The 112,935-nt window shown below is 60.2% G+C and carries 102 protein-coding genes, 1 tRNA gene, 4 pseudogenes and 1 riboswitch (1 of these 108 only partly in view); of the genes and pseudogenes, 49 read left to right on the top strand and 58 right to left on the bottom strand.

Annotated features, from left to right (window positions below; genetic code table 11):
• On the top strand, positions 1-403 hold the end of the coding sequence (locus tag AAIL66_RS14720) for a site-specific integrase (protein ID WP_343497066.1). The gene continues 569 nt to the left of window position 1, outside the view; the window shows 403 of its 972 coding nt (coding positions 570-972); its start codon lies beyond the left edge, outside the window; it ends in the stop codon at positions 401-403.
• Positions 404-455: 52 nt separating this feature from the next.
• Here the strand turns inward: AAIL66_RS14720 and AAIL66_RS14715 are convergent, their stop codons facing one another.
• From AAIL66_RS14715 to prfB, 8 genes are all read right to left on the bottom strand, one after another.
• Positions 456-2,510, bottom strand: coding sequence for a DUF3883 domain-containing protein (locus tag AAIL66_RS14715; protein ID WP_343497065.1), 2,055 nt, complete (start codon positions 2,508-2,510; stop codon positions 456-458).
• 3 nt (positions 2,511-2,513) lie between these two features.
• Positions 2,514-2,864 carry a hypothetical protein gene (locus AAIL66_RS14710; RefSeq protein ID WP_343497064.1) on the bottom strand — a complete coding sequence of 117 codons (351 nt, stop codon included), beginning with the start codon at positions 2,862-2,864 and terminating at the stop codon, positions 2,514-2,516.
• A 240-nt stretch (positions 2,865-3,104) separates the two neighbouring features.
• Positions 3,105-4,202: a site-specific integrase gene (locus AAIL66_RS14705; RefSeq protein WP_343497063.1), complete on the bottom strand. Its 1,098-nt coding sequence runs from the start codon at positions 4,200-4,202 to the stop codon at positions 3,105-3,107.
• Positions 4,203-4,362: 160 nt separating this feature from the next.
• Positions 4,363-4,438 (bottom strand) — tRNA-Thr (locus tag AAIL66_RS14700).
• 13 nt (positions 4,439-4,451) lie between these two features.
• Complete coding sequence (locus AAIL66_RS14695) at positions 4,452-5,474, bottom strand: class 1 fructose-bisphosphatase (RefSeq protein WP_003061245.1); 1,023 nt, start codon at positions 5,472-5,474, stop codon at positions 4,452-4,454.
• Between the two features lie 65 nt (positions 5,475-5,539).
• Positions 5,540-6,532 carry a hypothetical protein gene (locus tag AAIL66_RS14690; RefSeq protein WP_343497062.1) on the bottom strand — a complete coding sequence of 331 codons (993 nt, stop codon included), beginning with the start codon at positions 6,530-6,532 and terminating at the stop codon, positions 5,540-5,542.
• Positions 6,532-9,234, bottom strand: a complete 2,703-nt coding sequence (pepN, locus tag AAIL66_RS14685; RefSeq protein WP_343497061.1) for an aminopeptidase N — start codon at positions 9,232-9,234, stop codon at positions 6,532-6,534. Before pepN ends, AAIL66_RS14690 begins: the two co-directional genes overlap by 1 nt.
• 18 nt (positions 9,235-9,252) lie before the next feature.
• Positions 9,253-10,357, bottom strand: a protein-coding gene (prfB, locus tag AAIL66_RS14680) for a peptide chain release factor 2 (protein ID WP_100086375.1) whose coding sequence is annotated in 2 segments (ribosomal slippage) — positions 9,253-10,275 and positions 10,277-10,357 — 1,104 coding nt in all. Because the reading frame shifts where the segments join, the coding sequence is not laid out codon by codon here.
• A gap of 297 nt (positions 10,358-10,654) precedes the next feature.
• Between prfB and AAIL66_RS14675 the strand changes: the two genes are divergently transcribed.
• A complete protein-coding gene (locus tag AAIL66_RS14675) occupies positions 10,655-12,433 on the top strand; it encodes a methyl-accepting chemotaxis protein (RefSeq protein ID WP_343497060.1) in 1,779 nt (592 codons plus the stop codon).
• Between the two features lie 258 nt (positions 12,434-12,691).
• Here AAIL66_RS14675 and AAIL66_RS14670 read toward each other — a convergent pair whose 3' ends face one another.
• The 7 genes from AAIL66_RS14670 to AAIL66_RS14640 all read right to left on the bottom strand — a co-directional run bounded on the left by AAIL66_RS14670 (position 12,692) and on the right by AAIL66_RS14640 (position 19,714).
• Complete coding sequence (locus AAIL66_RS14670) at positions 12,692-13,966, bottom strand: acyl-CoA dehydrogenase family protein (RefSeq protein ID WP_034358531.1); 1,275 nt, start codon at positions 13,964-13,966, stop codon at positions 12,692-12,694.
• A 51-nt stretch (positions 13,967-14,017) separates the two neighbouring features.
• Positions 14,018-15,103 (bottom strand): phosphotransferase, encoded by a 1,086-nt coding sequence (locus AAIL66_RS14665; protein ID WP_343497059.1) that lies wholly within the window; start codon positions 15,101-15,103, stop codon positions 14,018-14,020.
• A gap of 254 nt (positions 15,104-15,357) precedes the next feature.
• Entirely contained in the window at positions 15,358-16,077 is a 720-nt protein-coding gene (locus AAIL66_RS14660) for a Crp/Fnr family transcriptional regulator (RefSeq protein WP_034349335.1), read from the bottom strand.
• A 325-nt stretch (positions 16,078-16,402) separates the two neighbouring features.
• Complete coding sequence (gene thiE / locus AAIL66_RS14655) at positions 16,403-17,344, bottom strand: thiamine phosphate synthase (protein WP_343497058.1); 942 nt, start codon at positions 17,342-17,344, stop codon at positions 16,403-16,405.
• A gap of 10 nt (positions 17,345-17,354) precedes the next feature.
• Positions 17,355-18,158 carry a thiazole synthase gene (locus tag AAIL66_RS14650; protein ID WP_343497057.1) on the bottom strand — a complete coding sequence of 268 codons (804 nt, stop codon included), beginning with the start codon at positions 18,156-18,158 and terminating at the stop codon, positions 17,355-17,357.
• A 158-nt stretch (positions 18,159-18,316) separates the two neighbouring features.
• Positions 18,317-18,514 (bottom strand): sulfur carrier protein ThiS, encoded by a 198-nt coding sequence (gene thiS / locus AAIL66_RS14645; protein WP_003061260.1) that lies wholly within the window; start codon positions 18,512-18,514, stop codon positions 18,317-18,319.
• A gap of 105 nt (positions 18,515-18,619) precedes the next feature.
• Positions 18,620-19,714, bottom strand: coding sequence for an FAD-dependent oxidoreductase (locus AAIL66_RS14640; RefSeq protein WP_072248256.1), 1,095 nt, complete (start codon positions 19,712-19,714; stop codon positions 18,620-18,622).
• Positions 19,715-19,777: 63 nt separating this feature from the next.
• A riboswitch (TPP riboswitch) is annotated at positions 19,778-19,939 on the bottom strand.
• A gap of 65 nt (positions 19,940-20,004) precedes the next feature.
• Between AAIL66_RS14640 and thiD the strand changes: the two genes are divergently transcribed.
• Complete coding sequence (gene thiD, locus AAIL66_RS14635) at positions 20,005-20,877, top strand: bifunctional hydroxymethylpyrimidine kinase/phosphomethylpyrimidine kinase (protein ID WP_034377683.1); 873 nt, start codon at positions 20,005-20,007, stop codon at positions 20,875-20,877.
• Positions 20,878-20,943: 66 nt separating this feature from the next.
• On the opposite strand, the gene AAIL66_RS14630 is transcribed toward thiD, so the two are convergent.
• Positions 20,944-21,417: an SH3 domain-containing protein gene (locus tag AAIL66_RS14630; RefSeq protein ID WP_012838931.1), complete on the bottom strand. Its 474-nt coding sequence runs from the start codon at positions 21,415-21,417 to the stop codon at positions 20,944-20,946.
• A 123-nt stretch (positions 21,418-21,540) separates the two neighbouring features.
• Between AAIL66_RS14630 and AAIL66_RS14625 the strand changes: the two genes are divergently transcribed.
• Entirely contained in the window at positions 21,541-22,308 is a 768-nt protein-coding gene (locus tag AAIL66_RS14625; RefSeq protein ID WP_343497056.1) for an ankyrin repeat domain-containing protein, read from the top strand.
• A 65-nt stretch (positions 22,309-22,373) separates the two neighbouring features.
• Here the strand turns inward: AAIL66_RS14625 and AAIL66_RS14620 are convergent, their stop codons facing one another.
• Positions 22,374-23,666: a cytosine permease gene (locus AAIL66_RS14620; RefSeq protein ID WP_343497055.1), complete on the bottom strand. Its 1,293-nt coding sequence runs from the start codon at positions 23,664-23,666 to the stop codon at positions 22,374-22,376.
• Positions 23,667-24,069: 403 nt separating this feature from the next.
• Between AAIL66_RS14620 and AAIL66_RS14615 the strand changes: the two genes are divergently transcribed.
• From AAIL66_RS14615 to AAIL66_RS14605, 3 genes are read left to right on the top strand one after another with little or no spacing between them, the layout of a single operon-like run.
• A complete protein-coding gene (locus AAIL66_RS14615; protein ID WP_343497054.1) occupies positions 24,070-24,966 on the top strand; it encodes a hypothetical protein in 897 nt (298 codons plus the stop codon).
• Positions 24,967-25,005: 39 nt separating this feature from the next.
• Positions 25,006-25,593: a sigma-70 family RNA polymerase sigma factor gene (locus AAIL66_RS14610; protein WP_343497053.1), complete on the top strand. Its 588-nt coding sequence runs from the start codon at positions 25,006-25,008 to the stop codon at positions 25,591-25,593.
• On the top strand, positions 25,590-26,453 hold the full coding sequence (locus AAIL66_RS14605) for a hypothetical protein (protein ID WP_343497052.1): 864 nt from the start codon (positions 25,590-25,592) through the stop codon (positions 26,451-26,453). Before AAIL66_RS14610 ends, AAIL66_RS14605 begins: the two co-directional genes overlap by 4 nt.
• 75 nt (positions 26,454-26,528) lie before the next feature.
• On the opposite strand, the gene AAIL66_RS14600 is transcribed toward AAIL66_RS14605, so the two are convergent.
• From AAIL66_RS14600 to AAIL66_RS14580, 5 genes are all read right to left on the bottom strand, one after another.
• The gene (locus AAIL66_RS14600) at positions 26,529-27,314 is read right to left on the bottom strand and encodes a peptidylprolyl isomerase (protein ID WP_034377701.1); all 786 of its coding nucleotides are present in this window, start codon (positions 27,312-27,314) and stop codon (positions 26,529-26,531) included.
• A 93-nt stretch (positions 27,315-27,407) separates the two neighbouring features.
• On the bottom strand, positions 27,408-27,674 hold the full coding sequence (locus AAIL66_RS14595) for a BolA family protein (RefSeq protein ID WP_003061279.1): 267 nt from the start codon (positions 27,672-27,674) through the stop codon (positions 27,408-27,410).
• Positions 27,671-28,240, bottom strand: coding sequence for a septation protein A (locus AAIL66_RS14590; RefSeq protein WP_003061281.1), 570 nt, complete (start codon positions 28,238-28,240; stop codon positions 27,671-27,673). The genes AAIL66_RS14595 and AAIL66_RS14590 overlap by 4 nt, the downstream gene beginning before the upstream one ends.
• A gap of 217 nt (positions 28,241-28,457) precedes the next feature.
• Positions 28,458-28,874: a peptide-methionine (R)-S-oxide reductase MsrB gene (gene msrB / locus AAIL66_RS14585; protein ID WP_012838923.1), complete on the bottom strand. Its 417-nt coding sequence runs from the start codon at positions 28,872-28,874 to the stop codon at positions 28,458-28,460.
• Positions 28,871-30,382 (bottom strand): YdiU family protein, encoded by a 1,512-nt coding sequence (locus AAIL66_RS14580; protein ID WP_343497051.1) that lies wholly within the window; start codon positions 30,380-30,382, stop codon positions 28,871-28,873. The genes msrB and AAIL66_RS14580 overlap by 4 nt, the downstream gene beginning before the upstream one ends.
• A gap of 228 nt (positions 30,383-30,610) precedes the next feature.
• On the opposite strand from AAIL66_RS14580, the gene AAIL66_RS14575 reads away from it, so the two are divergent.
• From AAIL66_RS14575 to AAIL66_RS14525, 11 genes are all read left to right on the top strand, one after another.
• Entirely contained in the window at positions 30,611-32,257 is a 1,647-nt protein-coding gene (locus AAIL66_RS14575; RefSeq protein WP_343497050.1) for a 3-(methylthio)propionyl-CoA ligase, read from the top strand.
• A 334-nt stretch (positions 32,258-32,591) separates the two neighbouring features.
• Positions 32,592-33,614: a DUF4123 domain-containing protein gene (locus AAIL66_RS14570; RefSeq protein ID WP_343497049.1), complete on the top strand. Its 1,023-nt coding sequence runs from the start codon at positions 32,592-32,594 to the stop codon at positions 33,612-33,614.
• A 186-nt stretch (positions 33,615-33,800) separates the two neighbouring features.
• Complete coding sequence (locus AAIL66_RS14565; protein ID WP_034390757.1) at positions 33,801-35,036, top strand: branched-chain amino acid ABC transporter substrate-binding protein; 1,236 nt, start codon at positions 33,801-33,803, stop codon at positions 35,034-35,036.
• A gap of 230 nt (positions 35,037-35,266) precedes the next feature.
• The gene (locus tag AAIL66_RS14560; RefSeq protein ID WP_034390755.1) at positions 35,267-36,502 is read left to right on the top strand and encodes a branched-chain amino acid ABC transporter substrate-binding protein; all 1,236 of its coding nucleotides are present in this window, start codon (positions 35,267-35,269) and stop codon (positions 36,500-36,502) included.
• A gap of 103 nt (positions 36,503-36,605) precedes the next feature.
• Positions 36,606-37,559, top strand: coding sequence for a branched-chain amino acid ABC transporter permease (locus tag AAIL66_RS14555; RefSeq protein WP_012838916.1), 954 nt, complete (start codon positions 36,606-36,608; stop codon positions 37,557-37,559).
• Between the two features lie 3 nt (positions 37,560-37,562).
• Positions 37,563-38,903: a branched-chain amino acid ABC transporter permease gene (locus tag AAIL66_RS14550; protein ID WP_012838915.1), complete on the top strand. Its 1,341-nt coding sequence runs from the start codon at positions 37,563-37,565 to the stop codon at positions 38,901-38,903.
• Between the two features lie 3 nt (positions 38,904-38,906).
• The gene (locus tag AAIL66_RS14545; protein WP_034358490.1) at positions 38,907-39,725 is read left to right on the top strand and encodes an ABC transporter ATP-binding protein; all 819 of its coding nucleotides are present in this window, start codon (positions 38,907-38,909) and stop codon (positions 39,723-39,725) included.
• 1 nt (position 39,726) lies between these two features.
• Complete coding sequence (locus AAIL66_RS14540; protein WP_003069489.1) at positions 39,727-40,422, top strand: ABC transporter ATP-binding protein; 696 nt, start codon at positions 39,727-39,729, stop codon at positions 40,420-40,422.
• A 244-nt stretch (positions 40,423-40,666) separates the two neighbouring features.
• Positions 40,667-42,766, top strand: coding sequence for a 3-hydroxyacyl-CoA dehydrogenase NAD-binding domain-containing protein (locus tag AAIL66_RS14535; RefSeq protein WP_034358488.1), 2,100 nt, complete (start codon positions 40,667-40,669; stop codon positions 42,764-42,766).
• A gap of 45 nt (positions 42,767-42,811) precedes the next feature.
• Complete coding sequence (locus tag AAIL66_RS14530; RefSeq protein WP_012838912.1) at positions 42,812-43,987, top strand: acetyl-CoA C-acyltransferase; 1,176 nt, start codon at positions 42,812-42,814, stop codon at positions 43,985-43,987.
• A gap of 138 nt (positions 43,988-44,125) precedes the next feature.
• Complete coding sequence (locus tag AAIL66_RS14525) at positions 44,126-45,985, top strand: acyl-CoA dehydrogenase (RefSeq protein ID WP_087865208.1); 1,860 nt, start codon at positions 44,126-44,128, stop codon at positions 45,983-45,985.
• A gap of 60 nt (positions 45,986-46,045) precedes the next feature.
• Here the strand turns inward: AAIL66_RS14525 and AAIL66_RS14520 are convergent, their stop codons facing one another.
• On the bottom strand, positions 46,046-47,077 hold the full coding sequence (locus AAIL66_RS14520; RefSeq protein WP_034358633.1) for a patatin-like phospholipase family protein: 1,032 nt from the start codon (positions 47,075-47,077) through the stop codon (positions 46,046-46,048).
• Between the two features lie 275 nt (positions 47,078-47,352).
• On the opposite strand from AAIL66_RS14520, the gene AAIL66_RS14515 reads away from it, so the two are divergent.
• The 5 genes from AAIL66_RS14515 (at position 47,353) to AAIL66_RS14495 (ending at position 51,871) form a co-directional block, all read left to right on the top strand.
• A complete protein-coding gene (locus AAIL66_RS14515) occupies positions 47,353-48,618 on the top strand; it encodes an MFS transporter (protein WP_343497048.1) in 1,266 nt (421 codons plus the stop codon).
• Positions 48,619-48,794: 176 nt separating this feature from the next.
• The gene (locus AAIL66_RS14510) at positions 48,795-49,304 is read left to right on the top strand and encodes a BON domain-containing protein (RefSeq protein WP_343497047.1); all 510 of its coding nucleotides are present in this window, start codon (positions 48,795-48,797) and stop codon (positions 49,302-49,304) included.
• Positions 49,305-49,388: 84 nt separating this feature from the next.
• Positions 49,389-50,612 (top strand): PLP-dependent transferase, encoded by a 1,224-nt coding sequence (locus AAIL66_RS14505; protein WP_343497046.1) that lies wholly within the window; start codon positions 49,389-49,391, stop codon positions 50,610-50,612.
• A gap of 222 nt (positions 50,613-50,834) precedes the next feature.
• Positions 50,835-51,632, top strand: a complete 798-nt coding sequence (locus tag AAIL66_RS14500; protein ID WP_343497045.1) for a DUF2189 domain-containing protein — start codon at positions 50,835-50,837, stop codon at positions 51,630-51,632.
• Between the two features lie 20 nt (positions 51,633-51,652).
• Positions 51,653-51,871, top strand: coding sequence for a hypothetical protein (locus AAIL66_RS14495; RefSeq protein ID WP_034409900.1), 219 nt, complete (start codon positions 51,653-51,655; stop codon positions 51,869-51,871).
• A 17-nt stretch (positions 51,872-51,888) separates the two neighbouring features.
• On the opposite strand, the gene AAIL66_RS14490 is transcribed toward AAIL66_RS14495, so the two are convergent.
• Entirely contained in the window at positions 51,889-52,626 is a 738-nt protein-coding gene (locus AAIL66_RS14490; protein WP_343497044.1) for an arylesterase, read from the bottom strand.
• Between AAIL66_RS14490 and AAIL66_RS14485 the strand changes: the two genes are divergently transcribed.
• Positions 52,625-53,305 carry an ABC transporter ATP-binding protein gene (locus AAIL66_RS14485; protein ID WP_003069470.1) on the top strand — a complete coding sequence of 227 codons (681 nt, stop codon included), beginning with the start codon at positions 52,625-52,627 and terminating at the stop codon, positions 53,303-53,305. The two genes, AAIL66_RS14490 and AAIL66_RS14485, sit on opposite strands and share 2 nt — an antisense overlap.
• A 99-nt stretch (positions 53,306-53,404) precedes the next feature.
• Here the strand turns inward: AAIL66_RS14485 and sstT are convergent, their stop codons facing one another.
• The gene (gene sstT / locus AAIL66_RS14480) at positions 53,405-54,637 is read right to left on the bottom strand and encodes a serine/threonine transporter SstT (RefSeq protein WP_343497043.1); all 1,233 of its coding nucleotides are present in this window, start codon (positions 54,635-54,637) and stop codon (positions 53,405-53,407) included.
• Between the two features lie 305 nt (positions 54,638-54,942).
• On the opposite strand from sstT, the gene rlmB reads away from it, so the two are divergent.
• A complete protein-coding gene (gene rlmB, locus AAIL66_RS14475; protein ID WP_034409896.1) occupies positions 54,943-55,713 on the top strand; it encodes a 23S rRNA (guanosine(2251)-2'-O)-methyltransferase RlmB in 771 nt (256 codons plus the stop codon).
• A gap of 85 nt (positions 55,714-55,798) precedes the next feature.
• Here the strand turns inward: rlmB and AAIL66_RS14470 are convergent, their stop codons facing one another.
• The gene (locus AAIL66_RS14470; protein ID WP_034409895.1) at positions 55,799-57,739 is read right to left on the bottom strand and encodes a hybrid sensor histidine kinase/response regulator; all 1,941 of its coding nucleotides are present in this window, start codon (positions 57,737-57,739) and stop codon (positions 55,799-55,801) included.
• Positions 57,740-57,830: 91 nt separating this feature from the next.
• On the opposite strand from AAIL66_RS14470, the gene AAIL66_RS14465 reads away from it, so the two are divergent.
• On the top strand, positions 57,831-58,604 hold the full coding sequence (locus AAIL66_RS14465) for an NAD-dependent deacylase (RefSeq protein WP_343497042.1): 774 nt from the start codon (positions 57,831-57,833) through the stop codon (positions 58,602-58,604).
• A gap of 89 nt (positions 58,605-58,693) precedes the next feature.
• Here AAIL66_RS14465 and AAIL66_RS14460 read toward each other — a convergent pair whose 3' ends face one another.
• The 7 genes from AAIL66_RS14460 to AAIL66_RS14430 all read right to left on the bottom strand — a co-directional run bounded on the left by AAIL66_RS14460 (position 58,694) and on the right by AAIL66_RS14430 (position 65,598).
• Positions 58,694-59,293 (bottom strand): chromate transporter, encoded by a 600-nt coding sequence (locus AAIL66_RS14460; protein WP_059440365.1) that lies wholly within the window; start codon positions 59,291-59,293, stop codon positions 58,694-58,696.
• The gene (locus AAIL66_RS14455; protein ID WP_034377662.1) at positions 59,290-59,877 is read right to left on the bottom strand and encodes a chromate transporter; all 588 of its coding nucleotides are present in this window, start codon (positions 59,875-59,877) and stop codon (positions 59,290-59,292) included. Before AAIL66_RS14455 ends, AAIL66_RS14460 begins: the two co-directional genes overlap by 4 nt.
• Positions 59,878-60,034: 157 nt before the next feature.
• Positions 60,035-60,682 carry a GntR family transcriptional regulator gene (locus AAIL66_RS14450; protein ID WP_034377661.1) on the bottom strand — a complete coding sequence of 216 codons (648 nt, stop codon included), beginning with the start codon at positions 60,680-60,682 and terminating at the stop codon, positions 60,035-60,037.
• Between the two features lie 142 nt (positions 60,683-60,824).
• Entirely contained in the window at positions 60,825-61,571 is a 747-nt protein-coding gene (locus AAIL66_RS14445) for an aspartate/glutamate racemase family protein (protein WP_034409890.1), read from the bottom strand.
• A 20-nt stretch (positions 61,572-61,591) separates the two neighbouring features.
• Positions 61,592-63,025, bottom strand: a complete 1,434-nt coding sequence (hydA, locus tag AAIL66_RS14440; RefSeq protein ID WP_343497041.1) for a dihydropyrimidinase — start codon at positions 63,023-63,025, stop codon at positions 61,592-61,594.
• A gap of 8 nt (positions 63,026-63,033) precedes the next feature.
• On the bottom strand, positions 63,034-64,248 hold the full coding sequence (locus AAIL66_RS14435) for a serine hydrolase (RefSeq protein ID WP_343497040.1): 1,215 nt from the start codon (positions 64,246-64,248) through the stop codon (positions 63,034-63,036).
• A 42-nt stretch (positions 64,249-64,290) separates the two neighbouring features.
• On the bottom strand, positions 64,291-65,598 hold the full coding sequence (locus AAIL66_RS14430; protein WP_343497039.1) for an MFS transporter: 1,308 nt from the start codon (positions 65,596-65,598) through the stop codon (positions 64,291-64,293).
• Between the two features lie 280 nt (positions 65,599-65,878).
• On the opposite strand from AAIL66_RS14430, the gene AAIL66_RS14425 reads away from it, so the two are divergent.
• Both AAIL66_RS14425 and AAIL66_RS14420 read left to right on the top strand, forming a co-directional pair.
• The gene (locus AAIL66_RS14425) at positions 65,879-66,610 is read left to right on the top strand and encodes an aspartate/glutamate racemase family protein (RefSeq protein ID WP_034377656.1); all 732 of its coding nucleotides are present in this window, start codon (positions 65,879-65,881) and stop codon (positions 66,608-66,610) included.
• A 49-nt stretch (positions 66,611-66,659) separates the two neighbouring features.
• Positions 66,660-67,508, top strand: coding sequence for a fumarylacetoacetate hydrolase family protein (locus AAIL66_RS14420; protein ID WP_343497038.1), 849 nt, complete (start codon positions 66,660-66,662; stop codon positions 67,506-67,508).
• Between the two features lie 27 nt (positions 67,509-67,535).
• Here AAIL66_RS14420 and AAIL66_RS14415 read toward each other — a convergent pair whose 3' ends face one another.
• Positions 67,536-68,123 (bottom strand): GAF domain-containing protein, encoded by a 588-nt coding sequence (locus AAIL66_RS14415; RefSeq protein ID WP_343497037.1) that lies wholly within the window; start codon positions 68,121-68,123, stop codon positions 67,536-67,538.
• An 87-nt stretch (positions 68,124-68,210) separates the two neighbouring features.
• Positions 68,211-68,507: a helix-turn-helix transcriptional regulator gene (locus AAIL66_RS14410; protein WP_343497036.1), complete on the bottom strand. Its 297-nt coding sequence runs from the start codon at positions 68,505-68,507 to the stop codon at positions 68,211-68,213.
• A gap of 152 nt (positions 68,508-68,659) precedes the next feature.
• Between AAIL66_RS14410 and cls the strand changes: the two genes are divergently transcribed.
• Both cls and AAIL66_RS14400 read left to right on the top strand, forming a co-directional pair.
• Complete coding sequence (gene cls / locus AAIL66_RS14405) at positions 68,660-70,114, top strand: cardiolipin synthase (RefSeq protein ID WP_080746242.1); 1,455 nt, start codon at positions 68,660-68,662, stop codon at positions 70,112-70,114.
• Positions 70,114-70,965 (top strand): NAD-dependent protein deacetylase, encoded by an 852-nt coding sequence (locus AAIL66_RS14400; RefSeq protein WP_034377651.1) that lies wholly within the window; start codon positions 70,114-70,116, stop codon positions 70,963-70,965. The genes cls and AAIL66_RS14400 overlap by 1 nt, the downstream gene beginning before the upstream one ends.
• A 771-nt stretch (positions 70,966-71,736) precedes the next feature.
• On the opposite strand, the gene AAIL66_RS14395 is transcribed toward AAIL66_RS14400, so the two are convergent.
• The 3 genes from AAIL66_RS14395 to AAIL66_RS14385 are packed head-to-tail and all read right to left on the bottom strand — an operon-like array spanning position 71,737 to position 75,535.
• Positions 71,737-72,693 (bottom strand): tripartite tricarboxylate transporter substrate binding protein BugD, encoded by a 957-nt coding sequence (locus tag AAIL66_RS14395; protein ID WP_343497088.1) that lies wholly within the window; start codon positions 72,691-72,693, stop codon positions 71,737-71,739.
• 47 nt (positions 72,694-72,740) lie between these two features.
• Entirely contained in the window at positions 72,741-74,135 is a 1,395-nt protein-coding gene (locus tag AAIL66_RS14390) for a cation:dicarboxylase symporter family transporter (RefSeq protein WP_343497035.1), read from the bottom strand.
• A 23-nt stretch (positions 74,136-74,158) separates the two neighbouring features.
• Entirely contained in the window at positions 74,159-75,535 is a 1,377-nt protein-coding gene (locus AAIL66_RS14385; protein ID WP_343497034.1) for an adenylosuccinate lyase family protein, read from the bottom strand.
• 118 nt (positions 75,536-75,653) lie between these two features.
• Here AAIL66_RS14385 and AAIL66_RS14380 point away from each other — a divergent pair, with 118 nt between their 5' ends.
• Positions 75,654-76,400 carry a GntR family transcriptional regulator gene (locus AAIL66_RS14380; RefSeq protein ID WP_343497033.1) on the top strand — a complete coding sequence of 249 codons (747 nt, stop codon included), beginning with the start codon at positions 75,654-75,656 and terminating at the stop codon, positions 76,398-76,400.
• 430 nt (positions 76,401-76,830) lie between these two features.
• Here the strand turns inward: AAIL66_RS14380 and AAIL66_RS14375 are convergent, their stop codons facing one another.
• The 4 genes from AAIL66_RS14375 to AAIL66_RS14360 form a co-directional block, all read right to left on the bottom strand.
• Positions 76,831-77,748: an alpha/beta hydrolase gene (locus AAIL66_RS14375; protein ID WP_343497032.1), complete on the bottom strand. Its 918-nt coding sequence runs from the start codon at positions 77,746-77,748 to the stop codon at positions 76,831-76,833.
• On the bottom strand, positions 77,729-77,953 hold the full coding sequence (locus tag AAIL66_RS14370) for a twin-arginine translocation signal domain-containing protein (protein ID WP_343497031.1): 225 nt from the start codon (positions 77,951-77,953) through the stop codon (positions 77,729-77,731). Before AAIL66_RS14370 ends, AAIL66_RS14375 begins: the two co-directional genes overlap by 20 nt.
• Positions 77,950-79,110, bottom strand: coding sequence for an MFS transporter (locus tag AAIL66_RS14365; protein ID WP_343497030.1), 1,161 nt, complete (start codon positions 79,108-79,110; stop codon positions 77,950-77,952). Before AAIL66_RS14365 ends, AAIL66_RS14370 begins: the two co-directional genes overlap by 4 nt.
• Before the next feature lie 82 nt (positions 79,111-79,192).
• Complete coding sequence (locus tag AAIL66_RS14360) at positions 79,193-80,305, bottom strand: alpha/beta hydrolase (RefSeq protein WP_343497029.1); 1,113 nt, start codon at positions 80,303-80,305, stop codon at positions 79,193-79,195.
• Between the two features lie 126 nt (positions 80,306-80,431).
• Here AAIL66_RS14360 and AAIL66_RS14355 point away from each other — a divergent pair, with 126 nt between their 5' ends.
• Positions 80,432-81,325: a LysR family transcriptional regulator gene (locus AAIL66_RS14355; RefSeq protein WP_343497028.1), complete on the top strand. Its 894-nt coding sequence runs from the start codon at positions 80,432-80,434 to the stop codon at positions 81,323-81,325.
• A gap of 1,144 nt (positions 81,326-82,469) precedes the next feature.
• On the opposite strand, the gene AAIL66_RS14350 is transcribed toward AAIL66_RS14355, so the two are convergent.
• From AAIL66_RS14350 to AAIL66_RS14340, 3 genes are read right to left on the bottom strand one after another with little or no spacing between them, the layout of a single operon-like run.
• Positions 82,470-82,883 (bottom strand): PaaI family thioesterase, encoded by a 414-nt coding sequence (locus tag AAIL66_RS14350; RefSeq protein ID WP_343497027.1) that lies wholly within the window; start codon positions 82,881-82,883, stop codon positions 82,470-82,472.
• A gap of 49 nt (positions 82,884-82,932) precedes the next feature.
• Positions 82,933-84,066, bottom strand: a complete 1,134-nt coding sequence (locus tag AAIL66_RS14345) for a thiolase family protein (RefSeq protein ID WP_034409871.1) — start codon at positions 84,064-84,066, stop codon at positions 82,933-82,935.
• A 21-nt stretch (positions 84,067-84,087) separates the two neighbouring features.
• The gene (locus tag AAIL66_RS14340; protein ID WP_034409869.1) at positions 84,088-84,888 is read right to left on the bottom strand and encodes an SDR family oxidoreductase; all 801 of its coding nucleotides are present in this window, start codon (positions 84,886-84,888) and stop codon (positions 84,088-84,090) included.
• Between the two features lie 116 nt (positions 84,889-85,004).
• Here AAIL66_RS14340 and AAIL66_RS14335 point away from each other — a divergent pair, with 116 nt between their 5' ends.
• Positions 85,005-85,949 carry a GlxA family transcriptional regulator gene (locus AAIL66_RS14335; protein WP_045839565.1) on the top strand — a complete coding sequence of 315 codons (945 nt, stop codon included), beginning with the start codon at positions 85,005-85,007 and terminating at the stop codon, positions 85,947-85,949.
• Between the two features lie 427 nt (positions 85,950-86,376).
• Here AAIL66_RS14335 and AAIL66_RS14330 read toward each other — a convergent pair whose 3' ends face one another.
• The 4 genes and pseudogenes from AAIL66_RS14330 to AAIL66_RS14315 form a co-directional block, all read right to left on the bottom strand.
• Positions 86,377-88,110: a methyl-accepting chemotaxis protein gene (locus tag AAIL66_RS14330; protein WP_343497026.1), complete on the bottom strand. Its 1,734-nt coding sequence runs from the start codon at positions 88,108-88,110 to the stop codon at positions 86,377-86,379.
• A 410-nt stretch (positions 88,111-88,520) separates the two neighbouring features.
• The gene (locus tag AAIL66_RS14325; protein WP_343497025.1) at positions 88,521-89,477 is read right to left on the bottom strand and encodes an AEC family transporter; all 957 of its coding nucleotides are present in this window, start codon (positions 89,475-89,477) and stop codon (positions 88,521-88,523) included.
• A gap of 138 nt (positions 89,478-89,615) precedes the next feature.
• Positions 89,616-89,786, bottom strand: coding sequence for a hypothetical protein (locus AAIL66_RS14320; RefSeq protein ID WP_343497023.1), 171 nt, complete (start codon positions 89,784-89,786; stop codon positions 89,616-89,618).
• A gap of 50 nt (positions 89,787-89,836) precedes the next feature.
• A pseudogene (locus AAIL66_RS14315) lies at positions 89,837-90,285 on the bottom strand (RtcB family protein); the annotation flags it as partial.
• Between AAIL66_RS14315 and AAIL66_RS14310 the strand changes: the two are divergent.
• Both AAIL66_RS14310 and sbcB read left to right on the top strand, forming a co-directional pair.
• Positions 90,274-90,444, top strand: a pseudogene (locus AAIL66_RS14310) (sigma 54-dependent transcriptional regulator); the annotation flags it as partial. The pseudogenes AAIL66_RS14315 and AAIL66_RS14310 sit on opposite strands and share 12 nt — an antisense overlap.
• Before the next feature lie 119 nt (positions 90,445-90,563).
• Positions 90,564-92,003 carry an exodeoxyribonuclease I gene (sbcB, locus tag AAIL66_RS14305; RefSeq protein WP_343497022.1) on the top strand — a complete coding sequence of 480 codons (1,440 nt, stop codon included), beginning with the start codon at positions 90,564-90,566 and terminating at the stop codon, positions 92,001-92,003.
• A gap of 24 nt (positions 92,004-92,027) precedes the next feature.
• Here sbcB and AAIL66_RS14300 read toward each other — a convergent pair whose 3' ends face one another.
• Complete coding sequence (locus AAIL66_RS14300) at positions 92,028-92,915, bottom strand: LysR substrate-binding domain-containing protein (RefSeq protein WP_034377639.1); 888 nt, start codon at positions 92,913-92,915, stop codon at positions 92,028-92,030.
• A gap of 186 nt (positions 92,916-93,101) precedes the next feature.
• On the opposite strand from AAIL66_RS14300, the gene AAIL66_RS14295 reads away from it, so the two are divergent.
• Together AAIL66_RS14295 and AAIL66_RS14290 are read left to right on the top strand one after the other, a co-directional pair.
• Complete coding sequence (locus AAIL66_RS14295; protein WP_343497020.1) at positions 93,102-93,527, top strand: VOC family protein; 426 nt, start codon at positions 93,102-93,104, stop codon at positions 93,525-93,527.
• An 82-nt stretch (positions 93,528-93,609) separates the two neighbouring features.
• On the top strand, positions 93,610-94,533 hold the full coding sequence (locus AAIL66_RS14290) for an amino acid ABC transporter substrate-binding protein (protein WP_343497019.1): 924 nt from the start codon (positions 93,610-93,612) through the stop codon (positions 94,531-94,533).
• A gap of 37 nt (positions 94,534-94,570) precedes the next feature.
• Here the strand turns inward: AAIL66_RS14290 and AAIL66_RS14285 are convergent, their stop codons facing one another.
• Positions 94,571-95,191, bottom strand: a complete 621-nt coding sequence (locus AAIL66_RS14285; RefSeq protein ID WP_343497018.1) for an N-methyl-D-aspartate receptor NMDAR2C subunit — start codon at positions 95,189-95,191, stop codon at positions 94,571-94,573.
• Between the two features lie 15 nt (positions 95,192-95,206).
• Positions 95,207-96,436 (bottom strand): spore maturation protein, encoded by a 1,230-nt coding sequence (locus AAIL66_RS14280; protein ID WP_034390704.1) that lies wholly within the window; start codon positions 96,434-96,436, stop codon positions 95,207-95,209.
• 134 nt (positions 96,437-96,570) lie between these two features.
• On the opposite strand from AAIL66_RS14280, the gene AAIL66_RS14275 reads away from it, so the two are divergent.
• On the top strand, positions 96,571-96,996 hold the full coding sequence (locus tag AAIL66_RS14275) for a hypothetical protein (RefSeq protein ID WP_039050587.1): 426 nt from the start codon (positions 96,571-96,573) through the stop codon (positions 96,994-96,996).
• A 7-nt stretch (positions 96,997-97,003) separates the two neighbouring features.
• Here AAIL66_RS14275 and AAIL66_RS14270 read toward each other — a convergent pair whose 3' ends face one another.
• Positions 97,004-98,146, bottom strand: a complete 1,143-nt coding sequence (locus AAIL66_RS14270) for a PQQ-dependent sugar dehydrogenase (protein WP_343497017.1) — start codon at positions 98,144-98,146, stop codon at positions 97,004-97,006.
• 187 nt (positions 98,147-98,333) lie between these two features.
• Here AAIL66_RS14270 and AAIL66_RS14265 point away from each other — a divergent pair, with 187 nt between their 5' ends.
• Together AAIL66_RS14265 and AAIL66_RS14260 are read left to right on the top strand one after the other, a co-directional pair.
• Positions 98,334-99,038: a YebC/PmpR family DNA-binding transcriptional regulator gene (locus AAIL66_RS14265; protein WP_003053809.1), complete on the top strand. Its 705-nt coding sequence runs from the start codon at positions 98,334-98,336 to the stop codon at positions 99,036-99,038.
• Positions 99,039-99,170: 132 nt separating this feature from the next.
• A complete protein-coding gene (locus AAIL66_RS14260; protein WP_343497015.1) occupies positions 99,171-101,045 on the top strand; it encodes a hypothetical protein in 1,875 nt (624 codons plus the stop codon).
• Positions 101,046-101,063: 18 nt separating this feature from the next.
• Here AAIL66_RS14260 and AAIL66_RS14255 read toward each other — a convergent pair whose 3' ends face one another.
• Both AAIL66_RS14255 and AAIL66_RS14250 read right to left on the bottom strand, forming a co-directional pair.
• Positions 101,064-102,038, bottom strand: a complete 975-nt coding sequence (locus tag AAIL66_RS14255; protein WP_034409849.1) for an NAD-dependent epimerase/dehydratase family protein — start codon at positions 102,036-102,038, stop codon at positions 101,064-101,066.
• Between the two features lie 207 nt (positions 102,039-102,245).
• Entirely contained in the window at positions 102,246-102,629 is a 384-nt protein-coding gene (locus tag AAIL66_RS14250) for a LysR substrate-binding domain-containing protein (protein WP_343497014.1), read from the bottom strand.
• Positions 102,630-102,993: 364 nt separating this feature from the next.
• On the opposite strand from AAIL66_RS14250, the gene trpB reads away from it, so the two are divergent.
• The 6 genes and pseudogenes from trpB (at position 102,994) to AAIL66_RS14220 (ending at position 108,433) form a co-directional block, all read left to right on the top strand.
• On the top strand, positions 102,994-104,190 hold the full coding sequence (trpB, locus tag AAIL66_RS14245) for a tryptophan synthase subunit beta (RefSeq protein ID WP_343497087.1): 1,197 nt from the start codon (positions 102,994-102,996) through the stop codon (positions 104,188-104,190).
• Positions 104,187-104,984, top strand: a complete 798-nt coding sequence (gene trpA, locus AAIL66_RS14240; protein ID WP_343497013.1) for a tryptophan synthase subunit alpha — start codon at positions 104,187-104,189, stop codon at positions 104,982-104,984. Before trpB ends, trpA begins: the two co-directional genes overlap by 4 nt.
• Before the next feature lie 67 nt (positions 104,985-105,051).
• A complete protein-coding gene (locus tag AAIL66_RS14235; protein ID WP_343497012.1) occupies positions 105,052-105,945 on the top strand; it encodes a DMT family transporter in 894 nt (297 codons plus the stop codon).
• A 25-nt stretch (positions 105,946-105,970) separates the two neighbouring features.
• On the top strand, positions 105,971-106,885 hold the full coding sequence (locus AAIL66_RS14230; RefSeq protein ID WP_304349220.1) for a LysR family transcriptional regulator: 915 nt from the start codon (positions 105,971-105,973) through the stop codon (positions 106,883-106,885).
• 430 nt (positions 106,886-107,315) lie between these two features.
• Positions 107,316-107,630, top strand: a pseudogene (locus tag AAIL66_RS14225) (IS30 family transposase); the annotation flags it as partial.
• A 368-nt stretch (positions 107,631-107,998) separates the two neighbouring features.
• The gene (locus AAIL66_RS14220) at positions 107,999-108,433 is read left to right on the top strand and encodes a sel1 repeat family protein (RefSeq protein WP_343497011.1); all 435 of its coding nucleotides are present in this window, start codon (positions 107,999-108,001) and stop codon (positions 108,431-108,433) included.
• Positions 108,434-108,652: 219 nt separating this feature from the next.
• Here the strand turns inward: AAIL66_RS14220 and AAIL66_RS14215 are convergent, their stop codons facing one another.
• Complete coding sequence (locus AAIL66_RS14215; protein WP_343497086.1) at positions 108,653-109,636, bottom strand: catalase family peroxidase; 984 nt, start codon at positions 109,634-109,636, stop codon at positions 108,653-108,655.
• Positions 109,637-109,685: 49 nt separating this feature from the next.
• Positions 109,686-110,075 carry a hypothetical protein gene (locus AAIL66_RS14210; RefSeq protein ID WP_343497010.1) on the bottom strand — a complete coding sequence of 130 codons (390 nt, stop codon included), beginning with the start codon at positions 110,073-110,075 and terminating at the stop codon, positions 109,686-109,688.
• Positions 110,076-110,345: 270 nt separating this feature from the next.
• Here AAIL66_RS14210 and AAIL66_RS14205 point away from each other — a divergent pair, with 270 nt between their 5' ends.
• Positions 110,346-110,801, top strand: a complete 456-nt coding sequence (locus AAIL66_RS14205; protein WP_343497009.1) for a MerR family transcriptional regulator — start codon at positions 110,346-110,348, stop codon at positions 110,799-110,801.
• On the opposite strand, the pseudogene AAIL66_RS14200 reads toward AAIL66_RS14205, so the two are convergent.
• Positions 110,786-111,004 (bottom strand): annotated as a pseudogene (locus tag AAIL66_RS14200) (type 1 glutamine amidotransferase domain-containing protein); the annotation flags it as partial. The gene AAIL66_RS14205 and the pseudogene AAIL66_RS14200 sit on opposite strands and share 16 nt — an antisense overlap.
• A 262-nt stretch (positions 111,005-111,266) precedes the next feature.
• On the opposite strand from AAIL66_RS14200, the gene AAIL66_RS14195 reads away from it, so the two are divergent.
• Together AAIL66_RS14195 and AAIL66_RS14190 are read left to right on the top strand one after the other, a co-directional pair.
• Positions 111,267-112,067, top strand: coding sequence for a MetQ/NlpA family ABC transporter substrate-binding protein (locus AAIL66_RS14195; RefSeq protein WP_343497008.1), 801 nt, complete (start codon positions 111,267-111,269; stop codon positions 112,065-112,067).
• A 4-nt stretch (positions 112,068-112,071) separates the two neighbouring features.
• On the top strand, positions 112,072-112,935 hold an 864-nt coding region (locus AAIL66_RS14190; protein ID WP_343497007.1), incomplete at its 3' end, for a DUF6817 domain-containing protein.

Below are 112,935 nucleotides of genomic sequence, written 5' to 3'. Positions count from 1 at the left end.
ATTACCTGTCAGTAAGACAGACCAGGAGCAAAACGGGCGAACTGTGTTCATTCCACGAGCCAGTGGCACTCACTGCCCAGTTACTGCACTGATACTCTGGATTAAGACCGCAGGTATCAAATCTGGGCATGTGTTCAGGTCCGTCAACCGCTACGATAGTGTTGGCAAGCAGGGGCTGACACCTCAGTCTGTGGCGCTCATTGTGAAAGCAGCTATGACGCAAGTGGGAGTTGATGCGCAGAATTTTAGCGGGCATAGCCTCCGAGCTGGATACTGCACCAGTGCTGCAGAGCAAGGACAGCATTCTTGGCAAATACGTATGCAGACTGGGCACAAGTCAGATGCTACACTGGCACGATATATTCGTTTTTCTATAAATTTAAATATAAAGAGTCTATTTTAATAAATAGACTCTTTCATTGGAATATTTTTAAGTGTTGATGAAATATCAAAAATTAGCTTAGGTTGAAAATTTCTGGGTTGTATGGATAGCTGCTGCATTCCCAAACCCATTGACGACACTGTCGCGTAAACTCTAGGTTTTTAACAGGGTCTGGTATGAAGTTGATTTCAATAGTATCTCGTTCTTGCCTAACAATTGCAAGAATATAAGATTCATTTTTCTGACGAGCGACAGCCTCTTCATTGCTTGTCATGGTGAAAGATTGGCTTGGCGTTTCAACTAGCTTCACTTCTACATAAATTTTTTCGCCTGCATGATTTTTACACTCAATATCATAGCCAATATTTTGTCGACTAACATCAGTGGCTATCCATCCATAGGATTCAAATATATTTCTAACTTGCTCTTCTGCTCCTCTCCATTTTTTTAAGCTGAGATTTGTATTCTTTTTTTTATGGGTTTTTTGAATGGAAAAATCATTAATGGAATGTAAAAATTCTTTTTTGCTTGGGATATTTTGTTGTGTGTTTTGGAGAGATTTTGTTAGTTGTGGTATTAATTTTTCTCCCATTTCACTTCCCGCAATGGCTTTTATTAGTCGTGAAAGACCTCCTAAACCAGAAGTGCGTTCGCTGACTAAGTCAATAAAACTTGAATCAAGGGTGAGATTTCTTTCCTTCAAGTGGCTAATTGATATGGTATTTTCATTTGAAATGAAAATGGGCCACTCTATATCGATTTCCATTGTGGTTATTTGCTTTGTTTCATGAAGCCTAATAATCTCTGAAACAATTTCAACACAACCTTGATTTGATATTTTTATGTTGACAAATGAACTAGATATATCTCTGAGCTTTACTTCCTTGGCCTCAAGAAATCTCATGAATCTAACAGCTTCATCTATTTCATTTACTGAACATGGTGCGACAGTAATTTTTGCGGATTCACAAATTTTTTGAAAATCAATGGTGTTTAGCCAAGAAGGCTTTATTGAGAATAGATGAATAAAATCTTTACACTCATTCTTGACTTCAGCTATGAGCTCAGAACTAAACGATTGCTTTTGCCATTTTTGCGTGCTGGGATCATTATTGGGTAATAATGATTTTAGCATTCCTGCGGGATCAGGTAGTGGGGCATTTTTTAAAATATGAAAAATTATTTTTGCAATTAATTTTGCAATTAAAGTTATTCCGGATTTTGTACGTTGGTCAAAAACAATTCGCGTTCTAGATGGATCAGTGCTTATATCTCCATTTAACTTTACACCCAATCCGGTTGACTCATGAGTTGGAAGAAATGCATGTACAACAGCATCTGTTTCCGATGCCTTTACGATTTTTCCAGAATTCGGGTCTTGCTGGAATGCGATGGAAACACCATTTTCGGCGGCTACAATCCAATTTCTCTGGAGAAATGCCGTTTCCAATTTGAAGATGGAGAATATATCGTTGATTTTATTCCGAGATACAGTAACGGACTCTTTTCGCTCTCCATCAAGTGATAGATTTCTAATATTTTTCAAAAACAGTAGCGATGATGAGTTGAACTCAACAAATTCTTTGTCGATAGAGTTTGCAATTAAATCATTAAAAATAAAAAAAGTTTTGTATCCGGAGGATAATAAATTATCTGTTTGGTCCACTATATTTTTTTTGACAATAGGGTCAATTGGGTGTGGAATCCTTAGTAAGGGAACTTTTGTCGCTTTCGGGATTTCGTTAAGCGTTAATTTTTTTGAGAAAGTTGTTTCAAGCTGCCCGCTTAAAATATGTATTTCCTGCGCTAAACTTACAACGGACTTGAAACCTATGCCTCTATACCCGATGCTATCTCCGCGCCTCTTGTTCGATGCGGCACTACGACATATAGAGGCTAAGTCTGAATCTGAAAATATTTTCCCATCATTGCAAACTATTAAATATTGATTATATTTCTTTACGAGAAAACTCGAAGACTCTGCATCGTCGGCATTTTGAAGAAGCTCAATAAATGATCTTGAATCATAGCTTTCTGCAACATAGCTCTCTAGCCCCGCAAGGTCTGAAATTAACTGTGGGGAAGAATTTGCTTCATCTAACAGAGCACTCCGAATTTTCTCTAGCATATATTAATTCTTCTTTGGGTAAACTCTAATCTTGGAAATGTTCGGGATCGAAATGTTTACACTTTCTGAGAAGGTGTCTAAACCGAAAAAATCGTCAGAATAAAATCTTGCTTCCGACGTTCCAATTATTCGATCTAAATCGTCATATGCAGCAAATACAACTATGATGTCCTGAGCAATTTGCGTGCCTGATGCGGAATGTATCTCTCCACGAACATCAACTGTCAGATAACTATCCTCGTCATAGTCATCGTCTAAGTCCATAAATGCCGAAATGCTTTTGAAATCTACCCCCAGTCGCTCTTCAAAAGCTTCAAGGCGCTCAATTTTTGATGTTAGGTCTATTTTTGCCATATGTTTTCCTTGGTTGAAGAAATTTGGTGCGAAATTAATATTTAATATCAGGATTATATAAATTAAGTAATTTTGAATGTATTTATTTTTAAATCATGATTAATTTTTTGTATCTATGAATTTTTCTCGTATTTATTTTTGGTATCTTTGCCTTGGATGATTTTTACGTCGCAATGTGGCTGCACCAAGACTGAGGGCTCGCTATTGAAGTTATTATGCATATATAACTGGCGACTAAAACTACAGTGCACCAAACTTTTTCGCGTTCATGCTACGCACTACCTCATCAATGTGGGACGTTGCCAAGTGGGAGTAGCGCTCCGTCATCTTGGTGGTCTGGTGGCCCAGTACTTTGCTGATGGATAGAAGGCTAGCGCCATTCATTGCTAGGTAGCTAGCGGTTGTGTGACGAAGGTCGTGGAAGCGGAACCCATCAACGCCCGCCGCTTGCAATGCAGAGCACCATGGCCTGCGAAGGTCGACGGGTTGATCTGCGTTCACAGTACCGGGGAAAATGAGTCCGGTCGCAGTCTTGGCTTGCAGGCTATCAAGCAGCTTTGTGCGGCGCTCTTCCAGCAGCTCCAGGGCAGGGGAGGTGAGCAGGACCGAGCGAGCTTTGTCGTTTTTGGTCTTGGTCAGATGCACGCGAGTAAAGCTTTGATCTGGTGCCGTATGAATGTCCTGCCAGCGCATGCCCATGATCTCGCCCTTGCGCATGCCAGTGGAAATTGCCAGAAGCACAACCAAATAAAGGTCGGTGTTCGGAGAGTTTTTGCATGCGTGCAGTAAAGCCTCTCGCTCGGCATCTGTCAGATAGCGGGTGCGTTCGTTCTTGACTTTGGGGCGTTGAACATTCTCGACTGGTGAAGACTCGCACCAGTTCCACTGCTTACGTGCCACATTGAACGCATGAGAGAGCGCCATCAAGTAGCGCAGCACGGTCGCCGGTGCAGGTGATTTGCCCAGCCGTGTCTTGGACTTTTTGAGCTTATCCATGCTCCGTGTCACAAGGTCTGTTGTGACTTCAGACAGGGCGTAGTGGCCAAGCTCATCAATCCACCATGCAATGTGCGTCTTGTGATCTTTGCCGCCGTTGGCTTTGTCGATCAGCACATTGTCGCGGTAGCGCTCCAACATCTCGCGCACGGTGTGCTTGCTGGCGGTGCTTTTGCGGATAGTCATGCCAGTACGGATATCGGTTTCCGTCTGGATGGCCCATTGCTTGGCGTCGGTTTTCCTCAGAAATGTCTTGGACTGAGGTGGATAGCCTTGGATACGGACTTGAGCTTGGTAGCTCACCTTGCCGTTTTGATCTTTTCGTTCGCGGATTGCAGCCATGGTGCATCTTGTGTGTGGTCAGCGAAATGTGACGGCACAAGAACTGGCTGGAGAGATAGCGCTACTGCGCAGCGTTGTTCAGTTGTGCCGTCTACTGTGACTTGAGTGTGACAGGAGACGACACTTTGAACAATCACGACTCGTAAGTCGTTGAATTTATTGGTGCCGGAGACATGAATCGAACACGCGACCTTCTCATTACGAATGAGCTGCTCTACCGACTGAGCTACACCGGCGATAAGCTATAAATTATAGCGCTTTTTCATCGGCTTCGAGGTGGTAGCTGGTCACGCGTTCCACTTCGTTCTTGGAGCCGAGGACGACGCTCACGCGCTCGTGCAACTGCGTTGGCTGGATGTCCAGGATGCGCTGGCGGCCGTTGGTAGCCATGCCACCGGCCTGCTCGACAAGCCAGCTCATGGGATTGGCTTCGTACATCAGGCGCAGCTTGCCGGCCTTTTGCGGCTCGCGCTTGTCCCAGGGGTACATGAAGATGCCGCCGCGGCACAGAATGCGGTGGACGTCGGCAACCATGGCAGCAACCCAGCGCATGTTGAAATTCTTGCCGCGTGGGCCGTCTGCACCAGCCAGGCATTCGTCCACGTAGCGCTTCACAGGGGCATCCCAGTGGCGCATATTGGACATGTTGATGGCGAATTCCTTGGTGTCTTCGGGGATCTTGACGTTTTCCTCGATGAGCACGAACGAACCTTGCTCGCGGTCCAGCGTGAACATGGAGACACCGTCGCCCACGGTCAGCACCAGGGTGGTCTGAGGACCGTAGATGCAGTAGCCGGCAGCCACCTGCTGGGTGCCGGGCTGCATGAAGTCGCTGTCGTGCACGCCAGGGTGGCCTTCAGGCTTCTTGAGCACGCTGAAGATGGTGCCGATGGACATGTTGATGTCGATATTGGACGAGCCGTCCAGGGGGTCGAACATCAGCAGGTATTCGCCCTGAGGGTAGCGGTTGGGCACCACATAGATGCCTTCCATTTCCTCCGATGCCATTGCGGCCAGGTGACCGCCCCATTCATTGGCTTCGATCAGGGTCTCGTTGGCGATGATGTCCAGCTTTTTCTGCACTTCGCCCTGCACGTTTTCGCTGCCGGCCGTACCCATGACGTCACCGAGCTCACCTTTGTTCACGGCAAAGCTGATGCGCTTGCAGGCGCGGGCCACCACTTCCAGCAGCAGGCGCAACTGGCCGGGGATGAGCCCGTCCACACGTTGTTGCTCGACCAGATAGCGGGTCAGGCTGATGTTTTTCTTCATGCTTCAACTCCTTGATATTCGATGCAAATCTGAAATGGACAGAAAACAGGGCAGGGCATCTGCCGTCATGGACGATGCCCCGCAGTGCGCTGCTCCAGTTCCGCCTGCAGCTCCTTGACGCGGGTTTGCTGCTTGCTGTCTTTCTGGTTCAGCGCGTATTGTTCATAGCGGGCCAGCCATAGGCGGGCCTGCGGTTCTTGCTTTTGCTCATGGGCAAGGACCATGAGCTGGAAATAGCTGTCGTAGACGGTGGCATGGTCTTGCGCCGCCTGCGCAATCTGCAGACGCTCCTGAAGATAGGCACCAGCCTGCTTCAGGTCGCCCAGCTCATAGCAATTTTGCGCAATATTGGTGAGCACACCGCGTATTTGCTGCAGCTTGCCCATGGCTTTGAGGCGTTCGCGCGCGACAGGAAGCAGTCGCTCGTTGGCTTGCCTGGCCGCGCGAAACCGCCCCAGTTCATGCAGCAGATAGCCTTCGTCCTCATAGACGCCGAGAATCTGCATCTGGCTCGGAAAATCCAGAGCCCGTGCAGGCCTCACGCTCTCGTCCCAGCGCATTTCGGCGGGCAGCCCGGCAATCTGCGGCAGCGGGTATTGAGCCTGAAAGGCTTTGACCTGCTTGAGCGCCGCTGCGTGATGCCCGGCATCTGCCAGCCAGCGGATGCTTGAGTAGCGCAGGAAAAAATGAGCGTATGACAGTTCAGGGTCCTGAGTGCCGGACAAAGCCGTCAGTGCCGTCTGCGCTGCTTCGGCTGCCTCTTTGGGCATGCCGCGGCGCGCATAGACGCTGGCCTGTGTGTAGTAGAGCCGGAAGATATCGCGTGCAGCGAACCCCGGCTTTTTCAACAGCGGCTCCAGCGCCTGCAGATCGGCACTCATGGCTCGCCCGCTGAAGCTGCCGCCTTCGCTGAAGACAGTGGCATAGAGGGGCGCAAAACGGGCTTCGAATCCCGCATCAGGCTTTGCTGCCTGAGTGCTCAGCGACATGCTCGCCGCAGCGACGGCAAGGGCCTTCATGCCCCGAGCCGCGTGTCGAGCAAGCATGTTCAGACCCATCAGTCCGCCAGAGCGCGGGTGATGACCTCGCGCACGTCGTTGGACAGATCGGGCTTGGCAGCCACACGGGCGATGGCTTCGCGGGCCGCAGAGCGGTAAGGCTCGGCCAGCTTCTTCCAGCGGTCCATCACCCGGGCCAGGCGGGAGGCCACCTGGGGGTTGAGGCCGTCGATCTCGATCACGCGATCGGCCCAGAACACATAGCCCGCCGCATCGGCGCGGTGGAAGGCGCCGGCATTGTTGCAGTAGCTGAAGATCAGGCTGCGTGCGCGGTTGGGGTTCTTGATCTGGAAGTCGGCATGCTTCATCAGCGCCTTGACGGCCGGAAGCACATCGCCGCCGCGATCGCTGGCTGCACCTTGCAGGGCAAACCATTTGTCCAGGACCAGTGCATCCTGCTTGAACAGCGCGTGAAAGCGCTGCAGCGCCTGCTCGGCCAGCGGGCTGGCACTGTAAACCAGGGCGGAGAGGGCCGCCATGCGGTCCGTCATATTGCCGGCATCCTTGCAGCGCTGGTAGGCCTTGCCGGGCCAGACCGTGTCGCCGGTGCGGGCTGCCTGCAGGCACAGCATGGACAGGGCGCGGCCCGCCAGCGCACGGCGGCCGGCGCTGACATGGTCGGGGCGGTAGGCACCGGTGTCGCGGTTGGCCTCCCAGGTGGTTTCCCACTCGGGCTGCAGGGCACTCGCGAGCTGCAAGATCATGGCTTCGCGCACGGCATGCACGCGCTGGGGATCGACTTCGGCCAGTTGCTCGGCGATATAGCTCTCGGACGGCAGCGTGAGCACCAGGTCCTTGAACGCCGCGTCCAGCTTGTCGTCGCGCAGCACGCGGCGCATGGCTTCGATAAAGGCTTCAGGCAGGATCTCGGCACTGGCGTCGCCGCTGGCCGCGATGGCCTTGAGGGCATAGCGCAGGCCCAGGCGCTGGCTGGCTTCCCATTGGTTGAACGGGTCGCTGTCATGGGCCAGCAGGGTCAGCAGATCGGCATCGCTGAATTCATGTTCCAGCACCACGGGGGCACTGAAGCTGCGCAGCAGCGAGGGCACGGGGGCTTCGCTCACATTGCTGAAGACAAAGCGCTGTTCGGCTTCGGTCAGCACCAGCATGCGGCTGGCGACTGCCTGGGCCGCATCTTCGCCTGGCAATTGCAGGGCGATGGGCTGGCCGCTGGCCGTGAGCAGACCCATTTGCACGGGAATGACGAACGGCAGTTTCTCGGCCTGACCCACGGTGGGCGCACAGCTTTGCGACAGCGTCAGCGTATAGGTCCGGGCGTCTGCATCATACTGGCCCACGGCCTTGAGCACGGGCGTGCCGGCCTGGCTGTACCAGCGGCGGAACTGCTGCAGATGCTGGGCCAGGGGAGAGCCGGGGTTGGCGTCGGCAATGGCCTGCGAGAAGTCGTCGCAGGTCACGGCCTGGCCGTCATGGCGCTCGAAGTACAGCTTCATGCCCCTGGCAAAGCCTTCGCGGCCGACCAGGTTGTGCTGCATGCGCACGACTTCCGCACCTTTTTCGTAGATCGTGACCGTGTAGAAGTTGTTGATCTCGATATAGCTGTCGGGGCGCACGGGGTGGGCCATGGGGCCAGCATCCTCGGGGAACTGCACGGTGCGCAGCACGCGTACATCGTCGATGCGCTTGACGGCGCGTGCCGAGGCCGTGCCCGCCATGTCCATGCTGAACTCCTGATCGCGGAAGACCGTCAGGCCTTCCTTGAGGCTCAGCTGGAACCAGTCGCGGCAGGTGACGCGGTCACCGGTCCAGTTATGGAAGTATTCGTGACCGACGACGGATTCGATATTGGCGTAATCGGTGTCGGTGGCCGTGGCCTGGCTGGCCAGAACATACTTTGTGTTGAAGATGTTCAGGCCCTTGTTCTCCATGGCGCCCATGTTGAAGTCGCTGGTGGCGACGATCATGAAGCGGTCCAGATCCAGGCTCAGGCCGAAGCGCGCCTCGTCCCAGGCCACGGAGTGCATAAGGGAGTTCATGGCGTGCTCGGTCTTTTCCAGGTCGCCGGGGCGCACATAGACCTGCAGCAGGTGATCGCGGCCGGCACGGCTCTTGATCTTCTGCTCGCGGGCCACCAGATTGCCGGCCACCAGCGCAAACAGATAGCTGGGCTTTTTATGCGGATCGACCCACTTGGCAAAGTGGCGACCGTCCTCCAGGTCGCCGGACTCCACCAGATTGCCGTTGGACAGCAGCACCGGGTACTGGGCCTTGCTGGCGCGCAGCGTGACGGTGTACATGGCCATCACGTCGGGGCGGTCCAGGAAGTAGGTGATGCGGCGGAAACCTTCTGCCTCGCACTGCGTGAAGAACGTGTCCTCGCTCACATACAAGCCCATGAGCTTGGTGTTCTTGATGGGGGCGCAGGTGGTGAAGATCTCCAGCTCCACGGGCTCGTTGCCCTCGGGCAGGTTCTCCAGCACCAGCTGGTCGCCATCCATCTTGAAGGAGGTACCACCGCCGTTGACCATCACCCGCGCCAGATTCAGCTCGTCGCCGTCCAGGCGCAGCGCCTGTGCCGGCACTTCGGGGTTGCGGCGTACGCGCATCTTGCTGAGCACGCGCGTCTTGGCCGGGTCCAGGTCAAAAGTCAGGTCCACCGTGTCGATCCACCAGGCCGGGGCCTCGTAGTCGGCACGGTAAATCGCGGTGGCCGGGGCTTGCCCGTCACGCAGTTGCAGCATATCGATTCCTTTCTAGGATCAGAGGCCTTGCTTGAGCGAGGCTTCGATAAACACATCCAGGTCGCCGTCCAGCACCTTCTGGGTGGCCGAGACTTCAACGTTGGTGCGCAAGTCCTTGATGCGGCTGTTGTCCAGCACATAGGAGCGGATCTGGTGACCCCAGCCCACATCGGTCTTGGTGTCCTCGAGCTTTTGCTGCTCTTCCATGCGCTTGCGCATCTCGAAGTCGTACAGCCTGGAGCGCAGGCGCTGCCATGCCACGTCACGGTTGCTGTGCTGCGAGCGGCCGTCCTGGCACTGCACCACGATGCCCGTGGGGATGTGGGTCAGGCGCACGGCCGAATCGGTCTTGTTGATGTGCTGACCGCCGGCGCCCGAGGCGCGGTAGGTGTCGGTGCGCACATCCGACGGATTGATGTTGATCTCGATGGAGTCATCGATCTCGGGGTAGACGAACAGCGAGGAAAAGCTGGTGTGACGGCCGCCCGAGCTGTCGAAGGGCGACTTGCGCACCAGACGGTGCACGCCGGTTTCGGTGCGCAGCAGGCCGTAGGCATACTCGCCTTCGACCTTGATGGTGGCACTCTTGATGCCGGCTACGTCGCCCGGAGTCTCTTCTTCGACCGTGGCCTTGAAGCCCTTGCGTTCGGCGTACTTCAGGTACTGGCGCAGCAGCATGCTGGCCCAGTCGCAGGCTTCGGTGCCGCCGGCGCCGGCCTGGATGTCGATGAAGCAGTTGAGCGGATCGGCTTCGCCGCCGAACATGCGGCGGAACTCGAGTTCCTCGATCAGCGGCTTGAGCTTGGCGGTTTCGGCTTCGATGGTTTCAAGGCCTGCATCATCGCCTTCTTCCTTGCTCATCTCGAACAGCTCGGAATTGTCGGCCAGTTCGGTGGTGAGCTTCTCCAGGGTCAGCACGACGGAGTCGAGCGACTTCTTTTCCTTGCCCAGTTCCTGTGCCTTCTTGGGGTCGTTCCAGACGGCAGGGTCTTCAAGCGAGGCGTTTACCGTGCGCAGGCGTTCGTACTTGGCATCGTAGTCAAAGATACCTCCGGAGATCTGCCGTGCGCTCGGCCAGATCTTGGAGGGTGTTGCCGATAGAGTTGACGCGTTCTGCTTCCATGGTGAATCCGTTGTTCTTGCTGATAAATAAGGGCTGATTTTCTCATGCCGGACGGCTGTAAGGATGCAATGGCCTTCGAGAGGGTTTTTGAGTGCTTCATCGGGGTGTCTTTTTGAGCCCCGCTATGCCCCTGATACCACCATCGGTTTTATTCATGGATGCCGTTACTTGAAGTAACAAATACTGAATAGAATTCGCAGGCACGCGCAGTGTGTACGCGCTTTTCAGGCAGTTTTCCCTATTCCCCATCTCGCAGGTGCCAGACCTCGCAGGTCGCCCAGGCGCCCAATTCCCCCCATGAACTTCTTTCGCAACCTCAAGCTGGCCAACAAGCTGCTGGTGTCTTTTGTGCTGATCCTGCTGATCAGTGCGGTATCGGGCCTGTACGGCCTGGTCCAGATGGAGCGTGTCAATGCCACGGCCACCGATCTGGCGCGCCAGTGGCTGCCGGCGGCCCGCAACCTGCAGGACATGCGTTATCAGCTTCAGCGCTATCGCTCGCAGACCATGCAGCATGTGATGGCGCAGTCGTCCGAGGAAATGGCGGTCTATGACAAGAGCATGCCCAAGCTCTGGGACGAGCTGGTCCAGAACCAGCAGTCGTATGCCAAATACGTGAGAACCGACAAGGAGCGAGCCCTGCTGGCCGAAATCGGCGAGGAGCTCAAGGCCTATGCCGTGCAGACGGCCAAGGTGGTGGATCTGTCGCATCAGCTGCTCAACGATGAGGCCAGCGAAATCTTGCGCGGCGAGTCGCTCAAGATCAGCCGCGGCATCAATACACGTCTGGATGCTCTCAGCGAGATCAACTACCAGGCCACAGAGGAAACCAATCAGGCCGGCGATGACCTGTATGCCGCTGCCCGCTGGTGGGTGATGGCGCTGCTGCTGGGCTCCATCGTCATCGGCGTGGCGCTGGCGGTGCTGATCGCACGCTCCATCTCGCGTCCTTTGCAGTCGGCCGTTCAGCTGGCCCAGTCCGTGGCTGCGGGCGATCTGAGCGCCAGCATCACTGTGCAAAGCCGCGATGAAGTGGGCCAGCTGCTGCAGGCGCTCAAGGACATGAATACAAGCCTGCAGCGCATCGTGGGCCAGGTGCGCCAGGGCACGGACTCGATTGCCTCGGCCAGCAGCCAGATTGCCAGCGGCAACCAGGATCTATCCTCGCGCACCGAAGAGCAGGCCAGCTCGCTGGAGCAGACGGCGGCCTCGATGGAAGAGCTGACCGCCACCGTGCAGCAGAACGCCGGCAATGCCCAGCAGGCCAATCAGATGGCGTCTGCAGCGTCCCAGGTGGCCGTACGCGGTGGTGCCACCGTGGCCCAGGTGGTGCAGACCATGTCGGCCATCAACGAGTCCTCGCGCAAGATCGTGGACATCATCGGCGTGATCGACTCCATCGCCTTCCAGACCAATATCCTGGCGCTGAACGCGGCGGTGGAAGCGGCCCGTGCGGGTGACCAGGGCCGTGGCTTTGCCGTGGTGGCCTCCGAAGTGCGCACCCTGGCCCAGCGCTCGGCCGAGGCGGCCAAGCAGATCAAGCAGCTGATCGACGACTCCGTGAGCAAGGTGCAGGAAGGCAGCACTCAGGTCGACGAGGCCGGCAGGACCATGGATGAGATCGTGATGAGCGTGCGCCGTGTCACCGACATCATGGGCGAGATCTCGGTGGCCAGCCACCAGCAGACCTCGGGCATCGAGCAGGTCACCCAGGCCGTGACACAGATGGATCAGATGACCCAGCAGAACGCCGCCCTGGTGGAGGAGGCTGCAGCCGCGACCGACGCGCTGCGCAGTCAGGCCGCAGCGCTGGCCGAGACGGTGAGCTTCTTCAAGCTCGGCGCCCAGTCCGGTCTGCAAGCCACGCCGGCCCTGGCGCCTGCGGCGCTCAAGCCCGCGCCTGCCAGGGCTGCGATCAAGGCTGCAGCCCCGCTCAAGGCACCGTCGCCTGCGCTCAAGCGCCCGGCGATGTCGGCGGGGAGCAAGCCGCCGGTCCTGAGCCCCGCGAAAAGCGCAGCAGCGCCCCAGCCGCAAAAGGCGGCAACGGCAGACGATGGCGAGTGGGAGAGCTTCTAGGCCCGGTACGGGCGTGCGGTGCCGGGCCTGGTGCCGCTAGCTATGTTGCTATTTATTAAGAAGCTTCTATCGTATGTATTCATTGAATTTCAATATGTTTTGTATCTGAAATCCTTTGATATAAGGCGGTATAAGCTTCTTTGTTGATAGCGAGTAACAAGCCTGCCTTCGAAACAAAAACACCCCGCAGCCGTGGCTGACGGGGTGTTTTTGTTTCCGGGGAGCAGGAGCGGCGTGATCCGCTCCTGCCGCCTCGCATCAGCCGCCGCGCGTGATGGGCACTTCGGCGTTCTTGCCGTAGCTGCCGTATTTGCCCAGCTCCCATTTGGCGATCGCGTTGCGGTGCACCTCGTCGGGGCCGTCGGCAAAGCGCAGTGTGCGTGCTGCGGCATAGGCATAGGCCAGCGGGAAGTCGTCGCACATGCCGCCGCCGCCGTGGACCTGCATGGCCCAGTCTATGACCTGGCAGGCCATGCTGGGTGCGACGACCTTGATCATGGCGATCTCGGTCCTTGCCACCTTGTTGCCGGCCACATCCATCAGCCAGGCGGCCTTGAGCGTGAGCAGGCGCGCCATGTCGATCTTGCAGCGCGCCTCGGCAATGCGCTCCTGCGTCACGGTCTGCTGGGCCACGCTCTTGCCGAAGGCCACGCGGCTGCTGGCGCGCTTGCACATCAGCTCCAGCGCACGCTCGGCCAGGCCGATCAGTCGCATGCAGTGGTGAATGCGGCCCGGGCCGAGGCGGCCCTGGGCGATCTCGAAGCCGCGCCCTTCGCCCAGCAAAATATTGCCGACGGGAACGCGCACGTTCTCGAAATACATCTCCATGTGGCCGTGGGGCGCATCGTCATAGCCCATCACGTTCAGCGGACGCTCGATGCGGATACCCTTGGCATCGGCCGGGATGATGATCATGCTCTGCTGCGAATGCTTGGCCGCTTCGGGGTCGGTCTTGCCCATGGTGATGAAGACTTGGCAGCGAGGATCGCCGGCACCCGAGATCCACCACTTGTGGCCGTTGATCACGTATTCGTCGCCCTGGCGCTCGATGCGCGTGCAGATATTGGTGGCGTCGGAGGAGGCGACTTCGGGCTCGGTCATGGCGAAGGCCGAGCGGATCTTGCCTTCCAGCAAGGGCTTGAGCCAGCGCTCCTTGAGCTCGGCACTGCCGTAGCGGGCAATGGTCTCCATATTGCCGGTGTCCGGCGCGGAGCAGTTGAAGACTTCGGAAGCCCATGGCACACGGCCCATGATTTCGGCCAGTGGAGCGTATTCCTGATTGGTCAGGCCCGCGCCGTGGTAGCCCGAGGCTTCGGCGCTGTCCACGGGCAGGAACAGATTCCACAGGCCCGCGGCCTGGGCCTTGGGCTTGAGCTTTTCAATGGTTTGCAGCGGCGTCCAGCGCTTGCCGGCGGCCGTGTTGGCCTGCATCTCCTCGGCATACTCCTTTTCCGCCGGGTAGATGTGTTCGTCCATGAACTTGAGCAGGCGTTGCTGCAAGTCCTTGGTTTTGGGCGAGTAGTCGAAGTCCATGAGTGCTCCTTTTGTTGTGGGACGGTCTGATTGCGTGGTGGTGGATGAAAGTCAGGCGCGCTGAGCAAAGGACCAGGCCAGCTCCGCCATGGGGCGGGCGGTGTCGCCCGAGGCCTTGGCCTGGGCGCTGGAGGCCGTGCCGGCCTCGACACGCTTGGCAATGCCTTGCAGGATGGCGGCGATGCGGAACATGTTGTAGGCCAGGTAGAAGTTCCAGTCGCACTGCAGCGCCGCCACATCGGCAATGCCGGTGCGCTGGCAGTAGCGCTGGATGTAATCGTGTTCGGCAGGGATGCCCAGGCCTGCGATGTCCAGCCCCGCGATGCCGCGGCCCAGCTCGGCCGGTATATGCCAGCTCATGCAGTGGTAGCTGAAGTCGGCCAGCGGATGCCCCAGCGTGGACAGCTCCCAGTCCAGCACGGCGATCACGCGCGGCTCGGTGGGGTGGAACATCAGGTTGTCCAGGCGGTAGTCGCCATGCACGATGGAGACACGTCCCTCGTCACGTGCGCTGGCCGGCATATGGGCGGGCAGCCACTCCATCAGCTTGTCCATCTCGGGAATCGGCTGGGTGACGGAGGCCACATACTGCTTGCTCCAGCGACCGATCTGGCGCTCGAAGTAGTTGCCGCTCTTGCCGTAGTCGGCCAGGCCGCGCTCGGCAAACTTCACGCTGTGCAGGGCTGCGATCACGCGGTTCATCTCGTCGTAGATCTGGCCGCGCTCGGCAGGCGTCATGCCGGGCAGGGACTGGTCCCAGAGCACGCGACCCTCCATGAATTCCATGATGTAGAAGGCGCGGCCGATGACGGATTCATCCTCGCATAGCGCATACATATGCGGCACGGGCACATCGGTGCTGGCCAGGCCCTTCATCACGCGGTATTCGCGCTCGATCGCATGGGCCGAAGGCAGCAGCTTGGCCACGGGACCGGGCTTGGCGCGCATCACATAGCTTTTGCCGGGCGTGATCAGCTTGTAGGTGGGGTTGGACTGGCCGCCCTTGAACATTTCCACCTGCAGCGGGCCCTCAAAGCCCTGGACATGCCGGCTCATCCAGTCGGTCATGGCATTGGTATCAAACGCATGCTGATCGGAAACCGCGCGGGTGCCGACGAAATGCTCATAAGTGCTCATGCTGTCTCAGTCCTTTGTTCGATTTGTGATGGGCAAGGCGCAGCCCGCCACGCTGCACAAAAGTGCAGCGAGCGAATGCGTGAAAGGGGGAGAGTTGCCGCAGCACGCGGCAAGAGAGAAACGAAGGTGAAAACTGGCGCGATACCCGCCTGAGATGCCGAGCAAGAGCCGCCTCGCGGCGATGGCATCGTCCCCCTCCCGCAAGCGCAGCGAAGCGAGAGAGGGGGAAGCGGCAAAGCCGCTCAGGGGGTGAATCAGTGGTCGGTGTCTGCAATACGCAGCAGCGTCACCCGGTCGCGCACGATGAGGCCACCCGGTTCGATGCGAATGACTTCCTCGCGCTCCATGGATTTGAGTTCCTGGTTCACGCGCTGGCGCGAGGCGCCCAGCAACTGCGCCAGCTCCTCCTGCGCCAGATGCAGGCCGATGCGGATCTCGTTGCTGTCCGACAGGCTCATCACGCCATAGCTGCGCGTCAGGTGCAACAGCTGCTTGGCCAGGCGCGCGCGTAGCGGCAAGGTGTTGAGGTCTTCCACCAGACCGTAGAGCTGACGTACTCGGCGTGCATTGAGGCGCAAGATCGCTTCGGAAAACTCCACATGCTCTGCCAGAATGCGCTTGAAGTCCGCCTTGGATACGCACAGCAGCGTGGTCTCGCCATGTGCATAGGCGTCGTGCGTGCGCTTGTCGCCATCCAGAATCGCCACATCCCCGAACCAGATGCCCGGCTCCACATAGGTCAGCGTGATCTGCTTGCCCGTGATGGAGGTGGAGCTGACTCGCACCGCTCCACGTGCACAGGCAATCCACTCCTCGGGCGGTTCGCCGCGAGCGCAGATGAGCATGCCATCTTTGTATCGTTTGACGTAAGCGCATCGAAGAATGTCGTGCCGCAAAGAGGGCGAAAGGGATGAAAACCAGCGACCAGAGTTGATCGCCTCACGTTCTTCCATACTAAGAATTGGCTCGTCCATGTTCTGTCTTATGCGTGACTGGTAACCGCCCCATTGTCGCGTGTGGGACCGGCTGTGCCGCAACTGCGGGACTCAGGGTTGTCACCTGTGTGTCCGCTTCTAACGCGAAGAGGGCTTGCGCCGATCAAGAAAACCCAGCAGTCATGCGGGCTGCGGCGCGACGGAAAACAAAAATGCCCGCTGGCTGCGGGCATTCAGTCTTGTCATCTGCGGTATTTCATGCGCCGAGTTTTTCAGGCACGATGGATCTGTGGCTTTAAGTGAAAATAGCTGGTAGCTCTTATCTTTCAAGCGCTCCAAGCTATTGAATTAGTAGTGCGTGGATTCACGCAGCAGCTTGCATGCGCGCCAGCAGATGCTTGGCCGCAGCTTCCGGATCGGGGGCGTTGACCAGGGCGCGTACCACGGCCACCGAGCCCACGCCCGTGGCACGCACGGCGGGGAACAGGTCCTCGGAAATGCCGCCAATCGCCACCAGCGGGTATTGCTGCATCAGCCGCACATAGGCCGCCAGCCGCGCCAGTCCTTGCGGGGCTGTCGCCATCTTCTTGAGCGTGGTGGGAAAGACCGCGCCCAGGGCGATATAGCTGGGCTGGACCGCATGGGCTCGCACCATCTCGGCGTAGCCATGGGTGGAGACGCCCAGGCGTGTGCCCGAGCTACGGATGGTCTGCAGATCGCGCTGGCCGATCACGTCCAGATCTTCCTGGCCCACATGGATGCCGTAGGCGCCTGCGTCCAGCGCGGCCTGCCAGTGGTCGTTGATGAACAGGCGTGCCTGCGTGCCCTTGACGGCATCAACAGCGGCCTTGACCTCTTGTGCAACGGCGGCCCTGTCGCCGGACTTGAAACGCAGCTGCACCGTGGGCACACCCGCGCGGGCCATGCGGCCCACCCATTCGGCCGTGGGCAGCACGCCATACAGGCCCAGCTCGCGCGGACAATGGGCAAAGGCCAGGGCCGGGTCGGCCTTGCCGAGACCGAAGTCGCGTGGGTCGTCGGGCCAGTGGGTGACATCGAACTGGTCGGTGCGCTCGCTCTGGCGCTGCCAGGCCTGGGCCAGAGTCTCAGCATCCACGGCGATAAAGCCCAGCTGGCTGCAGGCTTCCAGCGCGGCCAGATAGGCGGGCTCCTGGCGCAGCGCGGGCGGCACGGGCTGGGGCGTCAGCTCGACCGAGTTGGCATCGTGGTGCAACCGGGCGCCAAAATTGGCACTGTGCTGGTGGATGATGGCTTGCGCCAGGGCCTTGATTTCTGCGGAGTCCATGGGCCGGCCTTTATTCCTGATGCCAGAAAGGGGTGCCCAGCACGGGCGTGCTGGGCTGGGCGGCGTTCTGCTCCGCCATGGCGCCAGCGCGCCAGGCGGCGTGACCGGCATTGACGGCATCGGAGAACGCGCCGGCCATGGCCACAGGGTCTTCGGACAGGGCCACGGCGGTGTTCAGCAGCACGGCGTCATAGCCCCATTCCATCACGGTGCAGGCATGGGAGGGGCGGCCCAGGCCGGCATCGACGATCAGCGGCACCTTCAGGCGCTCGCGCAGCATCTGCATGGCATAGGGGTTGATGGGGCCGCGGCCGGTGCCTATGGGCGCGGCCCAAGGCATGATGGCCTGGCAGCCCACGTCGACAAGCTTTTGGCACAGCACCAGGTCGTAGGTGGTGTAGGGCAGGACCTGGAAACCGTCCTTGATGAGGATGGAGGCAGCCTCCACCAGGTTGAGCGTGTCGGGCTGCAGCGTGTAGTCGTCGCCGATCAGCTCCAGCTTGATCCAGGGTGTGTCGAAGACTTCACGCGCCATCTGGGCCGTGGTCACGGCTTCCTGGATGGTCATGCAGCCTGCCGTGTTGGGCAGCACGGGCACGTTGAGCTTGCGCAGCAGTTCCCAGAAGCTGGCGCCGGTCTCGGCCGCATTGCTGCCCTGGCGGCGCAGCGAGGCCGTGACCATGGCGGGCCTGGAACGCTCCACAGCCGCTTCGAGAATCGCGGGCGAGGGATAGCGCGAGGTGCCCAGCAGCAAGCGGCTTTCAAAACGTTGGCCGTAGAGAACCAGGGTGTCGTCGGTGGTTTTTGTATTCATGATTTATCTATATCTCTTGTCTTTGTACCGCAATGCGTGTGAAGCCCAGTGAGCCTCAAACAGACATGTGCCCAGTCAGTGACACCGAGCAAGAGCCGCCTCGCCGCGAGGGTGTCGTCCCCTGGGGGAAGGCGCGAAGCGACTCAGGGAGGTCATTCCTAGCCGCCTGTCACTGGAGAGATGACTTCCATCCTGTCGCCCTCGTTGAGCGCATGGTCGGCGTACTGCGTCTTGGGCACAAACACCGTGTTGACCGCCACGGCAAACGGGGGCTTGGCCTGCATCTGCGCCAGCGCATCGGCCACGGTGGCATGGGCTTGCAGCTCGGTGGCTTGCTGGTTGAGGGTGATCTTCATGGCATGAAACAGAAAATAAAGCGGGTGCTAAGTTAAACCTCTGCACGGCGGCGCTTGCGTGCGCAGGAGGTGCAAGTGCTGTGCGCCAAAGTTCGGGCTCGCGGCTCAGCCGCGATGCACGGCGACATCGAACTCGCGCGCCAGCGGCGAGTCGTTGCGGTCCACCAGCTCCAGCACCACGTCGAGCATGGCGGGCGAGATCATGAAGCCGTGGCGGTAGAGGCCGTTGACTTCCATGACGCGCGGCGTCAGCAGGCGCACGGCGGGCAGATTATCGGGCAGGGTGGGGCGGCACTGGGTGGCGATCTCCACAATCCGGCCTTCGGCAAAGCCCGAGTGCACGGTATAGGCCGCGCTCAGCAGCTCCAGCGTGGAGCGCACGCTGGCCGGCGACATATCGTCGGATTCGATCTCGGTCGCGCCAATCACGAACAGATGGTCTTCCTTGGGCGCGATATAGATGGGGTAGCGTGGATGGATCAGGCGTGTGGGGCGCTGCAGCGTGACTTCGGGCGCATGGATGCGCACCACCTCGCCGCGAATGCCGCGCAGCTGCTTCCATTGGCTGCGGGCACCCAGGCCCCGGCAGTCGAACACGAAGTCGGGCTGGCCGGCCGCGCCGGGACGGAAGTCGCCGACCTCGCGCGGGCTGTCCCAGTGCAGCTGCACGCCCAGGGCGCTGAGCTTGTCGACCAGCGCCGTCAGCAGCTGGCGGTTGTCGAGCTGGCCTTCGCCGGGCAGATAGACGGCCTGGTTGAAGCGTCCCTGCAGCGCGGGCTCGCAGTCCTGCAGCGCCGCGCCGGTCTTCTCCTGCATGGCCGGCAGGCTGGGGTTGATGCGCCGGTTTTTCTCCAGCAGGCCGAAAAAGCGTGCCGCATCGCCCTGATCCTGGCGGTGCCAGAGAATCAGCGTGCCGTTTTGCTGCAGAAACACATGCTGCTCGAGCTGAGCTATCAGCTCGGGCCAGCGCTTGAGCCCATGCTGGCCCATGCGCACCACGCCGGGCTCGGTAATGGCCGACTCGGCCAGCGGCGCCAGCATAGCAGCCGCCACGCGCGCCGCAGCACCATCGCCTTGCGGGCCATGGGCGTCATAGAGGTCGATGGCGTGACCGCGCTGGGCCAGGGCCAGAGCCAGCAGACGGCCCATGAGGCCGCCGCCGAGAATTGCGATCTTTGAAGAAGCTTGTAGCAATGACATGTGCAAATCGTTTTCCATCCGGACACAGGAACAGGGCCATGTGCAGGACAAAACGCGGCATGCCTTGCGGCTTGTGAAACTCCCCACGCCAGCATGACCTGGATCGGGTGCAGGGGGCACAGGGCACGGATGGTGCTCTGGTGCGCAGCCCGTGGCTGGCGCAGCCCCAGGGTGTTTCTCAGTCCGCACAGGCTGCTTGCCTGCGGGACACCCCTGTTTCGTCCGCTGGACATTACAGCACAACCGCAAACAGCACGCATTGACCATGCGCATGGGCGATAATTTTTGCCATGACAGTGATTGCTTCTTCCTCCATCTCCGGCGCCGCAAAAAAGCGCTATGCACGCGTGCTCTCCATAGCCGGCTCGGACAGCGGCGGTGGCGCCGGTATCCAGGCCGACCTCAAGACCTGTGCGGCTCTGGGCTGCTACGGCATGACGGCGATCACGGCCATCACCGTGCAGAACACGCTGGGTGTGACGGGTATTCACGGCATTCCGCTCGATACCGTGCGCGGCCAGATCGATGCCGTTGTGCAGGACATAGGCGTCGATGCCGTCAAGATCGGCATGCTGGCAACCCCCGATGTGGTGAGCGTGGTGGCGGATGCTATCCGTCGCCACGGTATCAGGAACGTGGTGCTGGACCCCGTGATGGTGGCCACCAGTGGTGACCGCCTGATCGTTCCCGAGACGGCACAGGCGCTGGTCCAGGAGCTGTTCCCGCTGGCGACGGTGATTACCCCCAATCTGGATGAAGCAGCTTTGCTGCTGGGTCGCAACATCGACGGCATTGGAGCGTTGGATGCGGCCGTGGCCGATCTGCTGGCCATGGGGGCGCCGGCCGTATTGCTCAAGGGCGGGCATCTGAGCGGCGATCTGGTCATGGATGTGCTGGGCCGGCAAGGCCAGCAGGTCGGCGACTATCTGCGCCTGCAGTCGCAGCGCATCGTCACCCATAACGGCCATGGCACGGGCTGCACGCTGTCGTCGGCGATTGCCTCCTTCCTGGCTCAGGGGCTGGCGCTGGAGGCCGCAGTGACCGAGGCGCGCCGCTATATTCTGGGCGCCATCGAGGCGGGAGCCGAGGTCTATACCGGCCAGGGTCACGGCCCCCTCAATCATGGCTATGCGCCGCGCGCGCAGCTGATCGTCGAAGGCTGATTGCCGGCACCCGCAAAAAAGGCCCGCTGCTGCAGGCCTTTGCTTTGGGTGTTCGTGTTGCAGGGCTTACCAGCCCCAGACCAGATTCTTGGCCACCCAGCCGCTCTGGCCGTTGCTGCGCTGCACCTGGGCCCAGCTGCCTTGCTTTTTCAGAGTCTGCAGCACCTCATGCTGCTCCAGCTTGCCCACGCGCTTGTGCTTCTGGCCGGGGCCGGAGCGCAGATTGGCTGTGCGCGCCGTCACCACCATATGCGGGCTCTTGCTGGTCAGCGGGGCGTGGACCCAGCCCAGCGTGGACTCATAGTCCTTGACGCGCAGCCACTGGCCCTTGCGCTGGGTGACTTGCAGCGGATAGCCCTTGCTCAGTTCCCAAAGGGTTGCGGAGCGGGTATTGGGCTGCTCGCGCACATTCACGGTCGTGCCCTTGATGCTGACAAATTCCTGGGCTTGTGCGAGGGCCGGCAGCAGGCCGGCGGTGAGCGCACCCAGCGCGATCAGGCTTGAAGTGGCGGCGGTGCGGATCCAGCGGTTGCAAGGCACGGGGCAGATTCTCCTTTTATCGATTGAAAACAGGCTGTAACCCCCATCGGACTTGCGTGGCTAGCTATAGTTCCTGTAGAAAGCTGACAGGGGCTGAACACCCGACAGCCATAAAGGAATGCCATGAAACAGCCAACCAGCGCCCATGGGCGTGCCTCGTTGACCACCCGATTGACGCTTGCATTGACGGCTCTGGCCGCCGCGACCCTGCTCACGGCCTGCCAGAGTAGGGCGTCGGCGAATGCAGCGGCTGCAACACCTGCCGCCGCTGCGGCGCCAAAAGCCGGGGACCCGCAGATGCCGGGCCAGCAATTGCTGGCCGCTGCCGCGCAGGGCGATGCCGTGGCGGTGCGCGATCTGCTGGCTGGCAACGCGCCTGTCGACGTGCAGGACGCCCGGGGCAATACCCCATTGCTGCTGGCCACGGCGGCCAACCATATCGAGGTGGCGCGATCGCTGCTGATGCACGGTGCCAGCCCCAATATCCAGAACCAGATGCAGGACAGCGCCTATCTGCTGGCCGGTGCGCAGGGCCGGCTGGAGATTGTGCGCATGACGATTTCCTATGGGGCCGATCTCAAGAGCACCAACCGCTATGGCGGCACGGCCCTGATTCCTGCCTGCGAGCGCGGCCATCTGGAAACGGCCCAGGCGCTGATCGCGGCCGGCGTGAATGTGAACCATGTCAACCGGCTGGGTTGGACCTGCCTGATGGAAGCCGTGGTGCTCAGCGACGGCGGGCCGCGCCATCAGGCCATCATCCAGACCTTGATCGACGCGAAGGCGGATCTGAATCTGCCTGACAAGGATGGGGTGACGGCCCTGGCCCATGCACGCCAGCGCGGGCAGAAGGCTGTGGTTCATATGCTGCAGGCGGCGGGCGCCAAGTAAGAACAGAGGAGATGGCTGCAGAGCCTTTCTACCGCGCGTGTGATGCTATTGCCTTTGAGTTTCAGTCAGGTGGCAACGGAGCGAGGCTGCAGCTGGCGTGTGGCGAGAGCCACCACAAAAGTCAGCGCCAGCGTGGGCAGGGCCGAGCCCAGGGCCGTGCTCACATAGGGCAGCAGGTGATAGAAGGCAATGCCCAGCACCCAGATGGTCACGGCATCCCAGCGCACGGCGGGCGCTTTTTGCATCAGTTGCACGGCATCGGTGCCAAAGGCCAGGCGACCCAGCATCACGCCGAACAGCGGCACAAAGCAGGAGCTGAGCAACAGCAAAAAAGGCTCCAGACTGTGCATGGGCAGCACCATGGCCAGTGCCGTGCACAGGGCCGCGATCAGCAGGCCCCAACGGCGAATGCTCCAGTGCGGTTGCAGGCTGTGGGCCGACATGGCACCCGAGTAGGCATCGCCATAGGCATTGTCCACCTCGTCGATCAGAATCAGCGACAGGGCAATCAGCCCGCCCTGGGCCAGCAGCAGGGCCGTGACCAGGTCTTCGCTGGGCAGGGTCAGGGCCACCAGCACGCCCAGGGAGTAGCACCAGATATTGGCCAGGGCAAAGCCGGTCCAGGCCCCCGACAGCGCGGACTTGCCGCTTTTGCCGTGGCGCGCATAGTCGGCCACCAGCGGCAGCCAGCTGATGGGCATGGCGATCACCAGATCGACGGCGCCGAGCATGCTCATGCCGCCTGCACCTTCGCGGGCCAGCAAGGTCCCGAGGCCGGTGGCGCCGGCCATTTTGAGGAATTGCCAGCTCAGCCACAGCAGCGAGGCAATCACCAGCGGCAAGGCTACGCGCGAGATGATGCGGCGCACCAGGGTGGTCATGGAGCCGCTCATCAGCAGCAGGATCACGCCACCCCAGAGCAGAGTGGCCAGCCAGGGCCAATAGGCAGCGCCCATGATGCCGCTTTGTTTGCCCAGCGCCACGGTGGCGTCACGCATCACCACCAGCTCGAAACTGCCCCAGCCCAGCAGCTGGATGATGTTGAGCACGATAGGCAGTCGTGCGAAGTGGCGGCCGTAGACGCTGTGCATCAGCCCTGCACTGGACAGGCCGCTGTCGCAGCCCAGCTTGCCCACCCAACCCAGTAGACCGGCACCGATCAGCGAGCCGATGGCTATCGCGATCAGCGCATGTAGCGGGCTGAGCGCAGGCAGCAGATAGGCTCCCATCTGCATGACCAGCAGGCCCACGCCCAGGCTGAACCACAGCGAGGCATGGTCGCGCCAGGCAAAGACGCGCTCCTTAGCCGTCACCGGGGCCAGGGCCCGATTGGCCGATGTGGAAGAAGATGAATTCATGAATGCTCCGCCAGAAAAACGAAGCAGGGGCCGCATGGTTTGCGCGGCGAGCCAGCAAAGACATGGCCAGTCGCGGTCTGACACCTTGGACAGCTTCCCTGCGCGAGGATGATCTCGGGCAAGCGGTCGTCAAGACACCGCTTGCGCAATCAGGTTCAAAGGGACTCTCTCAGCCCTGACCGGTCATGGTCAGGACACCCCCAGCATTGCTGCCTGCCTTGGGCCGCAGCGAGCGCGATTGTGCCAGACATGCCGCGTCGGGGCAGAACTGCAGCGCAAAGCTGTGTTGCAAATGCTTGCAAATCAGAGTGCCTGTCTTGACCCCGTTGCGTCTGCTGCTGCGTTTCAGCCTCCGACAAGTTTGTTTCAGCCGCTGTGGCTGTACCTTGAGGAGGCCTTGTCTATGTTGTCTGTCCGTATCGAACCCTCGGTTCCAGGTTTCTTGCTGTCGCGCGGCCGTTTGCTGCGCGCTTCGCTGCTCTGCGCTGTCGCGATGGTGGCCGCCGCGCCGGCCTCGGCCTGGACGCGCGGCAACCACAAGCTGGCCCAGGTCAGCATCATCGAACGTGCCACGGGCCGGGTACTGCCCCAGTACAGTCACGAGGGAGAGCTGTGGGTGGTGGGCCGCCCCGGTGCCAATTACGCGGTGCGCATCCGCAACTTCGAGAGCCGCCGCATCATGGGCGTCATCAGCGTCGACGGGGTCAATGCCATCAACGGCCGCACGGCGAGCTCCCGCGCCGAAGGCGGCTATGTGCTGGATGCGGGCGACAGCTACGACGTGCGGGGCTGGCGCAAGAGCAATGACAACGTGGCTGCGTTCTATTTTTCCGAAAGCGATATGTCCTATGCCGCCAGAACCGGCAGGCCGCAGGATGTGGGCGTGATCGGAGTTGCGCTGTACCGCGAAAAGCTGCCCGAGCCTGCTGCCTACCAGGGGCCGCTCCATGAGCCGCAAGCGCAGGCCAGTGCCTCGGCGGCTGAATCTGCAGCGGCGGATGTCGCCGTGCCTCAGGCCGCCAGCAAGAGCCGCAGCGCCGAGCGCCGTGCGCCACAGGCCTCGCCGACCCCCTCGCTAGGCACGGGCCATGGCGCGGTGGAGCGCTCGCAAGTCACCCAGGTGGACTTCGAGGCCGATACAGACCAGCCCCGGCAGATGGTGCGCATCCGCTACGACAGCTATGCCAACCTGGTCGCCAGAGGCGTGATTCGCGAGCCTCATCCACGGCCGTCCCAGCCGCGCGCGCCCAATCCTTTTCCCGGGGACAACGGCTTTGTGCCGGATCCACCCCGCAACTGAGTTGATTGCGCTGTCGTCGGAGTTTGCATAATCGCGGGCATGCTTGCACCGCCGCTTGCCCAAGCCCAACTCGCCGATGAAGCCCTGATGCGCAGCTATGCCGCAGGGCAGGCCACGGCGTTCGAGACGCTTTATGCCCGGCACAGCCTGCGCATATGGCGCTATTTCTATCGCAACACGGGCGATGCGGCGCTGGCCGACGATCTGGCGCAAGACCTCTGGGTTGCCGTGGTGGACTGCGCCTGCCGCTATGAGGTGCGCAGCAGGTTCACGACCTGGCTGTTCACCATGGCGCACAACCGCCTGGTCGATCACTGGCGCAGGCAGCGGCCGGGCATCAGCCTGTCGGCAGACACGCAAGAGTCCATGCGGCTGGCCGAAAGCCTGTTTGCGGCCTCGGGCTTCGAGCCCGAGCAGCAGCTCGATCGTCAACTCATGGCCCAGGCCATCCTGGCAGCGCTTGCCCGGCTCCCGGCCGAGCAGCGCGAGTGTTTTCTGCTGCAGGTCGAGGCTGATCTGACGCTGGCCGAAATTGCCCAGGCCACCGGCGTTGCCGAGGAAACGGCCAAGAGCCGCTTGCGCTATGCGCGTGCCAAACTGCGCGCCGCGCTGGAGGAACTGGCATGAATATGCACCCCGAAAACCCGTCTGGCGACGACAAGCCCGATGCGCTGCGCGAGCTCTACCACGAGGCCGTGGCAGAGGATCGTGGCCCCAGTGCGCAAAGCAGCGCAGCCATCCTCAAGCGCGCACGTCAGTGCGCGGCAGCTGTGAGGCAGGAGCCCACGGAGTCTATGGACAAGCCTGCCGCCAATGACCGCTTCTGGCTGCGTCATGCGCTGGGCGGACTGGCGGCCGTCGGACTGGTGGGCTGGCTGATGCTGCAGCACGCCGCCTGGTGGAGTGGGCCGGACAAGGAGGGCGAGCGAGATTCCAGGGCCGAAGCAGTGGCCCAGCCAGCTGAATCGCAGCCGGCTCCGGCAGTTGAGGGTGCGGATCGCGCCGCCCTGGTGGAATCGGCTCCGGGCGCGGCGGCGCTGGCGCAGAAATCCACGGAAAAAAAGACTCGAATCCAGGCAGAGAAAAAACCAGAAGCTATGGATATGGAAGCATCTATAGCTGCATCAGCCCCTGTGCTGCGGCCAGAGGCTGCTCCGGCCCCGGGTGCTGCAGCCTCTGCCAGCCTGGCGCGCTCCGCAAAGCCGGCTGCCAAAGCGCCATCCCGCAGCGATGAGACCACAGAACCTGCTGCCGCGGCGGAGGCCATGGCGCCGCAGATCTCCAGGTCAAGCGCGCAATTGCCGCTATGCCCCTTGACGGCTGAGGTGCATGGCAACACGCAAGCTGCAAAAGAGGGAGCGGACAAAGCCTCTGGCATCGCAGGCAAGCCGCTGGATTGCCGCCCGCGAAAGCATGGGGAAACGCAGCCGGATGATGCCAATTCTAGGCAGGATGCTTCTAAATATATAGCGGATCCGCCGCGGTGAGACAAAAAAAGCCCGCTTGACGCGGGCTTGGGTGATGGTCTGGCCAGTACTTTTAGGTACTGACGTTAGATCATGTTACTGGATTTTTGCGCTTTTGCGCAGCTGATCTTGGAACTGCTGCTCTTTTTGCTGCTGCAACTGCTGCGTGATCTGGGGTTTGACATCTTCGAACTTGGGCATTTCGGCCTGGCGCTCGTCATCCATGCGGATGATGTGCCAGCCGAACTGGCTCTTGACGGGCGTGTCGGTCATCTCGCCCTTCTTGAGCTTGATCAGGGCTTCGGTGAACTCGGGTACGTAATTGTTGGGGTTGGCCCAGTCCAGATCACCGCCACGGGCACCCGATCCGGGATCCTTGGATTCCTTCTTGGCGATGTCTTCAAACTTCTTGCCGGCCTTCACCTCGGCAATGATGGCCTTGGCGCGGTCTTCGGATTCCACCAGGATGTGGCTGGCCTTGTATTCCTTGCCGCCATTGGCAGCGACGAATTTGTCGTACTCGGCCTTGGCTTCGGCATCGGTCACGGGGTTCTTCTTGCGGAAGTCGTCAAACAGCGCGCGGATCAGCACGGTCTGGCGTGCCATTTCCATCTGCTGCTTGTAGGCTTCGGAGCCGGCCAGGCCGCGGCGGTTGGCTTCCTGCATGAAGATTTCACGCGCGATGACTTCATCCTTGATCATCTTTTCCATCTCGGGCACAACGGGCTGGCCGCTGGCTTCGATCTGGGTCTTCAAGGCATTGACGCGGGCCATGGGAACGGCCTTGCCATTGACGATGGCCACATTCTGGGCCGAGGCGGACAGGGCGGCTGCGCCCAGAACAGCGGCGGCCACGATGCGGGCCAGTTGCTTTTGTTTCATGCTCATTCGAGTTTTGATTGAGAAAAGTGAGTGAAGTTCAGTCCATACGCAACAGGCTCCCGTCAAGGAGCCTGTGGTCAGAACAGTGCGTTCTCAAAGTACTTCAATGGCGATGGCATGAACACCCTGGTCAATGAAGTCTTGCAGTGCATCATACACAAGGCGGTGGCGTGCCACGCGGGTTTTTCCATCAAAGGCAGGGCCGGCGATGCGCACGCGAAAATGCGTGCCCACGCCGCTGTCGTTGGCGCCGGCATGACCGGCATGCTGATAGCTCTCGTCGATGACTTCGAGTCGGGTCGGGGCCAGACGCTGGCGCAGGGCGGCGTCCATGGCCTGGGCACTGATGGTCACGCTCATGGCTGCTTGTCCTTGGCTTCGGCCGCGTTGGGCACGCCGTCCTGGGGCAGGTAGCGGCTCATGTAGATGGCTTGTGCAATCACAAACACCACCATCAGTCCCATGCCGCCAAACAGCTTGAAGTTGACCCAGGTATCGGTGTCGAAGTTATAGGCTACCCAGATGTTGAGTCCGCCCATGGCGGCGAAGAAAGCGGTCCAGGCCCAGTTGAGCTTGAGCCAGATGGCGTCGGGCAGTTGCAACTGCGCGCCCATGACGGAGCGCAGCAGGTTCTTTTTGAAAACCAGCTGACCGATCAGCAGCGCGCCGCCCATGAGCCAGTAAAGCACCGTGGGCTTCCATTTGATGAAGTTGTCGTCATGGGCCAGCAAAGTGGCTCCGCCAAACAGTACGATGACGCCGAGGCTCATCCACTGCATGGGCTCGATCTTGCCGGTCTTGAAGCGCAGATAGGCGATCTGCGCCACAGTGGCGGCAATGGCCACGGCTGTGGCGGTGTAAATGCCCCAGACCTTGAAGGCCACGAAAAACAGGATGATGGGGAAGAAATCAATCAGCAGCTTCATGCGCGAAATGGTAGTCGTTCTGAAATTCAGACTGCGTAGCACCGACAAGGTTCCCGGTGCTGCGAGCAAAGTCGCATCATGCACCAAAGCGCGGGCCTTACCGTGGGCAAAGCCTTGTACGCCGGACGGATTCAGCTATCAAAGCTGATGTGCAAGGCCGGCGCAGTGAGCCCGGCCCGAAGCCGCGCGGCCCTTGCTGCTCAAGCCTTGCCAGCTCTTATTTTGGGGGCTCGTTCTGGAAATCCAGCGAGGCCGAGTTCATGCAGTAGCGCAGGCCTGTGTCAGTGGGACCGTCGGGAAAGACATGGCCCAGATGGGCTCCGCAGTTGCTGCACACCGTCTCGGTGCGCACCATGCCGTGGCTGCGGTCCACGATATTGGTGATGGCGCCGGGCAGGGCCTGGTCAAAGCTGGGCCAGCCGCAGCCGGCGTCAAACTTGGTATGGGAGTCGAACAGCTTGTTGCCGCAGCAGATGCAGTGGTAGCTGCCATCGGCCCAGAACTGCTCGTATTTGCCGGTGAAAGGTCGCTCGGTGGCTGCGTGGCGCGTGACCTGGAAGGCCGCCGCTTCGGCACCCTTGTCCTGCAACAGGGCTTGCCATTCTTGGTCGGATTTCTGGACAGGAAAGCTCATGATGAACAGCTGATTTCAATCGAGGAAGCCCAGTCGGGCGGGAAGCCGGCCCAGTCGTTGTGGTCCGGGTGCGAGTCATAAGGCGTCTGCAACACGGCCAGCATCTGCTGCACCGGGGCGAAGTCACCGGCCTGGGCGGCACGAATCACGGTCTCGCCCAGATGGTTGCGCAGCACAAAGCGCGGATTGGATTTTTGCATCAAATCGACGGTCTGTGCTTTGTCCACTTGCGCTAGCTGCTCTGAATAAGTGAGTGACCAGGCATCAAAGCTGGCGCGATCCAGAATGATGTCACGCAGTGGCTCAAAGTCGATTTTCGTTTCCTGCCTTTGTGCAACAGCATCGGTCAGGCGGCTGAAAAAGATGGTGTAGTCCACCTTGTTGTCGGCCAGGATCTGCAGCAGCGGGTTGACCAGCTGCGCAAAGCGGCCTTCGGTGGCAGGCGTGCCGGCCTCGTTTTCGGGCAGGCCCAGCTTGGCCAGCATCTGGCGCGCATAGGCGGCGGGGAAGACTGTCTTGTAGGACTCCAGCGCAGCAATCGTCAGCTCTTCGTCGCCGATCAGCGGCAGCAAGGCCTGGCCCAGGCAGTAGAGATTCCAGTAGGCCACCTGGGGCTGGCGGTTAAAGGCATAGCGGCCCTGGCTGTCGCTGTGGTTGCAGATATGGCCTGGGTCGAAGGCATCGAGAAACTGGAAGGGGCCGTAGTCGATGGTCAGGCCCAGAATGCTCATATTGTCGGTATTCATCACACCATGGCAAAAGCCCACGCCTTGCCACTGGGCCATCAGTCGGGCAGTGCGCTCGCTTACGGCCTGCAGAAAATTGGCGTAGGGATTGCCGTTCAGTGCAACGGCCGTGCGGCATTCCGGGTAATGCTGGTCTATGACCAGATCGGCCAGGGCTTTAAGTTCGGTCTGCATGTCGCGCGCGGCGAAATGCTCGAAATGGCCGAAGCGGATGAGGCTCTCGGCCACACGGGTCACGACGGCGGCAGTTTCCATGGTCTCGCGCGCCACGGGCAAGGGCGAGCCCGTCAGCGCCAGCGCTCGCGTGGTGGGAATGCCCAGGGCTGCCATGGCTTCGCTGCAGAGAAATTCGCGAATCGACGAGCGCAGCACGGCCCGGCCGTCGCCCATGCGTGAATAGGGGGTGCGGCCAGCGCCCTTGAGCTGGACTTCAAAGCCCTGCTCAGTCTCGCCCAACAGGATGGCACGGCCGTCGCCAAGCTGGCCGGCCCAGACGCCGAACTGGTGACCGCTATAGACAGTGGCCAGCGGCTTGCTGCCGCCGTTGCCATGGCCGGAGACGGCATTGCCGCTGAGGATTTGCAGCGCTTCGGCGCTGTGCAGCCACTCGGTGTTCAGACCCATCCAGCGGGCCGTGCTGACGCTGGCTGCAATCCAGTGCGGCTCTGGCACGGGCGTGGGTTGGAGATAGGTGAAAAAAGCCGGGCCCAGAGCTTCGAAGCGGCCGGGCTTGCGCCATTGCGGGGCAGGGGATTCGCTCATGCAATCATTGTGCTTGAGCAGCATCAAGGACAGGGTTTGCAGGGTTGTTGAGCCGGTTTCCGTTGGAGAGCAGCCTAGGTTTTTCCCTGAGTGCGCGCACATCGTTCAGAGGGAGGATGCAGACAAAGGTCGCCAAGGTTACGCATTGGTGACAGTCCTCAGATGACGGCCTGGAAGCCCGCGCTAGGATGCTTCCCGATCATCACAACGATATCCAGGAGACTGCCAATGTTGGGTCTGATGCAAAGCCAGCCGCTGTTGATTTCTTCCCTGATCGAGTTTGCCGCGCGCAACCATGCCGATGGAGAGATAGTCTCCCGCCGTGTGGAAGGCGATATCCACCGCTACACCTACAAGGATCTGGCGGCGCGCTCGCGTCAGCTTGCCAACAAGCTCGATGCCATGGGCCTGGTGCCGGGCGAGCGCGTGGCCAGCCTGGCCTGGAATGGCTATCGCCACATGGAGATGTATTTTGGCGTCAGCGGCTCGGGCCGGGTGTTGCACACCATCAACCCGCGCCTGCATCCCGAGCAGGTCGCATGGATCGTCAATCACGCCGAAGACAAGGTGCTGTGCTTTGACCTGACCTTTTTGCCCATCATCCAGGCCGTGCATGCCAAATGCCCGCAGGTGCAGCAATGGGTGGTGCTCTGCGATACAGACCGGCTGCCGGCAGACAGCGGCATTCCAGGCCTCGTCAGCTACGAGAGCTGGATTGCAGGCCAGTCCGATCAATACCGCTGGCCGCAGTTCGACGAGAACACCGCATCCAGCATGTGCTACACCAGCGGCACCACGGGCAACCCCAAGGCCGTGCTCTACAGCCACCGCTCCAGCACGCTGCACGCCTATGCTGCCGCGCTGCCCGATGTGATGTGCCTGTCGGCCCGTGATTCGGTGCTGCCCGTGGTCCCCATGTTCCACGTCAATGCCTGGGGCCTGCCATATTCGGCGGCGCTCACGGGCTGCAAGATGGTCTTTCCGGGCCCGGCGCTCGATGGGAAGTCGGTCTACGAGCTGATGATCGAGTCGGAGGGCGTGACCTTTGCTGCTGGCGTGCCCACCGTCTGGCAGATGCTGCTTGGCTATATGAAGCCGGGCGGCCTGCGTTTTTCCAAGCTCAATCGCACGGTGATCGGCGGCTCCGCCTGCCCGCCAGCCATGATCACCGCCTTCCAGGACGACTATGGCGTGGAGGTGCTGCACGCATGGGGCATGACGGAGATGAGCCCGCTGGGCACGCTGTGCACGCTCAAGAACAAGCATCTGGAACTGCCCAAGGAAGAGCAGATGAAGATCCGGCAGAAGCAGGGGCGCGCGATCTATGGTGTGGAGATGAAGATCGTCAACGACGCCGGCGACGAGCAGCCCTGGGATGGCAAGAGCTATGGCGACCTGCTGGTGCGCGGCCCCTGGATCATCGACAGCTATTACAAAGGCAGCGGCAACCCCCTGGTGCGCGGGGCCGACGGCCACGGTTGGTTCCCGACGGGTGATGTGGCGACGATAGATCCCGACGGCTATATGCAGATCACCGACCGCAGCAAGGATGTGATCAAGTCCGGCGGCGAATGGATCAGCTCCATCGATATTGAAAACATCGCCATGGCCAACCCGGCCGTGGCCATGGCTGCCTGCATAGGCATGCCGCATCCCAAGTGGGACGAGCGCCCTATCGTGGCCGTGGTCAAGAAGCCCGGTGCGGAAATCACGCGCGAGGAGTTGCTGAAGTTCTACGAGGGCAAGACGGCCAAGTGGCAGATTCCCGATGATGTGGTGTTTGTGGACGCTATTCCGATCGGTGCCACAGGCAAGATGCTCAAGACCCGTCTGCGCGAGGAACTCAAGGACTACCAACTGCCCACGGCGGTCTGAACGTCCCCCGGCCAGGCCGGAGCAAAGCCATCATCGTGAGATGATGGCTTTTTTGCCTGTGCCTTTTCTGGCGCCATTGCTTGACATCCATGCCTTCAGCTCCCGGTTTTTGCGACTGCTCGTCACTCTTGATATCGGATGGTGGTCGTGCCCACGACTTGCCGCGACGCCAGCTTCTCGGAGCCGCCTTGCTAGGCGGACTGGGTACATGGAGTCTTCCTGCAGCAGCCTGTGGGCCAGAGGCTGTCGCCCAGGCTGCACCGCGCAATGTGTGTCTGGAGTGCCTGGCACGTCGGGCGCAGCAGCGCTCAGCCTTTGTGAACAAGGAGTTGCCATGAGCGCCGGGCCGCTCTGGCCGCAAACAAGACCTGCACGCAAGAGCTGGCCTCTGCGCTGGTCGCAGCTCGTCTCGACTGGTAAGCCAACAGGCAAGCCCTTGCAGCTGTATCTGTTGCTGGATGCGGCGCAGAACAGTGACTTGTTGGTGCAGGTGCCGCAAAGCGGTGCCGAGGCCTTGTTTGCGTTCACACGCGCGAGCAAGGAGGGCAAGCTCAGCCCCTGGTTGGTACACCTTGGCAGCACTGCTCAGGCCTTGAAAATGCCGCAGCAGAATTTTCTCGACGCCGTGCTCGATGTGGTGCAGGCCAGCCCTTGCGCCAGCTTGCTGGCGAGCGAGTGCGAGATGCCGGTGCTGCTGGCCCATCTGCGCCTGGCCATGGATCCAAGACTGCCTGGCGGCGACGGCAGCTATCTTGCCTTATGGGACCCCGCCGTGCTGGCGGCCTTGCTCGGGCAAAGCGATCCGGACACGCGAACCGCCATCGAACCCGTGCTGCGCCCTGCCCAGTGCCTGGCCTTGCTGGGTCCGGTTGCACGCTGGTGGTGCTGGAGTCGATCGGGCCGGTTGCATGAATATGCGGTGGCTGATTTTGCCGGGCCTGCGGCGCCCCTGCCGCTTCAATTCAGCACCGCTCAGGTCGATGCGTTGGTAAAGGGCAATGTGCCCGATTTGCTGATCTATTACCTGAATCTGAACCAGGTCCATCTGCGCGACAGATTGCCGCCGCTGGCAATGCATTGGTTTGCGCGTCAGCAACTGGAGTTTGCGCGCCGCCATGGGCTTGCTGGTACGCGCGACCTGCTCAACTATCTGTGTCTGGCGCTGATTGCAGGAGCACGCTTTGATCAATTGCCCGGAGTGGTCGAACTGCTGGCCAGGGTCAAGGCCGGCAGGCTGAGTTTCGACGAGTTGATGCGCGATATAGGACCGCATCTGGAGGGCAGGGAACTGCCGGAACCGCAGGTGCTGACCAGCGCCAGCGGCCTGCCGCTGACGGAAAGCCAGTTGCCGCTCTAGGCCGCTGAATCAGATAAGTCTCTGTATTTTTATAGGCGGGCGCCAGCAGCTATTGTTTTGGGAGCTTCGGCCTGAGGTAAACCCTGCAGTCGCCAAAGTGATATGCGCTAGGGCAACCCCCAGGCCGCAGGCGCTGGCTTGCCCTTTAGTCTGGGCGTCGCTCATAACCACCAACGGAGACGCTCTATGAAGTTTGCAATCAAGGCTTTGACAGCATCGGTGATCCTGGCGTGCGCGGGGAGTGCGATGGCGCAGAAGGGTGAGACCGTCAAGGTCGCCTGGATTGACCCGCTCTCGGGCCTGATGGCAGCGCTGGGATCCAATCAGCTCAAAAGCCTGCAGTACGTGGCCGAGGAAATCAACAAGAGCAGTGCTTCGGGGGTGAAGTTCGAAATCATCGGCATCGACAACAAGCTCAGCCCGCAGGAGACCACGGCCGCGCTGCGCTCGGCCATGGATCAGGGCGTGCGCTATGTGTTCCAGGGCAATGGCTCGGGCCCGGCGCTGGCCATCATGGATGCGCTGGAAAAGCACAATGCGCGCAACAAGGGCAAGGAGGTCGTGTTCCTCAACTATGCGGCGGTGGACCCGGACCTGACCAACAGCAAGTGCAGCTACTGGCATTTCCGCCTCGATGCCGATACCTCCATGAAGATGGAGGCCTTGACCACGTATATGAAGGACGTGCCAGAGGTCAAGAAGGTCTATCTGATCAACCAGAACTACTCGCATGGCCAGCAGGTGTCCAAGTTTGCCAAGGAGATGCTCAAGCGCAAGCGCCCCGATGTGGAAATCGTGGGTGACGACTTCTCTCCTCTGGCCCAGGTGCGCGACTTTGCACCCTATGTGGCCAAGATCAAGCAGTCGGGCGCCGATACGGTGATCACCGGCAACTGGGGCTCGGACCTGGCGCTGCTCATCAAGGCCGCCAACGATGCTGGCCTGAACAACGTCAAGTTCTACACCTATTACGCCATTGCCACGGGCGCGCCCACGGCCATGGGGGCGGCGGCGGCAGGCAAGGTCTATATGGTGGGCTACGGCCACCTGAACATGCCCGGCGCCATGGACAAGATCGTCAAGGGCTTCAAGGCCAAGGTCAACGAGGATATGTACACCGGTACCGTGTACACGGGGCTGAACATGCTCGACCAGGCTTTTGCAAAAGCCAAGACCACCGACCCGGTCAAGGTCGCCGCGACCATGGAGGGCATGAAGTTCCAGAACTACAACGGCGAGGTCGAGATGCGCAAGACCGATCACCAGCTGCAGCAGGGCCTGTACATCGCGCGATGGGAGAAGGCCGGCGGCAAATACCCCATGGACTCGGAGAACACGGGCTATACCTTTGCTCCCGTGAAGTACTTCGAGCCCTATGTGGCCAGCACCCCCACCAGTTGCCAGATGAAACGCCCCTCCTGAGCGGGGGAGGCAGGATCGATATTCGGGACGCCCTGGTGGCGTCCTTTTTTATTTCCGGGTTTCATTCGCCTGCAAGTGCGAGCAGCTGTCGCACAAGTGTCGCCAACTGCCGTGAATCGGCCTTGGAAGTCGCATGCGTGATAGTTACTAAGGCTTTCCCCAGCGGGAAAAAGTCTACCGACCGGTAGATTGGCGGCAGTCGCTAGCAAAAACAATGAAAGGAGACAAGTATGAAATGGGTTATGCGTGCGGTGGCCCTCTCGGCTATGGCTGTGAGTGCAGGTGGTGCATGGGCTCAGAAGGGTGAAACCGTCAAGGTCGCCTGGATTGATCCCTTGTCGGGTCTGATGGCTGCCGTGGGAACGAATCAGCTCAAGACGTTTCAGCTGCTGGCGGAAGAGTTCAACAAGAAAAATGCCTCGGGCGTGAAGTTCGAGGTCGTGGCGCTGGACAACAAGCTCAGCCCGCAGGAGACCACGGCCGCGCTACGCTCGGCCATGGATCAGGGCGTGCGCTATGTGACTCAGGGCAATGGCTCGGGACCGGCGCTGGCCATCATGGATGCGCTGGAAAAGCACAACAATCGCAACAAGGGCAAGGAGCTGCTCTATCTGAACTACGCTGCGGTGGATCCCGATCTCACCAACAGCAAGTGCAGCTACTGGCATTTCCGTCTCGATGCCGATACCTCCATGAAGATGGAGGCATTGACCACATTCATGAAGGACGATGCCGAGGTCAAGAAGGTCTATCTGATCAACCAGAACTACGGCCATGGCCAGCAGGTGTCCAAATACGCCAAGGACCTGCTCAAGAAAAAGCGCCCCGATGTGCAGATCGTGGGTGATGACTTCTCTCCTCTGGCCCAGGTGCGCGACTTTGCGCCCTATGTGGCCAAGATCAAGCAGTCTGGGGCCGATACGGTGATCACCGGCAACTGGGGAGCGGATCTGTCGCTGCTGCTCAAGGCCGCCAATGATGCGGGGATGAACAATGTCAAGTTCTATACCTACTATGCCTTCGGTCCTGGGGGGCCCACCGCCATGGGCGCAGCGTCCGAGGGCAAGGTCTATACCGTGACTTATGGGCACTACAACATGGGTGCGCCGATTCAGGCGAGCATGGAAAGCTTCAAGAAGAAGTTCAACGATGACCTGACGCAAAGCTCCATCTACCATGTGTTCGCCTTGCTGGATGCAGCTTTTGTCAAGACAGGCTCCACCGACCCGGTCAAGGTTGCGGCGGCACTCGAGGGCATGAAGCTGAAAAGCTTCAACGGCGATGTCGAGATGCGCAAGAGCGACCACCAGTTGCAGCAAGGCCTGTATATCTCCAAGTGGCAGAAGGCTGGCGGCAAGTTCCCCTATGACGCGGAAAACACAGGTTACACCTTCGCCCCCGTGAAGTACTACGAGCCCTATGTGGCCAGCACGCCCACCAGTTGCCAGATGAAGCGTCCGTCCTGAGTCAGGCTCACTCTCCCTCGTGCTGCAGCATCCGTACCCACAAGAACGCATAACAGGTGCAGTGCTGCAGCAGTCTTTTTGCTCATGAGAACAAGGCAAGTCGATGACGCCTGAATTTTTCACCATATCGATGCTCAACGGTGTGAGCTACGGGCTGCTGCTCTTCATGCTTAGCTCAGGCCTGACGCTGATCTTCAGCATGATGGGCGTGCTGAATTTCGCTCACACCAGTTTCTACATGCTGGGTGCGTACTTCGCATACACGCTCAGCGGCATCATCGGGTTCTGGCCCGCGCTCTTTCTCTGCCCCGTGCTGGTGGGCGTGCTGGGGGCGCTGTTCGAGCGCTACAGCCTGCGCCGCGTGCACAAATATGGCCATGTGCCCGAGTTGCTGGTGACTTTTGGCCTGTCCTATCTGATTCTCGAGGTGGTGCAGCTGGTATGGGGGCGGGGCACTGTGCCTTATGCGCTGCCGTCGGCGCTGCAGGGGCCGCTGTTTACCCTGTATGGCACACAGTTCCCCAAGTCGCGCTCCTTTGTGATGCTGGTGGCGCTGCTGATGCTGGTGGCCGTCTGGCTGCTGCTGACGCGCACACGCATCGGCCTGGTGATTCAGGCCGCGCTCAAGAACCCCGAAATGGTGGAGGCGCTGGGCCACAACGTGCCGCGTGTCTTCATGCTGGTGTTTGGCGGTGGCTGCGCGCTGGCCGGCCTGGCCGGCGTGATCGGCGGCAACACCTATGTGACCGAGCCAGCCATGGCGGCATCCGTGGGTTCCATCATTTTCGTGGTGGTGGTGGTCGGCGGCATGGGTTCGCTGGCCGGGGCTTTCGTGGCCTCGCTGCTGATCGGTGTGGTGCAGACCTTTGCCGTGGCGCTGGACTGGTCTCTGGCTGGCCTGTTTACCTCCATGGGCCATCAGGTCAATGAGTCCACTTTCGGCTGGCCCGTGCTGCGGCTGACGCTGTCGCAGGTCGCGCCGATCCTGCCTTACCTGTTCCTGGTGCTGATTCTGATCTTCCGCCCCAAGGGCTTGCTGGGTACCAGAGGGGATTGAGCCATGTCTTCGATTGCAAAAACATCCATGAATTCTTCTGCTGCCGACAAAGCTCGGTCCCAGGGACATTACCGCTTCAAGCCCTTGAATATAGGGCGAATTCTGGTCTGGGGCCTGTTTGCGCTGGCACTGATCGTGGCACCGCTGATCTTCACCAGCTCGCTGGCGCTGACCATGCTCAGCCAGATCGGCTATCTGATCATCATCTGCCTGTCCTACAACATCCTGCTGGGGCAGGGCGGCATGCTGAGCTTCGGTCATGCGGTCTATACCGGCCTGGGGTCGTTTCTGGCCATTCATGCCATGAACAAGGCTGCTGCAGGCGAGATGGCAATTCCGCTGGTGCTGATTCCCGTTGTGGGTGGCCTGGCGGGCATGTTCTTCGCTGCGCTTTTCGGCTATGTGACGACCAAGAAATCCGGCACCACCTTTGCCATGATCACCATGGGTCTAGGTGAGCTGGTGGCATCCATGGCACTGATGTTTCCCGAGTTCTTCGGCGGCGAGGGCGGCATCACCACGGACCGGGTCTACAGCAAGTTCTTCGGGCTGGATTTCGGTTCGGGCCTGCAGGTGTACTACCTGATTGCCGTGTATTGCTTTGTCTGCACGGCTGCCATGTTTGCCTTCACCGGCACGCCGCTGGGACGCATGCTGAACGCCGTGCGCGACAACCCCGAGCGTGTCGAGTTCGTGGGCTACAACACCCAGCGCGTGCGCTACTTCGCTTTCATCATTGCAGGCTTTTTTGCCGGCATTGGTGGCGGGTTGACGGCCATCAATTTCGAGATCATCACGGCCATGGACAGCGTCAGCGTGGTGCGCTCGGGAGGCTATCTGTTGTTCACCTTCCTGGGCGGTGCCACCTTCTTCTTCGGCCCCATCATCGGTGCCGTGCTGCTGGTGCTGGCATCGGTGCTGCTGTCTGAGCTGACCAAGGCCTGGCTGCTGTATCTGGGCCTGGTGTTCCTGCTCATGGTCATGTATGCCCCTGGCGGTGTGGCCAGCCTGATCATGATGAATCTGCGTGTGGCCAAGTTCGGGCATTTCAAGCGCCTGCTGATGCCCTATCTGGGCATTCTGGCTGCGGGCATCGTGACGGTGATCGGTGCCGCCTCGCTGATCGAGATGATCTATCACATGCAGCTCAATGCGGCTCTGGGGCCCAAGGTGCCGTTCATGGGAACCGAGCTGGACACCAGTGCTGCTGCCACCTGGACAGTGGCAATTGTGGTGTTCGTGGTGGGCCTGGGCCTGCTGGAGGGCGTGCGCCGACTGACGGCCCGTCGCTGGGGCCGCATACAGGAAGCGATCGAAGAAAGCATCAAGAAAGGGGAGGGCTGAACCATGTCCAGCATCGCCATCCATCAACCGGCTGCGCAAGCTGTGCAGCAGTCTGCTCATGCGCTGGAGCTGCGCGATCTGCGCAAAAGCTTCGGCAAGACAGAAATCATTCGCGGCGCCAATCTGGCGGTCAATGCGGGCGAGCGCGTCGCCATCATCGGCCCCAACGGTGCGGGCAAGAGCACGTTGTTCAATCTGATCAGCGGCCGCTTCGAGCCCAGCAGTGGCGAGGTGCTGCTGCACGGCCAGCGCATTGACGGCAAAAAGCCTTTCGAGATCAATCGCATGGGGCTGTCGCGCAGCTTTCAGATCACGAATATCTTTCCCAAGCTTTCGGTGTTTGAAAACCTGCGCTGCAGCGTGCTCTGGAGCCTGGGCTACCGCTACAGCTTCTGGCGTTTTCTCTCCAATTTGCACGACGCCAACGAACGTGCCAACGAGCTGATGGAGATGATCGGCCTGCACCGCAAGCGCGACACGCTCGCGGTGAACCTGACCTATGCCGAGCAGCGCGCTCTGGAGATTGGTATCACCATCGGCGGCGGTGCCAGCGTCATCCTGCTCGACGAACCCACGGCAGGCATGAGCAATAGCGAAACCGCGCATTTCATTCAGTTGATCAAGAAAGTCACCGAAGGCAAGACGCTGCTGACCGTGGAGCACGACATGGGCGTGGTCTTCGGGTTGGCGGACAAGATTGCAGTGGTGGTCTATGGCGAGGTCATCGCCTATGACACGCCCGAAGCCGTTCGTGCCAACGCCAGAGTGCAAGAAGCATATCTGGGATCTTCCGTCGCAGACCAACAGGCAGGAGCGCATTGAGATGCTGAAGATCAACGATTTGCATGCCTACTACGGCAAAAGCCATGTGCTGCATGGCGTGGACTTCGAGGTCCATGCCGGCGAGATCGTGGCCTTGCTGGGGCGCAACGGCTCGGGCCGCTCCACCACAGCCAAGGCCATCATGGGACTGGTGCACTGGGAGGGGGCACTGGACTGGAAAGGCAAGAACCTGCATGGCAAGAAAGCCTACGAGGTGGCCCATCTGGGTATCGGCTATGTGCCCGAAAGCCGCGATGTCTTCCCCAATCTGACCGTACATCAGAACCTGATGCTGGGGCAGAAAGGCAAGGGCAAAGGCAGTCGCTGGGGCTTTGACGACATGTATGCCATGTTTCCCCGTCTCAAGGAGCGTCAGCACACCGAGGCCGGCGTGATGTCGGGCGGCGAGCAGCAGATGCTCACGCTCTGCCGCACGCTGATGGGTGACCCGGATCTCATCATCATCGACGAACCCACGGAAGGGCTGGCGCCCAAGATCGTGGAGCTGGTGGGCGAATACCTCAAGAAGATCAAGGATCGTGGCGTGTCCGTGCTGCTGATCGAGCAAAAGCTGACCATCGCCATGAATATCTCGGACCGGGCGCTGGTCATGGGCCATGGGCATATTGTTTTTGACGGAACTCCCGAAACCCTCAGGGCGAACGAAAAGGTTCGCAAGGAGTGGCTGGAGGTTTGAGCTGACACACCCCTTGAGCGGCTTTGCCGCTTCCCCCTCTCTCGCTTTGCGAGAGGGGGGGACGACATCCTTGCTGCGGGGCGGTGGGGCCGCCCAGGCCCTTGCTTGCTGTCTCTGACATGAGGTGCGCTCATTCTGTGAGCTGTCTCGCTCAGGACAAGCATCAGTTGCGCAACGCAGCAAAATTCGGAAAATAAAAAACGCACGACCGTTCTTTTCTATTTATTGAACAGGGGACAACAGCATGACTGCTGAATACAAAGTGGACGGAGCCATCGCCGTCATTACCTTGAACAACCCGCCGGTCAACGGCCTGGGTCTGGCCACCAGACGAGGTGTGGTTGAGGGTTTGCGCCAGGCTCTGGCGGATGACGCCGTCAAGGCCATCGTCATTACTGGCGCCGGTAAGGCCTTCTCGGGCGGAGCCGATATCACCGAGTTCGGCAAGGAAGATGCCTACCGCGAGCCGCATCTGATTTCGGTCATCCAGCAACTGGACCTGTCGACCAAGCCTGTGATCGCCGCGATCCACAGCGTCTGCATGGGGGGCGGGCTGGAACTGGCGCTGGGCTGCCATTACCGCATTGCGGCTCCCGGCACGGCCGTGGCGCTGCCCGAGGTCAAGCTGGGCCTTCTGCCAGGCGCCGGCGGCACCCAGCGCCTGCCGCGCGTACTGGGTGTGGAAGCCGCACTCAATATGATTGTCAGCGGCGAGACCGTGATGAGCGAAATGCTGGCCATGCTGCCTGGCCAGAAGCTGTTCAGCAAGATGTCTGCTTCGGCCGAGACGCTGCTGGCCGAGGCCAAGGCCTTGGCGCTGGAGGTCGCCGATGTCCGCCCGCTGCCGCGTGTGCGCGATCTGTCCTGCAAGCATCCCCAGGGCGAGGCCTATTTCGAGTTCGCCGCCACCATGGTGCAGGGCATGTCCAAGAACTTCCCAGCGCCCCTGCGCTGCCTGGAAGCCGTCAAGAATGCCACGACCAAGAAATTCGACGATGGCATGGTGGCTGAGCGCGAAGCCTTCATGCAACTGATGATGACGCCCGAGTCGCGTTCGCTGCGTCATCTGTTCATGGCCGAGCGTGCCGCCTCCAAGATCCCCGACGTGCCTGGCGATACACCGGTGCGCGAGATCCGGACCGTGGGTGTGATCGGTGCCGGCACCATGGGCGGCGGCATTTCCATGAACTTCCTCAATGCGGGCATTCCCGTCACGATTCTGGAGACCAAGCAGGAAGCCCTGGATCGCGGCGTGGCGACCATCCGCAAGAACTACGAGGCCCAGGTCAAAAAGGGCAAGCTCTCCGAGCAGAAGTACGAGCAGCGCATGGCGTTGCTCAGCACCACGCTCAACTATGGCGATCTGAAGAATGCCGACCTCATCATCGAGGCCGTGTTCGAGGAGCTGGGCGTGAAGGAGCAGGTCTTCAAGCAGCTCGATGAAGTGGCCAAGCCTGGCGCGATTCTGGCGTCCAACACTTCGACCCTGGATGTGGACAAGATCGCCGCCTTCACCAAGCGTCCGCAGGACGTGGTGGGCATGCATTTCTTCAGTCCCGCCAATGTAATGAAGCTGCTGGAAGTGGTGCGCGGCAAGGCCACGGCCAAGGATGTGCTGGCCACGGTGATGAAGGTGGGCAAGAAGATCAAGAAGACGGCCGTGGTCTCCGGCGTCTGCGACGGCTTCATAGGCAATCGCATGATCGAGCAGTACTCCCGCCAGGCCGGCTTCCTGCTGGACGAAGGTGCATCGCCACAGCAGGTGGACAAGGCCATCGAGAAGTTCGGCTTTGCCATGGGCCCGTTCCGCATGGGTGATCTGGCGGGTAACGATATTGGCTGGGCCATCCGCAAGCGTCGCTATGTCGAGAAGCCCGATATGAAGTACAGCGCCAGTGCGGACCGTCTGTGCGAGCTGGGTCGCTTCGGCCAGAAGACCGGTGCAGGCTGGTATGACTATGTGCCCGGCAAGCGCGATGCCATTCCTTCGGAGGTGGTGGCCAAGATGATCGACGAGCATCGCAAGAGCCTGGGTATCACGCCGCGCAAGATCTCCGACGAGGAAATCGTGCAGCGCTTGGTCTATGCGCTGGTCAACGAAGGCGCTCAGATTCTGGAAGACGGTATTGCCAGCAAGTCCGGCGATATCGACATGGTGTATCTGACCGGTTATGGCTTTCCGCTGTGGCGCGGCGGCCCCATGCACTATGCGGGCGAGGTCGGCCTGTTCAACGTGGTTCAGGCCATGGGCCGCTTTGCCCAGAACCCGAATGACGATGCCAAGTTCTGGCAGCCCGCTCCGTTGCTGGCCAAGCTGGCCGCCGAAGGCAAGCAGTTCAGCTAGGCGCGGACGATTTGCCACGAAACACCCAGAATCAAAGGACAGAACATGACATCCGCAGTGATTGTTTCTACCGCGCGCACTCCGCTGGCCAAGAGCTGGAAGGGCGCTTTCAACATGACTTACGGCCCCACCATGGGCGCCCACGCCGTCAAGGCGGCCGTGGAGCGCGCAGGCATTGAGGGCGCCGAGGTCGAGGACGTGATCATGGGCATGTCCCTGCCCGAAGGCACGACAGGCGGCAACGTCGCTCGTCTGATTGCCATCCGTGCAGGCCTGCCGGTCACGACATCGGGGCTGACCATCAACCGCTTCTGTTCCTCGGGACTGCAGGCGATCGCGCTGGCCTCCCAGCGCATCATCGCGGGCGAGAACGATGTGCTGGTGGCGGGCGGCCTGGAGAGCATCTCCTGCGTGCAGCCCCACCTGAATCCGCATATGGCCTTCGATCCCGAGCTGACAGCCATGAAGCCCGAGATCTACTGGAATATGCTGCAGACTGCCGAGCAGGTGGCCAAGCGCTACAACATCAGCCGCGATGCCCAGGATGAGTACGGCGCCTCCAGCCAGCAGAAAGCGGCTGCGGCACAGGCGGCCGGCCTGTTCGAAGCGGAAATCGCCCCCATGAAGACCGTCATGGGCGTGGCCGACAAGGTGCGCGGCCTGATCACCAAGGAAGTGACCGTCAGCAAGGATGAGGGTATTCGCGAGGGAACGACCAAGGAAGGCATCAGCGGCCTGCGCAGTGCGCTGCCTGGCGGCGTAGTCACAGCCGGCAATGCCAGCCAGTTCTCCGACGGTGCCGGAGCCTGCGCCATAGTCAGCGAAGCCTATGCATCGCGCAAGGGTCTGCAGCCCCTGGGTCGCTTCCTGGGCTTTGCCGTGGCTGGCTGCGAGCCCGACGAAATGGGCATCGGCCCCATCTATGCCATTCCCAAGGTGCTCAAGAAGCTGGGTCTGTCGATCAATGACATCGACCTCTGGGAGCTCAACGAAGCCTTTGCCGTGCAGGTCATCTACTGCCGCGACAAGCTGGGTATTCCGGCCGACCGCCTCAACGTCAACGGTGGCGCGATTGCCGTGGGTCACCCCTATGGCGTCTCGGGCCAGCGCCTGACGGGCCATGCGCTGATCGAAGGCAAGCGCCGTGGTGCCAAGCGCGTCTGCGTGACCATGTGCATTGGTGGCGGTATGGGCGCAGCGGGCGTGTTTGAAGTGCTGTAAGCACGGCTTGAGCCAAGCCGCCTTCTGGCCACCTTGGGGTAGGGGCTGGAGGCGGCTTTTTTCTCCTCTGGATATATGAAATTGATAGCTTCAAGCGCTTTACCCATAAGCGATGAAGCCTGCTTTGATAGGTAATCTATGCGCCTGCGTTCCACCATTGACTTTCTGCTCTACGACTGGCTGCAGGCCGAAGGCCTGACCAGCCGTCCCCGCTTTGCCGATCATTCGCGTGATACTTTCGATGCGGTGATGGATACCTGCGAGCGCATCGCGCGCGAGAAATATGCGCCCTTCAACCGCACGGTGGACTTGCAGGAGCCGCAGTTCGATGGCGAGAAGGTCATCCTGCCTCAATGCACCTACGAAGCCCGCGAGGCCTATGCCGAATCGGGCATGCTCAGCGCGGCCCAGGACTACGAGATGGGCGGCATGCAGCTGCCCTATACCGTGGAGGCGGCGGCCAACTGCTTTTTCGCGGCGGCCTCGATCAGCATCGGCTCGAACATGCTGACCTCGGGCAATGCCAACGCCATCATGGCCCATGGCAGCGAGCGGCAGAAAAAAGTCTTTGCCGCCAACGAGTTCAATGGTCGCTGGGCTGGCACCATGGCCTTGTCCGAGCCGCAGGCGGGCTCGTCGCTGTCGGACATCGCCACGCGCGCGGAACCCGATGGCATCGAGCATGAGAGTGACGCGCTGGGGCCGCGCTATCGGCTCAAGGGCAACAAGATGTGGATCAGCTCGGGCGACCACGAAATGACCGAGAACATCGTGCATCTGGTGCTGGCCAAGATTCCCGGTGCCGATGGCAAACTCATTGCCGGCGTGAAGGGCATTTCGCTGTTCATCGTGCCCAAGAAGCTGGTCGATGCCGAAGGCCGGCTGACCGGCGAGCGCAACGATGTGGCCCTGGCAGGCCTCAATCACAAGCTGGGCTGGCGGGGCACGACCAATACCTTGCTCAATTTCGGCGAGGGCAAATACCCTGTGCGCGGTCAGCATGGTGGCGGCCTGGACGGCCGCGGCGCGGGTGCGATCGGCTATCTGGTCGGCAAGCCCGGCGAGGGCCTCAAATGCATGTTCCACATGATGAACGAGGCGCGTATCTCCATCGGCATGGCGGCCTCCATGCTGGGCATGGCCGGCTATCACGCCAGTCTCGAATATGCGCAAAGCCGCCCACAGGGCAGGCCCATAGGCGAGGGCGGCAAGGATGCGAGCAAGCCGCAGTCGCGCATCATCGAGCATGCCGACGTCAAACGCATGCTGCTGGCGCAGAAGGCCTATTGCGAAGGTGCGCTGGCCTTGAACCTGCTGTGCGCCAGATTGGTGGACGAGCAGTACACGGGCGAAGCACAGCAGGCAGCAGAAGCCAGGCTGCTGCTGGAGGTGCTGACGCCGGTGGCCAAGAGCTGGCCCAGCGAGTTCTGCCTGGAGGCCAATTCGCTGGCCATCCAGATCCATGGCGGCTATGGCTATACGCGCGATTTCGCGGTCGAGCAGCACTGGCGCGACAACCGCCTGAACATGATTCACGAGGGCACGCACGGCATACAGGCCATGGACCTGCTGGGCCGCAAGGTCGTCATGGATGGCGGCAAGGGGCTGCAACTGCTGGCTGCACGCATCAATGCCACCATCCAGCGTGCCATGCAGCATGAGAAGCTGGGCACCTATGCCAACCAGCTGGCGCGTGCGCTGGCCGATGTTGGTTCAACCACCAAGGCGGCCTGGGCCACGGGCAATCCGCAGGAGGCACTGGCCAATGCCGTGCCCTATATGCAGGCCTTCGGTCATCTGGTGCTGGCCTGGATCTGGCTGGATGTGACGCTGGCCGTACTGGCCATGGACAAGGATCTGGCAATTGCCGCCCACCGCGGCAGCATGGCCGCGCAGCGCTACTTCTTCCATTACGAGCTGCCGCGTATCGGCGCCTGGCTGCAGGTGGTCAAGGCGCGCGACATGACCTGTGCAGGGATGGAGGAAGAGGCGTTCTGAGCCTCGCAGCGCTGCAAAAAGGCCCGCATCAGCGGGCCTTTTTCATGGAGCAGGTTCAGCTCAGGGCTTTTCGCAGTTGCCGCTCATACCCACCATGCCGGACAGCTTTTGAAGGCTGGATCGCTGTTTCAGGCAGTCCTGATAGCTGGCTTCGGCGGCTTTCTGCTGTGCTATTTGAGTGGCTTTGGTGCGTTCGGCGCGCAGCTGGGCGATGCGTTCGCGAATCTGCGGCATCAGTGCAGTGGCGGCCTTCTCGCCTTCCACAATCGCATGGCTGCGCTGCGCGAAGTCGGCCGGGCCGATGTCCAGCACCTTCGGACGAATGATGATGTCGGCACGCGCCAGCTCGGCCTGGCCCAGCTTCTGACCCATGATGGCAATCGACTGATTGAGTGCGCCGAGCATATTCGCCGGGGTCTTGCCGCTGGCCTTGTTGGAGATGTCCACGGCGATCACGATGTCGGCCCCCAGATTGCGCACGGCATCCACCGGCACGGGGCTGACAATGCCGCCGTCCACATAGTGGTGCTTGCCGATGGTGACGGGCTGGAACACGCCGGGCACGCTGCTGGAGGCGCGCACGGCCTGACCCACATTGCCACGTGCGAACACGGTGCGTTCACCGTCTTCCAGGCGCGTGGAAACCGCAACAAAAGGCTTGGCCATCTGCTCCAGCGGTTTGCGGCGGACTTGTTCATTCACATAGTCCTCAAGCTTCTGGCCGAGCACCAGGCCGCCAGCGGACAGCTGCAGGTCGCGGATCTTGGCTTCGTCCAGCGCCACGGCTTTTTCCTGCAGCTCAAAGGCGTTCATGCCGCTTGCATAGAGCGCACCCACCACGCTGCCGGCGCTGGTGCCTGCCACGAACGAGGGCGTGAGGCCATTGGCCTCGAGCATCTTGATGACGCCGATATGGGCAAAGCCCTTGGCCGCACCGCCGCCCAGCGCTAGGCCGATCTTGATCGGAGGGGCTGATGTGGTGGTCGAGAGGGTCTCAGGAGTCGCAGCGGGGCTGGGGGGATTGCTGCCGCAGGCAGCAAGGCCAAGCAGACTCAAACAGACCAAGGGGCGCAAAAAAGCATTCAGGCACATGCCGGGAAATCCTGCTGTCATTAGGGCGCAAAGTATAGCGACGGGTGTTTGAACCGTTGACGTACTGGTTTTGGTCGTCAAAAAGCATAGCTTCCTGTGTTTGATAGCAAATAGTTTGAGACATGTATCCTTTGTTTGGCCTATGCGTGCCGATGCGACTCTGCAGACAATGTTCTCATCACAAGCAAGTGGCTGGCCCGCTTTGACGGCGCGGCAGGATGAACACCTGTCCGCTCTGTCCCTGTCGCAGGCCCGGCCCGATCAAGAGGCAGCAAATGTCGCAAAGCAATACATGGCAGGCCGGTGCCACAACGGCACAGGCCTCGGTCTGGTGGGTGGGCTTCGGCCTGGTGGTGGGAGTGCTGGGGGCGGCGCTGATCAGCCCGCTTTATGCGCTCTATCAGCAAGCCTGGCAGTTGCGGCCCAGCGATATCTCGCTGATCTATGTGCTCTATATGTGCGGTGGCCTGTGCGCCCTGCTGTTTCTGGGGCGTCTGCCCGACCGCATCGGCTTTCAGCGCGTGATGCTGTGTTTCCTGTGTCTGACGCTGGCAGGCACTCTGATCTCCATGCTGGCCTGGAATCTGCCCAGCCTGATCGTCGGGCGTTTCATGGTGGGGGTGTCATCAAGCCTCATCACCATCAGCGCCACCACGGGCCTGACACTGCTGGCTGCCAGCGCAAGCACCGGTCTGCAGCCGCAGCGCGTGGCCATGGTGGCCAGCTTTCTCAATGTGCTGGGCTTTGGTCTGGGGCCCTTGATCGGTGGCGTGGCGGGGCAGTGGCTGCCTCAGCCCTTGACGACGGCCTATCTGGTGCCGCTGGCGCTGGGCTGCATCGGTGTGGCAGGCGTTGTCACGCTCAAGCTGCCGGAGTCGGTGCAGCGGGATGCGGGCCAGCTGGGACAGGCCCCCGAACGTCTGCACTGGCGGGACTGTCTGCCGCGGCTGACATGGCCTGTGCGCGAGGATTCCCTGGCCTTTGCACTGACCTGTGGCTATCCGTTCGTGGCGTTCGGTGTATTCGGGCTGTATGCCTCCATGGCACCGCTGTTTCTGCAGCAGATGATTCCCTGGAGCGGCCCTATGGTCAGCGGTACGGCCATTGCGGTGATTTTGCTCGTCTCTGCAGGCATTCAGCTGGTGGCTGCCAGCCTGCCGCTGCACCGCTGCGGCTTTGCCGGCATGGCGCTGCTGGTGCTCAGCAACGGCATGCTGTTGCTGAATCTGCAACTGCAATCAACGCTGCTGTTCATCTTGGGCGTGGGCTTGACAGCACTGGGGCATGGCATGTGCATGCTGGCCGGCATGACCATGGTGGGCCGTCTTGCCAGGCCCGACAACCAGGCAGGCATGTTGTCTACCTATCAGACCATCGGTTTGCTTGGCTCCATGTTGCCCATGATGGCAGTGGGCTGGATTGCCGACCACTGGAGCATCAAGCTGGCCGTGAGCCTGTTTGCCTGCTTTGTCATGCTGTTGGCTACCCTGCTGGGCTTGGCATTTGCGCGTCATCCGCGCATGCAAGGGGTTGCGGATTAGCGCATGGCTTGCATAGAGTTTCTGTAAATCACAGAAGAGAACACTTATTAATTAAATGTCACAAATTCGGACAAATTTGTCCTACAGGGATGCGGGAAAAGTTCGTATCCGAGCCAAAATGGTGGCTCGTTACAGTTGACCGTCATGTTTTTGCAAGCATTAAGGGAGAAATCGATATGACCACTATGTTCAAGCGTTCCGCTCAAGTTCTGGCCATTACCGCCTTGGCCTTTGGCTTGGCTGCCTGCGGCAAGTCCGACGACAACAAGACCGCTGGCCAGAAGCTCGATTCCGCCATTTCCCAGACCGAGAAGGCTGCGGAAAATGCTGGCAGCAAGATTGAAGAAGGTACGGCCAAGGCCGGCGATGCAGCTGCCGATGCATTGGCCAAGGCCGGTGAAGCTACCGGTGCCGCCATGGAAAAGGCTGGCAACAAGATGGAGGAAGGCGCTGCCAAGGCGGGTGCTGCCCTCGATGACGCTGGCATCACCGCTGCCGTCAAGACCGATTTCATCAAGGCCCCGGAAATCAGCGCTCTGCAGATCAATGTGGATACCAAGGGCGGCGTAGTGACCCTGACCGGCACCGTGCCCAGCGAAGCCGTCAAGACCCAGGCCGGCGATATCGCCAAGGCTGCCAAGGGCGTGACCTCGGTCAACAACAATCTGACCGTGAAGGCTGGCTGATACTCCTGGGCCGCCACCTCGCATGAAGCCAGAGCGCGCAAGCCCTCTGGCTTTTTTGTGGCTGCATGGCACTAAGATCAGGGCATGACCCAAGCCGACCACAAGCTTTCCACCCATCTGATCCATCATCCCTACAAGCCTCCCACGGACTTCGAAGGCCCGCAGCTTGCCGTGCACAAGGCCTCGACCGTGTACTTCGAGAATGTGCAGGCCATGCGCGAGCGCCGCTGGCTGGACAAGAGCAGCTACACCTACGGTCTGCATGGCACGCCAACGACCTACGCCCTGGAAGAACGTCTGGCATCGCTGGAGGGCGGTCTGCAATGCCTGTTGGTACCCAGCGGTCTGGCCGCGATTGCCACGGTGTCGCTGGCGCTGCTCAGGACGGGCGACGAGGTGCTGGTGCCCGATAACGCATACGGTCCCAACAAGACGCTGACCGAGGGCGAGCTGGCCCATTTCGGCATTCGCCATCAGTACTACGACCCCATGTGCGTCGAAGACCTGGCGGCCAAGATTACTCCGGCCACCAAGCTGGTCTGGCTGGAGGCTCCTGGCTCGGTAACCATGGAGTTCCCCGATCTCGTCGAGCAGGTGCGCCTGTGCCGGGCCAGGGGCGTGACCATGGTGCTGGACAACACCTGGGGCGCGGGTCTGGCTTTCCGTCCCTTCGACCTGCTGGGCGATGGCAGCCTGGGCGTCGATGTCACGGTCCATGCCCTGACCAAATACCCCAGCGGCGGCGGTGATGTGCTGATGGGCAGCATCATCACGCGCAACCAGCCCCTGCATATGCGCATCAAGCTCGCGCACATGCGTCTGGGTCTGGGCGTGAGCGGCAACGACGCCGAAGCCGTGCTGCGCAGCCTGCCCAGCATCGGTCTGCGCTATCACGCGCAGGATCGCTCGGCACGCCAGTTGGCGCAGTGGCTGGCCACCCAGAGTGCCGTGGCGCAGGTGCTGCACCCCGCCATGCCTGATGCCCCGGGCCACGCTTGCTGGAAGCAGCTGTGCGGACAAGGGCAGGGCCAGGATGGCGTGGCCGCCGGTCTGTTCAGCGTGGTCATCGACGAGCGCTTCGACCAGGCAGCCGTCGATCGCTTATGTGACAGCCTGAGCCTGTTCAAGCTGGGCTACAGCTGGGGCGGGCCTGTGAGCTTGGTCGTGCCCTATGAGCTGCCCGAGATGCGCAGCCGTGCCACACCCCATATCAAGGCGGGCACCGTGGTGCGCTTTGCCATCGGCCTTGAGGATACTAGCGATCTGCAGGCCGACCTGGCCCAGGCCCTGCTCAGGGCCTTTGGTTGAAGCTATTTAAATAGGAGCTGGAAGCGCTTGCCGAGAAGCGATTTCAATGCTTTTATTGACTGAAGTCAATAAAAGACGGGCGCTATAAGCTCTTGTTTTCATAGTGAAATGCGGAGGCCGGCATGCGGGCTTTCCGCAATGCAGATTCGAGGTTGAGCGGGTAACTTGTTCCTGTCAGCTGCCGCCACCGAGGCGCGGTACGGGCGACAAGGAGGGTCTCGCATGCAAGCTTCCCCTGTTTCCGAGGTCAAGGCCGAGTCCGGCAATCTGCAGATTCTGCAACTGCGCTGGAGCGAGCCCTGGCAATGGCTGCTGCTGGGCCTGGGCGATGTGCGTCGCGCACCAATGATTGCGTTGTTCTACGGCCTGTGTTTCTGGGGCATGGCGCGTCTGATGGCCTGGGTGTTTCGCTCCAGCCCCGAATATCTGATGTCCATGGCCAGCGGCTGTCTGCTGGTAGGCCCCTTCCTGGCCATGGGCCTGTACTACGTCAGCAAGCAACTGGGGCAGGGCAAGCCCGTGCTGCTGTCGGAGTCGTTGACCTGCTGGGACAAGCATCTGGCCAGCATGGGCATGCTGGTCATGGTGCTGATGGTGCTGGAGATGCTCTGGGGGCGCGCCGCCATGGTGGTGTTCGCCATCTCGTTCGATACCGGCATGCCCAGTACGGCAACCCTGCTGCAGACCCTGCTGCGGCCCGAGAACTGGGAGTTCCTGCTGGGCTACACCGCGGTTGGCGGGATATTTGCTGCCTTGGTGTTTGCCAGCATGGTGGTTTCACTGCCCGCCATTCTCGATCTGGATACCGATGCCTTGACGGCTTGCATCACCAGCATGCGCGTGGTGGGTGCCAACACGGGTGTGATGCTGCTGTGGGGGCTGATCATCACCGTGTTGATCGCGGTCTCGCTGTTCTTCTACAGTGCAGGTCTGATCGTCATCGGGCCGCTGCTGGGTTGTACCAGCTGGCATGCCTATAAAGCCAGCGTCCGCGCCGAAAGCAAGGAGGACCCTGCTTGAGGCGCAATGAGGGGGATGTCATGGAGTTCTGGAACTGGTTGAAAAAAGTCTTTACGCCCCAGCCAGGCGCTTCGGGCCACAGCACCGATTCGCAGCTGACCTGGACTTCGGCGAGCAGCCGCGAGGACGGCCGCGACGTCTTCAACGACAGCTATTTTTGCGGCTCGGGCAGCAACGAGAGTGCCTGCAGCTCGGACGGCGGCGACTCTGGCGGTGATGGTGGAGGCAGCGGCGACTGAGGCCGCGCGGCCGTCACTTATTTCAGCAATGGCCTGAGCTTGGGCCAGACATTGGCCAGCATCTGTGGCTGAGCCTGGGCATTGGGGTGAATGCGGTCGCTCTGAAACCATCGCTCGGCGTCCGCCGCATCGCCGATGCCCGACAGCAGAAACGGCACCAGCGGCAGCTTTTGCGCGTCGGCAATGCTCCTGAACATCTCGGCAAATTGCTCGGTATATGTCGCTCCATAGTTGGGCGGTACCTGCATGCCCACCAGCAGCACCTGGGCCCCGGCCTCCCTGGCGGCCTTGATCATGACTTCCAGATTCTGCTGAGTGCTCTGCAGCGCCAGGCCGCGCAATGCGTCGTTGCCGCCCAGCTCCAGAATCAAGATGCCCGGCTCATGCTGCCTGAGCAGCGACGCCAGGCGCGCTCTGCCGCCGGCCGTGGTCTCGCCGCTGATGCTGGCATTGACCACCTTGCGCGGATTCTTTTCGTCATTCATGCGCTGCTGCAGCAACTGCACCCAGCCCTTGCCGCGCGTCAGGCCGTATTCGGCGCTCAGAGAATCGCCAAGCACCAGCACCAGCACCGGGCCGGGTTTCGCGCCGGGAGCGGCCTTGGCTGGCTCCTTGTTCCTGGCGGGCGATGAGGCCACTGCCGCACCGCAAGCCCCTGAAATGGCGAGCGACAGAGCAACAGCGATACAGTGACGGCGCTGCAGTGCAAAGTGCTGGTTGCGACTCTTGACGTTTTTGCTATTCAATTGATTCATGTCCACAACTCTTGCCATTCCTTTGATTGCCGTTGAGCAACTGTCCAAATCGGTGAGCGATTCCACAGGCGTGCTGGATATTTTGCGGGATATCAATCTGAGTTTCACGGCCGGCGAAACCGTTGCCATTGTGGGTGCCTCCGGCTCGGGTAAAAGCACTTTGCTGTCGATTCTGGCCGGCCTCGATACCCCCAGCCGCGGCACGGTCCGTTTGCTGGGCCAGGATCTGTTTGCGCTCAGCGAGGACGACAGGGCGGCGGTGCGGGCGCAGAAGATGGGCTTTGTCTTCCAGAGCTTTCAGTTGCTGGGCAATCTCACGGCGCTGGAAAACGTCATGCTGCCTCTGGAGCTGGCGGGTCAGCGCGATGCGAGAGCGCGAGCTTCGCAGATGCTGGAGCGCGTGGGCCTGGGGCAGCGCCTCAATCACTATCCCAGGCTGATGTCGGGCGGCGAGCAGCAGCGCGTGGCCCTGGCGCGTGCTTTTGTGGTGGAGCCGGCCGTGCTGCTGGCCGACGAGCCCACGGGCAGTCTGGACTTCGCCACGGGCCAGACCATCATGGAGCTGATGTTTGCACTCAACCGCGAGCGCGGCACGACTCTGATTCTGGTGACGCATGACCGCGAGATTGCGGCGCAATGTGATCGCAGCATCACCATAGAAGCCGGGCGCTCTGTCTGAAAAACCAAAAGGCCTGTGTGATCACAGGCCTTTTTGGGTGTTAGCACTTATCAAATAATCGCTTGCAGCTATCAAATCAGTAGATTCTGAGCTCAAGCCTCAGATGCGCGCGACTTCCAGTCCGGCCCTGCGCTCTGCGGCGCGGCAGGCGGCTGCGGTAAACAGCACGTCGGTCGAGGAATTGAGGGCTGTCTCGGTCGAATCCTGAATCACGCCGATCACATAGCCGACACCCACCACCTGCATTGCCACATCGTTGGGGATGTTGAACAGGCTGCAGGCCAGCGGAATCAGCAGCAGCGAGCCACCGGGTACGCCCGAGGCACCGCAGGCACAGACCGCAGAGACCACGCACAGCAGTATGGCCGTGGGAATGTCCACCGAGATATTGAGCGTATGGGCAGCGGCCAGTGTCAGCACGCTGATGGTGACGGCAGCGCCGGCCATATTGATGGTGGCGCCCAGCGGGATGGAGATGCTGTAGGTGTTCTCGTCGAGCCTGAGCTTCTGGGACAAGGCCAGATTGACGGGAATGTTGGCTCCCGAGCTGCGCGTGAAGAAGGCGGTCACTGCGCTTTCGCGCAGGCAGGTCAGCACCAGCGGGTAGGGGTTGCGGCGAGTCTGTGTCCAGACAATGACTGGGTTGATCACCAATGCCACAAACACCATGCAGCCGACCAGCACGGCCAGCAGGTGGGCGTAGTCCTTGAGTGCTTCCAGCCCGCCGGAGGAGAAGGTGGCGACCACCAGGCCGAAGATGCCGAAGGGGGCCAGGCGAATCACGCCTTGAATCACGCGGGTGATGGCATGGCCAAAGTCCTCCACCATGGTGCGGGTGGTGGGCGTGGCGTGGCGTAGTGCCAAGCCCAGCGCGATAGCCCAGGCCAGAATGCCGATGTAGTTGGCGTTCAGCAGTGCATTGACGGGGTTGTCGAACAGGCTTTGGACGACGGTGCTCAGCACCTGGCTGATCTCGCCGGGTACGCTCTGGACTTTGGGCGCTTCACGAAAGTGAATCACCGAGGGAAAGAGCGCGCTGGCTGCAACGGCCACGCAGGCCGCCGCCAGCGTGCCGATGACGTACAGCCAGAGCACTGGCTTGATTTGCGTTTCCTGGCCGGGGCGGTGGCTGCTGACGGCCGCCATGACCAGCAGCAGCACCAGAACCGGAGCGACAGCCTTGAGCGCGGCAATGAACAAGCTGCCCAACAGGGAAACCGACTGGGCGGCGGCCGGCCACAGCCAGGCCACCAGGCCGCCCAGAATCAGGGCAATCAGAATCTGCAGCACCAGGCTGCTGCGGTTGAACCAATCGAGCAAGGCGTTGAGCATGCTGGGTATTCGTTATGGAATTGGAGGGGGATGCAAACACGTAGGCCTCCTCATGCCGGACATGAAGAGGCGATATGCGTGAATGCAGGGGCAGCAGGCCCAAGCCTGTTGCCAGTCGTTCTGGGTGGCAGTGGAGCTTCATGTGAAGACTCGCACTCAGAAAAAGCCATGCTGGTGCTGCTTGATGAGCCGGTGCCTTGCCCGTTGGGGGCGCAGTGTAGCGGCAATGGAAAACCTCAGCTGTCAGCCCAGACATGGCCCTGCGAGTCTCAGGTCTGCCGTAAACGCCGGGATAATGTGGCCCCATGTCGTCCCCCAAAGTTCTTTTCGGCTTTCACGCCGTAGGCGTGCGTCTGAAGACCGCCCCCCAATCCATCATCGAAGTCTATTTCGAGGCTTCGCGCCGCGATGCGCGCATGCGCCAGTTTCTGGAACGTGCCAAGGAAGCCGGGGTGCGTCTGATCGAGGCCGATGCCCTGCGCCTTGCCAAGCTCGCCGGCTCTCACGGCCATCAGGGCGTGGCTGCACGCGTGGAAGAAGTCAAGGACACGCGCACGCTCGACGAGCTGCTCGACGACCTGGAGGAGGAGGGGGTGAAGGCCCCGCTGCTGCTGGTGCTCGACGGTGTGACCGATCCGCACAACCTGGGGGCCTGCCTGCGTGTAGCCGATGGTGCCGGCGTGCATGCCGTGATCGCTCCCAAGGACCACGCGGCCGGCATCAATGCCACCGTGGCCAAGGTGGCCAGCGGCGCGGCCGAGACCGTGCCTTACTTCATGGTCACCAATCTGGCACGCACGCTCAAGGAACTCAAGGAGCGCGGCATCTGGATCATCGGTACCAGCGGCGATGCCGACAAACATCTCTACCAGATGGATCTGACCGGCCCGACAGCGCTGGTGCTTGGGGCCGAGGGCGATGGCATGCGCCAGCTTACTCGCAAGACCTGCGATGCGCTGGTCAGCATCCCCATGCAGGGCGCGGTGGAAAGCCTGAATGTGTCGGTCGCCAGCGGGGTATGCCTGTATGAGGCGTTGCGCCAGCGTCTGGCAGCGGCCGTGGCGATCAAGGTCTGAGCCGGCTGGTCCGGCCGCTGAAAGCGAAAGCAAGGCGCGACTGCGAGAGCAGTGGCGCCTTTTTTTGCGGGCGGCCGAACCGTTCTCAGACGGCGGGCAGATCGGCTGGCGTCGTGCAGTCCGGATGCAGCATGCGCTGTACGGTGCGTGCCAGCTCGCCAATCTCCATCGGCTTGCTCAGCACCACGTAGCGGCATTCCTGGGCATGTGGCACTTCGGCCTCTTCGCTGCTGGTCATGAGGATGAGCGGAATGAGAACATGCTCCCGGGCCAGCTTTTCCTGCATTTTTGCGATGCTCAAGGCACCGGAAAACTCATCGGCGGCAATGATGAGATCCACCTTCATGCCGCTGTTGATATAGCGCAGCGCGACTTCGGGTAAATATGCGGTCACGACCTGATAGCCAAGTCCGTAGAGCACCTGGGCCATGGCATTGCGCGTGGCCAGATCGGGCTCGATGAGCAAAATCGTTTCCTGCCGGCCCGCTGGGGCCGAGGCTTGCGGGCTCTGCGGCACGACCGGTTGCGCGCGCGGAAAGTACAGGCTCACGATGGTTCCCAGGCCTGGAGTGCTTTCCACTTCGATCAGGCCCTGGACATGGTCCATGAAGTTCTTGACCATGGGCAGGCCCAGGCCCGCGCCCTTGCCTTCGGGCTTGGTGGTAAAGAACATGTCGAAGATGCGGGCCTTGATCTCTTCACTCATGCCCATGCCGTTGTCGGCCACGCTGATCATTACGTAGTCGCCCGCATGGCTGGCGCGCTTGAGCAGCACGTTCTCCGCTGTGAGCGTGATCTGGCCCTGCTCTTCGGTAGCATCACGCGCGTTGATGCAGAGATTGATCAGCGAGTTCTCGAAATACAGCTTGTCCACGCTGATGGGCCAGATGCTGCTCGCCATGTGCAGCTGCAGTTCAGCGTTCTGGCCGACGGCCTTGCTCAGCAGCGGCTCCAGATCCTGCACCAGTGCGCGGGGGTCGGCGGCAGCCAGCTGCATGGATTTGCGACTGCTGAACCCCGTCAGATGCGATGCCAGGCTGCCTGCTTTCTGGATGGTGTTGAGTATCACATCCACATGTTCGAGCTGCTCGGGCTCGCCCAGCTGCTTTTCCAGCATGCCGGCATGCAGGCCGGTGATGAAAAGCAGGTTCTTCATGTCATGCGCGACACCGGCAGACAACTGGTTCACCATGCCCATTTTCTGGGCTTGGGCGAGGTAGGTTTCGGCCTGATCCAGCGCCTGCTGCTTGAGTCTCAGCTGGTGGCTCAGCGTGGTGATCTGGTCGCGCAGCTGATTCTCGGATTGCCGGACGCTGTCTATGCCCAGGTTGGCGCCGACCCAGTAGAGAATCCTGCCCTGCGCATTCTTGACGGGAGACAGCGATGAAAAAAACCAGTGGAACTGTCCGTCATGGCGCTTGATGCGCAGCCGGTATCCCGTCGGCTTTTCGGTGATCAGGGCGCGCGACAACCCGGTGTTGACGGTCGCCAGATCGTCGGGATGCACGATATCAATCCATATGCCTTCACGAAGACTCAGGAGGCGTACTTCCCGGTAGGCGTATTCATGCAGGGCCCGATTGAGCCAGGTCACCTCTCCATGGGGTGTTGCAATCCAGACCTGGTAGGGCAGGTGGTCCAGAAAGTCCTCAAAGCGGTTGACATGCCCCAGCCCGAGTTCGTCATCGGGTTCACGAAACGAGGTTTCGGTCGGCAATACATAGCATTGCACCGCTTTTGCCGCGCCATTGCCTTGAATCGGCGAAAAATGCCAGAGCCCGGGGTGATCGGGCAAGTTTGCAGTCGCTTCCAGGCCTGTCTCCATGCACTGCCTGATAGCCAGCCTGGCTGTTTCCAGAATCTCGCGCTCGGGAATGCCGGGTGCCTGACGACTGGGCTGCAGAAGGCGCTGCAATGCAGGATTGGCAAAGCGCAGTTCCAATGTCTGGACATCAACAAGACCCCATGCCAATGCTGCAGGCGTCATGGCTTGCTGAAGTGCGAACAATTGGCCCGATTCGTTCATATGCTGGTGTGGTGCAATATCAGGCAAAGAAGAAGCTCCGCAGAGAAATTCAAGTATTCCACGTTGCAACTCGATTTTTGAGGTTATAGCCTTGGTTCAAGCACTTATTGACAATTCTTCGACGTCCTTGGGTGCGATTGCCTGCGTACGTCGCTGGCTGGGCGAGGCTCAGCGACTGGCCGTGCTGACCGGGGCCGGTGTCAGCGCCGAGTCGGGAGTGCCCACTTTCAGGGAGGATGCAGACGGGTATTGGTCCCAGTTCAAGCCCGAGGAAATGGCCAGCGAGGCGGGGTACCGCCGCGATCCGGCTCATGTCTGGCGCTGGTACGAGCACCGACGTGCGCTGGTTGCCAAGGTGACTCCCAATGAGGGGCACCTGGCGCTGGCGCGTTGGGCGCGACAGCATCCCGGTCGAATGACACTCATCACGCAGAATGTGGATGGTCTGCACCAGCAGGCGGGCAGTGAAGATGTGCTGAGCCTGCATGGGGAGCTGAGCAGGAATCGCTGGCTGAATCGCCGTTGTGCGTTATGTGACCTGGAGCAGGCTGTCCCGGGCGAGCCGCCTCATTGCGCCGCCTGCGGCAATTTGCTGCGGCCTGCCGTCGTGTGGTTTGGCGAGTCTCTGCCCAGCCAGACCTGGGCCAGGGCGGAGCAGGCGGCAGAGCAATGTCAGCTGATGCTGGTGATCGGCACGTCGGGCGCAGTCTACCCGGCAGCAGGTCTGGCCAAGATCGCACGGCGCAACCGGGCGCGCGTGGTCATCATCAACCCGCATGCCAGCGAGCTGGACTCGGTGGCCGACCAGATGATCGCCATGCCATCGGCACAGGTGCTGCCCTTGCTGCTGGCTAGTCCCGAGTAGGCTGGCATTGGATTGCTAGCGGCTGTCTCAGTGAGGAGACTGCTTTGGCGGTTGACGCCGATCTTCCGACCCCGGGGGCGGTACTGCGTTTACACCCAGCCCAGCGCACCCAGCGCCGCGCCGGCAGCCAGCAGCCACAGCAGATGAATGCGTGTGCGCCATACCAGCAATGTGCATGCAAGGCTCAGCAGCCATAGCTTCCAGTCCCTGCCAGGGTTGCCGCTGGCGCTGCCCAGCAGCCAGCCTGTGGCGAGCAGCAGACCGATCACCAGCGGAGCCATGCCTTGCTTGAAGGCGCGCACGCCGCGTTTGTCCCGGTTGCGCTGACCCCAGCGCGAGGCCTGCCAGGTCAGCAGCGAGCTGGGCAGCAAAATGCCCACCATGCATACGGCAACTCCGAGTGCTCCCAGGCCCCAGGCCGCCGGGCCGGCGCCGCCTCCCGCATTCAGACCCACGTTCCAGCCCAGCAGGGCGATGAACAACACATTGGGGCCAGGGGCGGCCTGGGCAATGGCGATGGAGCTGGTGAACTGGGTTTCCGACAGCCAGCGATTGCCGTCGACCAGATAGCGGTGCATATCGGGCGCAGCGGTGATGGCTCCACCCACGGCCATCAGCGACAGCGTCAGGAAATAGGCAAAAAGATGCAGCCAGTCCACGGTCTGCAGCTCGATCACCAGCGTGCTCATGCCAGCCTCCGGTAGGTCAGCACGCAGCCTGTTGCGCCCACCAGCAGCAAGGCCCAGAACAGCGGCAGGCGCAGCACGGCCACCAGCACAAAGGCGGCGATGGCCAGCCCTGCGCAATACCACTTGCCCAGCGGGTGCTTGCGCAGCGTGCCAGCCAGCTTCAGACCCATGCCCGCGACCAGCCCTGCCGCCACGGCGCCCATGCCGCGCAGGGCTCCGGCCACGGCCGGGTTGGCCGCGAACTGGGTATAGATCAGGGTGAGGCTGATGACCACCAGCATGGGGAAAGCCAACATTCCGCACAACCCCACGATGGCGCCGCGCCAGCCGAAGTAGCGTTCGCCCAGCATGATGGAAAGATTCACCACATTGGGGCCGGGCATGATCTGCGCCACGGCCCAGTCCTCCATGAACTCCTCATTGCTCAGCCATTGGCGCTTTTCGACCAGTTCGCGCTGCACCACGGCCAGCACACCGCCAAAGCCCTGCAATGCCAGAAAGGTCAGTGACCAGAACAGTTCACGCAGGTGGCGCGGGCGTGGCCGCTCGGCTTGCGGCAAGGAATGTGGGGCGGGTGCGCTCATTGAAACGGCCTCAAGGCCTCTGGAGAAAGTGATGGCGATCAGCCGTGGATGCTAATGCGGACGCCCCTGCCCGGATAGCTGTCAGCCATCTCCAGTCGAGAAGGGCGTATCGATCACTTCGATGGCTCCCGTCGCCGGATCGCGACGCCGACTGTGATCAGAGGTCGCCCAGTATCTGCTCCAGATCAGCGTCGTCGGCATCGGCCTCCAGGCGCAGGCTGCCCTGTATGTGGTCCAGGTGGCTGAGCATCAGCTGCTCTGCCTGCTCGCCATTGCCCGCGACGATGGCATCAACCACGGCCTCGTGCTCGTCCACCAGACAGCAGGTGTTGACAGCCGATTCATACAGCGAGATCGTCAGGCAGGTCAACGTGGACAGTTCACGCATGCTGCGCAGCAGCGCGGAGTTGCCGGCCAGTTCGGCAAGCAGAACATGAAACTCGCCGGACAGGCGAACCGTGGCTCGCTTGTCGGAATTGGCACGTGCTTCGCGCTCCTGCTTCAAATGGGTCTGCAGGCGTCGGATCTTGCTGTTGTCCATGTTCAGTACGAGGCGCCGCACAATGCCTGGCTCTATCAGCCTGCGTGCTTCGAAGACGTCCAGCGCCTGCTCGATGCTGGGCTTGGCGACAAAGGCTCCGCGCTGCGGAAACAGCTCCACCATCTGGTCGCGGGCCATGCGGGCAAGGACCTCGCGCACGCGAGCCCGGCTGGTGTTGAAGATATTGGCCAGCCTGTCTTCGCCGAGCTTGGTTCCCGGCAGCAGGCGGTGCTCATGGATGGCTGTGGCAATGCGGGCTGCCATTTCATCCACGGTAATTTCAGATCGAGATGTGTTGCTTCGATTGTTCACTTTTGTAGTGTTTTTTGTCGACATGCTGGTGAATTCTAGTGTCACACAGCATGTCGGCTTCGAACGTCCCGATTGAGGTTATCCCGCAGAGTGTTCAGGGCAGCTGCTTCAATAGCTGGGTGAGCCCCGGGGGGAGGTTCTTGAAGTCCTTGCGTGGTGGTTTGGCAAAGCTGCCGGCGCGTGCTGCAGCGGGAGCCAGCGAGACCAGGCTCTGCGCATGGTTGACGGCGCTGGAGACGCCATCGACGGCTGGCACCGGCAAACTCTGCTTGATGGAGCGTGCCAGGCCCGCCAGCGGGGCGCCGGCAATGATCAGTACATCGGCGCCATCTTCGCTGACCGCTGCTTCGCACAAGGCCTGCAGGCGTGCTGCATGGTCATCCTGCACACTTCCGATATCTCGCAGAGGCTCGTCCAGGCAGCGAATGCTGGCCAGTCGGTCTATGAGTCCGTTGCGCTCGACCATATCTCGGTACCAGGCGGTAATGCGCCTGGAGATGGCGATGATGGAAAAGCGTTTGCCCAGCATGCAGGCGCTCATGAGCGCGGACTCGGTCATGCCCAGCACGGGGATGTCCAGGGCCTCGCGCAGGCCTTCGAGGCCCGGATCGCCAAAGGCCGCCACGATGACGGCGTCATGCTGTGCGGCATGGGTTGCGGCCAGCTCGGCCACGGCGTAGGCGGCAATCATGGCCTCGAAGCGTGTCTCGATATAGGCCACCCCCATGGGGGCTGTCAGCATGGTGATTTCCGTGCCTGGCGCGGCGGCCAGCCTGGCCTCTTTCTCGATGAGCGCGGTGACGCTCTCGGAGATATTGGGGTTGATGATGAGCAGTTTCATGGTGTGTTCGTGCTGAAGTTTCAGAAGCGGGCCTGGTGGCGCTTGGGCAGCAGTGTGGGCGCGCCGCGCTGCAGGAAGCGGCCGCTGCCGGCGCGGGCGTGGAATTGCTCGCCGTCCCAGACTACCTGTCCCGCAGACAGGGTGAGGCAGGGCCAGGCCTTGAGCTGCTGGCCTTCATAAGGCGTGTAGTCCACGTTGTGGTGCAGATCGCGGTTGCTGATGGCGCGTTCGCCTTCCTGCCAGACCACGAGGTCGGCATCGGCGCCGATGGCAATGCTGCCCTTGCGCGGGTGCAGGCCGTAGACCTTGGCCGGGTTGGTGGAGGTCAGCTCCACGAAGCGGTTGAGTGTCATGCGGCCCGTCAGCACACCATGCGTGTAGAGCAGCGACAGGCGGGTCTCGATGCCAGGAATACCGTTGGGAATGTGACCAAAGGACACCTCCTCGCCATTGGGCTTCTTGCCTTCGGGTGAATCGTAGTTGAACGGCGCATGGTCCGAGGAGAACACGGTGAACAGGCCGTCGTTCAGCCCGTTCCAGATCACTTCCTGGTTGGCCTGATCGCGCGGCGGTGGGCTGCACACGCACTTGGCGCCCTGGTAACTGTCGTCTATGCCCAGATCCTCGGCGCTGAGGAACAGGTATTGCGGGCAGGTTTCGGCCATGATGTTCATGCCGTGGGAGCGGGCCCAGCGGATCTGCTCCACGGCTTCGCGGCCCGACACGTGGACGATGAGAATGGGCACGTCGGCCAACTCGGACAGGGCAATGGCGCGGTGGGTGGCTTCGCGCTCCACCAACATGGGGCGCGAGACTGCGTGATAGCAAGGGGCCTTGCGGCCGCTGGCTTCCAGGCGCTTGGTCAGCCACTGGATGCAGTCGGCATTCTCGGCATGGATCATGGCCGTGGCATCGTATTTGCGAGCCACGTCCAGCACGTCGAGGATCTGGCCGTCATCGAGCTTCAGATCGTCATAGGTCATGTAGATCTTGAAGGATGTATAGCCTTCGCGGATCAGCGCGGGCAGTTCGTTTTCCAGTACTTCGGGCGTGGGGTCGCTGACGATCATGTGGAAACCGTAGTCCACGTGGGCCTTGCCGTCGGCGCGGCGGTGGTAGTCCTCCACGGCCGCGCGTAGCGACTGGCCCTTGGCCTGGGCCGCGAACGGAATCACGGTGGTGGTGCCGCCGCAGGCCGCGGCGCGCGTGCCGCTGTCGAAGTTGTCGGCCATGCGCACCGGCGGTTCCATGGGTTGGTCCAGGTGGCAGTGGGCGTCGATGCCGCCGGGCGTGACCACGCGGCCGGCAGCGTCATATTCGCGGGTGCCGGCGGGCAGGTTGGTGCCCAGTTGGACAATCTTGCCGTCGCGGATGGCTATATCGGATTCAAAGATGTCGCTGGCGGTGGCAACGCGCGCATTGCGCACTACGAGATCAAATTCGCTGGATTTCATGCTGAATATCAGAGTTTCGGGGTGTCGGTAGGGTCTGCCGGTGCTCCGGACTTGCCCTGGTGTTGTGATGCGAGTTCGAGTTCGCGCGCCAACGCCTTGTGGCGGGCGGGCGTGGGTTTGGCATGGGCCTGGTTGCTCAGCGCGGGCAGCACGTAGTCATTGATCATGCGGCGGATGGCCAGCACGTTCCGGGATTCGCGCAGGCCGCCTTCGATGGGCAGCATGCTGGTCATGACCACCACGGCATTGCGCTCGGGCAATACCACAATGAACTGGCCCTTGAAGCCCATGGCGTGGGTTTCGGGCTCGGTGGCGACGATGTCGTTGATCCACCAGTAATAGCCATACCATGGCGCCGAGGCGGGCGCGGTCATGGTGCGGACCCAGGCCTGGGAGACGATCTGCTTGCCGTCCCAGCGGCCGCCGGTCAGCACCAGCTGGCCTAGCTTGGCCATGTCCACGGCGCGCAGGCGCAGCCCCCAGCCGGAGGAGACCAGGCCTTTGTCGTCAGCCCGCTCCCAGGCGTAATGGCTCATGCCCATGGGCTTGAAGAGTCTCTCCTTCGCAAAGTCCTGCAGTGGCATACCGGCGTCGGCTCCCAGCGTGGCGCTGGCCAGGATGGGGTTGACGTCGGTGTAGTCGAAGCTCGTGCCGGGTGTTACCTTGGGCGTAGTTTCGGCCGCCAGCTTGAGACGATCGGGGGCGCCGTAGTAGATGGGGTCGTCGGTGGGCTTGAAGTTATAGACCAGGCCCGTGGACATGGACAGCACATGCCGCAGTTCGATGGATTGCTTGTCGGAGAAGGCGTCCTGGAGGTCGGGGCGGGCCTTGGCCAAGATGGGCGCCACTTTCTCGTCGAGCTTGCTGCGGCCCTCGTCCACCAGAACGCCGGCGGCCAGGGCCGTCACGTTCTTGGTGATGGAGTACAGCTCGTAGTTGTGGTTGCGCGTCAGGCCCTGGCTGTAGCGCTCATAGATCAGCTTGCCGTCCTTGACGACGAGAAAGCTGCGCACGTCGAGGTTTTCCTTGCGGATCATCTCGGACAACTGCACCAGAGGGCGCGAATCCACGCCTACGGACTCGGGGGCGGCAGCAGGGAAATCGGGACTCGCCTGGACGGCGACAGAGTTGCGGCTGGCTGGCGTGGCGGCATATGCGCTCAGGGTTGAGGCGATGGCCGTGGCGCAGGTCAGGGCCAAGGCTCGGCGTGTGGGCAAGGGCATGGGGTTCTCCATCAAAGTGTCCAGGCGAGGCGGGGGCGGTACTTAGACCGGGATCTTCTTGCTGTAGTCGATCACGATCGACGAGCAGACGAAGAGGCCTGCGCCCGCGGCAGCGAAGAGCATCATGGCCATGTCGTAGGAGCCGGTGGCCTGCACGATCACGCCCACCAGAATGGGTACGCCGATGCCGGTGAAGTTGCCGCCCAGGTTCATGACGCCACCCAGGAAGCCGACGCGCTTGCGGGTGCCCAGAATGGAAGGAACGCACCAGAACAGACCGCACCAGCGCAGGAAGAACAGCGTTACCGACAGCAGGATCACGATGGTCACGGGGTCCTTGAAGCGGGCCACGTTGTAGATGGCGATGGTGGCGATGATCGAGGCGATACCGAACAGCGTGCGCAGCACCTTGGCTTGCGAAGCGCCCGCAGCCTTCCACTTGTCGGCAATCCAGCCGCCGACCATCTCACCGACGAAGCCGGAGAAGAACATGATGAACACGGCGCCGCCCATCTGCTTGATGTCCATGCCATGCACCTTGGACAGGTAGGTGGGCATCCAGGTCAGCAGGCCGTAGAACAACGCGTTGAAGCACATCCAGCCGAAGAACATGCCCCATACCGAGCGGTACTTGAAGAAGTCCATCACCTTGCCGCTGGCATGGGCGGGCTCGGCGGCGAGGTCGGCGGCATGTGCTTCCTCGATGAAGGCAGCTTCGGCTTCATTGACGCCTGCGTGCTCACGGGGATGGTTGCGGATATACCACCAGGCAAAGACACCCGCGATCATGGTGCCAACGCCCGCGACGACGAAGGACACGCGCCAGGAGTCGAAGTGGGTCAGCAGGCCGGCGATGATCAGCGCACCCAAGGCGGCACCAAGAGGTGCGCCACCGTCCAGCAGTGTGGCGCCGCGGCCGCGTTCGTTCTGGGTCATCCAGATGCCGTTGAGCTTGCCGCCTGCGGGGTAGATGGGGGCCTCGGAGGCGCCCAGACCCAGACGGGTGATCAGCAGCGACACCCAGCCGGTGCAAGCTGCGGCGATGGCCTGGAAGAAGCCCCAACCCAGGGTGGAGCAGACGATGACCACGCGTGGGCCGAAACGGTCGGCCAGCATGCCGCCGGGAATCTGCATGAAGGCATAGGTCCAGAAGAAGGAGCTCATCAGCAGGCCCTGAACGGCAGGGCTGAGATCGAACTCCTTGGCGATCATGGGCATGGCCACGGACAGCGATGCGCGGTCAATGTAATTGACCGCGATCAGGAAAAGCATCATCAGGAAGATCTTCCAGCGCACCTTGGTCGGCGCTGCCGCCGCCTGTGGCGCGGCAAGTGTGGTTGGGTTTTGCATCTCGGGTCTCGCTCCATCGGTTGGTTGGTTGTTCGATGTGAGGTCGAAATCTAAATGTCGATAATATTGTCAACAATATCGTAAACACTTATTTGGGAATTTTTCTCTGAAATATGCTGTGAGGCGAAAGGCGGTGACGAAGTGAAGACTTTCTTGATAGATAACTTTGAGTGATTGAACTTTGATTTATTGTCAACAATATTGTTGACGTTTATTCGAGTGAGGTGAACAATGCCGGCCAACCGGTTTGCCGGTTGGCCATACAACGGAGACAAACAAGATGACTGCAACTACGACATGCCTGGGCGTGCTCACGCCTTCTTCCAACACCGCGCTGGAGCCTCTGACCAGCGCGCTGGCTGCCAGTGCCGGCAACTGCTCGGCCCATTTTTCGCGCTTCACGGTGACTGAGATTTCGCTGGCCGAGGGGGCACTGAACCAGTTTGATGACAGCAAGATCCTGGCCGCCGCCGAGCTGCTGGCCGATGCCAAGGTGGATGTGATCGGCTGGAGCGGCACGGCCGCAGGATGGCGCGGCTTTGAGACCGACATGCGGCTGTGCGAGCGTATTACCGAGCGCACTGGCATCAAGGCCACGACGGCCATCCTGGCACTCAATCAGCTGATGGAAAAGCTCTCCGTGAAGAAGCTGGCCATCGTCAGCCCGTACACGGCGGACGTGCAGCAATGCATCATCAACAACTACCGCGCCGCAGGCGTCGAGACCACGGCAGAGCGCCATCTGGACATCTCGGTCAACCACAGCTTTGCGCTGGTGGAGCCTGAGCAACTGCTGCAACTCATCGGCAACGTGATCGAAGAAGGCAAACCTGACGCCGTCGTGACTTACTGCACCAATTTGCGCGCTGCGCACCTGGCCGAAGAGGTGGAGCGCCGTTGGGGAGTGCCGCTGCTCGATACTGTGAGTACCACGGTCTGGGGCATGCTGCGCGCGGCCGGGCGTGATCCTTCCGCCGTCAAGGGCTGGGGCCGCCTGTTCGATATTGCATGATGAAGGCCTTAGAGGGCGACACTGACCGATTCATAAGGAGACAACCATCGTGAAACTGCTTCGCTATGGCAGCGCGGGTGCGGAGCGCCCGGGCGTGCTGGACGCCGACGGCGTGCTGCGTGATGCATCGGCCCTGGTGCCCGATTGGGGCCCGGGCCAGCTAGGTCCCGATGCGCTGGAGCGCATACGGCATACGGACTGGAGCCGTTTGCCCAAGGTTGACGGAAGGCCACGCCTGGGCTGCCCCGTGGCACAGGTGGGCAAGCTGGTCTGTGCGGGCCTCAACTATGCTGACCACGCGGCTGAGGCCGGACTGCCAGCGCCGGGCGAACCCGTGCTGTTCATGAAGGCCGTGACGGCGATCTGCGGTCCTGGCGATGCGGTGCAGATTCCGCAGGGCGCGGACAAGGTCGACTGGGAGGTGGAGCTGGGCGTTGTCATCGGCAGCCGCGCGCGGCGCGTGACCGAGGCGCAGGCTCTGTCCCATGTGGCCGGCTATCTGTTGGCCAACGATGTGTCCGAGCGCGGCTGGCAATTGGAGCGTGGCGGCACCTGGACCAAGGGCAAGAGCCATGACACGTTTGCGCCGCTGGGCCCCTGGCTGGTGACGGCCGACGAAATTACCGATCCGCATCGCGTGGGCCTGTGGCTGGAAGTGAACGGCCAGCGCATGCAAAGCAGCAATACCAGCAATTTCATCTTTGGCGTGCCCGAGATCATCAGCTATATCAGCCAGTTCATGACGCTGGAGGCCGGCGATGTGATTCTCACCGGAACGCCTGCGGGCGTGGGTCTGGGACAAAAGCCGGAGCCCGTCTTTCTCAAGCCCGGCGATGTGGTGCGGCTGGGTGCCGATGGGCTGGGCGAGCAGCGCCAGGTCTGCGTGGCGGTGAACTGACGCAGCTTTTTCCCGGAGAGCTGGTTTTCAGAGCTTTCCGGGAGACGCCGGGCCGCAAGGCGTGCGATTTTCTTCGGCCGGCTGGAGCTGCCGGGCCTGCTTGATATCGATTCGCCTGGCCGTGATCCTGGCCACGCATTCGAGTTTTTGCAGGTCCTTGGCCGTCAGGCTTTCATCGGCCGCCTGGCTGAAGCAGCACAGCGTGCCGTAGACCTTGCCGCTGGCCAGCACGATGGGCGTGCTCAGATGGGCGCCCACGCGAAAAGGAGTTGCAGGCAGCTTGGCAAAGGCAGGGTGGCTGGTCGCATCCTGGACCAGGCCGGGCAGAATGCCGTCGAGCACGCACTGGCAAAACGACTCCTCCAGGGGACCGCCGCCGCCAGTGGCAATCAATTCCTTGCCGGGGGCGGTATCGACATGCTGGAACATGCGCTGGCCGTTGCGGATCTCGGAGACAAAAATCACCTCCATATTGAGGTGCTGGCGCAGCTCCTGCAGGACCAGGCGCACGTTTTCATCGACCAGTTCGTCACTTCGATCTGCCGTGGCCAGCAACAATTCGCTGACCTGTACCTCCAGTGCCTCCGGTGCGTAATCCCAGTTGTGAATCGCCATCTCTCAAATCTCTGAATGTCGCGCAAAAAAACCTCGGGCCATTGTGGCCGAGCAAACAGGGTTCTCAAGTTAACAATGCGTAAGACCTCATAGCGAATCCTGGTCGGTCACCGGACTGGCGATGCGGTCGGTTGCAGCCGTCTGGCCGGTCTGAGGCTGAATCAGTGCCAGCACCTGGGCGTGCAGCTCGGCCGGCACGGCAATCAGCTCCATATTCAGCACACGGGCCATTTCCTGCAGAGTGGAAAAGCGCGGGTCTACGTCGCCGGTTTCAGTGCGTTGTACGGCCATGCGTGACAGGCCGGCACGTTCGGCCAGATCGGCCTGGGTGATGCGGGCGGCCTTGCGGGCCTGGGCCAGAGTCGTGATGAGTTCGGAAATCATGCGTATCAATATACTCTTTGTAGCGCGGTACAAAAGCATGGCGCCTGCTGGAGGGTGTTTCCCCGGGCAGGCGGGCCACCGCAGGCTGCCATGCCGCTGCCATACTGCGAGGGCATGGTGGTGATGGTTCATCGAACAACAGGAGTGTGCAATTGGACTGGATAGCAATGCAGCTGAGCCACGAGAGCGTCAAGCTCTGGCTGTCCGTGGGCTGGTCGCTGTATGTCGTCGTGGTAGGCATCTGGATTTTGCTGCAGCGCAGCCAGCCGATTGCCACGCTGAGCTGGCTGTTGTCCATGGCTGCGTTACCTGTGGTGGGTCTGCTGGTCTATTACTACTTCGGTCCGCAACGCATGAAGCGCCAGCGTATCAAGCGGCTGCGCTCGCGCAAGCGTTCGCGTGTGCGCAACAGCATGCAAAAACTCAGGGAACGCATTCCGGCCCAGCAGGAGCGCCTGCGTCAGGTGGCACGGCTGGTTGGCATGACCAGCGATTTTCCGGTAAGCACGGCCACTTCCATGCAGTTGCTGGTGGGTGGCGCGGCGACCTTTGATGCGATTGCCGATGCCGTGAGCGCAGCACGCCACCATGTGCATCTGGAGTACTACATCTACGAGCCCGATCAGACCGGCACGGCTTTGCGTGATTTGCTGATCGAGAAAGCACGTGCAGGCGTGCAGGTGCGTTTGCTGGTGGACGCCCTGGGTTCCAAGAAGCTGGGGCGAAAGTTTCTGGAGCCGCTGCAGCAGGCCGGGGCCGAGGTACTGCGCTTTCACGATGCCAAGATAGGGCGGCGGCTGCGACCCGTGGTCAACTTCCGTACCCACCGCAAGATTCTGGTCTGCGATGGAAAAGTGGGCTTTACGGGTGGCGTGAACGTCACCGATGAAGAGAACGAGCGCATTTGTGACGATGCTTATCATGACGTGCATATCCGGGTCGAAGGCTCCGTCGTCAACTGGCTGCAGACAGTGTTTCTCGAGGACTGGGCCTACACCCGCAGCGACGATCCGCACCGGCTGCCCAACGATCTTGACGATCTGCTGCCCGATTGCGAAGACGGCCCCATCCCCATGCAGGTCGTGACCTCGGGGCCTGACGACCAACTGGACGCCATCTACCGCTCCTATCTTGCGGCCATCAACGCGGCACAGCAACGCATCTTGCTGACCACGCCTTACTTTGTGCCGACCGAAGGCGCGCTGACGGCTCTCACCAATGCTGCACTGCGCGGTGTGGAGGTTCGCATTCTGGTGCCGAAGAAGTCTGATTCGCTATTGGTGACGGCCGCTGCGCGCTCCTATTTTGACGAGCTGATTCGCTGTGGAGTGCATATCTATGAATATGCGGCCAGCATGCTGCACTCCAAGACCTTGGTGGTCGATGACAATATGGCCATGATCGGCACGGCCAATTTTGACTATCGCAGCTTTTTCCTCAACTACGAGGTCTGTGTGATCGGCTACGGGCCAGAGCTGAATCAGGCCATCGCTGCGCAGTTCGAGGCCGACCTGGGCCAGGCTCGAATGGTGCAATATCGCAGCGAAAAAGGTCTGCGGCGACGGCTGGTCGGTTCCGTGGCCCGATTGACGTCGCCGCTGCTGTAATGAGTGAAACCGTGAACCATTGTGTGGATGCTCTGGCGCTGTGGCGCCTGCAAGACTGGCTGCATGCGCATCCGCGTGTGGTGGTCATTGGTGGCGCCGGCTGCAGCACTGAAGTCGGCATCCCTGACTATCGTGACCGCAACGGACAGTGGAAGCGCCCCCAGCCCGTGACCTATCAGGCCTTCATGGGCGATGTGCTGGTGCGTCAGCGCTACTGGGCGCGTTCCATGCTGGGCTGGCGCGTGATGGGGCAGGCGCGGCCCGGCTCCGCCCATCAGGCACTGGCGCGACTGGAGCAGCAAGGCCGGCTGGAGTTGCTGATCACCCAGAATGTCGATGGCCTGCATGATGCGGCCGGCAGCCTGAACATCGTGGACCTGCACGGGCGCATCGACACCGTGCGCTGCATGGACTGCGACAAGCGCTCTGCCCGCGCCGATCTGCAGCAGCGGCTGCTGGCGCTGAACCCGGCCTGGGTTGAACTGTATGCAGCACCGGCGCCCGATGGCGACGCCGATCTGGAAAACCAGGACTTCAGCCGCTTTGTCGTGCCGGCCTGCCCACATTGCGGGACAGGCCTGATCAAGCCCGATGTGGTGTTCTTTGGCGAGACCGTGCCGAGTGAACGCGTGCAGACCTGCATGGCGGCAGTGGCCAGGGCCGACGCCGTGCTGATCGCAGGCTCTTCATTGATGGTCTATTCGGGTTACCGTTTTGCGCTGGCTGCACATGAGCAGGGCAAGTCCATCGTGGCCATCAATCAAGGCGTGACAAGGGCCGATGCATTGCTGGCTTTCAAGGTGGAGGCCGATGTGGGTCAGGTTCTGATGGGCCTGATCGAGGCAAGCTAGCTCACTCCCCGCGCGCAATCGATGAGGGTGACTTGAGCAAATAAAGTTCGTCGGACTGTCAGCGGTAAGCACTTGATTTCTCTGATCTCACCTTCCGTCGCAAAGTCGGTCGGAATCGTATGAGATCAGCACGATTGAATTTTCAAAGTCAGTCGAGGTCAATAGTGAATGGGCGTAACGGCAGCATTGAACATCCGTACCAAATGCTCGCTATCAATGCGCCGACGCCTTCGACCAAGGATTGACCGAGAAGATGATCACCCCTGGCTATTGAGGTCGCTGCCTTAGCAGGCTCCTTTCGGCCAGAAGCTGTCGTCCGGTCGGCAGCCGCGAACGGCACGTCTAGGCAGTCTGCAGTAGCTCAACTCAAAGATGACAATGACTACTAATGCACAAAGCAGTCATTGAAGCTCGACTTTCACGGATGTCCGCTCCAAACCTCAAAGAAGTCACTGGACTGTCGCGAATTTCGGATGACCGCTTTTACCTGAGGCGAACTGGAGCTAATGACCCATTGCAGGCCTTCAAACCTTGCTATGCAAAGACTGCTTTTCAGTGAGCGCAGCCATCCGGCTTGGCATGCAGAATGGCTGACCAATCGAACAGCAGACATTGAACGAAGTATCGTTTGGGCAACCGCTTTAGATCTCAAGCTTAGCCCACTTCAAACGGTCCCAGGTCTCCACGACCTAGCCAATGCTGATTAGTTCACCTTTGGTAGAGGCTCCAGACAAATTTATGTGTTCGCACGGTTTGGTCATTAGGAGCCGATCATTCAAGAGAGATTCGCGATTTTGCTGCCACGGCCTTCCAACGTGCTACTTCCGTCGCTGTGTGCTGACCTAAAGCTTTACCCGTGTATTGCTCCGCAGATAGCAGCTGAATAGCTTGGCCGACCATCTTGTCGGTAAATGTCTTGTCGGCCATTGCTTTCAGGTATGCCTCTTGAAACTTATCGAGTGCGCCTTGAGGTGTGCCCTTGGGTGCATAGATGCCATACCAAGTGCTGGCATCAAAGCCGGGCATCACCGTCTCAGCCAATGTCGGAACATCCTTTAATTGTGGCAGACGCACCTTAGAGGTCACGGCTAATGGGCGGACCTTTGCTTCCTTGATTTGTGGCAAGGCTGTATTGGTCTGGTCGAACATGGCATCCACCTGACCGCCGATGACATCCATTAGCGCAGGGCCCGCACCTTTGTATGGCACCAGGGAGACCTTCATGTCGGCTGTGGAGGCGAACAATGCTGCGATCAAGTGTGAGCTGGAACCCATGCCCGCGTTGCTGATGAACAGCTTGTCGGGATTGGCTTTGCCAAAATCGACCAAGGCCTTTATGTCCTTGGCCGGATGTTCTTTTCGCACCATCAGCACCAATGGCGTGTCTGGGAAACGAAAAACCGGTGCAAAGTCTTTCACCGGGTCGTAGGCCAGCTTTTTGTACAGCGCAGGGGCTGCCCCCATGTAGCCCACGTGGCCGACCAGCATGGTGTAGCCGTCAGGCTGAGCCCTGGCCACCTTGGCTGCACCTACCGTCCCACCGGCGCCGGGAACATTTTCGATAATGATTGGCTGTCCCACTTCACGTGCAACCCGCTCGGCAATGTTGCGTGCCATCGCATCAGTGGGCCCGCCAGCTGCAAATGGGACTATCCAGGTGACGGGCTTTGTCGGGTAGCCCTGTGCCCAGGTGCATGCCGTGACGGTTATGAGGGCGAGCGCCACCATACCGTTCTTTTTGAACGATTTCATGTTTGTCTCCTTGGGTTAAAAAATTAGCGTGTTGCTAATGCCGTGGTTGGAAGCGCGCTATGAGCGTCTGCGGCCAGCAACGTGCCGTCGTCCATTGCTGCATCCTCCACCGCGCTTTGCGGATAGCGCTCTGGGTATAGGTGCCGTTCTGCTGCTTGTGCATCGAAGGTTCCGGACCATTTAGCAACGACCACTGTGGCCACGCTGTTGCCCAACGTGTTGCAAGTGGCAATCGCCATCGACAGAAAACGATACACACCGAAGATCACAGCTAGACCCTCCACTGGCAGGATGCCTGTTGAGGTGACCGTGGCTGCAAATACGACGAACGATCCCCCGGAAACGGTGGCGGCGCCCTTGGATGTCAGAAGCATCAACAGCAGAATGCCGATCTGCTGGTCGAGGCTTAGCGGAACTCCATAAGCATGCGAGATGAACATCACTCCCATCGCCATGAACAGGGATGTTCCGTCCAGGTTGAAGGCATAGCCTGTTGGCAGCACCAGCCCCACTGTTTGCTTGGCACAGCCCAAGCGCTCAAGCTTGATGAGCAGACGCGGTAGCGCGCTCTCTGATGAGGCAGTGCCCAACACAATCAGAATCTCATCTTTGATGTAGCGCACAAAGCGCCACAGACTAAAGCCCGCAATCCTTGCAACCAGTCCCATCACCACCGCGATGAACAGCGCAACCAACACATAAAAACCCAGCACGAACTGCGCCAGTGCAATGAGGACCGCGCTACCGTTGCTGCCCACTGAGTACGCCACTGCACCAAATGTGCCGATGGGGGCAAGTTTCATCACTAGATTAATGAAGGCAAACAGCACTTCGGAGATGCCGTCCAATGCCGCATTAATCGGAGTGCGGCGATTCTCAGGAATTGCCAGGATACCAATGCCGACCATCACCGCCAGCACCACGACTTGTAGCAGTTCGCCTTTGGCAAAGGCTCCTACAAAGTTGTCGGGGACGATGTGTGCCATGAACTCCAGGAAGCCTTGAGGCGCCGCTGCTTTGGCTACGGGAGCACCTGCACTGGCAGTGACGTGCGCCATGCCCTTGCCGATCTCAACCAAGTTCCCTGCAAACATGCCTGCCATCAGCGCAACGGTGGAAATAACTTCAAAGTAAACAATCGCGCGCCAGCCCACACGACCTGCACTCTTTACATCCCCCGCCGACGCGATGCCATGCACGATGGTGAGAAACACCAACGGCGCGACACCAGCCTTGATTAACGACAGGAACATGTCTCCCAGCAACTTAAGTGTGGAAGCAAATGCGGGAAACACGAAGCCTACGGCAATACCCAAAATCAACGACACCAGCACTTGCATGCCGAGCTTGCGATACCAGGGCAGCCTCTGAGTTGCTGCCTGCGGCGCCTCCGGCGCCTGAATAGAGGTGGAGGTCATGTTGTCTCTCTTAAAGCAGGTACTCAGGCCTGAACTTGTGCTGACAGTTCCAGTGCGCGATCCACCATTTGCGGTGCCAAACCAAGATAGTTGGCCGGGTCTGTCAAGCGATCAATCGTGGCGCGGTCGAAGTGCTTTGTGACTTCTGGCAATGCGGCCAACGCTTCAGCAAGCGTGCCGCCCTTTTCGTTGACAGTGCGGCAGGCGTCGTACACGACGTCATGTGCCTGCTGGCGACCGATGTGTGGTGCCATACCCATCATCACGGCTTCGGCGACGATCAGACCTCGGCTGATGCCCAAGTTATGGCGCATGCGCGCCTCATCTACGATCAAACCGCCCAGCGCGAATTTGGCCTGATGCAACGCACCTGAAGTGAGAATGAAACTTTCAGGAATGGCAATCCACTCCGCATGCCAAGGGCCGGTAGCACGTTCGAAGTCTTGCACCATCGCATCGACCATCAGCCCCGCATGCTGGCGCACTGCCTTCGATGCGGCCAGCATCAATTCGCTGGAAATAGGATTGCGCTTTTGCGGCATGGTGCTGCTGGCACCACGACCCTTAACAAAGGGCTCATACACTTCAGCAAACTCGGTGGACGCCATGATCATGATGTCCAGCGCGATCTTGCCCAACGATCCGGTAATGAGTGCCAACAGATTAATGGCTTCTGCAAACCCATCGCGTGCCACGTGCCAAGTGGTGGCAGGCACTCCGAGGTTCAACTCACGCGCCAGTGCCGCCTGAACGGCGAAGCCCTGTTCGCCCAGCGAGGCCAGTGTGCCTGCGGCACCGCCGAAGCCAACCACAGCCACACGTGGTCGCAATTCAGCCAAGCGCTGCTGGTGACGGTCAAACATGGCTAGCCATATCGCAGCCTTATAGCCAAAAGTCACCGGCAATGCCTGTTGCAAATGGGTGCGGCCAGCCATCGGCGTGTCGCGGTGCTTTTTGGCCAAGCCTTGCAAAATAGTGCGTAGCTCGCGAATGTCGGCCCCGACGCTATCGATAGCGTCGCGTACCTGCAGCGCCACGGCGCTATCCATGACGTCTTGAGTGGTCGCTCCCCAGTGCACATAGCGACCTGCATCGCCACACATGTTCACCAATTGGTGTACCAGCGGCAAGATTGGATAGCCCACGATGTCGGTCTCGTGACGCATGTGGTCAAAGTCGATGCGCTCGATACGTGACTCTTTGGCAATGGTTTCGGCGGCCTCGGCCGGAATCACGCCCACATGGGCTTCCGCCTTCGCCAGACCCACCTCAACGTCGATGTAGCGCTGAATGAGGGCGCGATCCGAAAAAATATCGCGCATCTTTTGAGTCCCGAAGGCATCGCGAAACAGGATGGAGTCGACGACTGTGCTGGACAGGGGAACGGCGGCGTAGCTCATGGTGCGTTCTGTAGTGAGTTAGAGTAGATAACCAGTTATGTCCGAACCTGATATGTTCGGACATATGAAAATGTAGATATGTTCGGACATATAAGCTACAGGGTATACCCTTGACTCCATGCACGACGAAGCCGCCCCCAAACTGAACTTCACCGCCATCGCCAATCACCTGACCGAAGCTATTACTACTGGTCATTTCGAGGTGGGGTCGCTGTTACCTACTGAGTTGGAGCTTTGCGAGCACTACAACACCAGTCGGCACACCATTCGCGCTGCCTTAACGGCTCTGCAGGAGCGTGGGCTGGTCTCGCGCAAAAAGAACGTGGGAACACGGGTCATCGCAGCTAAGCCCAGCACCCCATTTAGGCCCACGCTTGCTTCGGTGGATGATCTGGTGCAATTCGGTGCGGAGCACCTTCGCCAGGTGCAGCACATCGACACTGCAGTGGCCGTCGGAGCGCTTGCTCAGGATCTGGACTGCGCCGACGGTGCGCAATGGCTGCGCATTTCTAGCCTGCGCTTAGAGGGGGGCGGTAAAGCGCCCCCTATCGGGTGGACTGATGTATACGTAGATCCGCAGTACCAAGACATTGGTGAGCTTGTGCGGTCCACGCCGGATACGCTGGTGAGCACTCTGATTGAGCAGCACTATGGCCGCCAGATCGCTGAAATTCGCCAGGATATCCGTGCCGTGCAGATTGACGACGCTGCACTGGCTGATTCATTGAGGGTGCCGTTAGGGGCACCAGCACTAAAGATTGTGCGACGCTATTTTGACCCTGAGGGGACGCTGTTCGAAGCCAGTATCACGACTCATCCCGCTGAGCGCTTCTGGGTGTCTATGCGCATGCAAAGAATGAAGTAGATTGACGAGTTCTTATCGCGCAGTTGACTTTGATCTTCTGACGAACCAAGTCAACGCGCAGGCCTGTTCATACACTTGCAAACAATGCATCTGATCACCGGATTTTCTTTGAACAAGTGGTGTGGCGAAAATAAGTGCCTCCGAGCCGGGGGCGCCAAAACACTCCCAATCGAGCTACTGGCTCCAAGGAAAAGCTGTGGATCAGTGCAGACTAACTTCAACGACTGGTGTTGGCTATCTATCGATCAGACAGCCGGATTGTGAATGACTCAATCCAGCCTGAAGCCAAGCTCATACTCGTAGATATGGTTTGCAACGATTGCCCTCGTTCTCTCTGGTGGTATGACTGGTGGCCCCCTGGACATATATGTACCAGGGCTTCAATTGACCACCCACTTGATACCGGGCCATTTGATGTCAAACAGAGAGACTAAGTCAGCGCAGATTTGAAAAAGCGCTCAAGATCATTGAAGGGAATCTTGTCAAGTTGGTCGTACAAGTCGACATGGTCTGCACCCGGAACGATCAACAATTGCTTAGGGTCGGATGCCGCCTTGTAGACATCTTCGGAGTAGTAGCGCGAGTGCGCGTTGGCGCCTGCAATCAACAGTATTGGCCGTGGTGAGACCATTCGGATATTGGCCGCCATTGGAAAGTTGAAGAACGACATCGGCGTGGTTGCAGTCCAAGCCATCGCCGAGTTGATCGATCGAGCATGAAAGCCACGTGGGGTCCGGTAGTAGTTGAAGAAGGCGGTAAAAACCGGATCCGCATCAGCCGGTAAGGTGTCCGGAAGAACGCGGTTTCCTCTAACCAGATTGCCTGTATTGTCGAATGGCACTTCGTGTAGTCCCACGGCGTAGCTGCCTTTTTCAGCATCCACCCAACGTTGTTTGCTGAGATAGTCAATGACCTTGTGGCGCTGCTCCATGGTGTAGCTGTCCTTGTAGCCGCGGCTCATGCTTCGGGACATGTCATACATTGATGCTGTTGCCACGGCCTTGATGCGTGAGTCGCTGGAGGCAGCGGTCAACGCCATGCCACTGAGACCACAGATGGCCATAACGCCGATTCGCTCACGGTCAACTTGAGGTAGAAGGCCAATGCAGTCGATGGCCGCACTGTAGTCTTCCGTGAAAATGTCGGGTGAGGCGACGTTGCGCACCTCACCACCGCTTTCGCCAGTGAACGATGGATCGAAGGCCAATGTGACAAAGCCTCGCTCGGCCAACGTCTGAGCGTAAAGGCCCGATGATTGCTCTTTGACAGCGCCGAACGGGGCACTGACGACCAGGGCGGGCCATTTCATCGAGCCCTTGTCTTTGGGTTCATAGAGGTCGGATGCCATAGCGGTTTTTGAACTGGAGCTTGCTGTGTTGGACTTTGTCGCTCTTTGGGAACACTTTGTCCCAGGCTTGGTTCTGTGTCACGGTTTTGCTGTCTATATGGTTGCTTTCAGTGGAGGCCTGTGCAGATGGCAGGCCGAGGGCACCAGCCGCACCTGCGGCCAATGCTGATTGCAGGAGTCCCCTGCGGTCGATGCTTGATGTCATACGTTTGCCTTACGGTCGGTATGAGATGGGAAAATTGAAGCGCCGGTGGAGCGCGCCGTCAGGAAGACAAGGAACGAAGCGACGAGCAGAAGCCCAGCACTTGTGATGAAGGTACTGAGATAGCCGTTGCGGTCGAACAGCAAGCCACCCACCGTAGATCCCAATGCGATGGCCAACTGAACTACCGCCACCATAAGGCCGCCGCCGGCTTCAGCATCTCTGGGTAGCGTGTTGGCGATCCAGGTCCACCAACCGACGGGCGTTGCGGTTGCGACAAAACCCCATACCGCCAGCAATGCCGCCACAAGAAGCATGGAAGTACCCACCTGCGTCAGTGCCACCGCAATCACGGCCATCAGTAGCGGTGCGACCATCAGCGTGACGTACAGCCCACGCTGGAGTGCGACTCCAATGAGCACCGTTCCTGCAAAACCTGCGACACCGATGATCAACAGCATGACGGACAGCCAGGCACTTCGCACCTGGGTCACGTTCTCCAGAAAGGGCCGAAGGTAAGTGAATAGAGTGAACTGCCCTGCGAAAAAAACGCCGACGGCCAGCATGCCCAGCACGATGCGTCGCTCGCCCAGCAGCCGCAAAGGATTGGCGTTGCTTATCTTCGTGGCATGTGCAGGCAGGGGTGGCAAGCTCCACCACATCCAGACAAGCGCAACGAGGGCGGTTGGAACTAAGCAGGAGAAGGCACCGCGCCACCCGACTACACTGCCAAGGTAGCTGCCAATAGGGGCTGCTAATACTGTGGCCAGAGCGTTACCGCCATTCAGGGTCGCCAGTGCCCGGGGGACTTTGTTGGCCGGCACAAGCCGCATGGCCGTTGCAGCGGACAGCGACCAAAATCCACCGACTACGATGCCGATCAGCGCCCGGCCTGCCATGTAGATGGTGTAGCTGCCTGCGAACCCGATGATGCAACTAGAGAGGCACATCAGCCCGGCCAGGCCAAGCAGCAAAGCCTTGCGGTCGGACCGCCCCGCCAGTGCAGGCAGGGCCAAGCTCGCAAGAACAGCGAAAGCTCCTGAAATAGCAAGACCCTGCCCAACCCACCCTTCGCTGATCTTGAGATCTACGGCCATGGGCGTAAGCAGGCTGACCGGCATGAACTCCGAAGCAATCAAAGCAAAGACGCAGAGCGTCATCGCAAAGACACCTCCCCAACGCGCAGTACCTTCGGCAACGCGCTCACGACTTTCGTCGACTGTGACTTGAGGGTTCACTGCTTCAAGCCGCCAAATGTTGGGTAAAGAATGAGGTCAGCTTTTGCCAGGGAATCAGGTTCGCACGGTCATAGAGGTCCACGTGTCCGGCATCTGGCACCCAAAACAGCTCCTTGGGACCGCTGGCTTTGCGGTAGGCGTCCTCGCTGAACTCTCGGGAATGGGCCTGGTCGCCGGCGATGAACAAGAGCGGACGTGGCGCAATCAGCTCCAGGTCGTTAAACGGGTAGAAGTTCATGAAGCGAACTTCGCTGGTCAACATGCGGTTCTGCGTTCGCTCTAGCGTGCGACCTTCGGGAACGACAATGCCACGAGGTGTGCGGTAGAACTCCCAGAACTCACGAGTGACGGGGTCAGCATCCGAAGGCAATTGCAATGGAAGGTAGTTCAGGAAGATGCCCTTGCCGCTATCGAACTCGGCAGCTCGCTGTCCCGCAGCCTTGGCTAGCAAAGCTTTGCGCTGCTCAAGATTCTGCGATTGGTTCAGGCCATTGCGCGTCACCGCACCCATGTCGTACATGCTGACCGTAGCGATGGCCTTTAGCCGTGGGTCCAGCTTGGCCGCGCTGATAGCAAAACCTCCGCTGCCGCAGATACCCAGCACACCGATGCGGTTGAGATCGATGTTGGCGCGAGTGCCAAGGAAATCTGCCGCAGCGCTGAATGCTTCGGCATACGTGTCAGGGGCTACCAGGTTTCGCGGTAGCCCCTCGCTTTCGCCCCAGTATGGCAGGTCGATGGCCAGGCTTGCGAAGCCTTGTTCAGCGAGCTTCTGCGCATAGAGCATGGAGCTTTGCTCCTTCACTGCGCCCATAGGGTGGCCCACGATGATGGCGGGCGATTGCTGCCCAGACTTGCGGTCCTTAGACGACACCAAGTTGCCTACTATCCGCATGTTGTACTGGTTCTTGAACCGAACTTTCTCAATAACAACACGGTTGCTTTTGTAGAAGTTGTCAGCGCCTTCGGATGCAGTCGGTGGTGCTGCTTGTGCTACGACTGGCCCGGCAAGGGACAAACCGCTCAGGGCTACGACGCCCAGGCCGCTGGTCTTCAGGAAGTCGCGGCGTTCGTTCACGATGGATTGATCAGGGGCAGTTATTGCTAGCTTGGTCATTCGATACTCCAGATAGAGATAGGCATCAGCTAAAACGCTGAGCTGCCCGTGCCTTGAATGGTCGCGTCTGCTGGAGGTTTCGATAAGATGGTGCAATCTTGATGTACTTGTGAGTTTTACTCAGCAATGAAATCTGCCAGAACTGATGACCTGCAAGCATTCCTCGCTGTCGCACGCGACCAGAGCTTCACCAAAGCGGCAGCCAAGCTGGGTGTCACGCCCTCTGCACTCAGCCATTCAATGAAGGCGTTGGAAGAACGGTTGGGCATACGCTTGCTTGCACGCACGACCCGCAATGTTTCAACGACGGAGGCTGGTGACCGGCTGATGCGCTCCATAGCTCCACTGTTTGAGCAGATTGCCGCAGAGGTGGAAGCTCTTGGCGAACTGCGCGACAAGCCAGCGGGCACAATCCGCATCACTTGCACAGATGACATCATCGAGCTGTGCTTGAGGCCACTGCTCGCGGAGTTTTTGAGCACCTACCCAGACATCAAGTTGGAGCTGTTTGTTGACTATGGGTTCACCAACGTGGTCGAAGAACGGTTTGACGCAGGTGTCCGGATGGGAGAGGCTGTCAGCAAGGACATGATTGCCGTGCGCATCGGTCCCGATTGGAGCCTGGCCGTCGTAGGCTCGCCCGCCTACTTCGAACGCCACCCGCCACCGAAAACGCCCTATGACTTGACTCGCCACAGTTGCGTGAATATCAGGCATAGGCCTTCGGGCTCCATTTACGCTTGGGAATTTGAGAAGGACGGCAAGATTTTCACGGTAAAGGGTGATGGCCAACTGGTCTTCAACAGCATCATGCATGTGCTCAACAGCAGCCTTGATGGGCTGGGGCTGGGTTACGTTCCCGAACAATTGGCTGCGCCATACATCGCGGATGGCCGATTGAAGCGTGTGCTTCAGTCGTGGTGTCCAACATTTCAAGGGTTCCATCTCTACTACCCGAATAGGCGGCAGGCTTCGCCGGCGTTTTCGGCGTTCGTCGAGGCTGTCAGGCATCGGGGGTGACTGTTGATGCGGCACTGTCGAAAGGGTCCCTGGAGGGTAGCCCTGGGTTGTTTGCTGATCAAAGTGAACGACAACAATGGGTTGTAAGCATCACTGCATGTCCCTTGTTATCGGACATTCACTGCTCCCTTAGTTGGCCAACTAGCCACTGACTGCTGCTAACCCAAAACCGGTCGTTTAGGGATCGACTGCCTTCGTGCTCCGAAGGGCAACTATGCGGCTGCCACCAGTATTCGCATGAGCTGCAGCAATCGCTGCAACGCCGCAGTTTGAACTAACTACTCGAAGGGCGGCAATGGGTCGGAACAAGCCTGTCGGAACAGGCTGAAGCTGTCCTTCAAGACAGTGTGTGGCAAACGCTCAATTGAGCGACGACCGGTCCCGAGGGTGAAGCGGCTGCTCAGGACAGGCCCGTCGCCAAGTCCCTCCCCAATGAGGATGTCGCGTCGTTACACAGCACCATCCGGTAGCGGAGTTCAGTCGAGCAAGACCAACAACGCTCTAGAAGCAAAAGCGCTCACACCGAGCGCTTTTTGCTGCGACTAATTCAAGCAACGAGTGGCGGTCCTTGTTCGACTAACTTTATTAGTGTCCGACAAACTTCATTTGCTCTAGTCAAGGGTAGGGCGGGGAAAACAGTCGGCCATACTCAACGAGCGCGCGCCGGTCTCGTTGAGGTAAAGGCATGGCTGCATGCCTCTGGTGTCGCCGATCATGGTCTCGAGTTCATCGCCACCGGTAGGGTGGAAATCGTGATGCAGCAGCGCAGCATGGCGGCGCTTCATAAAGCGGCAGGGAGTGCCAACAGATTGGTGTGCCGCCATTGAGCGGCTCGTGACCAGCATTGGCGCGGGCCATACAGCTGCAGCCCCGGAGTGAAACTTATGGCGGAGCTCGCGTTGAATACATAGCTGCCGGAATGCGCGGTGCAGGTGTTCTTGTTCCTGCGAGTTCGGGGGGCGCGCGTCTTGTGCGTCGGCTCGGCTGACTTTCGCACAGGGGGGCGCTGTTGGCGCGGATCGCAGGTCATGGCGAAAGCCTGACCTGCGCGCTGCGCGGTATCCGAACTCCGTCTTCACCCTGGGAGCCATCGATTTCTGTCGGATGTTTTCAGGCTGCCGCCTCAAGTGCGGCAAGGGCCCAGTCACCAGAGCACGATCTGCGAGCAACGGAATAGCGATAGCCTGCGCCCCTTGTCATCGAACAAGGTGGCCGACCACACCTGCGTTGTCCTTCCCAGATGTTCGGCCACGGCCTCCACGCGCAAGATTCCTTGCTTCGCAGTACCAAGGAAATTGGATTTCAGCTCCAGTGTCGTGAACCCTTTTGCACCCTCCGGTAGATGCGCCAGGGTCGCATAGCCGGCGCAGGTGTCGGCCAGCATCACCTGCGTGGCGGCATGTAGAAAGCCATTGGGAGCCATCATCCACGGCGCAATAGCCAGCTCCATGGTCATGCGGCCTTCGGCAAGTGCCAGCGGCCGCGCGCCAAAGGTATCGGGCAGTGTGCCGCGCTGGCGTTCAAGCAGACTGTCCAGGGTTTCGGTGCTACGGAGCATCACGGTTTCCTTGAGTGGAGTTGACGTCTTGGTCTTTGTCGATGTGAGCTCACGGTCTCTCAAGTACCGTAGCAATCCCTTGCCCACCGCCGATGCATTGGGTGGCCAGGGCATATCGTCCCTGCCGTCGTGCAAGCAAGGCAGCTGCCTTGCCTGTGATGCGCGCACCAGTGGCCCCCAGTGGATGACCGATGGCCAGCCCGCCGCCGTCAATATTCACGGTCGCCATGTCCAGGCCGAGGTCTCGGATGCAGGCCAGCGCCTGCGACGAAAAAGCTTCGTTGATCTCAACCACATCCAGATCGGCCACAGTGAGACCTGCACGGGCCAGCGCCTTGCGCGCGGCAGGGATCGGACCTATGCCCATGATCGCTGGGTCCACTCCCACGGTCGCGAAGCTGCGGATGCGCGCCAGTGCCTGCAGACCATGGCGTTCGGCAAAATCGTCTCGGGTGACCAGCACGGCCGCAGCACCGTCGGTCAACGGCGACGATGTGCCCGCCGTGACCGCGCCATCAGGCCTGAAGGCGGGTTTGAGCCCGGCCAGGGCCTCCAGTGTGGTGGCAGGGCGTATGCAGCCGTCGGCATCCAGCAGCTCTCCGCCCGGTAAAAGAATAGGCACGATTTCATCGACCAGCAGACCCTGGTCGCGGGCAGCGGCGGCTTTCAGATGGGACTGCAGTGCCAGCAACTCCTGGTCGGCGCGGTTTACACCCCATCTCTGCGCCACGTTTTCCGCCGTTTCGCCCATTGAAATATAGGCGTCGGTATTTGCCTGCAACAGCGGGTTCGGGGAGAAGTTGAAGCCGCCCTGCGGAACCATCGTCATGGACTCCACGCCCACACAGAGGAAGGCGTCGCCCATGCCGGCCTCGATCTGCGCTGCGGCGATATGCACGGCCTGCATCGACGAGCCGCAAAACCGGTTCACGGTCATGCCGCCCACGGTTTCGGGCAGGCCGGCCAGCAGGCCGACGATACGCGCCAGATTGTTGCCTTGCGAGGCCTCGGGGTAGGCGCAGCCGAGGATCACATCCTCCAATAGTGCAGGATCGAGGTCCGAGCGCTTCAACAAACCCTGTACGACCTGGGCTGCCAGCGTGTCCGGCCGCACTTCGGCGAGGCGGCCTTTGCGGGCGAATTGGAATGGCGAGCGCGCATAAGCTGCAATAACGGCTTTCATGACTTGGGCTCCTTGCGATAGTCAGTGCGCGGTGGCGTAGCGCTGGGCGACGATGTTGCTGGACAACTGGCCTGCCATAGCTCGGCGGGCGGCCTCATAGGCATCCCACTTCTCGCCAGCATGCAGCGAGGGGATGGAGACCTTTTCTCCTCGCTCAAACCCCAGCAGTGCTGCATCGACGAGGTCTTCGGCGCTCATCACGATGCTTGCATCCAGGTTCTCTACCGGCAATCCACCGATGGCCCAGAAGTCCGTGGCCGTAGCACCAGGCAACACTGCCTGCACCCGAACACCTTTGTCAGTCAACTCATGCTGCAGCGACTGACTGAAGGCCAGCACAAAAGCCTTGCTGGCACCGTAGACGCCATTCAGGGTCTCAGGGGAGATGGCGACGATGGACGCAATGTTGATGATCGCTCCACGTCCACGAGCCACGAAGCCAGGAGCCGCCGCATAGGCCAGCCGCATGGGCACCGTGGCATTCAGATCGACCATGCGGGTCATCTGTTCAACGTTGCTGTGCAGCAAGGGCGTATGTGTGCCCATGCCCGCGTTGTTGACCAGCAAGGTGATGCTGGCGTCCGTGCGCAATTGCTCTTCCACGCGTGCCAGTTCATTGCGGTCGTTCAGGTCGGTCGGCAGGACTTCTACCGCACGGCCGGTGCGAGTGCTGATGCTGCTCGCCAGCGCGTTCAGCTGTTCGCGATTGCGGGCGACCAGGATCAGGTCATAGCCACGCTGAGCGAGCTTTTCTGCATATAGCGCACCGATGCCGCTGGATGCCCCAGTAATGAGGGCGGTACCGAGATGGGTTTGTGCCATGGTGAAACTCCTTGAGGTTGACGGATGTTGTCCATGACATGAATGGTGCGATGTGCGGGGTTTGTCGTAAATGACGTATATAGTCATGAAAAAGGACATTGGAAAGGACGTTTCTTATGCACCGCATCGGTTACATGCTGCCGGAAGGCTTCCAAGTCATGGCGCTGGCCACCCAGGCTGTGTTCGAACTCGCCAACCTGATGGTGGAGAAGCCCTTTTATGAGGTGGAGACCTATGCGATGAGTGGTACGGCCCGAGCTTCGGCAGGGCTTGCATTGCAGGCGAAGCCCCTCACCGCACACAGCAGGGCAGACACCTGGCTGGTTGCGGGCAACCTCGCTCCAAGGGACGTCGCTCCGGCACCGGAACTGATCCGGTTACTTAGCAAGGTGGCGGTGTCCGCGCGGCGCGTGGCCGGTCTGTGCACGGGCGCTTTCCTGCTGGGCGACGCGGGTCTGCTTGACGGGCGCCGCGCCACCACGCACTGGTATTGGGCCGAGGCCTTGCAACAGCGCCACCCACAGGCGCAGATTGAGGCCGACCGCATCTACATCGCCGACGGACCGATCTGGACCTCTGCCGGTATGACAGCGGAGATCGACCTGGCGTTAGCGCTGGTGGAAAAAGATCTGGGCGCGAAGGTTGCACGGTCGGTTGCACATCGCCTGGTCATGCACCAGCGCCGCTCGGGCGGACAGTCACAGCACTCGGAGATGCTCAAGCTGGCACCCAAGTCAGACCGTATCCAGCAGGCGTTGGAGCATGCACGGCGCAACCTTTCTCAAGCACTGAGTGTGGAAGAGCTGGCCGAAGCTGCCAGCTTGAGTCCACGCCAGTTCAGCCGGGTGTTCACGGCCGAGACGGGCCAGTCCCCCGCCAAAGCCGTGGAGGGCCTTCGGCTAGAAGCCGCGCGGCTGATGATTGAAAGCAGTCGGCATCCGCTGGAGGTGATTGCTCGGGAGACAGGTTTTCGTGACCGGCGCCATATGCGCGAAGCCTTCCTGCGTGGCTTCGGCATGCCGCCACAGGCCGTGCGGCGCGAAGCTCGGGTGGAACTGTAAAACGTCTGTACACGTTCCGTGAAACGCGTAACTTGCACCTTGCGTGGAGCGACCAGCCGGACCCCGAACCAACTGGCCATGATGGCAATCTGTGAACTGCGAAGTGCCGCCGCAGCCGGCGGGGATATGCGAGTACTTGGATGTCTGCGCTAGTGCGGGGAGGCGCGTCCCCCAGAATCCCGATCTGTCATCGGCTCGAATAAAAACAGAGTTGCTGTCAGGGGTGATGACTGGCGGGCATCACGTAGGGCCGGTCGTTGTAATGCTCCCAAGAAGCCGCTGGCAGCAGGTCTTGGTGTGTGGAGTCGCTCATCGACTACGCATATCTGCTGCCAAGCACTGAGTTATGCAACGACACCGGTAGGTTCAAGAAACGGCAGGCTTGACGCCTCACCGCCTTTGCTCACGGATCCGCTCGGAAGCTCCCTCAAAAAGTTTCCCAGTCATCGCCATTCTTATTCGTGGCCTGCTGTGTTCCAGCGATAGCAACCGGGCGACGCAGCACAGGGGATTTGGTGGTCATGAGGGGCTTTGGAGGCGACTCCGATACCTTTGCCACTGTTGCCGTTTTTGTCGGGTTGACCGACGCTGCCTGCATTGCGGCAGAGGCATGTTGCTCGTGCTCCGACAACTTGAAGACTGCCACCGCTTCGACCAGGGACTGTGCTTGGTTGTGCAAGCTGCTGGCTGCGGCGGCCATTTCCTCGACCAAGGCTGCGTTCTGCTGCGTGGTTTGATCCATTTGGGTGACGGCTTCCCCAATCTGGGCCATGCCCGAGCTTTGCTCATGGCTGGCAGCGCTGATTTCACCCATGATATCGGTGACGCGCCGAATGGCGGTGACCACACCGGTCATGGTCTCGCCAGCTTTGTCCACGAGCAAGGAGCCCTGCTCCACGCGCTGGACACTGGTGGTAATGAGCTGCTTGATCTCCTTGGCGGCCTCAGCCGAGCGTCCAGCCAGAGCCCGAACTTCGCTTGCCACCACTGCAAAGCCTCGTCCTTGCTCGCCGGCGCGGGCAGCTTCGACGGCGGCATTCAAAGCCAGAATATTGGTCTGGAAAGCGATGCCATCAATGACACCGATGATGTCGGAAATCTTGTGGCTGCTTTCATTGATGCTCTTCATGGTCTCCACTACCTCTGCGACCACTTCACCACCCTGTGTAGCCACAGAGGATGCATTCACTGCCATCTGATTGGCCTGGCGTGCGTTGTCGGCATTCTGCTTGACCGTAGCACTCAACTGTTCCATGGACGCAGCAGTTTGCTCAAGAGCACTTGCTTGCTCTTCTGTGCGGCTGGATAGGTCGTTATTGCCCATGGCGATCTGAGCGCTGCCCGAAGCAACTCCCTGAGCATTGCCGCGCACCGCCGACACCGTGCTCACGAGGCTGTGTTGCATGCTTTGCAACGCACTCAGCAGTTGACCGGTTTCATCCTGAGATTTCACCGTGATCTGGCCGCTGAGATCACCTCTGGCCACTCGGTCGGCTGCTGCCATGGCCTGGGACAGGGGGCGGGTGATGGAGCGAGTGATCGTGATGGCAAGGGTCACCGCTAGAAGAATGGCGATTGCACTTGTCGCCAACACTTCCTGGAACAGGTTGTCGGCAGCAGTTTCTGCCTTCTGGCTGGCCACGTCGGAGCTTTGGGTCTGGTGATCCAGCATGCTGCGGATGACCCGCTGATATTCGAGCTGGTTGGGGCGCAGCTGGGTTTCCAGCAGCCTCAGAGCTTCATCTCTTTGGCCCTGATCGATCAGTCCAAGAAATTCATCGCCGGATTTGAGGAAGGCCAGACGGCGCAGCTTCAGTTCCTCCAGCAGCGATTGGCCCAGGCCCGAGTGAGTGTGCTTGCCCAGGGAGTCCATTTCTGCAGCCAGCTCCGTGCGGGTCTTCTGAATCATGGCACGTGCCGAGGTCTGGAGCGCCTCCGTGGAAAAGATCGCGAGGTTGCGGAACTGAATCGCCTGTTCATTGGCGCCATCCGTGATGGTGTTCAGAGTGCGAATGATCGGGATTTGCTTCTGGGTGATGTCGGTGAGGGCTGAGCGCTGAGTCGACGACCCCCAAAGTGCAACCCCTCCCAGCACTAGTATCAGCACCATCAATGTCATGAACGAGAAAGTCAGCCGGGTGGAAATTTTCAAACGATCCATTTCGCGCGCCTCCTTTAGCAGCCAATGCCTTCGGTTTGAGAGCTCGTGTCAGTTTGTGTCCGTGCACTCAAATTGTAACTTTTTGCAAGTTCCAGAGGCACCTTTTTATGAGTGATTGCGGCTTCTGAGCGACAGAGCCCGAGTCCTTGCCTTCTTCCTCCTTGCCGAGCCGTATGAGCGCTGTTTTTTGTCTACTGATTTGCGTCATCCCGTCCTGCACTTTGGCGTAGCCGCCTGGATGTCAAAGCCAAGCTTTGCTTCAGGGCAGGTCGAGATCTGCTCCAACTTTCGCTGGCTCCCACTCGGTTCACTGCCATGTTTCAGCCAATGCCGGAGTGCCATGCGTCGGCAGAGCAAGACCGAGCTCCGATTGAGTCAGGGTGGATATGCGCCGAGGACTATCTTGATGACTATGTCCCATGCAGGACGTGCAGCAGCATCAGCAGCAGCGGCATGGTCACCAGGGCCAGCAGTGTGGAGAGGGCGATGCTGGCCACCACCTCATCCTCGGCAACCCGGTAGCGCTGGGTGAAGAGCAGTGCGTTGGCACCCACAGGCAAGGCCGAGCAGATCAGCATCACCCCCATGGCCGGGCCGCGCAGTTGAAGTGCCCAGGCGCAGATGAGAAACACAAGTGGGTGCACCAGTGACTTGACCAGCGTGATGCGCATCGCGGGTCGCCAGTAAGCTCCGATCCTGGTGTAGGCCAGCGTGATGCCGACGAGCAGCAACGCCATGGGGCCCATGGCCGAGCCCAGCATCTTGAGTGAGGTATCAAGCACGTCTGGCAGAGGCCAGCCTGTCAATGACCACAGCAGGCCAGCCAGAATCGGCAAAGGCACGGGGTGAATGACGCTATTACGCACTGCCTGCCAGACAGTGCGCCCTATGGACCGTTTGTTGTGGGTGTCGTCCGCACGCTGTTCACGGGAGGATGCCAGCTCGAACACCATGGTCGCGGCCGTCAGCAATACCAGGGCGTGCACCGAGATCAATGTGAACAGTGTCACCAGCCCCTGCTCGCCAAAGGCCAGGCCCACGAGCGGTACGCCGATCATGGCTGCATTGCTGAACATGCTGGCCAATCCGCGCGCCGCAGCCAGAGTGTTGAAGCCGTAGACCAGCATCGTTGTCACGAATACGATGATGGCCGATAGGAAATACACGCCAATCGGACGGTAATCCAATTCGCCGACATGGACCTGAGCCATGGTGCGAAACAGCAGTGCAGGCAGAAGCAATAGGAACACAAGGTTGGACATGTCCTTGACTGCTGCCTGTCGCACCAGCCCGACACGCGCCAAGCCAAACCCCGTACCGATCAACGCAATCACCGGTAGTAGTGCCGCTATTGCGGAACCATTCATTCAACTCTCCAACAAAACCGACTCGCTGCTTGCACCTTGCTCCAAGCTTGAGCATATGCACTTCTCGGGCGCTGAGCTTAACTCTTGTGCCTACTCGTTTTCAGAGCCTGCATCCTCTGCTCGCTATCGCACAACCTGCTAAATGAGCAAGTCTTGGTTGCTATTGGGCGAGGTGGCGCCCCAGCCTGGCTTGCCCGACTCTCCTGCAAGCAGCACCGTCATATCGTGCCTTTGTTGGAGTGCGGCGGCGCGCATGACTTCCAATAGCAGGTGTGCGCCCGGAATGGCTTTCTGTTCAATGGCTTGCACGATGGACCTACTTTCTGACAATGAGGCGTGAGTCCATGTTCCCGCCTCATTCAACCCTTGACGCTGAGGGTATGGTGCACTTCCACCAGGTCCTTCTGGGCGGCCATGACGGCATCGATGTCCTTGTAGGCCATCGGGATCCCGTCGATCATGCCTTCCGTGGCCTTGATCTGATCGGCCACCGAGTGCAGCTTCTTGGCCTTGGTGCGGTTCCTCACGCGGCCCGCGTGGTGGCTGCAGCTTTCAAAGCTCTCGGGGTTGCCCATGCCGCGCACGATGTAGATGCACGCGCCCATGCTGCCGGGGATGATGCCCCTCTCGCCGCGCCTGGCGCTCACCGCACCCTTGCGGGTGACGAGCACATCCTCGCCAAAGTGACGCTGCTTCTGCACATCGTTGTGGTGGCAGTTCACGGCTTCCACATGGCCTGGAAAGGCCTGGCAAGCACCTTGCGCCCGGTGGCAATCAGGTTGGTCGTCATCACTTTCTGTTTGACCGCTTGCAGCTGCAGCCCGTCATCACCGTCTGCCGCGCATCGACCACGCTGTCCGATGCGGGCCGCAAGTTGTTTGACCAGGTGCGCCAGCAAAAAAGCCTGGTCAACGATGCAGACCGGCTGCGCAAATTTCTGCATAAATTTGGTTTGAAATGGGAATAGCTCAAACAATCATATTGATAGCTGCTTGCGTTTTATCCATAAGCGTTAAAGGCCAAAAAGGCTTTAAGTTGATGGACTGAGCCGCAAGCTGTGCCGGTTCGCAGGCATACTTCGGGCCCATGGCTCATACCTTCTTCTGGCACGACTACGAAACCTTTGGCGCCCAGCCGCGCTACGACCGTCCCGCGCAGTTTGCGGGCATACGCACGGATGACCAGCTCAACGAAATCGGCGAGCCCGTGATGTGGTACTGCCAGCCGGCCAATGACTATCTGCCCGACCCGCAATCCTGTCTGATCACGGGGATCACGCCCCAGCGGGCGCTGGAGGAGGGTGTTCCGGAGCATGAGTTTGCAGCGCTGATCGAGGCCGAACTGGCGCAGGCCGGCACCGTGGGCGTGGGCTACAACACCATTCGTTTCGACGACGAGATCACGCGCTTCATGTTCTGGCGCAATCTCATCGACCCTTATGCGCGTGAGTGGCAGAACGGCTGCGGCCGCTGGGATATGCTCGACGTGGTGCGCATGGTCTATGCGCTGCGTCCCGAAGGCATTCAGTGGCCGACCAAGGAAGACGGTACGCCCAGCTTCAGGTTGGAGGATCTGGCCCGCGCCAATGGACTGTTGCACGAGCAGGCCCACGATGCGCTAAGTGATGTGCGCGCCACGATTGCTCTGGCCCGACTGATTCGCGAAAAGCAGCCGCGCCTGTTTGACTTTGCCTTTGGTCTGCATAAAAAGGACGGTGCTCTGCGCGAGATGGGCCTGCCCGCCACGCAGGAGCACGCGCGCCCGTTTCTGCATGTGACCGGCATGATCAGCCCCGCGCGTGGCTGTCTGGGCGTGATGTGGCCGCTGGCCACCCATCCCACCAACAAGAACGAAGTCATCTGCTGGGATCTGGCGGCCGACCCGGCCGAGCTTTCGGGCATCAGCATCGAAGAGCTGCGCCTGCGCCTGTTCACGCGTCAGGCCGAGCTGCCCGAGGGCGTGACCCGTCTGCCCATCAAGAGCATCCACGTCAACAAGTCGCCCATGGTGGTGGGAAGCCTCAAGACCCTGAGTCCCGCGATGGCCGAAAAATGGGGCGTGGACATGGAGCTGGCGATGCAGCATGCGGCGATTGCCCGCGATCTGCCCGATATGAGCGCGCAGTGGAAGGCCGTCTTCACGCGCGAGGCGGTCGAGCCGCTGGATGCCGACCAGGATCTGTATGGCGGCTTTGTGGGCAATGAGGACCGTCGCCGTCTGGAGCGCATCAAGCGCCTCTCGCCCCAGGAGCTGGCGCTGGACAAGACCGGCTTTGACGATGCACGCCTGACAGAGCTGGCCTGGCGCTACCGTGCGCGCAATTTCCCTCAGACGCTCGATGCCGGGGAGCTGCAGCGCTGGGAGCAGCACCGTGCAGCCTGCCTGATCGAAGGACAGGGCGGGGCGCGCACGGCGGAGCAGATGTTCACCATGATCGATGCGCTGTCGGAATCCGTGGACGAGCGCGGCGAGGAGATTCTGGGCGATCTCTACGACTACGGCAGCAATCTGGTTCCCGAAAGCTGAGCGTAGCCGTTCAATTGAGCCGCATCAGCGCTCCTGCGGCAGGCTGCGCCTGGCAAGCTCGGTGAGCAGGGCGATGAGCACCCGCGCCGGCTCGCTCAGGTGCCGCTCTGCGCGATGCACCAGGCCCACGTCGCGGTGGAAGGTGTGCGCCCCCAGGTCGATGGCGCGCACGGCCGCGGGCCAGCGACGCTGCGCCGCGGTCTGGGGAACCAGGGCCACGCCCACGCCGTTGGACACCAGCTTGACGATGGCTTCCAGCTCGTCGGCTTCGCACACTTCCTTCAGCGTGAAGTGCATGCTGCGCAGGAAGCGATCCACCTGACGGCCGCCGAACGAGGCTCGGTCGTAACGTATGAAGGGCTGGCTGGCCAGCAGCTCGGCCCAGTTGTCGCCCCGGGTGGCGCGCGGCACCAGCAGCCGGAAAGGCTCGTGCGCCAGCGCCGTCCAGCGCAGATCGCTTTGCAGCGCAAAGGGCGGGCGTATCAGCGCGGCCATGTCCAGCTCGCCCGCATCCACCAGATTCATCAGCTGCAGCGACACGCCGGGGATGATGCGCGTGCGGCATTGGGGGAACTGCTGGTGAAGTCTGGCCAGCGCATCGGGCAGCAGTGAGCGCTGCAGCGATGCGATGGAGCCCAGCTGCACGGAAATGCTGGCGGGCTGACCCTGTCCCGAAGAACCCAGGTTGGCGTACAGCCGCAGCAGCTCCTGCGCTTGCAGCAGCACCTGCTGCCCCATCTTGTTCAGGCGGGCCGTGCGGCCGATGCGGTCGAACAAGGCGAACCCCAATTCACTTTCCAGGCGCTGCATTTGCGCGCTGACGGCGGCTTGCGTCAAACCGATCCGGTCGCCCGCCGCGGCGAAGGTGCCTTCTCGGGCCACGGCGATGAAGGTGTTCAGCTCTTTCAACATTCATAAATTTTATTTGTGTATTTGAGAAAAATATATTGATTTTGTTTTTTATCAAGGCTTTTTACGATGGCTGCAGTCTCAGGCATGTGCCAGGCCCGTAGCGACGCCGGACATCGAGGTCCGACGCAGCCAGGCCTTGCCCGCAGGCTTTTCCCTCGACCCCATAACGATTTCCGGAGTTTCCCCATGAGCCTGTCTCCCTTTCACTTGGCCATTCCCGTGTATGACCTACCCGCGGCGCGCCGTTTCTATGGCGAAGTGTTCGGCCTGCCCGAGGGGCGTTCCAGCACGCAGTGGGTGGACTTCGACTTCTACGGCCACCAGCTGGTGATTCACGAGCATCCCAAGACTGTCTCCCAGGACAGCGCCCACACCAATCCGGTCGACGGCCACGACGTCCCGGTGCCGCACTTCGGCATCGTGCTCGCATGGCCGCAATGGGAATCCCTGGCCGAGCGCCTCAAGTCCTTTGGCACCGAATTCGTCATCGAGCCCTATATCCGCTTCAAGGGCCAGGTGGGTGAGCAGGCCACCATGTTCCTGCTCGACCCCTGCGGCAATGCGCTGGAGTTCAAGGCTTTCAAGGACATGAGCCAGCTGTTCGCCAAGTAGGCAGCGAGATGCGTCCGGGCCTGTTCCCGCAGCGCCCGCAAAACGGTGTTTTTCTCCAGGCAAGAACAAAAAGGATTGAACGATGAAAGTCATATTGAGCCATATCGTCATGGGGGCGGCGGCCTGCCTGGCCGGCGCAGCGCAGGCCGAGACGCTGGACAGGATCAGGGATACGGGCGTGGTGACCATGGGCGTGCGCGAGGCCTCGGGCACCATGTCCTACACCCTGGGCAACGGCAAGTACGCGGGCTTTCATGTGGAGCTGTGCGAGAAGGCGCTGGCACGCATGCAGCAGCAGTTGAAGCTGCCGCGGCTGGAGATCCGCTATCAGATGGTGACGGCGCAAAACCGCGTGCCCCTGGTCGCCAACGGCACGGTGGATGTGGAATGCGGCACTACCACCAACAATGCGGCACGCCAGAAGGAGGTGGCGTTCGCACCCACGGTCTATATGGAGGAGGTGCGCACGGCCGTGCGCAAGAGCTCGGGCATCACCGAGGTGGCGCAGCTCAAGGGACGCAACGTGGCCGCGACCACGGGCGCCACGGCCGTGACCCTGCTCAGGCGCTTCAGCAAGGAAAAGGGCGTGGACTTCAATATGCTGATGTCCAAGGACAATGCCGAATGCTTCATCCTGCTGGAAACGGGCCGCGCGGATGCCTGTGTGGCGGACGGCCAGATCCTGGCGTCGGGACTGTCGCGGCTGCGTGATCCGGGGCAGTACGTCATCGTGGGCGAGCCCTTCAGCGTGGAGCCCATTGCCATCATGCTGGACAGGAAGTCGCCTGAATTCAAGAAGCTGTTCGACGCCCAGATCCGCGAGATGGCATCTAGCGGCGAAGTGGCCGCGCTCTACGACAAGTGGTTCATGAAGCCCGTGCCGCCGACGGGAGTGGCCATCAATCTGCCGGCATCGGAGGCGACGCGCGCTGCCTGGGCCGCTCCCAGCGACAAGCCGCTGGAGGACTATGTGGCGGTGCGCCTCGTGGTGGGCCGCACGCAATAGCGTCAGGCCATGGCGCGAATGACGACGCCCGCCCGTCCTAGGCCACGGCCCGCTGCAGATTGCTGCGGGCCTGCTGCTCCAGCAGGGCGTGGAAGTGCGAGGTGGCGTAGATGGCCTTGCGCTGAAGAAAGCCCTTGAGCACCTGCCTTCGCTTGAGCGCATAGATTGGGCGTGGCACCCAGGCGTATTCGGCCCGCACCTGGGTGTCGTACTCGGCAAACCGGCTGGGGGCGGCGCCGAGGATGGCCAGGTCGATGTCCACGAGCAACCGGGCCTCATCGTCCTCGGGCGTGGATTCATGACAGGTTGCCATGATGAGAGCGTGCACGCGCCGACAGGCGGCCTCGCCCACGCCGTTGTCGTCCAGGACCTGGACAGCCCAGCGTGCGCTGCGCAGTTCATTGTCCTTGCCCTTGACGTCGTAGACGGCGTCATGGAACCAGAGCGCGATCTCCACTTCGCCAGGGTGCCGGGCCTGGTACGCCACGGTTTCGAAATGCGCCAGGCATTCGCTCAGATGCTGCAGCGTGTGATAGTGGCGCTGCGGCTCGGCATAGGCGGCCAGCATGGCCTGTTGCAGGCCTTGGGGCGGCGTGGCGTGAAGCGCCTGCCAGGCTCGCCGCCAGGAGCGTTCTAAGAGGGGATCTGAAGCTGTCATGCGGTTTCCCGGACATCAACCAAAAAAGCGATAGCAAACCACGATGGCAGCCACCACGCCGGCCAGTTCGGCCACCAGCGCGCAGGGCACTGCATGGCGCGCGCGCTGAATGCCCACGGCACCAAAGTACACGGCCAGCACGTAGAACGTGGTTTCGGTGCTGCCCTGAATCGTGGCTGCGGCCAGAGCCGCAAAACTGTCCACGCCCTGGCTTTGCATGGTCTCGATCAGCATGGCGCGGGCCGCGCTACCCGAAAAGGGTTTGACCAGCGCCGTGGGCAGGGCATCGACAAAGCGGGCGTCCACGCCCAGGACGTCCACCGTCCAACGGATGGCCGACAGCGCATATTCCAGTGCCCCCGAGGCGCGAAACACGCCCACGGCGCAAAGCATGGCGACCAGATAGGGCAGCAGGTTTCTGGCCACATCGAAGCCCTCCTTGGCCCCCTCGATAAAGCTGTCGTACACGGCCACCTTGCGCAGTGCGCCCAGGCCCACGAACAGCACGATCAGCGCAAACAGCGTGAGGTTGCCCATGAGCGAGGAAAGCTGGGCCAGCGCCGCCGCGCTGAGCGTGGCCAGAAAGGCCATGAAGGCTGCCAGCGCCAGCCCCACGGGCACCAGATAGGCCAGTACCACGGGACTGAACAGGGGCAGCCGCTGCATGAGTGCGACGCTGAACAGGCCCACCAGCGTAGAAGCGGAAGTGGCCAGCAGAATCGGCAGGAAGACCAGCGTCGGATCGGCCGCACCCTGTTGCATGCGGTACATGAAGATGGTGACCGGCAGCAGCGTCAGCGACGAGGCATTGAGCACGAGAAACAGAATCTGCGCATTGGTCGCGGTGTCGGGCTGCGGGTTCAGCTCCTGCAGAGCACGCATGGCCTTGAGGCCCATGGGCGTGGCAGCGTTGTCCAGCCCCAGCCCGTTGGCAGCAAAGTTCAATGTGATCAGGCCCAGTGCTGGGTGACCGCGTGGCACCTCGGGCATGAGCTTGGCAAACAGCGGGCCCAGCATTTTTGCCAGCCATTCGACCACGCCCGCCTTTTCTGCAATGCGCAGAAAGCCCAGCCACAGCGTGAGCGTGCCAAACAGCAGCACCATTACTTCGACCGACAGCCTGGCCATGGCAAACAGAGCCTGCACCATGGATGAGAACACATCTGCCTGACCGCCCAGCAGCCACTGCGCGAGCGCAGCAGCCGCTGCCACGAGAAAAAAACCGAGCCACAAGGCATTGAGCATATGAGCGCCTGTTCTGTACTGCAGCCGATTGTGGCGCGAAACCGGGGCTGCAATGGCACACTGTGGCTCCTTGGTTGCCCGGGTGAGCATGGCGGGCCCTCAGATGTTTTGAATCAGACAGGGACAGTGGACGGATGACAGCAAAGCAAGTTCTCTGGGCGCAGCCCTATGGCAAGGGGTTGGCCCTGTTGATGTGTCTGTTCGGTTTTCTTGGCCTGATGAGCGGATGGATGTTGCTGGAGGCCGACTTTTCCGACGGCTGGCGTACTGGCGCCAGGATTCAGTGGGCGCTGGTGTTGCAGGCCATGCTGGCGCTGAACTCGGCCATGTGCTTCACGCTGGTGTGGCTGCTGTGGACGCGCAATCGTGCGGCTTTGCTGCTGGGCGCTCTTTACGTGGCGCTCGGCGTGGTCAGCCAGGCTGGCATGTTCTGGTATGTCAGCAGGCTTGGCAGCCAGGTCGATATGCTGTCGCTGGGCTTGTGGCTGGGAGAGGCCATCTTCTGGCTCTGCATAGTGGGCTATCTCTACTGGCTCAAAAGCCGCGGTGTGCTGCGCTGATCCGAGCTCAAGGCGTTGCCAGCACGCGCATCAATTGCCCATTGGATGAATCGGTGAGCAGATACAGCAGACCGTCCGGACCCTGGCGCACATCGCGTACGCGCTGGCCCAGGCGCGGCAGCAGCACTTCGGTGGCGGTGACCCTGCCATCGGCAATCTGCAGGCGCTGCAGCTGCATGGTCTTGAGCGCACCAGTGATGAAGGAGCCTTTCCAGGCCACGCCATAGCGCTCGCTGCTCAGATAGGCGAGCCCCGAGGTGGCAATCGACGGTACCCAGTAATGCCGGGGTTGCTCCATGCCTGTTTTTTCGGTGATGCCGGCACCGATCTTGCCGCCGCCATAGTTTTCGCCATAGGTAATGACGGGCCAGCCGTAATTCTTGCCTGGCTCGATGCGGTTGAGTTCATCGCCGCCCTGCGGGCCATGCTCTGTCATCCAGAGTTCGTCATCCGGCCCCAGTGCGGCGCCCTGGCTGTTGCGGTGGCCATAGCTCCAGATCTCGGCCAGCGTATCGGGCCTGCCCGCAAAGGGGTTGTCGCGAGGCACGCTGCCATCCTTGTTGACGCGCACGATCTTGCCCAGATGGGTTTGCAGGTTCTGCGCCTCCTGCATGGCCTTGTAGCGCTCGCCCAGGCTCAGAAACAGCGAGCCGTCGGGCTTGCCGTTCACCTTGCGCTCCACTATGCGGCAGCCGAAGTGCAGGGCCGAATCGATCTTGGGGCGCTGGCTGAACAGAATCTGCACGTTTTCCAGGGCACTGGCGTCGGCTGAGAGTCGGGCTTTGGCCATGGCCGTGCTGTTCTTGCCTCGGTCCGGTCCCTGACCCGGTTCCGAGAAGCAGAAATAGAGCTGGCGGTTGCTGGCAAAGTCGCTGTCCAGCACCACGTCCAGCAGGCCGCCTTGCCCGGCTGCGGCGATGGCGGGAAGGCCTTTGAGAGGGGCGTTGAGCCTGCCCCCGGCTTCCACAATGCGCATGCGGCCGGGGCGCTCCGTGACCAGATAGCGTCCGTCCGGCAAAAAGGCCAGTGCCCAGGGGTGCTCCAGCCCCGTTGCCACGGCTTGCGTGCCCAGCTCGGCGGCCGCCAGGGCCTGCGAGCCGAGCAGGGCCAGCACGCTGCAGGCGAGGGCGTGAATGGTGATGCGGTGCATTTTTTCCTCCTAGGTGGGCGGTCAGCCGCTTGCTGTTTGCCTGTATTTATGACCCGGACTTGATGCAGTTTGCCGACAAAAGATTGCGCGCAGGTGTATAAATCCGGCTTTTGCTCGCCGATGTTTTGGCGGGCGGCTTGCGTGTGCATAGCGCGGGTTTTGACAACATTCAACAAGGAACGCAGCCATGGGCGCGCAATGGAAAGCAAAGGGCAAGGCGCTGGTCGCCGATGCCAAGGGTAAGCTGTTTGGCAAGCTGGTCAAGGAAATCATGGTTGCAGCCCGTCTGGGCGGCGGCGACCCTGCTGCCAACTCACGCCTGCGCATGGCGGTGGAAGCGGCCCGCAAGGCTTCCATGCCCAAGGACACGCTGGATCGCGCCATCAAGAAGGGCGCCGGCGTTGGTGCCGACGCCGTGAACTATTCCAGTGTGCTGTTTGAGGGCTATGCCCCTCATCGCGTGCCCGTGATGGTGGAATGTCTGACCGACAATCCCAATCGCACGGCTCCCAATATGCGCGTCTGCTTCCGCAAGGGCCAGATGAGCGCCGTGGCCTGGGATTTTGACCATGTGGGCATGATCGAAGGCGAGCCTGAAAACGGTGCCGACGTCGAAATGGCCGCCATCGAAGCCGGCGCGCAGGACTTCGAAGCTGGTGAAGAAGAAGGTACCACCCTGTTCATTACCGATATTGCCGATCTGGATGCCGTGAGCAAGGCTCTGCCCGCGCAAGGCATCAAGGTGCTGTCGGTCAAGCTGGGCTACAAGGCCAAGAACCCCATCAGCATGAGCAGCCTGTCTGCCGAGCAGCAGGAAGAAGTGCAGGAATTCCTGGCCGGTCTGGAAAACGACGACGACGTGCAGCATGTCTACGCAGGTCTGGTGGACTGAAGTCATCGCAGCATGGCAAAACGAGCGGCCCCGAGGGCCGCTCTTTTTTTTGCCCTGAGTCGTCCCGGGCCAGCGGCCCGGCAGCCGCTTTCTATACTGCAAGCCTGCTGAACTGTCTTGTGGATCGACTTCATGGTTTTTTTACCTCGCATTCCCGCGCCTGTTTCCCTGACCGCGATGGCGGTGGCCTTGTTGCTGGCGGGCCCTGCGCCGCAGGCGGCCGAGCCTGAAAGGCAGACGGGGGTTGCGCGACAGGCGGACTCGCCCGCCGAACAGGACTCGCCTTTTTTCAGGCTGCGCCGTGCCGTGGTCGAGGCCGCACAGGGCAAGCGTTGGGACGATGCCGTTGCCCAGGCGCGCAAGTTGCTGGACATGACGCTGCCGCGCGGCAATCCTTACGAGCAGCTTGATGCCTCCGGTTTGCTCTACGCCTTGCTCTATCAGCAAGGGCAGTACGTGCAGGCCGTGTTGCAGACCGACCGGATGATGGCTCTGGCCGCGGCCGAGGGCTACGACCCGGTCAGCGGTCAGATGCAGGCGCTGATACAGCGCGGTCTGACGGCCGCCATGATGGCCGGCGATCAGGGCGCACTGACTCGCTATCTGCAGGCGCTCCGGCAGGAGTCCAAGGCTTTTGAGCCGCTGTGGCAGTGGAATACGGCAGACCAGCAGCTGCACTACCAGGCCGCGCAGCTCAGCGTGCCGCTGGTGCAGGGGCGCTGGGTACTGGTCCAGCTGGAGCCGGCCAGGGATCGCAAGGATGTCGCGAGCCTGGAGTACGTCTATCTGAAGCCCGATGGCAGGCGCCTGCGGGTCCGCATGCGGCTCGGTTATGACGATGGTCTGAAAGACATGGATGCTGCAGGCAGGGAGAAATTGTTGCAGCAGAAGCGCACCATTTTTGCCGGCGAGCAGACGCCCGAGCCTGGGCTCAGGTTGCCGGCCCTGCCGTTTGCCGACGCCGTGCAAAGCCAGCAGGCCAGCCGCGAGAAAAGAGAAGAGGGGAGGCCCGACGTCCTGCACCTGGACTGGGGTCTGGTGCGCGGCAACTGGAGACTGAGCCTGCATGCCGAGCAAATGGACAGCGAGCGTGATAGCGCGCTGCAGCAGCTGCCCCAGCTCTGGCAGGCCATGCAATGGCCCAAAGCGCCCGAGCTGCCGCCTGAGCTGCCGCGCCAGGAGCGCGAGGTGAGCCATGCCTGGCGGGGCGATGACGACTGGCCCAGGGCCGGTCAACTGGCCCGCGCGGCCCTGGCCGATGCCCAGTTTCCCGCCGAGCTGGCACGCCTGAATACGGTGGCGGGCATCTCGGCCTTCAAGGCCGGTCAGCAAGCCGAGGCTGGCCGCTATCTGGATCAGGCACTGCAGGCCTGGCCCTATGTCAGCCTGTTCAGGCTGGAGTCCGAACTGGTGGACCTGGCGCAGCAATATGGGGCCGAGCTGGCAGCGCAGCAGGGTCGCGACGGCGATGCCGCGCGGCTGATGCGCCAGTACCTGCGCAATGCTGGCGGGCTGCAGAACATCTGGGTGCAGGCCAGTGACCCGCAGGTGGCCGATCTGGAAAATCGGCGCACCGGCATGGTGCTGCCCATGCGTGCGGCGGGCTTTCATCTGCAGGAGCCACGGGACTCGCAGCGCATGATGTACCGCGATCTGATGACCGGGCAGCAACTGGGCCTGACCACGGGGCTGAAGATCCCCGAGTCCGACGAAGCACAGGAAAAGCTGCTGCGCATCGCGCTGGAAAAGCAGTTCCGCCTGAAGGCGGGGAGCTTGAAGAAGCGCAGCTTTACTGCGCAGACGCGCTCCAGGGACCGCCGGCCTGAAGGCCGCGAATGGACGTTTGAAGTGAGCCCGCAGGAGAGCCGGCCGGGCGCTGCTCCCGTCAAGCGCGTCGTCTTCTGGATGGTTGACCAGGGCGCAAGCCGCGCCATCCTGCGCGCCTCGGTGGCGAGCCCACGCGAGCAAACCCGGGCCGAGCAGCTGGCCCAGGCGCTGAGCTGGTAGTTCTTTGGTTATTGATACTTATTTGATAGCTGATTTCGCAGTCTGAGTAAGGGATTGTTGCTGAAATTCATCGGCAATCAGCGCCAGCCCCTGCTGGTAGCTGGTAACGGAAAACCATGGAAATGCCTGCTTGAATTTGCTGGAGTCAAACAGATTGTCGTGGGCATAGCGGGGCAGCAGCTCTCGCAGCTCTGCCACGGGTTTGGAGATCAGGCCGGCTGCGCTCAGTGTCCAGCGGGGCAGCAGGTGATGGTGGGAAGACCGGAGAGGGCGACCAAAGCTCTGGCTGGCCCAGTCGATCAGTTGCTTGTAGCTGGGACGCTCATCGTCGCAAGGCAGATGCCAGGTTTGACCGTAAGCATCTGGCGTGTTGCCCAGCAAGGCCAGTGAGCGGCTGGCATCGGGCGTCCAGATCAGGGTGCGCAGACAGTCGTCTCGCACGGGGGCCAGCGGTGTCTTGCCGGCCTTGAGCCTGTCAATCACCAAGGTGTTGGTGATGCTCTGCGTCTGCGCCGGGCCGTAGAACTCGGGTGCGCGCGCGATCAGAACGGGAATCTCGCTGCGCGCCATCTCGGACAGCACCATCTCGGCCATGGCGGCGCGCACCCGGCCTTTGCGCCCCACAGGGGCAAACGCCGTCTGCTCGGTCTGCAGTTGCGCGTTCTGCGGGTACATATAGGTGTTGTCGAAGTAGACAAATGGAGCGCCTGCAGCGCGGCTGGCCGCCAGAGCGTTGTGCAGCATGGTCGGAAACTGCTGCTCCCAGAGTTGCGTATCGGGAGGCAGACCTGCGGTGAAATACACCACGCTGCTGCCCTGAACGGCCCTGGCAGTCTGCTCGGCATCGAGCAGATCGGCGGCTTCGAGCAGGTCGGTGTCATGTACCTTGCGCGGGTTGCGGCTCACCAGCTTGAGCTCATCGCTGTAGTTGCGCTTGAGTTCGCGCGCCAGCTCGGTGGCGATCTGCCCGTTGGCGCCCAATATGGTCTGCATTCCTGCTCCTGGATGAATAGCTTCACCAGCCTTGATGGCCGGGAATAAGGCAAGCGTAAGCTTGAAGCTTGGTTCAAGGTCAAGCGTAATTTGCGCAGGAATGGCGGGCTTTCCCGCCCAGCTCAGAAGGAGAGCTGGCCTGGGCGAGGAGCAGCGCGCTCAGCCAACAGTTGCTAGTCAGGCAGTCATCTACCTACAGCTTTGTGCTTAGTTCAGCTGCCGGGTATGAACCAGTCGCAATGCCCTCTGGAATTCCTGAGCCATGGCAGAAAGCGCCTTGCCCCGTCGCGAGATCAAGCCGATGCTGCGTAGTACCTGCGGCTCTATCAACGGGATGCCGCAGAGATCGGTCCCGCTGATTGCATGCTGAGGGACCGCGCCCACGCCCACTCCGCGCCGAACCAGGCTTAGCAGGCTGGGGACATGTTGGACCTCACATACCCAATGGGGTTGGACGACGGTGTTTGACAGAGCCTGGTCGATGAGCAGGCGATTGTCGCTGCCTTGTGCTTGAGTGACACAGTCCTGATGTGCCAGTTCACTCCAGCTGATGCTGCTGCGGGTGTTGCATTGTGAGTCGCAAGACGTCACGAGATTTGAATGGAGCCCTGCTGTGCGGTTTGTTTCTGGGGGCGCACACCTCGTGCCTAACTCCGTCTGTAGATGTGCAGTCTGTTCCTCGTTTCAAGTACCTGGATCGTCTTGGCAGACAGGTCAGTCCAAAGTTAATGATCAGTGCTTGCATTGACGGGAAGTCCCTGTAATGCAGCAAAGCCAGTGCTATGCAAAAACAGCCTACCCTAAGACCTAACTAGCCTTAATCCATCCCTCCTGCAACCTACGATGGCCGCCCGAGGGAGAACATTCCAACGCATGCATATCGAATCGCATTCAGCCACTCGGCTTTTTCATGACTGCAAGCGGTATGCGTCCAATTAACTACGAAGGTATAGAAATGTTTGCCAATGTGGAGATGGCTAGGCGGTTTGGGGCCAACGCCTTCTATGGAGGTAGCTATGTGTCGGAAAGCTTGGTCAGCGTGCTTACTGAAGTTGAAGAAGCATTTGAGTCTGCTCGCAACGACCCGGAATTTGTAAAGGCATTGTGGCTCGTCTTGCAAAATTTCGCGGGCCGAGAAACGCCTTTGGGCTACGCAAGCCGCTTGTCGACTCAACTCGGAAGACACATCTATCTCAAGCGCGAGGATCTGCTGCACGGCGGCGCACACAAGACTAACAGCACCATTGGCCAGTTACTTCTGGCTAAACGCATGGGCAAGACCCGGATCATTGCTGAAACAGGTGCAGGCCAGCATGGCGTTGCCACGGCGATGACTGGGGCCGCCTTGAATTTGCCTGTAGAAATTTACATGGGGGCAGTGGACATTGAGCGACAGCAACAAAACGTCAGGCGGATGGAGTTATTCGGAGCAAAAGTGCATCCCGTTGAAACGGGCGGCGCAACCCTGAAAGACGCGATCAACGAAGCAATGCGGGACTGGATCACGAATGTAGGAAGTACCTACCACTGCTTCGGGACGGCTGCAGGCCCTTATCCCTATCCTTCAATGATCAAGTATTTCCAATCCGTCATCGGCTTGGAGTCACGTCGACAAATACTCGAACAGACTGGTCAATTACCAGCAGCGGTATATGCGTGTATTGGCGGGGGAAGCAACGCTGTGGGTTTGTATGCGGGGTTTGAAAACGATGCAGATGTTGCGTTGTATGGCGCGGAGCCTGCCGGATTGGCAGACGGCTCGTTGAAGCATGCTGCCACCCTGACCCAGGGGGCGGTGGGGGTATTTCACGGCATGCGCTCCCTTTTCCTGCAAAACAGCGATGGACAAATAACCAAAACGCACTCAATCGCAGCTGGCTTGGACTACCCTGGTGTTGGGCCAGAACTTGTCGCGCTACAGGAGAGCGGCCGAGCCACCTTTGTCGCCATCAGCGATAAAGAGGCTCTCGAGGCCTTTGAGCGTCTGTCCCAACTCGAAGGGATCATCCCCGCTTTCGAGTCAGCACACGCACTGGCACTAGCCATTCATAGCAGCCAGGATCATCCGCCTGGCAGCAACCTTGTCGTGTGCCTCTCGGGCCGTGGAGACAAGGACTTGGATCAATACTGGCAAATCAAGGGGCTCGCATGACCAATCGCTTCAATCAGCTGTTTGCAAATCCCCAGCGGAAGGCTTTCATTCCGTTCTTCACTCTAGGTGATCCCAATCCAGAATCAAGCTTCGAGCTGATTTGTACAGCTGTGGATGCGGGAGCCGATGCCCTCGAATTGGGATTTCCGTTCTCGGACCCAATCACTGATGGTCCTGTTAATCAACGCTCAATGCATCGAGCACTGAAAGCGGGAACAAACTACGAGACCTGCTTAACGCTGCTTCGCCGAATCAGGAAAAAGTATCCCTCACTTCCAATCGGCCTGCTTCTCTACTACAACCTCTTGTATATGCGCGGCAGTGAGGCATACGCTGAGTTTTCAGAAATCGGGATAGACGCCATTGTCTGCTCTGATCTGCCATTCGACGAAAGCGAATGGCACATGCAAAAGCTCGCTGATACTGGGTTGGGCTGCATCCAGATGATCGCACCCAATACACCAAGCGAACGTGCTGTGAGTTTGCTGAAGCACTCATCCGCATTTACCTATGTGATCAGTCGATTCGGAACCACTGGCACCAATGAGCATTTTGAGACGGAAGCTCTTACACGTATTGAGAGTCTGAGTCAGGTATCCACTCAGCCTATCGTTGTCGGGTTCGGGATCAGTAAAGTGCCACAAGTTCAAGACTTCTGGAAGCATGGCGCAAACGGCGTCATTATCGGAAGCCTCTTCAGCCTGCAGATCGAAAATAGCCTTCACGACATTCCCTCTGTGCAAGCATTCATCGACGGTTTCATCTCCGAAGTGCAGGCGAGCAAGGCATGCTAAGGCAAGTATCATTGAGAGGTTTCAGCGCGAGAGATGCGGCCATCATTCTTTCAACGAGGATAGCAAAGTGAGTAGCAGTGACTGGGTACGGCTGCTGCTCCTGAGTGCAGTATGGGGAGCCTCGTTCATTTTCATGCGCGTACTCGCACCAGTGCTTGGGCCGGTAGTCACCGCAGACTTGCGCGTAGCTGTTGGCGGTTGCGCACTGCTGCTGTACTTCCTGCTCATCCGCTTTCGCCCGCAGTGGCGTCAGCACTGGTGCCAATATGCAGTGATTGGAACATTCAATGTCGGTGTCCCACTCTTGCTGTTTTCCTATGCGGCGCAGCACATCCCAGCCTCCTATTCCGCCATCATTAATGCCACCACGCCCTTGTTTGGATCGGTATTCGCCGCAGTCTGGCTAAAAGAGGCATTTACCCGCATCAAGGCAATAGGCCTGCTGCTGGGCATCGCCGGGGTTGCAACCATCACTGGAGCCAGTCTTCCGACCAGTACGTCTGCAGCATTCATGCCCTCCGTGTTCGCATGCCTGCTCGCAGCTGTCTCGTATGCAGGGGCTGGCATCTACATCAAACGTTGCGCGTCCCATGTCAATCCGATAGGCTCGGCAGGCTGCGCACAGATATTTGCCGCCATGGCATTATTGCCGTTCTGGTTAGCGGCACCCCCTACCGGCCCGATAGACAGCACGATAGTATTCAACGTAATGGGAGTAGGTTTGTTGAGCAGTGCCCTTGGCTTTCTGCTCTACTTTCGCTTGGTTCGGGACATCGGTCCGGCCAGGGCGATGATGGTCGCGTTTCTTACACCGCTCTTCGGCATCGTATGGGGCATACTATTCTTGGGTGAGGTCTTGGACCCTCCTGTTATCGTTGGCGGCTCAATGATTGTTCTGTCCACGCTATTAATTTTGAACAGTGGAACACTCCTAGAACCGCCCGCCTGCACAGCTCGATAGAGAATTAATTTAGCAATGAAATCTTATGGAACTTCGCCATTTGCGCTGCTTTCTAGCAGTTGCGGAAGAACTTCACTTTTCACGGGCTGCGGAAAAACTACACATTGATCAATCTCCTCTGTCTCGCACTATCAAAGAGCTGGAAAAAGAATTGGATGTGGATCTTTTCGCAAGAAGCACACGAAATACCCAATTGACTCCTGCTGGGAAAATATTTCTGGAGCATGTTCCAAGAATATTCGCAGCTGTAGAGCAAAGTCAGGATGCCATCAGGTCATGGAAGAGCGGATATCGAGGACAGCTACGTATAGCTCAAGCCGATTTCGGAACCTCTCACCGCTTTCCAATTTTACTGGCTAGATGCCACGAAAATTTCCCGGGAGTCGACATTCGATTATTTGAGGTTTCTGAGTCGAACCTTATTTCCGGTCTACATGGCGATATATACGATGCGGGATTCTGTCATACGGCTATATCCGATAGATTGCTAGTTGCGGAGCATGTCTTGAGTGAGCCACTAGTTGCGGCACTGCCGCTATCCCACCCTCTCCTAAATTATGACCGGATACCGCTGGAAAAGCTCAAAAGCTATCCATTGGTTATAGGCGATCAAAGTTGGTGCACTGGATTTTCAGATCAAGTGGCACGCGTACTTGCACACTCACATCAAAAGCCATTTATCGCAGGCAGAGTTGCCACATCAGAGTTTATGTTGGCGCAAGTTTCAGCAGGAAAATGTGTTGGAGTAGTAGCTGAATCGCATATCCTTGGAAATAAAAAATATGCTGTCATGTCTCGACCTCTGGATATAAAAAATTCAATGCTTGATACCTACATTATTAGAAAAAACTCTATCCCAAGTCAGGAACTTTCTTATTTTATAGAAAATGCAAAAATTATTGCATCAACCACTAACTCAAGAATAAAAATACCTATTTGACATTGAAAAAGAGCAATAAATATTTCCCATCGCTGCCAGAAGTTATTCCGACAATACTCCTATCCATCAAGGATTGTTTTCGGCTCTTTGATAGATAAAGCAAGTGCAAATCAATTAACGCATATATTTTTTGCTCGAAAAATCCTACACATTTATCTTTGAGGTAGTCCATTATTTAAAATTTTATCCGGTGTTTCCATAAAAGATCCCATCATGAAAGGCTGTATTATGAAAGGAGCTTGCTAACGCTTAGCGAGAAATAAGCTTTATAAAATATCACCCACACCGAAAAAATTAATTTTTGCAACAAAGACAGTCGTCATCGTATTATCTTCTCCAAGCAATCTGCAAGTTTTACTTATCGGTAGCCGTGCAGGCTTGTTACTCAACCATCATTCCAACTACGAGTGCTCCAACAGCCAGGCATGCACAGACCTTGCCGCAAGAGCTCTACCGTTTCTTGACCTGGGACCGGGGATCGGAGTTGGCGGGACACAAGCGATTCACCGTGGCCACCGACATCCAAGTCTACTTCTGCGTTCCGTAGAACCCATGGCAGCGCGGAGCGAACGAGAACACCAACGGGCTACTCAGGCAGTACCTGCCCAAGGGCATTGACATCTCGGGCTACTCGCAGGAGGAGTTGGATGCGATTGCGAGAAAATTAAACGAGCGGCCCAGAAAGACCTTGGGGTACAGAACTCCGGCTGAGATGTTCAACGAATGCGTTGCATCGATCGGTTGAATCCACACTTACTGCAAGTCTTACTGCAAGTGGCGGATTCTGGCTGGTAGCAGCCTGCCGCCAAGGAATGTTCACGACCCGTTGCTGTCGTTCGCTGCGCCTTGATCAATGCCTGCAGTCCTTCAGTGCTACATCAGCATCGGCGACTCCAAAGCCAGTATCTGCTACTGGACTGCCGCCGATTCATCTTCTTATGAGTTAAAGCCTCCTCAAAACCCCGGGGCGGTCCAGTGCAGGCTTTTCGCTGGGTCGATACATCAGTTCGAATCAGCCTCTGGGTGGCCCTGAGGGCGTCTTCGAAAATTCCCAATTTTCAGCGAGCGAGATTGTTACGACGATGGGTCCACTCAGTTCAAGTGGAGACAAAAATGCGATTCGAATTCCGTTCAATTGCCACACGGGCCCGATATGCCGGACATGGCTTTTTCATCGCAGCAACCCTGTCTGGCGCGCTGGCGCTGGCGAACCCCTTGCCTTTTGACATGGCAACCACCCCAGAACAGCGATTTCAACTGGCCTTGGAAGCCCAGACTGCAGGTGACTACGCCCCTATGCTCGCGTTGCTGCGCCAGGCGGCCCGCGATGGCGAGGCACAAGCGCAGGAAACACTGGCATGGGTGCTTCTGGCCGGCCCAACCTTGTACGGCGCTGCGGTAAAGGCAGATCGCTGCGAGGCAGCTCACTGGCTGCGGCAAGCCGTCGCAAAGGGGAGTCAAACGGCCAGAAGCCAGTTGAATTTTCTGAACCGCCTGCGAAATGCACCGAGTGGCCAGACGGCCTGCGCATCCGAGTGGAAGGGGTGATATGCGCAAGATCCCTTTTCAGATCGCAGCGTCATCTTCAAGTATGTGCCACATGCCCAACGCGACTGGGACACGGCACTGTGTGGCCGCTATTGGCTGCTACTGGCCGATCAACGACAGTCGAAGATCGGCCGGTAACTTGCCTTCCAGGTTCACCTTTGCTTGACTTTGGCCTTGCTGGAACCTAAGGAGGAATGTACTGAGCTTGATCCTCGGAGTTCATTGACCACTCAAGCGCTTGCCAAATGACACCGCATAGGCCTGGGAGCGAAAGCGGAGCACCGGATCATTGGTGGGCGCAATGCCGTCGGCCATCACCATCGGATCAAAGTTGATCGGCTCGCACAAGCCTCCTTTCTGAGTCGAAGCGCTCGTGATCGTCAAGGTGCCGGCCTTGAACTCAGGTCGCTGTGCGGGCCATGATCGCGTGGGGTCGTCCTGCGGATCACCCGGCTGCCCGACCGTCACCAGCATGTCCCAGCGAGCCGGTTTTTCTGATGTGCTGCGGATCAATGCGGTTTCCAGAAAGTCCGACCCAGCCGTCTTCAGCGCCTCATTGCTTAGCGGCTTCTCTCCCTCCTGCGGTACGAAGCGCCAGCGCACCAGAGTCACCTTGTCCTGTGCATTGATGAACTTGAAGGTGTGAATGCCAAAGAATGCGCTACGGGTGTAGCTGTCGGGGGGGTTGTGGCTGGCCAGGTATTGCGCCTGAGCCAGGTTGTCAGGATGGGTGGCTTTGAATGCTTTGAGCTTTTCCGGATCCGGCTTGCCGGTGGCTGGATCGGGGCGCTGAGCTTCGGTCAAGTCCAGAAATGTTGCAGGGTGGGCGGCGCCGAACATGGGAGTGTTCAACATGGACATCTGGTGCACCTGACCCTGCGGGAGCTTGAATTGCAGGGCCATTCCACGCGCGCTTTGGGCAACATCTGGCGCCCTGGGGTTTCCTCCTGCCAGCGAGAAGCGCGCAATCACCGGAACGGCTTGGCCGGAAAACAGTGTGGAGCGCGAATATCTGGCGGCCTCGGCGGTAGCGGTGAATTCGCCCACCGCGCAGCTCCCCTTGATGTGATTGCGGCGCTCTCCCTGGTGAACGCCAAAGGTCGCTTCCAGGGCCTGGACCACCCGCGGTGCCGTCACTTCCGGCTCGGCTGCCTGCGTGAAAACCGGCGGCACCAGCATGGCACAGCTCAGCGCGAGCTTCATTTTTCGGAGCTTCATTGTTTCTTCCTTTTGATGATCCAGGCTTGATTGCTTAGGGTTTGGCGATGTGCCAGCTGTTGTTGAGTAATCCATCTCCCGTTCTGTCTCCAGGTTTGGCATCCTTGGCCCAGTAATAGAGAGGACGCCCCTTGTAGGCCCATTGCTGATCACCGTTGTCGCGGACAACCAAGCTCCAGTCACCGGTAGCCGTCGCACCGGAGGCCACCATCAGAGGCGGCCAGTTCGTGGCACAGCCACCGTTGCATACGCTCTTGCCGGATCCGGCGGCATCTTTGTCGAAGACATAGAGCGTCATCTGGTTGGGGCCAACGAGCACGCCATTCATGGCAGCAGCCGGCGTCTGCGCCTGGGCGGCAGTTGTCACGGCGCAGGCCGCCAGGAACACCGAGGTGAGAGTGGCGAAGGAAGCGAGACGGGTCATGGAGATCTCCTTGAGGTTGACCTGCTGTAAACAGTTCAATGACGCTGTTTATTCCATTGAAAACTCTGGCCGTTCATCCTCCGAGGCTGTCTAGGCAGAAATCGCCGTACACAGTGCCGCGCAAGGCGATCTCCCCATGGGTACCCGAATGGATCTGCGATTTCACTCCTTGAAGCATAGGCTTCACCGGCCTCGACGACCGGGAATGACGCAAGCGTAAGCTTGAAGCGTGGTTCAAGGTCAAGCGCGGATTGCGCGAGAATGGCGGACATGAAGATCGGAGAACTCGCCCAGCGCACAGGTCTTGCCGCATCGCGCATTCGCTTTTACGAACGCATCGGTTTGCTGAGCGCTGCCCAGCGCCAGGCCAACGGCTATCGCAGCTATCCCGAGGAGGCGGTGCTGGCGCTCAGGCTGATTGCCACGGCGCAGCGGGCCGGCTTCAGCCTGCAGGAGCTGCGCCAGTTGCTGCCGGGCGATCTGGAGCAGTGGCAGCATGACGAGTTGCTGGCCACACTGCATCGCAAGCTGCAGAGCATCGATCTGATGCTGGCACAGCTGACGCAAAATAGAGCCGAACTGGGCGAGCTGATCGCCCAGATCGAGGCCAGGCCTGAAGACATGGACTGCGCCAGCAACGCTCGGCGCGTGCTGTCGCAGATGCGCTTGCTGGAGCGGGAGGGGGACGGGGAGGCGGCGGGCCGGCCCGCTCAGCCCAGCAACTGAGCCACCTGCAGGGCAGTGGCCCGGGCCGACTGCGGGTTCTGCCCCGTCACCAGCCTGCCGTCCGTCACGACCTTGGAGACAAAGGGCAGCCAGGCTTTCTCATACCGGGCACCGCGCTGGCGCATCAGCGCTTGGGCGTTGTACGGCACTTGGCCGGCCACGCCGGCCAGCCTTTCTTCCAGCCAGGAAAAACCAGTCAGCCTGCAAGTGCAGTTCAATGTCAAGCATGTGATGTGCTTGAGGTGTTCCTGTTTTGATAGCTTCCATCGTTTTATGGGTAAGGGACTTGGCTGGTTTTTATTGATATTTTCCGAGCCGCGCTGCCAGCCATCCCGCTTTGTGATGGAGGCGGGCCCCAGCCTGGCTGCCGAGGTTTGCTTTATGCGTTAAGTTTCAAGCTGCTGTCCCTGAGTGTGCACATGCTCGGCGGACCTGAGTTTCCCGGATTTGTCTTGAAAGGTGCCCATGGTGCACAAGCGCTCTCTCGTAAAAGCCCTGGCGGTTGCCGCCTTCGTACCTGCCGCATTGCTGGCCCAGGCCCAGGATCTGGCCGTGACCGTTGGCGTGACGGCCGGTCCCCACGCCCAGATTGCCGAAGTGGCCAAGCAGGTTGCAGCCAGGCAGGGCCTGAAGGTCAGGTTGGTGGAGTTTGGCGACTTCATCCAGCCCAATGCGGCGCTGTCCACCGGCGATCTCGACGCCAATATCTATCAGCACCAGCCCTTCCTCGATGCCCAGAACAAGGATCGTGGCTACAAGCTGGTGCCCGTAGCCAAGGCCGTGAACCAGCAAATGGGCGTGTACTCCAGAAAGGTCAGAAAGCTGGCCGATCTCAAGAGCGGCGCGCGGGTGGGTATTCCCAACGATCCCACCAATGGCTCGCGTGCTCTGATGGTGCTGGCCAAGCAGGGATTGATCACGCTAAAGGCCGATGCCGGTGCGCGGGCTTCGGTGCTGGACATCACGGCCAATCCCAGAAAGCTCAGGTTTGTCGAGCTCGAAGCCGCCCAGCTGGCCCGCGCCCTCGATGATCTGGATGCCGCGGCTGTCAATAGCAGCTATGCCGTGGCAGCCGGTCTGTCCCCCCAGGGCGATTCGCTGGCGCTGGAAGATGTGAACACGCCTTATGTGACCGTGCTCATCGTCACGCGCGTCGGTCATGAAAGCAGCAAAGGCCTGCAGGCCTTTGTGAAGGCCTACCAGTCACCCGAGGTCAAGGCCTTTGTGGAAAAGACCTTCAAGGGTGCTTACACAACCGCATGGTGACCGCATGAATCAGCCCTGGAATCAACTGGATGCGCCGCTGTTCGAGCGCGCCAAGGCCTTGCTGGACGAGGAGTGGCTGAGCCGTGACGCCGATCTGGCGCCGCTGCTGCCCGTGGTACTGGAGCGCGGCGTGGGCCAGGATTGGCACAAGGCCGGTACTTTTCGCCACCACCTGGCAGGCGTGGCGCGCTCTCTGGCGCTGTGGCAGCAACCCAGGGAGGTGCGCCAGCTGGGTCTGCTGCACAGTGTCTACGGCAATGCCTTTGTCGATCTGGTCAAGTTCGATGCCGGCAACGAGCGCGATCAGCTCAAGCGCCTGGTCGGGGAGCAGGCCGAGCATCTGGTCTATCTTTTCTGCACCATGAGCCGCACCCAGTTCGTGCAAAAGCTGCTGGCAGGCGAGCTGGGCGCCGACGGCAGCCTGCAGATCGAGCGCAACGGCCCCGAGCCGCGGGAGACCATCAGACTCACCGCCTATGAAGTGGCTGTGTTCGCGATCGTCAGCATGGCCGACAGCATGGAGCAGTGGTTCAGCTGGCAGGAAGACATCTATTCGCGTTTCCCTTCCGTGGACCACAGTCGCCAGCAGGCCGTGCACTGGGCAGCGTCGCTGTGGCCCGGCCCCATGCGCCCCAGCAGCCGCATGCTCAGCCAGATCAGCGGCCTGGGCCAGGCGCTGCAGCATCCTGCTCTCAAGACCCAGCTGCCGCTGCCGCCCGTATTTGCGAACTGCAGCCAGCTGTTGAGCGCAGGCAGCGAGGCTGCGGCCGTGGCGCTGTACTGGTCGGTGATTCAGCTCGATCAGCCGTTGGTCGATCTGGACGCTGCCACCGCCACGCTGGAGCAGGCCGTGGCCCTCAACCCCTGG

Source organism: Comamonas sp. F1-6 (genome assembly GCF_039581415.1).
GTDB classification, from domain to species: domain Bacteria; phylum Pseudomonadota; class Gammaproteobacteria; order Burkholderiales; family Burkholderiaceae_C; genus Comamonas; species Comamonas thiooxydans.
Note: the sequence above shows the minus strand (reverse complement) of the source record. Positions and strands in the feature narration are given on the sequence as shown.

Bases quoted from the DNA above. Each gene is read 5' to 3' on its own strand.
- AAIL66_RS14390 (WP_343497035.1), bottom strand. From the start codon at position 74,135: ATGACCTCCACCTCTATTCAGGCGCCGGAGGCGCCGCAGGCAGCAACT.
- AAIL66_RS14410 (WP_343497036.1), bottom strand. From the start codon at position 68,507: ATGATTTCCGAACTCATCACGACTCTGGCCCAGGCCCGCAAGGCCGCC.
- AAIL66_RS14400 (WP_034377651.1), top strand. From the start codon at position 70,114: ATGAGTGAAACCGTGAACCATTGTGTGGATGCTCTGGCGCTGTGGCGC.
- AAIL66_RS14290 (WP_343497019.1), top strand. From the start codon at position 93,610: ATGAAAGTCATATTGAGCCATATCGTCATGGGGGCGGCGGCCTGCCTG.
- AAIL66_RS14670 (WP_034358531.1), bottom strand. From the start codon at position 13,966: ATGGACTTCGACTACTCGCCCAAAACCAAGGACTTGCAGCAACGCCTG.
- AAIL66_RS14280 (WP_034390704.1), bottom strand. From the start codon at position 96,436: ATGCTCAATGCCTTGTGGCTCGGTTTTTTTCTCGTGGCAGCGGCTGCT.
- AAIL66_RS14275 (WP_039050587.1), top strand. From the start codon at position 96,571: ATGACAGCAAAGCAAGTTCTCTGGGCGCAGCCCTATGGCAAGGGGTTG.
- AAIL66_RS14220 (WP_343497011.1), top strand. From the start codon at position 107,999: ATGCGATTCGAATTCCGTTCAATTGCCACACGGGCCCGATATGCCGGA.
- trpB (WP_343497087.1), top strand. From the start codon at position 102,994: ATGTTTGCCAATGTGGAGATGGCTAGGCGGTTTGGGGCCAACGCCTTC.
- thiS (WP_003061260.1), bottom strand. From the start codon at position 18,514: ATGAAGATCACCCTCAACCAGCAAGCCACCGAGCTGCAAGCCCATGCC.
- AAIL66_RS14605 (WP_343497052.1), top strand. From the start codon at position 25,590: ATGAATATGCACCCCGAAAACCCGTCTGGCGACGACAAGCCCGATGCG.
- AAIL66_RS14450 (WP_034377661.1), bottom strand. From the start codon at position 60,682: ATGGCAGCCCGCATTGCCACAGCCATCCATGAGCACCGCCTGCTGCCG.
- AAIL66_RS14600 (WP_034377701.1), bottom strand. From the start codon at position 27,314: ATGAAACAAAAGCAACTGGCCCGCATCGTGGCCGCCGCTGTTCTGGGC.
- AAIL66_RS14715 (WP_343497065.1), bottom strand. From the start codon at position 2,510: ATGCTAGAGAAAATTCGGAGTGCTCTGTTAGATGAAGCAAATTCTTCC.
- AAIL66_RS14515 (WP_343497048.1), top strand. From the start codon at position 47,353: ATGTCGCAAAGCAATACATGGCAGGCCGGTGCCACAACGGCACAGGCC.
- AAIL66_RS14270 (WP_343497017.1), bottom strand. From the start codon at position 98,146: ATGCACCGCATCACCATTCACGCCCTCGCCTGCAGCGTGCTGGCCCTG.
- AAIL66_RS14260 (WP_343497015.1), top strand. From the start codon at position 99,171: ATGGTTTTTTTACCTCGCATTCCCGCGCCTGTTTCCCTGACCGCGATG.
- AAIL66_RS14580 (WP_343497051.1), bottom strand. From the start codon at position 30,382: ATGAGCGAATCCCCTGCCCCGCAATGGCGCAAGCCCGGCCGCTTCGAA.
- AAIL66_RS14300 (WP_034377639.1), bottom strand. From the start codon at position 92,915: ATGTTGAAAGAGCTGAACACCTTCATCGCCGTGGCCCGAGAAGGCACC.
- AAIL66_RS14445 (WP_034409890.1), bottom strand. From the start codon at position 61,571: ATGAAACTGCTCATCATCAACCCCAATATCTCCGAGAGCGTCACCGCG.
- AAIL66_RS14665 (WP_343497059.1), bottom strand. From the start codon at position 15,103: ATGAGCACTTATGAGCATTTCGTCGGCACCCGCGCGGTTTCCGATCAG.
- pepN (WP_343497061.1), bottom strand. From the start codon at position 9,234: ATGCTGCAACTGCGTGACGGGCAAGCCCCGGCCACCGCGATTTACCGT.
- AAIL66_RS14340 (WP_034409869.1), bottom strand. From the start codon at position 84,888: ATGGCACAAACCCATCTCGGTACCGCCCTCATTACTGGGGCATCCAGC.
- AAIL66_RS14495 (WP_034409900.1), top strand. From the start codon at position 51,653: ATGGAGTTCTGGAACTGGTTGAAAAAAGTCTTTACGCCCCAGCCAGGC.
- AAIL66_RS14640 (WP_072248256.1), bottom strand. From the start codon at position 19,714: ATGTCATTGCTACAAGCTTCTTCAAAGATCGCAATTCTCGGCGGCGGC.
- AAIL66_RS14335 (WP_045839565.1), top strand. From the start codon at position 85,005: ATGCACCGCATCGGTTACATGCTGCCGGAAGGCTTCCAAGTCATGGCG.
- AAIL66_RS14520 (WP_034358633.1), bottom strand. From the start codon at position 47,077: ATGTGCCTGAATGCTTTTTTGCGCCCCTTGGTCTGTTTGAGTCTGCTT.
- AAIL66_RS14325 (WP_343497025.1), bottom strand. From the start codon at position 89,477: ATGAATGGTTCCGCAATAGCGGCACTACTACCGGTGATTGCGTTGATC.
- AAIL66_RS14355 (WP_343497028.1), top strand. From the start codon at position 80,432: ATGAAATCTGCCAGAACTGATGACCTGCAAGCATTCCTCGCTGTCGCA.
- AAIL66_RS14555 (WP_012838916.1), top strand. From the start codon at position 36,606: ATGACGCCTGAATTTTTCACCATATCGATGCTCAACGGTGTGAGCTAC.
- AAIL66_RS14530 (WP_012838912.1), top strand. From the start codon at position 42,812: ATGACATCCGCAGTGATTGTTTCTACCGCGCGCACTCCGCTGGCCAAG.
- AAIL66_RS14430 (WP_343497039.1), bottom strand. From the start codon at position 65,598: ATGCAAAACCCAACCACACTTGCCGCGCCACAGGCGGCGGCAGCGCCG.
- AAIL66_RS14705 (WP_343497063.1), bottom strand. From the start codon at position 4,202: ATGGCTGCAATCCGCGAACGAAAAGATCAAAACGGCAAGGTGAGCTAC.
- sstT (WP_343497043.1), bottom strand. From the start codon at position 54,637: ATGCTCAACGCCTTGCTCGATTGGTTCAACCGCAGCAGCCTGGTGCTG.
- AAIL66_RS14560 (WP_034390755.1), top strand. From the start codon at position 35,267: ATGAAATGGGTTATGCGTGCGGTGGCCCTCTCGGCTATGGCTGTGAGT.
- AAIL66_RS14545 (WP_034358490.1), top strand. From the start codon at position 38,907: ATGTCCAGCATCGCCATCCATCAACCGGCTGCGCAAGCTGTGCAGCAG.
- AAIL66_RS14215 (WP_343497086.1), bottom strand. From the start codon at position 109,636: ATGAAGCTCGCGCTGAGCTGTGCCATGCTGGTGCCGCCGGTTTTCACG.
- thiE (WP_343497058.1), bottom strand. From the start codon at position 17,344: ATGGACTCCGCAGAAATCAAGGCCCTGGCGCAAGCCATCATCCACCAG.
- AAIL66_RS14540 (WP_003069489.1), top strand. From the start codon at position 39,727: ATGCTGAAGATCAACGATTTGCATGCCTACTACGGCAAAAGCCATGTG.
- AAIL66_RS14505 (WP_343497046.1), top strand. From the start codon at position 49,389: ATGACCCAAGCCGACCACAAGCTTTCCACCCATCTGATCCATCATCCC.
- AAIL66_RS14380 (WP_343497033.1), top strand. From the start codon at position 75,654: ATGCACGACGAAGCCGCCCCCAAACTGAACTTCACCGCCATCGCCAAT.
- AAIL66_RS14470 (WP_034409895.1), bottom strand. From the start codon at position 57,739: ATGAACGAATCGGGCCAATTGTTCGCACTTCAGCAAGCCATGACGCCT.
- AAIL66_RS14620 (WP_343497055.1), bottom strand. From the start codon at position 23,666: ATGAATTCATCTTCTTCCACATCGGCCAATCGGGCCCTGGCCCCGGTG.
- AAIL66_RS14490 (WP_343497044.1), bottom strand. From the start codon at position 52,626: ATGAATCAATTGAATAGCAAAAACGTCAAGAGTCGCAACCAGCACTTT.
- AAIL66_RS14650 (WP_343497057.1), bottom strand. From the start codon at position 18,158: ATGAATACAAAAACCACCGACGACACCCTGGTTCTCTACGGCCAACGT.
- AAIL66_RS14550 (WP_012838915.1), top strand. From the start codon at position 37,563: ATGTCTTCGATTGCAAAAACATCCATGAATTCTTCTGCTGCCGACAAA.
- hydA (WP_343497041.1), bottom strand. From the start codon at position 63,025: ATGAAATCCAGCGAATTTGATCTCGTAGTGCGCAATGCGCGCGTTGCC.
- AAIL66_RS14460 (WP_059440365.1), bottom strand. From the start codon at position 59,293: ATGAGCACGCTGGTGATCGAGCTGCAGACCGTGGACTGGCTGCATCTT.
- AAIL66_RS14435 (WP_343497040.1), bottom strand. From the start codon at position 64,248: ATGCCCTTGCCCACACGCCGAGCCTTGGCCCTGACCTGCGCCACGGCC.
- rlmB (WP_034409896.1), top strand. From the start codon at position 54,943: ATGTCGTCCCCCAAAGTTCTTTTCGGCTTTCACGCCGTAGGCGTGCGT.
- AAIL66_RS14395 (WP_343497088.1), bottom strand. From the start codon at position 72,693: ATGGTGGCGCTCGCCCTCATAACCGTCACGGCATGCACCTGGGCACAG.
- AAIL66_RS14345 (WP_034409871.1), bottom strand. From the start codon at position 84,066: ATGAAAGCCGTTATTGCAGCTTATGCGCGCTCGCCATTCCAATTCGCC.
- AAIL66_RS14500 (WP_343497045.1), top strand. From the start codon at position 50,835: ATGCAAGCTTCCCCTGTTTCCGAGGTCAAGGCCGAGTCCGGCAATCTG.
- trpA (WP_343497013.1), top strand. From the start codon at position 104,187: ATGACCAATCGCTTCAATCAGCTGTTTGCAAATCCCCAGCGGAAGGCT.
- sbcB (WP_343497022.1), top strand. From the start codon at position 90,564: ATGGCTCATACCTTCTTCTGGCACGACTACGAAACCTTTGGCGCCCAG.
- AAIL66_RS14385 (WP_343497034.1), bottom strand. From the start codon at position 75,535: ATGAGCTACGCCGCCGTTCCCCTGTCCAGCACAGTCGTCGACTCCATC.
- AAIL66_RS14675 (WP_343497060.1), top strand. From the start codon at position 10,655: ATGAACTTCTTTCGCAACCTCAAGCTGGCCAACAAGCTGCTGGTGTCT.
- AAIL66_RS14350 (WP_343497027.1), bottom strand. From the start codon at position 82,883: ATGCTCCGTAGCACCGAAACCCTGGACAGTCTGCTTGAACGCCAGCGC.
- thiD (WP_034377683.1), top strand. From the start codon at position 20,005: ATGACAGTGATTGCTTCTTCCTCCATCTCCGGCGCCGCAAAAAAGCGC.
- AAIL66_RS14455 (WP_034377662.1), bottom strand. From the start codon at position 59,877: ATGAGCGCACCCGCCCCACATTCCTTGCCGCAAGCCGAGCGGCCACGC.
- AAIL66_RS14565 (WP_034390757.1), top strand. From the start codon at position 33,801: ATGAAGTTTGCAATCAAGGCTTTGACAGCATCGGTGATCCTGGCGTGC.
- AAIL66_RS14360 (WP_343497029.1), bottom strand. From the start codon at position 80,305: ATGACCAAGCTAGCAATAACTGCCCCTGATCAATCCATCGTGAACGAA.
- AAIL66_RS14230 (WP_304349220.1), top strand. From the start codon at position 105,971: ATGGAACTTCGCCATTTGCGCTGCTTTCTAGCAGTTGCGGAAGAACTT.
- AAIL66_RS14375 (WP_343497032.1), bottom strand. From the start codon at position 77,748: ATGGCATCCGACCTCTATGAACCCAAAGACAAGGGCTCGATGAAATGG.
- AAIL66_RS14625 (WP_343497056.1), top strand. From the start codon at position 21,541: ATGAAACAGCCAACCAGCGCCCATGGGCGTGCCTCGTTGACCACCCGA.
- AAIL66_RS14210 (WP_343497010.1), bottom strand. From the start codon at position 110,075: ATGACCCGTCTCGCTTCCTTCGCCACTCTCACCTCGGTGTTCCTGGCG.
- AAIL66_RS14330 (WP_343497026.1), bottom strand. From the start codon at position 88,110: ATGGATCGTTTGAAAATTTCCACCCGGCTGACTTTCTCGTTCATGACA.
- AAIL66_RS14595 (WP_003061279.1), bottom strand. From the start codon at position 27,674: ATGAGCGTGACCATCAGTGCCCAGGCCATGGACGCCGCCCTGCGCCAG.
- AAIL66_RS14485 (WP_003069470.1), top strand. From the start codon at position 52,625: ATGTCCACAACTCTTGCCATTCCTTTGATTGCCGTTGAGCAACTGTCC.
- AAIL66_RS14370 (WP_343497031.1), bottom strand. From the start codon at position 77,953: ATGACATCAAGCATCGACCGCAGGGGACTCCTGCAATCAGCATTGGCC.
- AAIL66_RS14265 (WP_003053809.1), top strand. From the start codon at position 98,334: ATGGGCGCGCAATGGAAAGCAAAGGGCAAGGCGCTGGTCGCCGATGCC.
- AAIL66_RS14570 (WP_343497049.1), top strand. From the start codon at position 32,592: ATGAGCGCCGGGCCGCTCTGGCCGCAAACAAGACCTGCACGCAAGAGC.
- AAIL66_RS14195 (WP_343497008.1), top strand. From the start codon at position 111,267: ATGGTGCACAAGCGCTCTCTCGTAAAAGCCCTGGCGGTTGCCGCCTTC.
- AAIL66_RS14205 (WP_343497009.1), top strand. From the start codon at position 110,346: ATGAAGATCGGAGAACTCGCCCAGCGCACAGGTCTTGCCGCATCGCGC.
- AAIL66_RS14415 (WP_343497037.1), bottom strand. From the start codon at position 68,123: ATGGCGATTCACAACTGGGATTACGCACCGGAGGCACTGGAGGTACAG.
- AAIL66_RS14610 (WP_343497053.1), top strand. From the start codon at position 25,006: ATGCTTGCACCGCCGCTTGCCCAAGCCCAACTCGCCGATGAAGCCCTG.
- AAIL66_RS14615 (WP_343497054.1), top strand. From the start codon at position 24,070: ATGTTGTCTGTCCGTATCGAACCCTCGGTTCCAGGTTTCTTGCTGTCG.
- AAIL66_RS14535 (WP_034358488.1), top strand. From the start codon at position 40,667: ATGACTGCTGAATACAAAGTGGACGGAGCCATCGCCGTCATTACCTTG.
- msrB (WP_012838923.1), bottom strand. From the start codon at position 28,874: ATGAGCTTTCCTGTCCAGAAATCCGACCAAGAATGGCAAGCCCTGTTG.
- AAIL66_RS14695 (WP_003061245.1), bottom strand. From the start codon at position 5,474: ATGAAGAAAAACATCAGCCTGACCCGCTATCTGGTCGAGCAACAACGT.
- AAIL66_RS14295 (WP_343497020.1), top strand. From the start codon at position 93,102: ATGAGCCTGTCTCCCTTTCACTTGGCCATTCCCGTGTATGACCTACCC.
- AAIL66_RS14365 (WP_343497030.1), bottom strand. From the start codon at position 79,110: ATGACGCTCTGCGTCTTTGCTTTGATTGCTTCGGAGTTCATGCCGGTC.
- AAIL66_RS14690 (WP_343497062.1), bottom strand. From the start codon at position 6,532: ATGGGTCTGAACATGCTTGCTCGACACGCGGCTCGGGGCATGAAGGCC.
- AAIL66_RS14525 (WP_087865208.1), top strand. From the start codon at position 44,126: ATGCGCCTGCGTTCCACCATTGACTTTCTGCTCTACGACTGGCTGCAG.
- AAIL66_RS14510 (WP_343497047.1), top strand. From the start codon at position 48,795: ATGACCACTATGTTCAAGCGTTCCGCTCAAGTTCTGGCCATTACCGCC.
- AAIL66_RS14255 (WP_034409849.1), bottom strand. From the start codon at position 102,038: ATGCAGACCATATTGGGCGCCAACGGGCAGATCGCCACCGAGCTGGCG.
- AAIL66_RS14710 (WP_343497064.1), bottom strand. From the start codon at position 2,864: ATGGCAAAAATAGACCTAACATCAAAAATTGAGCGCCTTGAAGCTTTT.
- AAIL66_RS14590 (WP_003061281.1), bottom strand. From the start codon at position 28,240: ATGAAGCTGCTGATTGATTTCTTCCCCATCATCCTGTTTTTCGTGGCC.
- AAIL66_RS14285 (WP_343497018.1), bottom strand. From the start codon at position 95,191: ATGACAGCTTCAGATCCCCTCTTAGAACGCTCCTGGCGGCGAGCCTGG.
- AAIL66_RS14660 (WP_034349335.1), bottom strand. From the start codon at position 16,077: ATGGACGAGCCAATTCTTAGTATGGAAGAACGTGAGGCGATCAACTCT.
- AAIL66_RS14575 (WP_343497050.1), top strand. From the start codon at position 30,611: ATGTTGGGTCTGATGCAAAGCCAGCCGCTGTTGATTTCTTCCCTGATC.
- AAIL66_RS14425 (WP_034377656.1), top strand. From the start codon at position 65,879: ATGACTGCAACTACGACATGCCTGGGCGTGCTCACGCCTTCTTCCAAC.